This is a genomic window from Candidatus Flexicrinis affinis (assembly GCA_016716525.1).
Taxonomy (GTDB): domain Bacteria; phylum Chloroflexota; class Anaerolineae; order Aggregatilineales; family Phototrophicaceae; genus Flexicrinis; species Flexicrinis affinis.
In genome coordinates, this window is record JADJWE010000006.1 from 230,686 (window position 1) to 346,028 (window position 115,343).

93 protein-coding genes and 1 pseudogene (2 of these 94 only partly in view) are annotated in these 115,343 nt (G+C 64.2%); 41 read left to right on the top strand and 53 right to left on the bottom strand.

The window, feature by feature from the left end; genetic code table 11:
- The 5 genes and pseudogenes from IPM16_16285 to IPM16_16305 form a co-directional block, all read right to left on the bottom strand.
- Nucleotides 1–458 carry the beginning of a fasciclin domain-containing protein gene (locus tag IPM16_16285; GenBank protein MBK9124660.1) on the bottom strand. It extends 481 nt beyond the left edge of the window, so the window shows 458 of its 939 coding nt (coding positions 1–458); the start codon lies at nucleotides 456–458; its stop codon lies off the left edge, out of view.
- A gap of 165 nt (nucleotides 459–623) precedes the next feature.
- Nucleotides 624–1,096 (bottom strand): annotated as a pseudogene (locus tag IPM16_16290) (fasciclin domain-containing protein).
- A 204-nt stretch (nucleotides 1,097–1,300) separates the two neighbouring features.
- A complete protein-coding gene (locus IPM16_16295; protein MBK9124661.1) occupies nucleotides 1,301–2,335 on the bottom strand; it encodes a hypothetical protein in 1,035 nt (344 codons plus the stop codon).
- A gap of 213 nt (nucleotides 2,336–2,548) precedes the next feature.
- Entirely contained in the window at nucleotides 2,549–3,544 is a 996-nt protein-coding gene (locus tag IPM16_16300; protein ID MBK9124662.1) for an aldo/keto reductase, read from the bottom strand.
- Between the two features lie 63 nt (nucleotides 3,545–3,607).
- Nucleotides 3,608–4,693, bottom strand: coding sequence for a hypothetical protein (locus tag IPM16_16305; protein ID MBK9124663.1), 1,086 nt, complete (start codon nucleotides 4,691–4,693; stop codon nucleotides 3,608–3,610).
- Nucleotides 4,694–5,681: 988 nt separating this feature from the next.
- On the opposite strand from IPM16_16305, the gene trxA (IPM16_16310) reads away from it, so the two are divergent.
- Nucleotides 5,682–6,098, top strand: a complete 417-nt coding sequence (gene trxA, locus IPM16_16310; GenBank protein MBK9124664.1) for a thioredoxin — start codon at nucleotides 5,682–5,684, stop codon at nucleotides 6,096–6,098.
- Nucleotides 6,099–6,204: 106 nt separating this feature from the next.
- Here the strand turns inward: trxA (IPM16_16310) and IPM16_16315 are convergent, their stop codons facing one another.
- The 3 genes from IPM16_16315 to IPM16_16325 form a co-directional block, all read right to left on the bottom strand.
- The gene (locus IPM16_16315; protein ID MBK9124665.1) at nucleotides 6,205–7,293 is read right to left on the bottom strand and encodes a bifunctional 3-deoxy-7-phosphoheptulonate synthase/chorismate mutase; all 1,089 of its coding nucleotides are present in this window, start codon (nucleotides 7,291–7,293) and stop codon (nucleotides 6,205–6,207) included.
- A 104-nt stretch (nucleotides 7,294–7,397) separates the two neighbouring features.
- Nucleotides 7,398–7,883 carry a hypothetical protein gene (locus tag IPM16_16320; GenBank protein ID MBK9124666.1) on the bottom strand — a complete coding sequence of 162 codons (486 nt, stop codon included), beginning with the start codon at nucleotides 7,881–7,883 and terminating at the stop codon, nucleotides 7,398–7,400.
- 49 nt (nucleotides 7,884–7,932) lie between these two features.
- Nucleotides 7,933–9,693, bottom strand: coding sequence for a hypothetical protein (locus tag IPM16_16325; GenBank protein ID MBK9124667.1), 1,761 nt, complete (start codon nucleotides 9,691–9,693; stop codon nucleotides 7,933–7,935).
- A 145-nt stretch (nucleotides 9,694–9,838) separates the two neighbouring features.
- On the opposite strand from IPM16_16325, the gene IPM16_16330 reads away from it, so the two are divergent.
- On the top strand, nucleotides 9,839–11,998 hold the full coding sequence (locus IPM16_16330; protein ID MBK9124668.1) for a hypothetical protein: 2,160 nt from the start codon (nucleotides 9,839–9,841) through the stop codon (nucleotides 11,996–11,998).
- Nucleotides 11,999–12,034: 36 nt separating this feature from the next.
- Here IPM16_16330 and IPM16_16335 read toward each other — a convergent pair whose 3' ends face one another.
- Both IPM16_16335 and IPM16_16340 read right to left on the bottom strand, forming a co-directional pair.
- Complete coding sequence (locus IPM16_16335; protein MBK9124669.1) at nucleotides 12,035–12,589, bottom strand: Uma2 family endonuclease; 555 nt, start codon at nucleotides 12,587–12,589, stop codon at nucleotides 12,035–12,037.
- A gap of 40 nt (nucleotides 12,590–12,629) precedes the next feature.
- Nucleotides 12,630–13,928, bottom strand: a complete 1,299-nt coding sequence (locus IPM16_16340) for an LCP family protein (GenBank protein ID MBK9124670.1) — start codon at nucleotides 13,926–13,928, stop codon at nucleotides 12,630–12,632.
- 96 nt (nucleotides 13,929–14,024) lie between these two features.
- On the opposite strand from IPM16_16340, the gene IPM16_16345 reads away from it, so the two are divergent.
- The 4 genes from IPM16_16345 to IPM16_16360 all read left to right on the top strand — a co-directional run bounded on the left by IPM16_16345 (nucleotide 14,025) and on the right by IPM16_16360 (nucleotide 18,403).
- On the top strand, nucleotides 14,025–14,507 hold the full coding sequence (locus IPM16_16345) for an N-acetyltransferase (GenBank protein ID MBK9124671.1): 483 nt from the start codon (nucleotides 14,025–14,027) through the stop codon (nucleotides 14,505–14,507).
- A 585-nt stretch (nucleotides 14,508–15,092) separates the two neighbouring features.
- A complete protein-coding gene (locus IPM16_16350; protein ID MBK9124672.1) occupies nucleotides 15,093–16,736 on the top strand; it encodes a hypothetical protein in 1,644 nt (547 codons plus the stop codon).
- Nucleotides 16,737–16,750: 14 nt separating this feature from the next.
- Nucleotides 16,751–18,007 (top strand): hypothetical protein, encoded by a 1,257-nt coding sequence (locus IPM16_16355; protein ID MBK9124673.1) that lies wholly within the window; start codon nucleotides 16,751–16,753, stop codon nucleotides 18,005–18,007.
- Between the two features lie 78 nt (nucleotides 18,008–18,085).
- The gene (locus IPM16_16360; protein MBK9124674.1) at nucleotides 18,086–18,403 is read left to right on the top strand and encodes a winged helix-turn-helix transcriptional regulator; all 318 of its coding nucleotides are present in this window, start codon (nucleotides 18,086–18,088) and stop codon (nucleotides 18,401–18,403) included.
- 332 nt (nucleotides 18,404–18,735) lie between these two features.
- Here IPM16_16360 and hrcA read toward each other — a convergent pair whose 3' ends face one another.
- Entirely contained in the window at nucleotides 18,736–19,830 is a 1,095-nt protein-coding gene (hrcA, locus tag IPM16_16365; GenBank protein MBK9124675.1) for a heat-inducible transcription repressor HrcA, read from the bottom strand.
- Nucleotides 19,831–19,907: 77 nt separating this feature from the next.
- Between hrcA and trxA (IPM16_16370) the strand changes: the two genes are divergently transcribed.
- The 4 genes from trxA (IPM16_16370) to IPM16_16385 all read left to right on the top strand — a co-directional run bounded on the left by trxA (IPM16_16370) (nucleotide 19,908) and on the right by IPM16_16385 (nucleotide 25,466).
- Entirely contained in the window at nucleotides 19,908–20,237 is a 330-nt protein-coding gene (gene trxA, locus IPM16_16370) for a thioredoxin (protein MBK9124676.1), read from the top strand.
- A 203-nt stretch (nucleotides 20,238–20,440) separates the two neighbouring features.
- The gene (locus IPM16_16375; GenBank protein MBK9124677.1) at nucleotides 20,441–22,651 is read left to right on the top strand and encodes a hypothetical protein; all 2,211 of its coding nucleotides are present in this window, start codon (nucleotides 20,441–20,443) and stop codon (nucleotides 22,649–22,651) included.
- Nucleotides 22,652–23,132: 481 nt separating this feature from the next.
- On the top strand, nucleotides 23,133–24,020 hold the full coding sequence (locus tag IPM16_16380; GenBank protein ID MBK9124678.1) for a WD40 repeat domain-containing protein: 888 nt from the start codon (nucleotides 23,133–23,135) through the stop codon (nucleotides 24,018–24,020).
- A 180-nt stretch (nucleotides 24,021–24,200) separates the two neighbouring features.
- Complete coding sequence (locus tag IPM16_16385) at nucleotides 24,201–25,466, top strand: hypothetical protein (protein ID MBK9124679.1); 1,266 nt, start codon at nucleotides 24,201–24,203, stop codon at nucleotides 25,464–25,466.
- Nucleotides 25,467–25,492: 26 nt separating this feature from the next.
- Here the strand turns inward: IPM16_16385 and IPM16_16390 are convergent, their stop codons facing one another.
- Nucleotides 25,493–26,482, bottom strand: a complete 990-nt coding sequence (locus tag IPM16_16390) for an NAD(P)-binding domain-containing protein (GenBank protein MBK9124680.1) — start codon at nucleotides 26,480–26,482, stop codon at nucleotides 25,493–25,495.
- A gap of 56 nt (nucleotides 26,483–26,538) precedes the next feature.
- On the opposite strand from IPM16_16390, the gene IPM16_16395 reads away from it, so the two are divergent.
- The gene (locus IPM16_16395) at nucleotides 26,539–27,936 is read left to right on the top strand and encodes a glycosyltransferase family 39 protein (GenBank protein MBK9124681.1); all 1,398 of its coding nucleotides are present in this window, start codon (nucleotides 26,539–26,541) and stop codon (nucleotides 27,934–27,936) included.
- Here IPM16_16395 and IPM16_16400 read toward each other — a convergent pair.
- The 19 genes from IPM16_16400 to IPM16_16490 form a co-directional block, all read right to left on the bottom strand.
- Nucleotides 27,922–28,635, bottom strand: coding sequence for an SDR family oxidoreductase (locus IPM16_16400; protein ID MBK9124682.1), 714 nt, complete (start codon nucleotides 28,633–28,635; stop codon nucleotides 27,922–27,924). The genes IPM16_16395 and IPM16_16400 overlap by 15 nt on opposite strands.
- A gap of 59 nt (nucleotides 28,636–28,694) precedes the next feature.
- Complete coding sequence (locus IPM16_16405; GenBank protein ID MBK9124683.1) at nucleotides 28,695–29,024, bottom strand: VOC family protein; 330 nt, start codon at nucleotides 29,022–29,024, stop codon at nucleotides 28,695–28,697.
- Nucleotides 29,025–29,128: 104 nt separating this feature from the next.
- The gene (locus IPM16_16410; protein MBK9124684.1) at nucleotides 29,129–29,674 is read right to left on the bottom strand and encodes a hypothetical protein; all 546 of its coding nucleotides are present in this window, start codon (nucleotides 29,672–29,674) and stop codon (nucleotides 29,129–29,131) included.
- A gap of 12 nt (nucleotides 29,675–29,686) precedes the next feature.
- Nucleotides 29,687–30,433: an HAD-IA family hydrolase gene (locus IPM16_16415; protein ID MBK9124685.1), complete on the bottom strand. Its 747-nt coding sequence runs from the start codon at nucleotides 30,431–30,433 to the stop codon at nucleotides 29,687–29,689.
- A 33-nt stretch (nucleotides 30,434–30,466) separates the two neighbouring features.
- Nucleotides 30,467–31,411, bottom strand: coding sequence for an NAD(P)-dependent oxidoreductase (locus IPM16_16420; GenBank protein MBK9124686.1), 945 nt, complete (start codon nucleotides 31,409–31,411; stop codon nucleotides 30,467–30,469).
- 68 nt (nucleotides 31,412–31,479) lie between these two features.
- Nucleotides 31,480–32,082 carry a redoxin family protein gene (locus tag IPM16_16425; protein ID MBK9124687.1) on the bottom strand — a complete coding sequence of 201 codons (603 nt, stop codon included), beginning with the start codon at nucleotides 32,080–32,082 and terminating at the stop codon, nucleotides 31,480–31,482.
- A 126-nt stretch (nucleotides 32,083–32,208) separates the two neighbouring features.
- Nucleotides 32,209–32,397 (bottom strand): pilus assembly protein, encoded by a 189-nt coding sequence (locus IPM16_16430; GenBank protein MBK9124688.1) that lies wholly within the window; start codon nucleotides 32,395–32,397, stop codon nucleotides 32,209–32,211.
- A 195-nt stretch (nucleotides 32,398–32,592) separates the two neighbouring features.
- A complete protein-coding gene (locus tag IPM16_16435) occupies nucleotides 32,593–33,477 on the bottom strand; it encodes a PspA/IM30 family protein (GenBank protein ID MBK9124689.1) in 885 nt (294 codons plus the stop codon).
- A 133-nt stretch (nucleotides 33,478–33,610) separates the two neighbouring features.
- The gene (locus IPM16_16440; GenBank protein ID MBK9124690.1) at nucleotides 33,611–34,570 is read right to left on the bottom strand and encodes a fumarylacetoacetate hydrolase family protein; all 960 of its coding nucleotides are present in this window, start codon (nucleotides 34,568–34,570) and stop codon (nucleotides 33,611–33,613) included.
- Complete coding sequence (locus IPM16_16445; GenBank protein MBK9124691.1) at nucleotides 34,567–34,908, bottom strand: DUF86 domain-containing protein; 342 nt, start codon at nucleotides 34,906–34,908, stop codon at nucleotides 34,567–34,569. The genes IPM16_16440 and IPM16_16445 overlap by 4 nt, the downstream gene beginning before the upstream one ends.
- A complete protein-coding gene (locus IPM16_16450) occupies nucleotides 34,892–35,218 on the bottom strand; it encodes a nucleotidyltransferase domain-containing protein (protein ID MBK9124692.1) in 327 nt (108 codons plus the stop codon). Before IPM16_16450 ends, IPM16_16445 begins: the two co-directional genes overlap by 17 nt.
- 54 nt (nucleotides 35,219–35,272) lie before the next feature.
- Nucleotides 35,273–36,373, bottom strand: coding sequence for a 4-hydroxyphenylpyruvate dioxygenase (hppD, locus tag IPM16_16455; GenBank protein ID MBK9124693.1), 1,101 nt, complete (start codon nucleotides 36,371–36,373; stop codon nucleotides 35,273–35,275).
- Nucleotides 36,374–36,566: 193 nt separating this feature from the next.
- Nucleotides 36,567–37,751, bottom strand: coding sequence for a PLP-dependent aminotransferase family protein (locus tag IPM16_16460; GenBank protein MBK9124694.1), 1,185 nt, complete (start codon nucleotides 37,749–37,751; stop codon nucleotides 36,567–36,569).
- 59 nt (nucleotides 37,752–37,810) lie between these two features.
- Nucleotides 37,811–38,281, bottom strand: a complete 471-nt coding sequence (locus IPM16_16465; protein MBK9124695.1) for an Lrp/AsnC family transcriptional regulator — start codon at nucleotides 38,279–38,281, stop codon at nucleotides 37,811–37,813.
- A gap of 157 nt (nucleotides 38,282–38,438) precedes the next feature.
- Nucleotides 38,439–38,846, bottom strand: a complete 408-nt coding sequence (locus tag IPM16_16470) for a VOC family protein (GenBank protein MBK9124696.1) — start codon at nucleotides 38,844–38,846, stop codon at nucleotides 38,439–38,441.
- Between the two features lie 149 nt (nucleotides 38,847–38,995).
- Entirely contained in the window at nucleotides 38,996–39,919 is a 924-nt protein-coding gene (locus tag IPM16_16475) for a YegS/Rv2252/BmrU family lipid kinase (GenBank protein MBK9124697.1), read from the bottom strand.
- A gap of 197 nt (nucleotides 39,920–40,116) precedes the next feature.
- Entirely contained in the window at nucleotides 40,117–42,588 is a 2,472-nt protein-coding gene (locus IPM16_16480) for a glycosyltransferase family 39 protein (GenBank protein MBK9124698.1), read from the bottom strand.
- Between the two features lie 273 nt (nucleotides 42,589–42,861).
- Complete coding sequence (locus tag IPM16_16485; protein MBK9124699.1) at nucleotides 42,862–43,845, bottom strand: SPFH/Band 7/PHB domain protein; 984 nt, start codon at nucleotides 43,843–43,845, stop codon at nucleotides 42,862–42,864.
- Nucleotides 43,846–43,895: 50 nt separating this feature from the next.
- Nucleotides 43,896–44,576, bottom strand: coding sequence for a hypothetical protein (locus IPM16_16490; GenBank protein MBK9124700.1), 681 nt, complete (start codon nucleotides 44,574–44,576; stop codon nucleotides 43,896–43,898).
- A 174-nt stretch (nucleotides 44,577–44,750) separates the two neighbouring features.
- On the opposite strand from IPM16_16490, the gene IPM16_16495 reads away from it, so the two are divergent.
- Genes IPM16_16495 through IPM16_16510 form a run of 4 tightly spaced genes read left to right on the top strand, consistent with a single transcriptional unit; the run spans nucleotide 44,751 to nucleotide 51,002 of the window.
- On the top strand, nucleotides 44,751–45,998 hold the full coding sequence (locus tag IPM16_16495) for a Zn-dependent hydrolase (protein MBK9124701.1): 1,248 nt from the start codon (nucleotides 44,751–44,753) through the stop codon (nucleotides 45,996–45,998).
- Between the two features lie 30 nt (nucleotides 45,999–46,028).
- Nucleotides 46,029–46,946, top strand: coding sequence for a ribokinase (rbsK, locus tag IPM16_16500; protein ID MBK9124702.1), 918 nt, complete (start codon nucleotides 46,029–46,031; stop codon nucleotides 46,944–46,946).
- A complete protein-coding gene (locus IPM16_16505) occupies nucleotides 46,943–47,986 on the top strand; it encodes a GNAT family N-acetyltransferase (GenBank protein MBK9124703.1) in 1,044 nt (347 codons plus the stop codon). The genes rbsK and IPM16_16505 overlap by 4 nt, the downstream gene beginning before the upstream one ends.
- A gap of 31 nt (nucleotides 47,987–48,017) precedes the next feature.
- The gene (locus IPM16_16510) at nucleotides 48,018–51,002 is read left to right on the top strand and encodes a serine/threonine protein kinase (protein ID MBK9124704.1); all 2,985 of its coding nucleotides are present in this window, start codon (nucleotides 48,018–48,020) and stop codon (nucleotides 51,000–51,002) included.
- 133 nt (nucleotides 51,003–51,135) lie between these two features.
- Here the strand turns inward: IPM16_16510 and IPM16_16515 are convergent, their stop codons facing one another.
- From IPM16_16515 to rpmH, 8 genes are read right to left on the bottom strand one after another with little or no spacing between them, the layout of a single operon-like run.
- Complete coding sequence (locus tag IPM16_16515) at nucleotides 51,136–51,777, bottom strand: beta-phosphoglucomutase family hydrolase (GenBank protein MBK9124705.1); 642 nt, start codon at nucleotides 51,775–51,777, stop codon at nucleotides 51,136–51,138.
- Nucleotides 51,778–51,796: 19 nt separating this feature from the next.
- Nucleotides 51,797–52,648: a hypothetical protein gene (locus tag IPM16_16520; protein ID MBK9124706.1), complete on the bottom strand. Its 852-nt coding sequence runs from the start codon at nucleotides 52,646–52,648 to the stop codon at nucleotides 51,797–51,799.
- Nucleotides 52,645–53,742 carry a Jag N-terminal domain-containing protein gene (locus tag IPM16_16525; GenBank protein MBK9124707.1) on the bottom strand — a complete coding sequence of 366 codons (1,098 nt, stop codon included), beginning with the start codon at nucleotides 53,740–53,742 and terminating at the stop codon, nucleotides 52,645–52,647. The genes IPM16_16520 and IPM16_16525 overlap by 4 nt, the downstream gene beginning before the upstream one ends.
- A gap of 5 nt (nucleotides 53,743–53,747) precedes the next feature.
- Nucleotides 53,748–54,716, bottom strand: coding sequence for a YidC/Oxa1 family membrane protein insertase (locus IPM16_16530; protein MBK9124708.1), 969 nt, complete (start codon nucleotides 54,714–54,716; stop codon nucleotides 53,748–53,750).
- Between the two features lie 21 nt (nucleotides 54,717–54,737).
- Nucleotides 54,738–55,892: a PQQ-binding-like beta-propeller repeat protein gene (locus IPM16_16535; GenBank protein ID MBK9124709.1), complete on the bottom strand. Its 1,155-nt coding sequence runs from the start codon at nucleotides 55,890–55,892 to the stop codon at nucleotides 54,738–54,740.
- Complete coding sequence (yidD, locus tag IPM16_16540) at nucleotides 55,889–56,122, bottom strand: membrane protein insertion efficiency factor YidD (protein MBK9124710.1); 234 nt, start codon at nucleotides 56,120–56,122, stop codon at nucleotides 55,889–55,891. The genes IPM16_16535 and yidD overlap by 4 nt, the downstream gene beginning before the upstream one ends.
- A 3-nt stretch (nucleotides 56,123–56,125) precedes the next feature.
- Nucleotides 56,126–56,491 carry a ribonuclease P protein component gene (gene rnpA / locus IPM16_16545; GenBank protein MBK9124711.1) on the bottom strand — a complete coding sequence of 122 codons (366 nt, stop codon included), beginning with the start codon at nucleotides 56,489–56,491 and terminating at the stop codon, nucleotides 56,126–56,128.
- Between the two features lie 14 nt (nucleotides 56,492–56,505).
- A complete protein-coding gene (gene rpmH, locus IPM16_16550; GenBank protein MBK9124712.1) occupies nucleotides 56,506–56,685 on the bottom strand; it encodes a 50S ribosomal protein L34 in 180 nt (59 codons plus the stop codon).
- 425 nt (nucleotides 56,686–57,110) lie between these two features.
- On the opposite strand from rpmH, the gene IPM16_16555 reads away from it, so the two are divergent.
- From IPM16_16555 to IPM16_16575, 5 genes are read left to right on the top strand one after another with little or no spacing between them, the layout of a single operon-like run.
- Nucleotides 57,111–58,568 carry a hypothetical protein gene (locus IPM16_16555; protein ID MBK9124713.1) on the top strand — a complete coding sequence of 486 codons (1,458 nt, stop codon included), beginning with the start codon at nucleotides 57,111–57,113 and terminating at the stop codon, nucleotides 58,566–58,568.
- A gap of 26 nt (nucleotides 58,569–58,594) precedes the next feature.
- Nucleotides 58,595–59,026, top strand: coding sequence for a hypothetical protein (locus IPM16_16560; protein ID MBK9124714.1), 432 nt, complete (start codon nucleotides 58,595–58,597; stop codon nucleotides 59,024–59,026).
- Between the two features lie 22 nt (nucleotides 59,027–59,048).
- Complete coding sequence (locus IPM16_16565; protein MBK9124715.1) at nucleotides 59,049–59,468, top strand: hypothetical protein; 420 nt, start codon at nucleotides 59,049–59,051, stop codon at nucleotides 59,466–59,468.
- Nucleotides 59,465–60,325, top strand: coding sequence for a formyltetrahydrofolate deformylase (gene purU, locus IPM16_16570; GenBank protein MBK9124716.1), 861 nt, complete (start codon nucleotides 59,465–59,467; stop codon nucleotides 60,323–60,325). The genes IPM16_16565 and purU overlap by 4 nt, the downstream gene beginning before the upstream one ends.
- Entirely contained in the window at nucleotides 60,322–61,302 is a 981-nt protein-coding gene (locus IPM16_16575) for a M20/M25/M40 family metallo-hydrolase (GenBank protein ID MBK9124717.1), read from the top strand. Before purU ends, IPM16_16575 begins: the two co-directional genes overlap by 4 nt.
- On the opposite strand, the gene IPM16_16580 is transcribed toward IPM16_16575, so the two are convergent.
- Nucleotides 61,299–64,265, bottom strand: coding sequence for a thioredoxin domain-containing protein (locus IPM16_16580; protein MBK9124718.1), 2,967 nt, complete (start codon nucleotides 64,263–64,265; stop codon nucleotides 61,299–61,301). The genes IPM16_16575 and IPM16_16580 overlap by 4 nt on opposite strands.
- A 211-nt stretch (nucleotides 64,266–64,476) precedes the next feature.
- Here IPM16_16580 and IPM16_16585 point away from each other — a divergent pair, with 211 nt between their 5' ends.
- From IPM16_16585 to IPM16_16595, 3 genes are all read left to right on the top strand, one after another.
- Entirely contained in the window at nucleotides 64,477–65,022 is a 546-nt protein-coding gene (locus tag IPM16_16585) for an AAA family ATPase (protein ID MBK9124719.1), read from the top strand.
- Between the two features lie 201 nt (nucleotides 65,023–65,223).
- Nucleotides 65,224–65,700 carry an Hsp20/alpha crystallin family protein gene (locus IPM16_16590; GenBank protein ID MBK9124720.1) on the top strand — a complete coding sequence of 159 codons (477 nt, stop codon included), beginning with the start codon at nucleotides 65,224–65,226 and terminating at the stop codon, nucleotides 65,698–65,700.
- A 193-nt stretch (nucleotides 65,701–65,893) separates the two neighbouring features.
- Entirely contained in the window at nucleotides 65,894–68,080 is a 2,187-nt protein-coding gene (locus tag IPM16_16595; protein MBK9124721.1) for an SH3 domain-containing protein, read from the top strand.
- Between the two features lie 147 nt (nucleotides 68,081–68,227).
- Here the strand turns inward: IPM16_16595 and IPM16_16600 are convergent, their stop codons facing one another.
- From IPM16_16600 to IPM16_16610, 3 genes are all read right to left on the bottom strand, one after another.
- Nucleotides 68,228–68,596 (bottom strand): hypothetical protein, encoded by a 369-nt coding sequence (locus IPM16_16600; protein ID MBK9124722.1) that lies wholly within the window; start codon nucleotides 68,594–68,596, stop codon nucleotides 68,228–68,230.
- Nucleotides 68,597–68,710: 114 nt separating this feature from the next.
- Nucleotides 68,711–70,705 (bottom strand): PAS domain S-box protein, encoded by a 1,995-nt coding sequence (locus IPM16_16605; GenBank protein ID MBK9124723.1) that lies wholly within the window; start codon nucleotides 70,703–70,705, stop codon nucleotides 68,711–68,713.
- Between the two features lie 164 nt (nucleotides 70,706–70,869).
- On the bottom strand, nucleotides 70,870–75,489 hold the full coding sequence (locus IPM16_16610) for a hypothetical protein (GenBank protein ID MBK9124724.1): 4,620 nt from the start codon (nucleotides 75,487–75,489) through the stop codon (nucleotides 70,870–70,872).
- Nucleotides 75,490–75,669: 180 nt separating this feature from the next.
- Here IPM16_16610 and IPM16_16615 point away from each other — a divergent pair, with 180 nt between their 5' ends.
- The gene (locus IPM16_16615) at nucleotides 75,670–76,293 is read left to right on the top strand and encodes a methyltransferase domain-containing protein (GenBank protein ID MBK9124725.1); all 624 of its coding nucleotides are present in this window, start codon (nucleotides 75,670–75,672) and stop codon (nucleotides 76,291–76,293) included.
- Between the two features lie 134 nt (nucleotides 76,294–76,427).
- On the opposite strand, the gene iolG is transcribed toward IPM16_16615, so the two are convergent.
- Together iolG and IPM16_16625 are read right to left on the bottom strand one after the other, a co-directional pair.
- The gene (gene iolG / locus IPM16_16620; GenBank protein ID MBK9124726.1) at nucleotides 76,428–77,435 is read right to left on the bottom strand and encodes an inositol 2-dehydrogenase; all 1,008 of its coding nucleotides are present in this window, start codon (nucleotides 77,433–77,435) and stop codon (nucleotides 76,428–76,430) included.
- Between the two features lie 164 nt (nucleotides 77,436–77,599).
- A complete protein-coding gene (locus tag IPM16_16625; protein ID MBK9124727.1) occupies nucleotides 77,600–78,496 on the bottom strand; it encodes a TIM barrel protein in 897 nt (298 codons plus the stop codon).
- A 145-nt stretch (nucleotides 78,497–78,641) separates the two neighbouring features.
- Here IPM16_16625 and IPM16_16630 point away from each other — a divergent pair, with 145 nt between their 5' ends.
- Nucleotides 78,642–79,550, top strand: coding sequence for an LCP family protein (locus tag IPM16_16630; protein MBK9124728.1), 909 nt, complete (start codon nucleotides 78,642–78,644; stop codon nucleotides 79,548–79,550).
- 6 nt (nucleotides 79,551–79,556) lie between these two features.
- Here the strand turns inward: IPM16_16630 and IPM16_16635 are convergent, their stop codons facing one another.
- The 4 genes from IPM16_16635 to IPM16_16650 form a co-directional block, all read right to left on the bottom strand.
- Entirely contained in the window at nucleotides 79,557–80,414 is an 858-nt protein-coding gene (locus tag IPM16_16635; GenBank protein ID MBK9124729.1) for a GNAT family N-acetyltransferase, read from the bottom strand.
- 4 nt (nucleotides 80,415–80,418) lie between these two features.
- A complete protein-coding gene (locus IPM16_16640) occupies nucleotides 80,419–80,769 on the bottom strand; it encodes a glutaredoxin family protein (protein MBK9124730.1) in 351 nt (116 codons plus the stop codon).
- Nucleotides 80,770–80,772: 3 nt separating this feature from the next.
- Complete coding sequence (locus tag IPM16_16645) at nucleotides 80,773–82,077, bottom strand: N-acetylmuramoyl-L-alanine amidase (GenBank protein MBK9124731.1); 1,305 nt, start codon at nucleotides 82,075–82,077, stop codon at nucleotides 80,773–80,775.
- A 188-nt stretch (nucleotides 82,078–82,265) separates the two neighbouring features.
- Nucleotides 82,266–83,216 carry a hypothetical protein gene (locus IPM16_16650; protein MBK9124732.1) on the bottom strand — a complete coding sequence of 317 codons (951 nt, stop codon included), beginning with the start codon at nucleotides 83,214–83,216 and terminating at the stop codon, nucleotides 82,266–82,268.
- A 130-nt stretch (nucleotides 83,217–83,346) separates the two neighbouring features.
- On the opposite strand from IPM16_16650, the gene IPM16_16655 reads away from it, so the two are divergent.
- The 6 genes from IPM16_16655 to IPM16_16680 all read left to right on the top strand — a co-directional run bounded on the left by IPM16_16655 (nucleotide 83,347) and on the right by IPM16_16680 (nucleotide 89,590).
- A complete protein-coding gene (locus IPM16_16655; protein MBK9124733.1) occupies nucleotides 83,347–84,744 on the top strand; it encodes a tetratricopeptide repeat protein in 1,398 nt (465 codons plus the stop codon).
- A gap of 4 nt (nucleotides 84,745–84,748) precedes the next feature.
- A complete protein-coding gene (locus IPM16_16660) occupies nucleotides 84,749–85,591 on the top strand; it encodes a class I SAM-dependent methyltransferase (protein MBK9124734.1) in 843 nt (280 codons plus the stop codon).
- A complete protein-coding gene (locus IPM16_16665; protein MBK9124735.1) occupies nucleotides 85,581–85,949 on the top strand; it encodes a hypothetical protein in 369 nt (122 codons plus the stop codon). Before IPM16_16660 ends, IPM16_16665 begins: the two co-directional genes overlap by 11 nt.
- 102 nt (nucleotides 85,950–86,051) lie before the next feature.
- Nucleotides 86,052–86,807 (top strand): alpha/beta hydrolase, encoded by a 756-nt coding sequence (locus IPM16_16670; protein MBK9124736.1) that lies wholly within the window; start codon nucleotides 86,052–86,054, stop codon nucleotides 86,805–86,807.
- Between the two features lie 243 nt (nucleotides 86,808–87,050).
- Complete coding sequence (locus IPM16_16675) at nucleotides 87,051–88,874, top strand: S9 family peptidase (GenBank protein MBK9124737.1); 1,824 nt, start codon at nucleotides 87,051–87,053, stop codon at nucleotides 88,872–88,874.
- A complete protein-coding gene (locus tag IPM16_16680) occupies nucleotides 88,871–89,590 on the top strand; it encodes a DUF429 domain-containing protein (GenBank protein MBK9124738.1) in 720 nt (239 codons plus the stop codon). The genes IPM16_16675 and IPM16_16680 overlap by 4 nt, the downstream gene beginning before the upstream one ends.
- A 34-nt stretch (nucleotides 89,591–89,624) precedes the next feature.
- Here IPM16_16680 and IPM16_16685 read toward each other — a convergent pair whose 3' ends face one another.
- From IPM16_16685 to prfA, 3 genes are all read right to left on the bottom strand, one after another.
- On the bottom strand, nucleotides 89,625–90,134 hold the full coding sequence (locus IPM16_16685; protein ID MBK9124739.1) for a DinB family protein: 510 nt from the start codon (nucleotides 90,132–90,134) through the stop codon (nucleotides 89,625–89,627).
- A 336-nt stretch (nucleotides 90,135–90,470) separates the two neighbouring features.
- Nucleotides 90,471–91,406, bottom strand: coding sequence for a GTPase Era (era, locus tag IPM16_16690; protein ID MBK9124740.1), 936 nt, complete (start codon nucleotides 91,404–91,406; stop codon nucleotides 90,471–90,473).
- 112 nt (nucleotides 91,407–91,518) lie between these two features.
- Entirely contained in the window at nucleotides 91,519–92,616 is a 1,098-nt protein-coding gene (prfA, locus tag IPM16_16695; protein MBK9124741.1) for a peptide chain release factor 1, read from the bottom strand.
- Between the two features lie 345 nt (nucleotides 92,617–92,961).
- Here prfA and IPM16_16700 point away from each other — a divergent pair, with 345 nt between their 5' ends.
- The 7 genes from IPM16_16700 (at nucleotide 92,962) to IPM16_16730 (ending at nucleotide 109,881) form a co-directional block, all read left to right on the top strand.
- On the top strand, nucleotides 92,962–94,857 hold the full coding sequence (locus IPM16_16700; GenBank protein MBK9124742.1) for an ABC-F family ATP-binding cassette domain-containing protein: 1,896 nt from the start codon (nucleotides 92,962–92,964) through the stop codon (nucleotides 94,855–94,857).
- Between the two features lie 65 nt (nucleotides 94,858–94,922).
- The gene (locus IPM16_16705) at nucleotides 94,923–100,169 is read left to right on the top strand and encodes a glycosyltransferase family 39 protein (protein ID MBK9124743.1); all 5,247 of its coding nucleotides are present in this window, start codon (nucleotides 94,923–94,925) and stop codon (nucleotides 100,167–100,169) included.
- 61 nt (nucleotides 100,170–100,230) lie between these two features.
- Nucleotides 100,231–102,735 carry a hypothetical protein gene (locus tag IPM16_16710; protein MBK9124744.1) on the top strand — a complete coding sequence of 835 codons (2,505 nt, stop codon included), beginning with the start codon at nucleotides 100,231–100,233 and terminating at the stop codon, nucleotides 102,733–102,735.
- 10 nt (nucleotides 102,736–102,745) lie between these two features.
- A complete protein-coding gene (locus tag IPM16_16715; protein ID MBK9124745.1) occupies nucleotides 102,746–104,680 on the top strand; it encodes a hypothetical protein in 1,935 nt (644 codons plus the stop codon).
- A 31-nt stretch (nucleotides 104,681–104,711) separates the two neighbouring features.
- Nucleotides 104,712–105,332 carry a sigma-70 family RNA polymerase sigma factor gene (locus IPM16_16720; protein ID MBK9124746.1) on the top strand — a complete coding sequence of 207 codons (621 nt, stop codon included), beginning with the start codon at nucleotides 104,712–104,714 and terminating at the stop codon, nucleotides 105,330–105,332.
- A 3-nt stretch (nucleotides 105,333–105,335) separates the two neighbouring features.
- The gene (locus tag IPM16_16725) at nucleotides 105,336–105,878 is read left to right on the top strand and encodes a hypothetical protein (GenBank protein ID MBK9124747.1); all 543 of its coding nucleotides are present in this window, start codon (nucleotides 105,336–105,338) and stop codon (nucleotides 105,876–105,878) included.
- A gap of 16 nt (nucleotides 105,879–105,894) precedes the next feature.
- Nucleotides 105,895–109,881: a TIGR03663 family protein gene (locus IPM16_16730; protein MBK9124748.1), complete on the top strand. Its 3,987-nt coding sequence runs from the start codon at nucleotides 105,895–105,897 to the stop codon at nucleotides 109,879–109,881.
- A 1,383-nt stretch (nucleotides 109,882–111,264) separates the two neighbouring features.
- Here the strand turns inward: IPM16_16730 and IPM16_16735 are convergent.
- Nucleotides 111,265–112,437, bottom strand: a complete 1,173-nt coding sequence (locus tag IPM16_16735) for an aminotransferase class V-fold PLP-dependent enzyme (protein MBK9124749.1) — start codon at nucleotides 112,435–112,437, stop codon at nucleotides 111,265–111,267.
- Between the two features lie 720 nt (nucleotides 112,438–113,157).
- Here IPM16_16735 and IPM16_16740 point away from each other — a divergent pair.
- The 3 genes in view from IPM16_16740 to IPM16_16750 are tightly spaced (at most 2 nt apart) and all read left to right on the top strand, a layout consistent with a single transcriptional unit that may run on beyond the window.
- Nucleotides 113,158–113,673, top strand: coding sequence for a hypothetical protein (locus IPM16_16740; GenBank protein ID MBK9124750.1), 516 nt, complete (start codon nucleotides 113,158–113,160; stop codon nucleotides 113,671–113,673).
- 2 nt (nucleotides 113,674–113,675) lie between these two features.
- The gene (locus tag IPM16_16745; protein MBK9124751.1) at nucleotides 113,676–114,752 is read left to right on the top strand and encodes a glycosyltransferase family 4 protein; all 1,077 of its coding nucleotides are present in this window, start codon (nucleotides 113,676–113,678) and stop codon (nucleotides 114,750–114,752) included.
- A protein-coding gene (locus tag IPM16_16750; GenBank protein ID MBK9124752.1) for a WecB/TagA/CpsF family glycosyltransferase crosses the window boundary here: on the top strand, nucleotides 114,749–115,343 show its 5' portion. The gene runs 1,205 nt beyond the window's last position; only the first 595 of its 1,800 coding nucleotides appear in the window; it begins with the start codon at nucleotides 114,749–114,751; the stop codon falls past the right edge of the window. The genes IPM16_16745 and IPM16_16750 overlap by 4 nt, the downstream gene beginning before the upstream one ends.

Consider the following 115,343-nt stretch of genomic DNA (forward strand, 5'->3'; position numbering starts at 1 on the left):
ACACCGTTGCTGGCGATGATGTCGGTGATGATGACGTTCACCGAACCGTTCAGCACGACACCCGCATCGGTGACTTCGATCGTAATGTCCGAACCCTGCAGTGTGGTCACGCCCTCGAGCGTCACGACGTCCGCGGCCAGTGCCTGACCAGCAACCACGTGGTACAGCAGGATGTCGGTCAGCGTCGGGATGTCGTTCAGAAGCGCCTCGACGGTGCCTTCCGGCAGCGCGGCGAACGCATCGTCGGTCGGGGCGAACACGGTCAGCGGGCCTTCGCCGTTGAGCGCATCGACCAGACCGGCAGCCTGAACCGCAGCGACCAGCGTGGTGAAGCGGCCATCCGCGACGGCGATGTCCACGATGGTGCCCGGCGCAACCGGCAGCGTCTGAACGTCGCCGCTCAGGGTGGTCAGCGGCGCGAACACCCAGCCGAGCTGGCCGTCGAGATCGATCTGAATCCAGTCGCCGGCCGCGTTGCGGGCGACAACCGGAGCGCTCGCACCCGGAACGAAGCTGCCGATGACCGCGTCATCGAGGCTGGGACCCGCACGGAAGTTGATGTTGACGCTGATGTCATTGGCAGCGGTGATCACGACCGGGGTCGTATCCGCAGGCTGAGCGGGCGGCAGCAGGACGGCATCGACCACGTGGATCACGCCGTTGCTGGCGACGATGTCGGTGATGATGACGTTGACCGAACCGTTCAGCACGACGCCGCCATCGACGACTTCGATGGTGATATCCGACCCTGCACGGTGGTGACGCTGTCGAGGCCGACGACATCAGCCGCCAGCGCCTGACCGGCGACCACGTGATACAGCAGGATGTCGGTAAGTGCGGGGATGTCGCCCAACAGGGCCTCGACCGTGCCTTCCGGCAGCGCAGCGAACGCGTCGTCGGTCGGGGCGAATACGGTGAACGGACCTTCGCCGCTCAGGGTGTCGACGAGGTCGGCGGCGGTTACGGCGGCGACCAACGTGGTAAAGCGGCCGTCTGCCACGGCGATGTCGACAATGGTCTGATCCTGAGCCGCGGCGGGCGCGACCAGCAGGCCACCAAGGATGGCTACGACAACTACGATAAGGATCTTGCGCATGTTCCACTCCAGTAAGGTTACACGTCCGGGTCCCAATCTATCGGGATTAAATTGGTCGTGTATTTTCCTGAGGTGAGTGGAATCTCAATCGTAATTGTCCCGAATCTGAGAAGCGAAATTCGCCGTTTTCCCCGTGCTCAGCCGAAGTCAAGAACACGGGTATGCTTCTCATTTTCGGAGCGCGTGCCGCCATCTGGCGGCGGTTTACACCACGCGAATGTGGTCCTTGTCGACGTACAGGAGCGCGATCGGATCGCCAGGATTGGGAAGCACGGATCGAGCAAGATCGTTGCGCGTCTCGGACGCCTCATCTTCGATCACAAGGCCGTCCGGCGCGCGCACGCGGTATTTCAGCGTTACGCGGTAGCTGCGGCTTGTACCGCCTTCGCTGTCCGTGCTGGTATGCCAGCGCCCCCACGCCGCGACCACCTGACCGAGCAGAAGCTGGCCGTTGTTGAGGTAGAATCTGCGCCGCCGCGCGCCAAACACCATCACGAGAAACAGGATCAGGAAGATGAGGCCGAAGACGCCCCCGATAATCAGGACCGGCAGGTTCGTCAGTCCACTGGTATCGAAGAACGGCATCTGCATATCGGTGAAGCCGGTCGCGTTGAACATGAACAAGGTAAAGCCGAGGGCTGCGACGAGAATTACGACCACGAGCAGGATCACGCCGTTGCCGCTGCGGAGGGTGTTGCGCTCGCCGGTGAGATATTTCTCGTCACCGCGGCGCAGCGTGAAGACATTGGCGAGCTGCGGCCCGCGCTGGACAGGACGCCCTGTGCCGCCCGTCAGCTCGACCGGCGCGGCGCTCCCCATCGTGTTCGACCACACGAAGGTCGGGCCGACCGAGACGCTCACGCCTTCGCCTTCAAGCTCGGCCTGCTGATCGGCGCGGGCGTCGGCCGCGAACTGACGCCGCAGGGCGTCTTCTTGCTGGCTGAGCGCGTCGCCGGAGCCGAACCCGCTGATGCCGATCCCGCCCAGCGCCGAACTCGGCTGCGCCGGTGGTGTCGAGGTGTTGAGCGGACGTCCGTCGCCTTGCACCGAGATGCCCGCCTCGCCCAACTCCTTGATCGCTAACGCGCGCAGTTCGGGGTCGGGGTCGTGCTGATAGACGGCCATGAACAGCGGGGCGAGCTGCGATCCGCCGAAGCGGGCCGCCATGCCGAGGATCATCTTGCGCTGCGCCAGCGGCAGCTTGGCGAACTCGTCGTAGTTGGGAATCTGCGCGCTCATCGAACCCCCTCCCTCGGGGTGGACTCGGTCTTGCCGATGCTCACATCAACGCTGAGAACAGCGTACGAGGAATCGCAAAAGCACGCCAGTCGCCTGCGGCGAAGTGCTGAGTGGAAAGTGCTGCGTGATGAGGAAAAGCGGGCACAGAGCCCACGGAGGACACAGAGCGCACAGAAAAGGTTGTAGGGGCGAGCCGGCGGCTCGCCCTTTCGTCTACACCCGGTGCCGGTCGCCCCAGCCGAAACCCTCGGTCGCGGCGTCAAGCTGCGCGATCTCGTCGGCGGACAGGGCAAGCTCGTCCGCTCCGACCACGTCGAGCAGCTGCTGCACGGTGCGCGCCCCGACGATCGGTGCGGTCACGGTCGGCTTCGCCAACAGCCACGCCAACGCCACATGCGCCACCGGATGCCCGTGACCATCCCCGATGCGCGTCGCCAGATCGAGCGCGTCCCATGCCCGCGGATCATTGACGAGCCGGTTGATCAGACCAGAGTCCCCGCGCGACGTGTCGGCCGACTTGGGGCTGGCGTCGCGGGTGTACTTACCGGTCGCGAATCCGGCCGCCAGCGGGCTGTAAGGGATCACGCCGATACCGTGCTGCAAGCACACGTCGGCCAGATCACGCTCGAACTCATCGCGGTGGAAGAGCGAGTAGTGCGGCTGAAGCGTCTCGTAGCGGGCGAGGCCGCGCCGGTCGGACGCCCACAGGCTTTCGACCAACCGCCACGCCGGATAGTTGCTGGCGCCGATGTACAGCACCTTGCCCGACTGCACGAGGTGGTCGAACGCGGCCATCGTCTCGTCGATCGGTGTGGCGGCGTCGAACGCATGCGCCTGATACAGGTCGATGTAGTCGGTTTGGAGCCGGCGCAGGCTGTCCTCGACGGCGTGGATGATGTGATGCCGGCTCAGTCCCTCGCGGTTTTGGCCGGGTTCCATGCGGATGCGGCACTTGGTGGCGATCACGATGTCGCGCCGCGGCTTATGCTTGAGCCACGTGCCGATGATCGTCTCCGACTCGCCGCCCTTGTTGCCATCCACCCAGAAGCTGTAGATGTCGGCGCTGTCGAAGAAGTTGATGCCGTGGTCGACCGCCGCGTCCATGATGGCGTGCGAGGTCGCTTCGTCGGCGCTCCAGCCGAAGGTCATGGTGCCGAGGCACAGCCGGCTGACGGTCAGGCCGGTGCGCCCGAGTTTGGTGGTTTGCATGCGGGTGTCCTGTTCAGTTCAAGCGAGACAATAGTCCCACCTGTTTATACCACGCGCCGCCGGTTATGGCCCGACGCTGAAGGCATTCAGCCGGCTGTAGTTGAGATAGCATGGGAGACCGCCGCCGACGCCTTCGCCGCCATACGACCGGGTGACGAGAAAGCGCGTGCTGTCCGGAAACCAGGTCACACTGCTCACAGACAGCTTACCGGAGATCCGGAAATTCACATCGCTGAGATCGCTCTGACGATTGAGACACCTCGTCGCCGGTTTGGGATCTTCGTACATCGAGAGCACCTCGCTGCTCGTGCCGCTGCGCAGATCAACGACCCAGAGCGTGGACTCCTCGCCATCGGCAGAGCCGGCTTGAGCGACCGCATACCGCCCGTCCGGGCTGACGGTCAGAAAGGGCGAAGGCACCGCATACTCGGCGGTGATTGCCCCATCAGGCAGGCTGTACGCGACGAGTGTCGCATTGAAGTTGTCGAAGTTATCGGGTTCGTCCAGTGTTGCGATGTAGACAGTTGCTGCGTCATCGGAAAACCACGCGTAGGCGCCGAATGACGCCAGATCGGAGTCAATCGTCAGGATTTCTGCGCCGCCACGCAGGTCGAAAATGTGAAACGCCGTATCGCTCGCGGCCACGACGAGCGAATGGTCGGGGCTGTTCACCGCGTATTCCGCGTACTCGGTCACGCTGCGCACAAGGTCCGTTCGCGCTTGGTCGGCCAAGAAGGGAGATACCGGCGCGGCTCCTCCGCTGATGTCGACTTGCAGGCTGCGCAGATCATACGTCTCGCTGTCGCTGTAGCGCACGCTCAGCACTGTGTCGGAGATGAACGCCAATGGCACGACGAACGAATCGACGTATCCAAGTTCCAGCGGCTCGAGCTCGGCAGAGAAGTCGCCGACGTCCAGCGGCGCGCCGTCGCTGACGTTGAACGCACGCAGCGAATAGCGATACCCACCGCAGTTGTCCATCAGAACCCAGAGGCTCTGCCCGTCCGGGGACAGAGCGGCGCTCACCGGGCAATCGAACCCGATGTCGTATTCGGCGTCGGATGTCAGGGTTGGGGCGGAGTTCTGCGCATAGACGGGCAGGCTAAACACGAGAAGCGTCACGAGGCAGAGCGCAATTCGATTGAACATCGTGGACTCAACCGTTCGCAAGGTACCGTCACCGGACCGGCGCATATTCGTATGCGACAGCAATCCGACACCTACAAGCTTACTCTATTCCGCAAGTTCGCAAGGCGAAGTTACAGGTCCGGACGAAATCGCATCCGCAATCGGCTCCAACTCTGCAAATCAGTCGTATGATGACTACACACAATCAGGATTTGCGGGGGTCCGTATGCGGTCATTTGTGACGGTATCAGCACTCGTTCTCTGCGTCTCCGTTTTCACCAGCGCACAAGGCAATCCACAATGTGTGAGCCTCGTCCAGCAGGCGCTCGGACAAGTCGATACGGCTTGCGAGCAGATTGGGCGCAATCAGTTGTGTTACGGCAATGCCCTGCTCGACGTTACGCTGCGCGAGGAAGACCCGGACGTCCCGTTCGCCGAACCGGGAGATTTCGCGGAACTCATCGCTGTCGAGGCGGTCTCTGTCGGTCCGATGATCACGCCGGATCAGTGGGGAATCGCGGTGGTTTCGCTTCAAGCCAACCTCCCCGGCGCACTGCCCGGTCAGAATGTCACTATGGTTCTGATCGGTGATGTGACCATGATCGACAGCAGCAGCGACGTCCCGGAGGTCGCAATGCCTGAAGGAGCCTCCGATGACTTCATATACAGTTCGATGCAGGCAATCACGCTGCGCACGGGGATCGGCCGCCCGCAGTGTGCGGAGGCGCCGCCGGACGGCGTGTTGATCCAGACGCTCGGCGGTTCGGCGCGCGTAAATCTGCTCGTCAATCGAATGCAGGTCGAGCTTGGATCGACGATCTACATGCGGGCGATGTGGGACGATCGGATGGTCCTTGCGACACTGGAGGGCAGCGCGCGCCTCACGGTCGGAGATACAGCCGTCGAGATTCCTGCCGGGTCGATGGCGGAGGTACCGCTCGATGCGGACGGTGCGCCGTCCGGCGAGCCGCAGGTGACAAGCATCGACGCGACCGAGTACGCCGCGCTTATGCCGTTCCTGCAGGACATCCTGCCCGAGCCGGTAGATGCGATTGCGGGAACGGGAGCGCAGGCGGCCCCGCAGGTGAACGAGGGCGCGGGGCAGACGACGTTCGAAGTCACTACGACCAATTTCGAGAGCGAAGTTCTGAACTCCGATCAGCCGGTGTTGGTCGACTTCTCGGCCGAGTGGTGTGGGCCGTGCCGCGCGATCGCGCCGATCGTAGACGAGCTGGCGACGGAATACACCGGCACGATGAAGGTGGGCAAGCTGGACATCGACCAGCAGACGGACTTGGCTGTGCGCTACGACATCACCAGTATCCCGACGCTGATCCTGTTCAAGGGTGGTGAGCCGGTGGCCCGCATCATCGGTCAGCGACCGAAGGACGAGATCGTCAGCGAGCTGGTGCCGCACCTGGATTAGCCCCCGCATGGACGCCAAATCCGCACCCCGACCAGTCGTGGGCACAGAATCAAAACGGCGCGGCCCGAATTGGCCGCGCCGTCTGATTCTCCGTAAAGGTGGAAGCCTAGTCGCCGCTGCCGACCACCGTCAGCTCGCCGATGGCATCCATCATCTCGTGGAACTGGTGGATGTAGAGCTGCTGCTTGCTGTCGCTCATGGCGACCGGCGGGTTGGGATGCACCTCGACCATCAGGCCGTCGACGCCGACCGCCTTGGCCGCCCGCGCCATCGGAATGGCGATATCGCGCCGGCCCGCGCTGTGCGAGATGTCGATGACGACCGGCAGGTGCGTCTCGATCTTGAGGGCTGCCACCGCGCCGATGTCGAGGCCGGCACGTGTCCACTTTTCGAAGCTGCGGATGCCGCGCTCGATCAGGATGACGTTCGGGTTACCGCTGCTCACGATGTACTCGGCGGCGTACAGGAACTCGTCCATCGTCGCGCCGAAGCTGTGCTTGAGGATGACCGGCTTTTGCTGCTGGCCGAGTGCCTTGAGCAGATACGCGTTCTGCATGTTGCGCGCGCCCACCCAGAACACGTCGACGTAGTCGAACATCATCTGAAGCTGGCTCTTGTCCATGATCTCGGACACGACGAACTGACCGTATTTGTCGGCCACCTGCCGCGCGATCTTGAGGCCGGGCTCGCCCAAGCCCTGAAACTCGTACGGCGATGTGCGCGGCTTGAAGGCCATCCCGCGCAGGAACTTGACGCCGCGCTCGGCCAGCGCCGCCGCCGTCTCGTCCATCTGCTCCATGCTCTCGACGGCGCACGGGCCGGCGATGATCTGGAACGTGCTATTGCCGATCTGCGTCACGCCGTCCGACATGGTGATGATCGTGCGCTCGCCGGGGGCCTTGCGCTCGACCTTGATCTTGGCCTTGGTCTGCGACTCTTCGAGGGCCAACGACGCGCGGAAGATTTCTTTGAACAGCGCCTTGATCGCATCGTTGCTGAACGGACCTTGATTGGCCATCTCGAGCGCCTGCAGCATTTGCCCCTCGCGCACGGGATCGTAAAACGTGTTGCCGAGGTGGGTATGCACTTTGCCGATCTCACTGACGACTTTGGCGCGCTGGTTGAGTAAGTCGAGCAGCTTGAGGTTGATGTCGTCAACCTGCCCGCGCAGCTCCTGCAAACGATCTTCGGTCATGGTGTGGTGTCCTGAACGCTGGGCCCTCGATGTTGGCCGGTCATTATAAGCGCGGTCTCACCGTGCGGCAACCGGAGTCAGGCAGATTCGACAAGTGAAGTCGATTACTCCTCCTCGACCATCATGCAGTCGCCCGGCAGGGAGACGCCGAGGACACCGCCGTCGAGGCTGACCCCGCGCACGCGCCACTGACCGATCTCGCGGTGGAAGTAGACCGCCATCACCACGTCCCGCACGGCCACGCGCGCCGTACCGTAAAGGATCTTGAACTGCGCGCCGCCGGCCTCGCACGCCTCGACCGTGCCGTCGAAGCGATACGACTCGGGCAGCGCGGCGGACGCGGTAGTGATCAGCGCCAATGCCTGCGGTGATTCCAACTGCTGCTGCCATCCGCTGTCGAGAAGTGCGAATGTCTCGTCGTACTGCGCCAGTCCGATCGCGCGGAAGAACGTGTCGGCACGGTCGCGCAGTTCGGCGAACTCCGGGTCGGATGGGCCGAAGCGCACGATGGCGAGGATCGACACCACGGCGACAGCGGCGCTCACGACGAGCATGAACAGTGTGCGACGGTTGCGAAAGGGGTTGGTCATGGCGTCCTGAGATTGGGTATTCGACATGCTCAGGATACACCGACACGCATCACCCCGTCACGGTGAACGTCGCCTTGTCGGCGCGGGAGCCGAAGTCGCTGCGGGCCTTGACCTTCACCGAATACGCCTTGCCGGTCTTGAGCGTGATCTCGTCGTCGGCGGCAATGTTCAGGCTGCACGTCGCCGCGCAGTTGGACGCCCCGGGCGTCCGCACCGTGCTGTAGACCTTATCGCCGTTCGACTTCTTGATGATGATCTTGTACGTGTCCGCCCCCGCGGACGGCGTCCACGTGATTATGGGCTGCGTGCCGGCGGTGCCGCCGTCGGTCGGGAACGTGATCGTCACGTCGCCCGGCGCAGTGCCGATCTTCTCGTACGCGCCGATATCGCACGCGTCGCCCTGCGGGCGGCTCACCCCGCGCTGATCGGTGCCCGGGCAGTTGGCTCCGGCATTGTAGGCCGGGCTGCCCGGCAGCGGCACGAGCACCTGCGTCTGGCCGAAGGTCAGGCTGGCGCGCGCAGGCTCGAGCGCCGCGTTCAGCAGGGCGTCCTTGATCGGAATACCCCCGCCGCACGAGTCGCCGGGTGACTGGATATTGTGCCCGCCGTTGGTGATCGCCCCGAAACAGCCGCGGATGCCGTTCCAGCCGCCGGTATTGCCGAGGAAGATCGTGTTCTTGACGGTCGCTTTGGCGTGAATCGCGCCGCCGACGCTCGCGTCGTCGTTGGGCACGGTGTTGAAGGCAAACGTCGCGCTCGTGACCGTCGACCCGGCGGTGCTGAACAGGGCGCCCGCCGACCCGGTCGTCGTCACGCTGTTGTAGGCGAAGGTCGTGTTGACGATCTTGAAATCCTTGCCCGGTCCTGTGCCGGAAATGCCGCCGCCCACATCGGTGGCCGTGTTGTTCGTCACACTGCTGTTCTTCAGCTTGAGGATGTAGAAGCCGCCCTTCCACAGCCCGCCGCCGTGTTCCGCGCTGTTGCCGTCGATCACCGTGTTCTTGATCGTCGTCGGGCCGCTGTAGCTGCCGTTGACGTTGTGCGCCCACGTGAAGATGCCGCCGCCGAGGTTGGCCGACGAGTTGTCGAAGATGTGCGAGTCCTTGATCGTCAGCTTGCCGGCGTCGTTGTAGATCGCACCGCCGCCGCCGGGATCGGGGCTGGTCGACATGTTGGCCTGAAACAGGCTGCGCTCGATGGTCAGCACACTGAGCAGATTGTTGATCGCGCCGCCGTTGGGCGACCGGTTGTCGATGAATGTGCTGTCGGTGATCGTGACGATGCTGGTGGTGTCGATAGCGATCGCGCCGCCGCCGTGATACGGGTGGCGCTCCGCCGTGGCACGGTTATTGACGAACGTGACATTCTCGACCGTCAGCGTATTGCGGTAGCCGCTGTAGATTCCGCCGCCCTGATTGGCTGCCCGCTCGCCGGGGGCGTCGTTCTTGGCGCGCCCGTTGATGATCGACAGGTTGCGCACCGTCAGCGACAAGTGCAGGCCGGACGCCGTGTAGATCACGCGCGTGTCGGTCTGGCCGTCGAGCGTGATCACGCCGCCGCCGTCGATGACGTAATTGGCGTTTGCCGTGTCGAACTTGAGCTGCTTGGTGAGCGGGAACGTATGCGCGCCGCCGCAGTTGAATGTGATTGTGCCACCGTTATTGTTGTTGAGCGATTTGACCGCATTGCGCAGGGCGTCTTCGGTGCAGCTCCCAGCCGTGCCGGTGCCGACGACCTCGTTGACGGCAGCGCGGACGGGCGCGGTCATGGACAGCAGGGCGATCAACAGAATCACAGTCAAGGCGCGCATGACGATCCTTTGTTTTCAGTCTTTCACGGGGCGCGGCGTCCTGCACCCCACTTCATTCTACGCGCACTCGCCAAGTCGTTCCGTCAACGCTACCCTATGGAGCGTAAGGAATTTGTCCTAATCTGTCGGATGCCCTGATGCCGTTATGCGCCGTGTGATCGTTATCGCCGCCGTCGTGCTGGCCGTATTCATCGCGTTCGACCTGTATCCGGGTCTGCGCGGCGGTGCGGGCTGGCAGTGGGCGTACCAGGCCCCGCTGGACGCCGTCACGGTGATCGCGCTGGCCGCGGGGTTGGCGGTATATGTCGTCGTGACCGCCCTGCTGCGAGCGCGCCGCGCCATACGCGCGCTGTTGGCGTGGACGGTGTTCGGCGGCACGGCGCTGGCGTATCTGGTCGTCGGCATTAACGGCGATCCGTTCTTCCTGCTGTTCACGCGCACCGTCTCGCCGGTACAGACCGGTGCGGCATCCCTCCAAGCCAGCATCATGGCGCGCGACGGCGTGCTTCCGACGCTTCAGCGCTGGCCGGAGGTCATGGACGAGGCGTTTGGCCTCAACCTGATCCACTTCACGACCAGTCCGCCGGGGCAGGTGCTGGCGCATCAAGCGGTCGCAGACGTGTTCGACGCGCCAGCCTTGCAAGGATTCGCTGCGCCGGTCAGCCAAGCATGGCGGATGTACCAGTGTCACGATGTCGACGTGATGTGGTACTCGCGCGGCGAGATTACCGCGGCGGGCCTGTTCGCGTTTCTGATGCCGCTGCTGGCTGCGCTCGCGGTGCTGCCGATCTTCAGCATTGCGCGCGACCTGACCGGTGACCGCATGCTAGCCGCGCGACTCGCCGGGTGGTGGGCGCTCGTCCCCGCCGTGCTGATGTTCGCGCCGACGTGGAACACGCTGTATCCGACGTTGTGCGCGCTGGCGTTCTGGCTTCTGCTGCGTGGTCTGCAAACCGGGCACCTGGGTTGGGTGTTGGGCGCAGGGTTGACGACCGCCGTTACGACACTGCTCAACTTCGCGGTGCTGCCGTTTCTGCTGCTGGCGGGGTTGTTTACGTTGGGGTGGTGTGCGTTTGTCCCCTCACCCCCTGGCCCCCTCTCCCTCAAGGGGCGAGGGGAGATGGCCCTCACCCTCAGCCCCTCTCCCTCAGGAAGAGGGGAGAGTGGCCCTCACCCCCCAGCCCCCTCTCCCTCAAGGGGCGAGGGGGAGAAGTATAGTCCGGATTCCAACGCCCCTCTCCTCGGGAGAGGGGTTGGGGGTGAGGTTTCTTCGGGTGAGGGGGAGGAAGAAGGCAGCGGCACCCGCTTAGCACGCATCAGGCATCACTCAGCACGTCTCATTCGCGCGGTGGTTGTCGGAGCAGTGTTCGGGGTCGGGCTGTTCGCGCCGTGGGTGGTCTATACGGTGGTGACGGGCGTGTCGCCGTTGGACATCCTCCGCGTGACGTTTGGCTCGCATGCCGAACTCGTGCAGCGCGCGTACTTGCCGTGGCTGATTCTGCATCCGTACGACGTGCTGTTGTTTACCGGCCTGCCGGCGTCGGTTCTGGCGGTATGGGGCGTCGTGCGCGCGATCCGTCTGCGGCGCTGGGACGGGCTGACCGTGTTTGCCCTCGCGATGGCGATCACGGTGATGGCTGTGAACGTGGCAGGCATCGTGCAAGGCGAGAATGCACGCATCCTCATCTATTACATGCCGTTCCTGCTGCTGATGGGCGCGGTCGTACTGCGCGAGCGAGACAGCCGCTTCGACCTTCCTCTGATCGGCGCACAGGCGGTCGTCGTGCTGGCGATGGCCGCGGTGCTGTACGTCGTGCCGCTCGACCTCGACCCGATGCCGGACGGACCGAGGCAGGACATTGGCGGGCTGGGCGACGTGGCGTGGACGGAGGCGGACGAGCAGGTCTGGTTCACCGTCAGCACGGTCGATCCGGGCGCGTTCGCGCTGGAGCGGTACCGCTGGGTGGGCGATCCGTCGCGGCAGGCGCTGACCTACGAGTTCGAGTTCCGCGGCCTGACCCCCACCGAGCGCCCGTATCAGTTCGAGTTGGTGGCGACCGCGCAGACCGACGAGGGGACGATCGTGAGCGATCCGTTCCGCTGGTGGGCACAGGGCGAGTCGTATCCGCCGACATGCTGGCGCGACGGCGAGATCATCCGCGACACGGTGGTGATGCCGCTGCCGCCGGTGCCGCACCCGGTCGCGTGGCTGGTGACGCTGCGTGCGGTGGACGAACGCACAGGCCGCGTGCTGCCGGTGGTCGGTGAAGACACACTCACGCTTGCTCCGGTGCGCTATCCATAATGGTGTTGAAATGCGGGACAGCGGCCCGAGGGTTCTCTACTCCGCGAAGATAGCCGCGCCGCTGATCGGCTTTTCGGCGCCGAGCGCCGGCGTGGTGAACGTGTCCTCGGGACCAAAGACGCCGTAGCGCTGGTATTTGCCGTCAACGAGCGTGTGTATCTCGATCACCGCACCGTCTGGATCAATCAGCCAGTATTCGCCCACACCAGACGATTCGTATGTCGCGAACTTCTCGCGCCGGTCGCGTCGGCTTGTGCTCGGCGAGGCGATCTCCACGACGAGGTCGGGAGGGCCGTCGAAGTGCGTGCCCCGGTCGACGCAGGCGCTGCCTTCCTTGACCCAGAACACGTCTGGCTGATAGATCCGTCCGCCGAGACGAATGTCCGTCGGTGCGACAAATCGTTTGCCGCTGGGCATCGCCGACTTCAGTACGTCCGCGACGTTCAATACGATGGTCTGATGTTTAGTCGTCGGCATAGGCAGCATGATGACCTCGCCGTCCTCGTACTCCATAGGCAGGTTGGTATCGGGACGGTTGAGGAACTCCTCCAGCGTCATCTGTGCCGCGCGTTCGGACGGTTGGGCTACCATGGCAGTCTCCCGCGTTCTCGGACTCCGATTATACCGCGCATCACGGCGTAGGAGTCGGGTCGGGCGGCCACTTCGGCTGGATGACGTTGCGCGTGCACGCCCACACGCTGTAGGTGTTGCCCACGTAGATCTTGTAGTCGACGGTCCGATTCGGGTCGGGCTGGACGATGACGCCGTCCGCTGTGACGCGGAACAGTCGCATGAACGTTGGGATCGGGCTGTTGCGCTCTTGCCCGGTGTAGTCGTAGATGGCCGTGAAGTCGCGGTAGTGGGTCGGCTCGGTGCCGATGAACGGCGCGAACCCTTCCTGCGAGAGGCGGTCGACGGCGACGGTCGCCATGCCGTTGACCCCGCCGCTGTTGATGACCTCGATACGCAGGCCGGCCAGCGCGATCTGGTTGCGTGTCGGCGGGGTCACGAAATCGACGACCAACTCGCGGATCGCGGCAAGGTCGGCGGGCGCGATCACGGATTGATAATCTGGCGCGGGACCGAGCGCGTTCTTGATGTGCGGCCCCATGCGGAAGCGGTACTGCTCGATGCGGTCGGCGTCGACGTTGAGCGCGAACGGCACGTAGCCAAGCAGGTCGCCCAGCGTGAGGTCGGTGTACAGATAGCGCGACGTGGCGTCCCACAGCGCCGGCAGTCCGGTGAGCATGTCCTCGCTGCGGACTTTGCGCCAGATCGCGCGCAGTACGTCCTGCGTGCGCCGGCCGCGGTCGAGGTCGCTGCTGGTGACGCGGCTGCGGATGTACCACAGCGCGGTGTCGGCATCGAGCGTGTGCACGCCGATCGGCAGCGTGAACAACTCGTAGTTGTCGGCGACGCGCTTGTCCAGCTCGCGCTCCTTCAGCTTCCAGTCCTGAATGATGCAGTCGACCGAAATCCGAATGCCGCCGATCTGGTCGATCACGCCGAGGAAGCCGTTGAAGTCGACTGCCGCGTAGTGATCGACCGGCAGGCCAAAGTTGTACAGGATCGTCTGCTTGAGCAGTGCGATGCCGCCGCCCTCGACCTCGTGCGTTTCGCCGAAGTAGAAGGCCTGATTGATCTTGTGCATGCCGAAACCGGGGATGTTGGCCCAGTAGTCGCGCGGGATGTGCAGCATCGACGCCGTGTTGGCCGCCCGGTTGACAGCCACCAGCATCAGCATGTCGGTCAGGCCGGCCTTCTCTTCGAGGCTGTTGTTGCCCGCGCCGATCAGCAGGAAGATCTCGACATCGTCCGGCACGTCGATCGGCTCCATCGCCGGCGCGATCGTGTCGTCCAAACGCGGCTGAGCAGACACGCCGGTAATGGAAATCGCGATGCAAAGTGCAGCAAAAACGAGGCGGCGCATGGGTGAATCTCACAGCGTTCGTCACGACCAATATCTAGTATTGTAGACGTACGTGACCTCGCACGCCCCACGCGCCGCCTACGGAGCAGGACCCTCATGCCTCTGACCACTCGACTGGCCACCCCCGCTGACGCCGACGCTATCTGCCGCATCTACAATCAGGGCATCGAAGACCGGCTCGGCACGTTCGAGACGCGCCTGCGCACCGTGGACGACATCACGAAATGGTTCGACGGCGTGCATCCGGCCGTGGTGGCCGAGCGCGACGGCGCGATTGTGGCGTTCGCGTCGACCAGCACGTACCGTCCGCGCGAGTGCTACGCGACGATCGCCGAGTATTCGGTGTACGTCGAGCGAACCGCACGCGGGCAGGGGGCGGGGCGTGCCGCGATGGTCGCGCTGATCGACGAGGCGCGCGCGGCGGGGTTCCACAAGTTGATCAGCCGCATCTTCGTGGAAAACGCCACCAGCCGCCGGCTGATGCGGTCGCTGGGATTCCGCGAGGTCGGCACGTACATCCGGCACGGGATGCTGGACGGCGTCTGGCGCGACGTGGTGATCGTCGAACTGCTGTTGTAGGGGAAATCGACTTTAATGCACTGTAGGGTCGTGTTAGCCCAATAGTACCAATCCGATTGACGCGAAGCACAACCCGCATTACGCTTCGATCAAAGTCAGCTAAGAGGCTGTACCAATGCAAGCCACTGCTGCCATCTTGATCGTTATAGTGCTTGTAATACTGGGGGGGGGATAACGCCTGAGTCCGGCGTCGCCCAACCCTACGCCACGGACACACCCCTTGCGCCCAGCGGTTTTTGCGGCATCGATCCGCCGGTCACTCCACAGCCCGGCGTCCCGCGCGGCGAGCCGACTCCCAACCCCACCTCCACGCCAACATCAACGCCCGCTGAGGCCTCTTACACTGGCCCCGACACGCGCAATGAAGCCATTCATGTCATCGCGTCCGGGGATGTCACCGGGCTCCGGGACGCCATCACTGCGTCGAATCAGAACCCGACGGTAGTCTATAAGATCTATCTTGAGGCCGGGGACTACCCGCTCGCGCAAACCCTTGTTATCCTCGGCACGGTTGAGATCTACGGTGCACATGCAGACTCCACCATTCTCCGGCAAGTCGGCATCCCCGGCGCACAGTCCGGCAGCATGAACACCATGATCAAAGTGCCGGGCGTTTCGTTGAAGCTCGACCACATGACATTGAAGGATGGGGCGACAGACGATCCTAATGCGAACAACGACAAGGGCGGCGCAATTCACGTCGAATCGTCAAATGCGACACTAACCGTCACCAACGCGAGGTTCATCGACAACAGCGCGTCCGACCCAGAAAACGGGTATGGCGGAGCCATCTACTCCAATGGAGTCATGACGCTCGAAAAGGTCTACTTTGACGGGAATTCGGCGAGTCAAGGCGGGGCGATTGCCACCAACGCCAGCCCGTTTCTTGTGGGCCATGCAGCGGTCATCAAGTACGTGGATTTTAAGAGCAACAGCGTGACCACGAACAAGGGGGGCGCGATCTACGTCGCGGCCGGGACGATCAAGGTCCGCAATAGCAATTTCCGCAACAATTCGGCCGTTACGAACGGCGCAATCCGCCACCACATCTATAGCTACACGACAGCGACCGCGGTGGCCAACGCAAAGAAGAACTATTGGAACAACCCGACAGTACCGTCATCGGCAAATGAGCAAGGCGTCAACACGCTCGAACAACTCTCGGCTAAAGTCGAGTTTGAATTTGATCCTCCGGCGCAAGTGCCGCCCTGCGGTACACGCGGCCGGCAGCTTTGCATTCCGACTCCAACGCCGACCGGCACTCCCAACTACTCTCTCGCAGACTTTGGAATAATCGTTACTGGCAACTGGTCGCAAGCAGAGCGCGATCTGATCCTGAGTGCAGCCATCAAGACTGGCGACGCCTTGTCAGCAATGGGCGTAGCGGCCAACCCTGTTGATGCATTTCGCGAGGTCTTGCAAGGAGAGTCAAGCAGTGGAGGGTGGCGCAGCCTCGTCTTTAGCCGAGCTGATCTCACGCCAAATGGCTGTAAAACGAGTAAAACACCGGATAATCCGAGCTATTCAGCCAATATCCAGTGTGATCCCTTGGTGTCCTTGATTGAGCATACCGTAGTGCACGAATTCGGTCATGTTCTCGTGTCGACAACAACAGTTAACGGCGTGAGTGATTTTCGGAATGCTGTTGAACATCCAGGCGGGTCGGGTACTCCGCTTCGCGCACCATCGGGCGGATTCGTAATGGGTCCTCGTACACTCATCGTGAACGGCCCAAATCTAGGCGACTGGCAGCGTAGCGATTACATACTAGACAGCGGATGGGGTAGTGGCGCGCGCTGGAGTCCAAACTTATATGACGAGTACCCAGCACCTCCAGTGCCAGCACCAACACCTACGCTCTTTCCAATTCGGATTCCAAAGATCGGGCCGTGTGGAGAGGGAGCACCGTCGGATCTCTATATGCCTATTGAAACGCCGCATACATTCCAACAAAACCCTTGCACGTTCTCTGATTCAACTTCCCTGACCGATGAGGGACTGGCAGCTGAAATTGAAGAAGCAGCTGCGGATATGTTTCTGAATTGGGTGTATTGGAAGCTCAATCCCACTGAAGGATTCAAGGACTTGCGCTGGCGCTACCAGTCCTACACTTCTAGCAATATATGCGACGCCCTTTCTGGTTGCCCCGATCCGGACAATTCCGGCCAAGTACGCGCAGCATGGATGGACGAGACTCTACTTGACATCTTCAGTAGCTTCGGGTGGTAAGGAGCGACGTACCGATGCATCGTCTTAACCTGATTGTTATCCTACTCTCGGTTCTATATACGCTTGAACCCAACGCCAATTTCGCTCAGTCCGCGCGGGTGATCGCAACCACAGCGGCGGCATGGAGTCATTCTGGCGAGCTGATAGCATTTGTCGGCGCCGACTTCTACGAGCGAGACAGGATCCCCGAGGGCTATATCACAATCTATGACCCGCTTCGCAAGGCGACCGTTCTCGCCTTGACGGTAGAATATGGGGGATACACATCGGTCGCGTGGAGTCCCGACGATACACGTATTGCGGTCTCGGGCTACGATCAGACTGTCAGAGTATTCGATGCCGCGCATGGGACGCTTGTCGCGACACTGCCCGAGCATCGCGCTATTGTCACATCCGTTGATTGGAGTCCGGACGGGAATTACATCGTTAGTGCGGCACCTATGGATCCGCGCGTCATACTGTGGGACGCACGCACATACGAAGTCACAATGACCCTAAACGTTAGCGATCCATGGGCCGTAGCGTTCAGTCCCGACGGCGCCTCGCTCGCCATCGGCGGCATAGGGGGTCTGATGCTCATACCGATGAATGACTTGGCCGGGGTTTCCGACGTCTCCAATCTAAGCCAGTATCGCGTCGCCGACGGTTATCTCGGGGCAGTGGCTTGGAGCGCGGACTCCTCGAAGATCGCGTTTGGAAATCATACATTCAGAAGTCTGTCAGATCCGGAGGGACGTACCGACGCTTACTTATGGGTATTCGATGTTTCATCTGGCGAAGAGATCCTCTCAGCAGTGACGGGATTGTGGGGGATTTATGGTAACGCTATACGAGGTGGCGTTGTCGCCACACATAGCATTGATGGAACGGTTCAGGTCTGGAGTCTGAAGTCGGATAAGCTCGTGCGTATTGCCGCGCACTCTGGAACAGCCGAATTCAGTGCGAAGCTAGACCTGAGCAACTACGGTGCTCGCCTAGCCTACGGCAGATCATACGTTGCGGATGTTAATCAGACACAGGAGACGCGGCAGGAAGGCGAGCTGGCGTTCGACGTGGTAGTCCCCGACCCGTCGCTGGAGCGGCTGAACGGCATTGCCGAAGCGTGCGTGCCGGAGTCGGCCGCCCGCGACCCGTTCGTCGCGGACTCGCTCGCGGAGGTCGGCGCGTTCGTAGAGCGCCTCGATGCGCTGCCCGACGACGCCATCCCACCCGCCTGCCGTGCCGATCTGCTGGCGGTGGCCGAGGCGCTGATGGCGGGGGCGGGACAGTAACGCCGGTAGCAGGACACGAGCGCAGATCCATGGTGCTCCCCCTTGACATATTGACATCCGTCGATATATAGTCATGGCATGGACGCGAATCTGATTGCCTTTGCCAAAGCTGTCGCCGACGAGACCCGCCAACAGATCATGACCTGTCTGTGCTGCGAATGGTGCTCGGTCGGCGACGTGGTCGACCGGTTGGACGGGAAGGTCAACCAGCCCACCGTCAGCCACCACCTCAAGACGCTGCACGAGGCGGGCCTGGTCGAGGTGCGTCAGGAGGGGCGCCAGCGCTTCTACACCCTGAACCAGTCGCGGATCACGATGTGCTGCGGGATGCTTGTGCAGCAGTTCGCACCCGAGTACGCCGCACAGGGCGTGATCCCGCTCGATCAGGTGAAGTAGCGCCGGGGTCAGCGGCCCCTTTTTTTGCGTCTATGTATCGATGGCCGTCGATGAAACGCATGCCCGTTTTCGAACTCAAGGAGCCTACGATGAACCTCAACCCCGTCCCGTCCGTGGACATCCCCGACTGCTGTGACGACTCGAGCTGCTGCGGCGGCGATGGATCGTGCTGCTAGGAGCAAAGTGACGAGTCGTGAGTGATGAGTGCTGAGAAATGACGACGCCTCGCCGCTCCCGATACTCCATTAGCGAGGGACAGCAACCACAGTCCAAACAAGTCCCCCTCGCCCCTTGAGGGAGAGGGGGATTTAGGGGGCGCGGGGATCTCGCCCTCAACTCCCGGCGGTCGGATCGCCGTCCTCGGCGTCGGTGCTGTTGTACAGGCTGACGAGCATGTTGGTCATCATGGTCGAGACATAGCGCACGGCGCTGATCGCGCGGCCGTAGTTGAGGTGCGTCGGGCCGATCAGCCCGATCGCGCCGCTGAGCTGGTCGGGCTGGCCGTAGCGGCTGAGCACGAGGCTGAGCTGGCTGATCTCGTCGCGCTTGCCGTCCCCGGCGATGATCACCTGCACGCCGCCGGTCAGCGGGCCGAGGAATTCGTCAAGGATCACGTTCAGGAACTGACGCTCCTCAAACACGCGCACCGCCTGCTGCGCGCCTTCTCCGGCCGGAAACGCTTGTAACACATCGCTCAAGCCGTCGCGGTAGACCGTCTGCGCGGCGGTCGTGCCGGCGCGTTCCATGACCTCGGCGGCCAACTCCAGCACCTCGCGATCCAACAGCGGCAGACCGACCGCCTTGACCGTCAGGTCGCGCGCGGTGAGGTCGTGACACAGCGAGTTGAGCCGGTTCGAGAGGTCGGACAGCGTCGCCTGCGAGACGGTCTCGGCGAGGTTGAGCATGCGCTGATGCACGCCCCCGCCCTGCAAGATCAGCACCATCAGCACGAGCCGGCCCTGCACCGAGATCAGCTCGATGTGCTTGAAGCGGCCGGTTTGCGACGACGGCGCGGTGACGAGGCTGGCGGCCTGCGACGTGCGCGCCAGCGCGTTCGCGGCATAGCGCATCCACTGCTCGGTGCCCATCGGCGCGGTGCGCATCCGCTCGGCGATCTTGCTTTGTTCGGTAGTCGGCAGTTCGATGCTGCTGAGCAGGTTGCTGACGTAATAGCGGTAGCCCGCCTCGGTTGGGACGCGGCCGGCGCTGGTGTGCGGTTGGGCGATGTAGCCGAGCTCCTCCAGCACCACCATTTCGTTGCGGATGGTGGCCGCACTGACCGACAGGTCGAACGTTTCGGCGATGAATTTCGAGCTGACCGGCTCGGCTTTGTCGGTATACGCCCGCACGATTCCGGCCAGAATTTGCTCCTGTCGGCGCGTAAGGGTCGGAAGGGTTGCGGCGTCCATATCTGGCGATGAAAACACATCTGTAATCAACGGTGGAGTTCATGATACCATCGGGTTACAGGCTAGAACACGTAGATCTGAAGGAACCAACAACCATGGGTGACAAGACGTTCGAAGTCACGACGACCAATTTCGAGAGCGAAGTTCTGAAGTCCGATCAGCCGGTGTTGGTCGACTTCTGGGCCGAGTGGTGTGCGCCGTGCCGCGCGATCGCGCCGATCGTGGACGCGCTGGCGACTGAGTACACCGGCAAGATGAAGGTGGGCAAGCTGGATGCCGACCAGCATCAGGACGTGCTGATGCGCTACGGCATCATGGGCATCCCGACACTGATCCTGTTCAAGGGCGGTCAGCCGGTGGCCCGCATCACCGGCGCGCTGCCGAAGGACAAGATCCTCAGCAAGCTGGTGCCGCACCTGAACTAAGCGCCGCACCGACGCTACATCCACACCCCGACCGGTTCGCCGGCCGGGGTGTTTTTTGTTTGCGCGGGGTGGTCAGTGAAGGACGCCCGGCACACGTACGCTGGACGTCGGGCGCGCCACGCCGGCCGGTGTTACGATGGGACAGGACGGGGTCGTGCACATGAACTTGACCCGACACCGCAACACGATGGGACTGATCTTCAATGCGCATGGTTGGCGTATGCCGTAATGTTGGCTCGATTCTCATATGCCTGGTCTGCATGGCCCTGTCGCCACTGATGTCTACCGCGCAGCCGTCAGAATCGAACTGGGTGCGCAGTATGGCCTGGCATCCGGCTGAAGATTGGATCGCGTACTCAACCGAATTTGGCGAGATTCGGGTAGTGGAAGCGTCCTCGGGCATTGTTGTTCATGACCTCAATCCAAGTATGGGTCAAGCAACCTACGTCATTGCCTGGAGTCCCGACGCATCAAAGCTCGCCGCAGGAGGATCCGGAAACGTGATCGATATCTGGACCATGCCTGACGGCCAACTCGTACACACGCTGCTGCATTCTGGCGAAATACGATCTCTGTCGTGGAGTCCGAGCGGGGCTGAACTTGCCGTAGCAGGCCAGAACGGATTCCCTGAGAACGTGCGGGTCTGGGATCTCAACGATCAACAGATCGTGTTTTCTCCTGTGGTGGGGGAAGTACTGAGTGTCGCTTTCAGTCCTGACGGAAAACGTCTGGCGCTGGCTAAGTTCGGCGGAATTCAATTCTGGGATCCACTCGAGCAAGAACTGACGGGCGTAATCGGAACGCCGGAGTATTCGCTTTCGTTGGCGTGGAACCCCGATGGAACACGAATCGCCAGTGCAGACACGTACGTAGCTCAACAGTCAACAATTCGAATATGGGATGCCGAGAGTGGCGCTCTATTCACCACCTTGCACGGGCATGAGAACACCATTCCTTATGTCGCTTGGTACGATGATTCCACGAAAGTCGTGAGCGCGAGCCTTGATGAGACCATCCGAGTCTGGGATGCGGACACCGGTGCAAGTCTGGTAACGTTTCGCACTAACACCCGGGCTTACGCCGCGGCGTTAAGTCCTTTCGGGGGAAGACTTGCGTACGCGGAAGGCGTAGCCGCCAATGCACGACCGACTCTGCGTATCGTCGTCCCCGACCCGTCGCTCGACCGGCTGAACGGCATCGCCGCGGCGTGCGTGCCCGAGACGGCCGCCCGCGACCCGCTCGTCGCCAACTCGCTCGCAGAGGTCGGTGCGTTCGTAGAGCGTCTCGATGCGCTGCCCGATGACACCATCCCGCCCGCCTGCCGCGCCGATCTGCTGGCAGTAGCCGAGGCGCTGCTGGCGCAGTCTCCCAATAGTGACCCCCTCGTGTATATTCGGAACAGATCTGATAAGGAATTCGAGCTGGTCGGTCTCTCAGAGGCAGGGCGGACTGTATTTGAACTCACATCGGATGACTGTTTCAGCATTTCTCCTCGTAATACGTATCTCGCCCTATCCAGCCCCCAAAGCAAAACTATAGGCGTGTTCTTATTGACAACGAGTGAGCGCATACTAGAGATCCCCGCCGACAGCCTGCTCCCTTGCACTTTCGACTGGAGAACTGATACCCGACTTGTATTGACTGCTCGTGAGGATCATACGCCTCAATATAGCCAAGCGGTTGATATATCAAGCGGTGAAGTCAGGCAGATCGAACCCGGCGAACGGTCAGTTGCAGTCATATCACGCGATCAAATCCCGCACTTGCTGCCCGATGATTTCTGGCTGGTCTCGCCCGATCAATCCCTCGTTACGTACAATAAGTGCGTTGGCGCAGTTCTCACGACTGTTTATGGGATACAGACCTGCGGCGCCGCAGGTCAGATCGTCGTTTATGATATCTCATCTGAGCAAGAGATCGCGTTGTTGGCTGATACCTACCAAGAACTGTTCTCCACACAAGGAGGTGATCCGTTTACAGACAATCTTGCTGGCTTTGAATGGTCGCCCGATAGTCGACTTCTCGTATATCGCACAATCAATGATCGGGTAGTTACGGGCCTAAGGATTTTCGACACCGTCACTCGCACATTCACGGATGTAGACCGCCCCCCAGGCACTGACTTGGTTCGCATAAGAGGTTTCGCATGGTCACCGGATGGTGAGCGCGTCGCCTTTTGGCTCCATGATTACGCCGCCAAAGGTATGCGGTTGGGCGTATTCGATATATCGAGTACCGAGTTGGGAACATCGACTCAGCTATTTGATGTTGCACCGTCAAGCTGGGTGTGGCGCAGTGACAATCGGTCCATTATTTTCGTCGACGCCGGATTCAATCTCATTCAATATGATGTGGAGTTAGAGACCACGTCGATCCTAGACACAAATGTCTGGGATATCCTGACCTCGCGGTAATTGACGATCCACAACGATCCCCGCCATCCCGCCGGCCTGCCGCGCCGATCTGCTGGCAGTGGCTGTGGTACTAATGGCTGAACACAGGGGGAATAACTCCGAAATCTCCCCGCCCCCTACGGCCGGTCGCGCATGAGGTCGAGCGTCTGCTGCTCGAAGTCCCACACCGTGCACCGGACAATCATTTCACAGGCCGAAGGTCGCACGTACAGCGCGCGTCATGTGATCCATACCGGCCATCTGCTAGACTCCGACCTATTCGGTGGTGAGAGGCAGTGGTTACCGGAAAATGCGGACGTTTCGGACGAGACTAATTATTATCGTTAGTCTGCATGGTATTTTTCTCACGGCATCTGCCCAATTGCCGATTATCACAGCCCCCACCTCGACCGTACTGAGTATCGCTTTCAGTCCTGATGGGAGCAGATTGGCTCAACTCTCGTCGGATGGCCGTCTCGTTGTTTTCGAAGGCGAGAGCGTTGTGTTTGACGCGTTGAAAGAACAAACGACGACACTGCTTCGTGCAAGAATCGATTGGTCGCCCGATGGCAAGCTCTTGGCTGCTGGCATCGGCCCAGATGTCCATGTTTGGGAGACTGGAACTTGGAACGAGACTGCATGGTATGTCGCTGGTGGATCAGAGGCACTGGTTTACTTCGAGTCCGGGCATCATGTGCCTGAAGGCATCGTCAGCCTCGCATGGAATGACGATTCTAGTCTTCTGCTGGCGAGGAGCGTAAGCTCCCGTACGACGGTTTGGGCTGGGCTGACACAGGCGCTGACATTTGACCAGACGGCGGGCAATAATCCTGTTGCGGTTCATTGGCTAGTGGGTGAATCGAACTTCACAGATGGTGAAGGGTATATCTCATCAAGTGATTCCGGATCTCGGACTCATCCGGTACCTGATCTGTTGGCAGCGGGATGTCTAGGCGGAACCGGTATTGATTTCAGTGCATCTCAGGGAAGTTTGGCGGTCGCGACTTTGAACGGCTGCATCATCGTCGTGGACGCAACGACAGGCATGCAAGAGCGGCACTTTCGATTGCTACCCCAAGGACTGCCTGTCGCAGATGTTGCACTTCGAGACTTGGCATGGTCACCAGATGGAAGCGAGATTGCCGCGATATCAGAAACCGGTTCGTTATATATTGTCAGTGCAAATTCCGGGGATTATTACGTCATCAATCTTCCGAAATCAGCGGTATTGAGCGCTGTGGACTGGTCATCGGACGGCACACTAGCTTATGTAGGTCTAGACGCGGACGGAACATCTCTGCTGGCTACTGTTGGCAACGATGAGCTTTCGGAGTTGATTGGATCTGCCGCCACGCTTTCGTCTGCAACTGTGGTCGTGCGCGGCAACTAGATCAGTCGGCCCCCCACCCCCCTACGGCCGGTCGCGCATGAGGTCGAGCGTCTGCTGTTCGAAGTCCCACACCGTGCACCGGACAATCATTTCACAGGCCGAAGGTCGCACGTACAGCGCGCGTCATGTGATCCATACCGGCCATCTGCTAGACTCCGACCTATTCGGTGGTGAGAGGCAGTGGTTACCGGAAAAATGCGGACGTTTCGGACGAGTTTACTCATCTTCCCGCTGATCTGTTCGGTCTTGATGAATACTCCCACTGCGACCTCCGTACAGTATCTACCGCAGCTTTTCGTGTTATCGCGAACCGACGACGGCTACAGTCTTCGCGTCACGTCATGGGATGACGATCCATCCAGCGAGATTGCTGTATTCCCTCGTTCGTCACAGACTGCGTTTGTCGAAATGATGCCGGCTTACGAGATCGAGTCAGCTAGAGCATTTCTGGTGCGTGCTGGTGCAGCGCTGGAAACGGTTGAGTCTCTTATGCAATCGTATCCCAACATCACTGTCACGCTGCTCGCAACTTCTCCCGACGGGAAGATTCTTGCGGCAGCAGTTCGCTATGAATCCTGCGCGTACAGCCAGCGGACTTGCTTCGGCCGCACCGATGTTGTGCTGCTGTCCACGACAGAACACCGTACCGTCTTTACATTGGGATCTACCGGCAATCCGAGCATCGTGGAGTTCGAGGGGATTTTCACGTCTAACGTCCGAGTAGATGCCGCTGCATGGCTTGCAGAATCTGACACTCTGCTGATCGCCGCAAGCAGCGAAATCAGCCGCCAAAACGCACGCGGTAGTATTCTTGTGACGGTGCCGCTCCATGAGCCGCGGCCACCACAAGGCATCGCTTGGGCACTTAACTGGACCGTCTCGGTTCAAGACAAGCTGCTCGTCACCGTAGAAGATGTCGGCCGTTCCGACACTGTCATCGTACGTGAAGTTACGCCAGATGGCCAGTTGCGAACTATGCGTCTGATTCCGCTTGGAGACACTGTTGTCGATCGACAGCTTCGACTCAGTGTCATGGGCAAACAGGTGCTCATTTGGACGATTGGCAACCGCACAAGCATAACGTCGGTTGGGGGATTGATTGCCCTCGACATTGAAAGCGATGTTCCAGACTTCACCCCTGTTTACTCCCATACGTATGTATCAAGGATCGTCCCACTATCGCAACTCGACGCAGCACTCGTCGAACTGACGGACGGTCATGTGGTTCAAGCAACGTTGAGCAATCGCGTGTTCAGCCTCGTGGATCTTGAATTGCCACAGGTGGCTGACTGGTGGCTCTCGCCAGATCACCGTTCAGTCTTGCTGCAATTTGCGAACGATGCCGGTTTTGCCGTATACGATGTGAATTCGGGAGCGGTCGAAATGGTCGATGAACGTTCCAGACTGTCGATCGATTCAACTACTACGCTAGAGATACTCTGGTAGCTCTCCTTGGCGTTGTCGATGTATCGTTACGGCCGGTCGCGCATGAGGTCGAGCGTCTGCTGCTCGAAGTCCCACACCGTGCGCTGCGACTCCAGCTTGCGCAGCCGGTCGAGGCGCGGCGTGCCTTCCATCAGCTCGCGCGACCACTCGCGGGCAAACGCCCCGCTCACGATCTCGTCGAACGTGTTCTCCATCAGCCGCTCCAGCCGCAGCTCGCTGAAGCGGGCCATGCGGCTCAGCGTCGCGTACTGCGAGGTCAGCGGCGAATCGAGCAGCGTGTTCATCAGGCCGTCGCGGTTGGCGCGGCGCAGATAATCGAAGAACCGGCCGGCGATGTGCAGGTCTGAGATGGCGGCCTCAGGCGGGATGCCCTGATTCACCAGCAGGTCGGCGGCTGCCACCATGATGTGATGGAAGGCCGGGATCACCGCCTGCTGCACGAACAGCGCCAGAAACGCCTCGTGCTCGGGCAGAAGTTCGATCGCGCCCGCGCGCAGCAGTCCGGCCCCGCGCGCCACGGCCAACAGCCGATCGAGTGCCCGCCGCGTCGAATCGGCGGCGACCGAGATGAACGTCAGCGCCCCCTGCCCGCTCAGATACCCGGCGCGGATCGCGTCACCGGCGGGGCGCGGTGCCAGCACACCGACGTCCAGAAACGGCGGCGGCTCGACCGTGCCGAAGGCCATCGCGTAGCCGCTGGTGAACACCATCAGGTCGCCGCGCTTGAGATGCGGGGCAATCGACCCCATGTACAGCGGTGGCAGCGCGTCGTCCGGCGTGGTGATGATGAGGATGTCGCACGACTGCGTGACCTCGGCGGCAGGCAGCGCGGGGATGCTGTCGCTGGCGGCCACTTCGGCCTCGTCCTCATACTCCGGCGCGGCCATCACGCGGATGCCGCTGTCGCGCAGGTTGAGCGCCAGCGCGCGCCCGACCGGCCCATAGCCGAAGATGCCGGCGGTCGCTCCGGCAATGGAATCCAGTGTGGCATCGTCGTCAAAGTAGATCGCAGTCATCGCGCGCGGCATCCATCGGTTGCGGTCGGGTTGCGCCGGCATTATAACTGCTCGGCATGAGACGCTGGATTCCAATTGCCATTTTGCTGCTGGCCGCGCTGACCCGATTCGCGGCGTGGTCGGCGCCCGTGCGCTTCCACGGCGACGAGGCGCTGTTCGCTACGTACGCCCGGAACGCCGCCGTCTACGGCGATTGGATGCTGCCCGGCCCGCTCGACAAGCCGCCGCTGAGCCTGTACGCCATGGCGCTCTCGATGCAGTTCACCGGCATGACGACGCTGCCGGACGGCGTGCTGACGATAGACACGGTCGCAGGCGAGTTCGCGGCGCGTCTGCCGTCGGTCTTCGCCGGGATCGTCACCGTCGCGGCGGTTATGGGATTGGCACAGGCGCTCGGCGGGCCGCGTGCGTCGCTGCTCGCCGGGGTCGTGACGGCGGTCAGCCCGCAGATGACCGCGTTCAGCGCGACTGCGTTTACCGATCCGCTGCTGGTGCTGTTCGGCGCGCTGGCGCTGATGGCGGCGGCGCGCAGGCAGGGGATCGCGTCCGGCGTGTTGATCGCCGCGGCGTTCGCGTCCAAGCAGCAGGCTGTGCTGATCGCGCCGCTGGTCGTGCTGCTCCTGCCCTCGCGCGCGGGGTGGCGCCGGTTTGCGCTTGGCGCGCTCGCCGGTGTGGCGCTGCTGCTGGTGTGGGATGCCGCCCGCCCCGAGGTCAGCATCTTCGCGATAGCTGCCGACAACAACAACCCGTATCGCTGGATCGTCCCGCCGGCGGAGTGGCCTGCCCGCGCCGCGCAGTGGGGACAGTACCTCTCGACCGCGTTCGGCCCGCCGCTGTGGACCGCGCTGATCTGCATCGCCGGTCTGCTGCCGCTGCCCATTGGACGCAACCGCCGGACCGCCGCGCTGCGCGTGCTGACGCTGGCACTGCTGGCCGCGCACGTCGTGCTGCCATTCAACCTGTACGACCGCTATCTGCTGCTGCTGCTGCCGGGGATCGCCGTGCTGGCGGCGCTGCGGCTACGCGTGCTGCTGAATCGGCGCTGGACGGCGGTGCTCGCGCTCGCTGTCATGTTCGTCGGCGGGTCGAGCGTGCCGGCACGCTATCCGACCGACGTGCGCGACCGCGACCCGGGTCTGATCGAACTCGCAGCGTTCGTCAACCGTCAGCCGTTGGGCACGATAGTGTACAACCCGTGGCTGGGCTGGGAGATGGGCTACTACCTCGGCCCGTGGTCGGACAAGCGCGTGGTTTATTACCCGTCGCCGGATGAATTTGCCGCCGACGCACCAACCAATCCGGACACCGCCGACCGCCTGCTGATCGCGCCGGCATGGGCGCCGGTCACGGCATGGCTCGACGCGGCGAGCCCGGCGTTTGACGCGCGGGTCGCGTACCGATCGGCCGACTACGCCGCGTGGTGGCTGACGCCGACAGCGTTACAGCCCGAGTGACGCGCCGCCGTCGACGCGCAGCACCTGCCCGGTGACGAACCGGGCCGCGTCGCTGAGCAGGAACATCGCCGCGCCGACCGCGTCCTCCAACGTACCGGCGCGCGTCGTCGGGCCGTGCGGGATGTCGTCTTCGCCCACCGCGCCGAGCATCACAGCATTACAGCGCACGTTGTAGCGTGCGAGTTCGCGGGCGACCTGCTGGGTCAGCCCGACCACCCCGGCCTTGCTGGCGACGAAGCCGACGCCTTCGGGGCGCGCCCCGGTCGACGCGAGGTTCAGGATCGTGCCGCCGCCCTCGTCGGCCAACACACGGCCGAGCAGTTGGGACATGAAGAACGCGCCACTCAGGTTGACCTCGAGGATGCGCCGCCAGTCCCACTCGTCGAGCAGCAGCAGTTCGCCGCCCTTGAAGATTCCGGCGGCGTTCACGAGCGTGTCGACTCGTCCGAACGCACTGCGGGCGTGCTCGATCGCCGCCGCCGCCTGAAACCGGTTGGAGATGTCGCCATGAAACGCGACGGCCTGTGCCCCGGTGACTTGAATCGCGTCAAGCAGACGGTCGCAGCGGTCGGGGTTGATGTCGACGGCGCACACCGACGCGCCCGCTTTCGCAATCGCCTCGGCTATCGCAAAGCCAAACCCGGCCCCCGCGCCGGTCACGAGCGCGGTACGCCCGCTAAAGTCAAAGGTTACGGTCATCGGTGGTGCTCCCGCTGGTGTTTCGCATCGACAACTGTAACCGTGATCTGGCCGTGGGTCTAGAACTGGTCGATCAGGATGTCGTTGCCGTCGGGGTCTTTGAACGCGATGTGGGCTGGGCCGGTGGCCGCCTCGTCGGCCTCGATCGCCAATGCGACACCGTTAGCCTTGAGCACCTTCTGGATGCTGCGGACATCCGGCGGGTTGAAGGTGAGGATGTTGTTTTCGAACATGCCTTGAAACAGCCCGATCTTGGCGTCGCCGTTCTTGAGAATCAGCCATGACTCATCGTCGCCGTCGAGCTTGGTAAACCCGAGCAGTTCGTAAAATGCGCGCGATGCCTTGATGTCCTTGACCGCCAGACTCACCGAAAAGTGACCGAGATCCATGCGTCGTGCTCCCTTCACCCAACCATCTGAGATCTGTGCCGGGGCGGCGCCCCGCACAGAACAACTTTAGCACGAATGTTCGATTCGGGGCAAACGCCGGGCTTCTAGTTGCGTACGATCGCGCGTTCGCGCCACAGCGACATGACACGCTCGATCGTCTGCTCAGCGTCGAGATAGGTGGTGTCGAGGTCGATCACGCCCGGCAGGCCGCGCACGCCCCACTCCTTCTGCAGTTCGCCAATCTCGATAGCGCGCTCGTTGGGGTCGGCATAGCGGCTGCCCATGGCGATATGCAGTTGGCGCAGTACGGCGTCGAGTGTCGTGACGAGGCAGATGACCGGGCCGGTTTCGGCGAGGCGCGCCAGATGATCGCCGCGCAGCAGCGTCCGTGCGCTGACCCGAATAACTGTTTGCCGGCGCAGGCACGCTTCCTCGATCAGGTCGGCTTCGATGGCGCGCAGGCGTGTCTCGCCGTAGAACTGGCGCACTTCTTCCGGCGGCAGGCCGGCGCGTTCGGTGACCTGTACGTCAATGTTGAGAAACGGCAGGCGCAGGCGTTCGGCCACGATCTGGCCGATACGCGGCGCGTTCGGGCCGGTATAGCCGGTGAGGATGAGGTTGCGGTCGGTGAGCGGTAGGGCGCTGAGCACAGCCCCTCCAGCCTACAGCCACATGGCGATCAAACCGGGCAGTTCGTCGAGGGTTTGGATCGTCGCGTCCGGCTTGATGTCGTACTCTCGCCCGCTGCCGCCGGTGGCCGGCTTGCGCCACACGGCCTTCATGCCCACGCTCTTGGCGCCGAGGATGTCGGCGGTGAGGTTGTCGCCGACGAACACCGCTTCTTTCGGGCCAACGCCGATCTTCATCAGCGCGCGGCGGAAGACTTCCGGGTGCGGTTTGAGGAAACCGGCGTCCGCCGCACTTAGGCGGCAGCGCGGAAAATACTGCGTCAGGTCGTGTGCATCGAGTTCGGCGTCACGCATGCGCATCGGCAAGAACGAGTTGGTGATGATTCCCATCTCGAAGCCGTGGCCGCGCAAGCGGGCAAGCACACGATGCACTTCGGCAAACGGGCGCGTACCTTCGGCCGCACCCCATCCGTAAGCCGTGATGTACTGATCGCGGTCGATGTGCTCGTCCGGCACGCCGAGCGCGGACGCGGTCTCGACCAGCAGCGATCCGATGTGCGGCGCGACCAGCGAGTCGCGGGCGGCGTTCCACAGCAAGCGCGACCGGCGCGCGAACTCCTGCACGAACTTCTCGCTATCGAATTCGACCGGATAAACGTCGGCGATGTGGTCGTAGACGTTGCGCAGGTGGAGCGGTTCAAGCTCCCACCAGTTGCCCCTGAAGTCCGACCAATCGATCAGCGTTTCATCGAGATCGAACAGAATAGCCCGAATTGGCATTACGTTCCCTCAGTGCTTGGCGCAGGCAGGGCGTTACGCCCCGGCGCGCCACCAAAGCAGCGTGTCGGCCAATCCAGCGTGCAGCGAGTAGCCCGGCTTCCAGCCGAGCTTTTCCGCGGCCTTTGCAGAGCTTACCCGCGCCGAGAAACTCAACTGCTCATTGTGAGAGCGCCCTGCCAACACCATATTCAACAGTTTGGGCAGACGGCTCGGCGTTTGCATGCCGGTTTCTTGCGCAAACACGTCGAGGAATTCGGCGCTGGTCATGGGATGCCCGTCGGTCACGTTGAACAGCTCGCCGGCAGGCTGGGCCTCGCATGCGCGGCGAACCGCTTCGGCGGCGTCCTCCACATACACGTAGTTGACCACGCCCTCGCCGGTCGCGATCGGGCGGCCCTGCCGCATGGCGGAGGAGATATCCTTCAACTGCGCCATGTGCGGGCCGTACAGATAGCCAAGCCGTAGCACACATGCCGGCACGCCGCCGTTCAGGACGGCTTTTTCCGCTTTTACGATCGCTTTGAGCAGGGGATGGCCGGACGTCTCAGGCCGGGTGTCTTCGGTGACTTCGTGGCCGTCGGCGGCGCCGTAGACGAATGCATAGCTGGCGGCCACGATGAACTTCGCCCCGCCGTCCTTCGCGGCCTGCACAGTCGCCTTGGCGCGGGCGATCAGCTCGTCGGCGTCCCACTGCACGGGACGCAGGCTCTGATTGAGGTCCTGCCGGCCCAAATCGACCATCACATCGGCCTTCGCCATACGCACGACCGAGGCCAGTTCGCTGCCGCGCAGTTCATCGACGTACACCGGCAGCGCCCCCAAAGCGCGAAGCTGCGCAGCGTCTGCATGGGTGTTTGTAGAACCGGAGACGTGATGCCCCGCCTCTACTAATGCTTTGACGACTGCCAACCCCGGCCCGCGGGTCGCGCCGATGACCACGATCGATAATGCCTTGCGCTCGGTCAGTGCAGTGTCCACGCCCGCCCCCACCTCAAATACCTGTAGCTCGAATGACAACACGGCCGTCGATTATGCCAGAACGCGGCCTAGTTTGCGAGTTCGTTCAGGTAGGCGGTCATACCGGCTTCGTCGAATGGACCGTACTTGACCGATCGCACGATCTGCTCCGAGTCGACCAGATAGGTCGTCGGCATCTGATAGATCCCGAACCAACGGTAAAGCGCGCTGTCGTTGTCCTGCACGAAGAGAATGTCCGGCAAGTCGAGATCGTTCTCGTCGAAGAAGGTGCGGATGGCTTCTGGAGATTCGGTATTGTTGGACGCGATCACCACCGCACCGTCCGGTCCTTGGGCCGCGGCGAAGGCTTGCATTTCGGGCAGCTCGCGCACGCAGGGCGGGCACCACGTGCCCCAGAAATTCACGAACATTGGCCGCCCGGCATACGCAGCGAGATCGACCGGTTGTCCGTCGAGATCGACCAGTTCGAATTCCGGCAGCGGCTGATCGAGCGAGCCGACGCGGCCGACGAGCGGGGTGGAGTCGCCGGTCGATGTATTGGACGACGGCGTATTGGCGAGCAGCATCGCGACCGCACCGAGCACGCCCAGCATGGGAATGATCAGCAAGACAAGCAGCACCGGAGAAAACCGGCGCGAGGGTTTAGCCGAAGGCAGTTCGGGATCGGACATCGTACACTCCTGCATCCATGCCGACTAGCCTACTGCGTTTCCACGCGCTGACAAGGTAGAATCGCACGGCCCCGATCCAGCGACCGGGGCCGTGCGGTTTGATGATCTCGGACTCCGATAGCGCCGCTAGCAGGCGCCAACTTGGTTCGACAATGTATCCGCGATTGCACACACGCCGTTGCGATACAACACGTTGTTGACGGTGTCACCGACCAGCGCAAGCGCGACGATGGCGACGACGGCGACCAGTACAAGGATGAACGCGTATTCGACCAGCCCTTGCCCTGCCTCCACGCGAGTCAGACGGTGCAACACCGCCAGCTGCGCCTGTTCGAGGGTACTGATGATCAGCATAGCTCCCCCACCTCCGAATAAGGCTTTGACGATGACGGGCGAGGGCCTCAGATGCTGGCGGGATGAAGGATAAACGCCAAGCGGGGCTGACATCGCCCCCTACCTTGGTACCACTATACCGCATTTCTGAAAATCGTGATGATAAACGTTGCGATTCTAGTCCGGTTTCGCCAAGCGCGAGACACGGCCAGAGAGGTCGTCGTCGGGTTTGTCGGACGGCTTGCCGGCGGGTTTGTCGGTGGGCTGGGCAGGTTTGCTGGCCGGCGCCGGGGGCACGTCTTCGTCTGAAAGGCCGCCTTCCGCCAACATGCGGTCGAGGTCGTTCATGCGCTGCGTCACGCGCGACTGAATGTCCCGCAGCATGCCTCCCACGTGCTCGACGCCGCCGGTCGTGCGCTCAAGCTGGTCCTCGGCGTCCTCGCGCGCCCACTCGGCCGCCTGTTTTGCCGTCTTGGGCTTGTCCCACGGCTTGCGTTCGGCCTCTTCAGGCTCGGCGGCAGGAGCAGGCTTGGCCGGCGCTGCCGGCTTTTGGGCAGCAGGTTGAGGCGCTTGCTTCGCTGCATCGGCACGCGCTTCGCCCGCCGCCGGCGGCATGAACTGCGTGATCGACCCCGGTGTGGTGTCGTGCGCGGGCGGCGCGCTGGGCTGCGACGCCTTGAGGTCGCCCACGGCCGACTCTAGCGCGTTCACCCGCCCGATCAGGTCGGCCGCCGCGTTCTGATGCTGGCGCAGGTCGGCCTCGGCCATCGCCAGCCGTTTTTGGAGGCGTTGAATCTCTTCGAGCAGGGCGCGTGCGGTGTCTTCTTGACCGGCTTGAATCGCCGCATCGACCCGCGCGTCCAGCCCGGCGATCTCCTGCTGAAGCTGCGCGACTTGCGCCCGCAGCTTGTCCTCGTGTTCCAGCGCCGCAGCGACCCGTTCGCGCAGTTCGATCACCTGCCGGTCGAGATCGGGCTTGCGCTCAAGGTGCGGTAAGCGCGACGTCAAGTCGTTGACCTGCGCAGAGACCAGCGTGTTCAGCTTCTTCAAGAGGTCATACATCGCCCACCTCGGAGAGAACAGTGATGAGTGATGAGTCTCGAGTGACGCGTTCCAGACTCACGCCTTGATTATACCCGTTTAGCCCGCGACACCGACCGAATCCACCCGCCAAGGGGTGTTTTCTCGGCACTCGTCACTCAGCACTCCGCACTTCAGTCCGCAGGACGCCGAGGCGTTCGATCTCCAGTTCGACCACGTCGCCGGGCCGAAGCCACGGCCCCTGTCCCATCGTCAGTTCGAGCAGACACCCGGTGCCGACTGTCCCGCTGCCGATGACGTCGCCGGGATACAGCATCGCGTCGGCGCTGGCGCGGGCGACCATCTCGCCGAAGCTGTAGTGCAGATCGGCCCAGTTTCCGCGCGAACGCTCTACTCCATTTACGCGTGCCGTCATGGTCAGGTTGTAGACACCCGGTCGTCCGGTGGCACGGTCGGCCAGCTCATCCGGCGTCACCAGCCACGGCCCGAGGCTTCCGGCGAAGTCCTTGCCTTTGGCCGGCCCCAGCCCGACGCCGACTTCCTGCCGCTGCACGTCACGCGCCGACCAGTCGTTGAAGATCGTATAGCCGGCAATGTATTGCTCGGCGTCCTCAGCGGCGATGTCCTTGCCCGCGCGGCCGATCACACACGCGACCTCCAACTCGAAGTCGAGCGCCTGCGAGGACTTCGGAATGCGCACGGGGTCGTCCGGGCCGATGATGCTGCCGGGATTGGAGAAGTAAAACACAGGAATCTGGTACCATGCGTCGGGGATGTCACGCCCGCGAATGCGATTGCCCGCTTTGACATGCTGCTCGAAGGCGTAGAAGTCGCGCACCGTCGGGGGCCGGCGCACCGGCGCGAGGAGCTTTACGTCACCAAGCGGAAACGTGCGGCGCTCGTGGCCGCGCAGCACTGGCAGATTGCCCGCCTTCACCGCTGCATCCAGCGCGTGCAGGTCGTCGAGGCCGGGCATCCCGCGTTCGAGCCAGCCTGTGAGCGTCCCGCGCTCGCTCTCGCCGATTTCAACGACGGTGTCGTCCACAAGGAGCCCGAATCGTGGGTACGGGTCCCGGTCCGGCTCGGCGAGCGGCATGAAGTCGACAAGTTTCATTTAAGCGACTCAAGGATCGCGCGGACGTTGTCACGCAGCGGTTTCACCTTGTCCGAGATGGCATCCCAAACTAAGTCAAGGTCGGTGACATAGTACTGGTGGATGAGGACGTCTCGCATACCGGCAGCGCCGCGCCAATCGACATCAGGGTGCATCGCACGGAACTCTGCGGGTATTGCCTTAATCGCCTCACCAATAATCAGCAGGTTGTAAAGTACGGCTTGTACGCGTACACGGTCGTTTTGCAGGTCGGATGCACTCAGGCCGGCTGCGTCCGCGAGGATATACTCGGCGGCCTGCACAATGTCCTTCAGATACAGGCTATAGTCCCGAGACATAGCGTGTCTCGCGCAGCACGCGTTCGCGAATCTCAGGTCGCAGGGATTGGGTCAGCACGACGTCGACTCTCCGGTGAAATGTGTCCTCCAACAGGAATTTGATTCGAAGAAGGTTGTCGAGCGACTTGTGTTGGAGCTCGACAACGAAGTCGAGATCGCTTTCTGCCCGAAGCTCACCCCGAGACGCCGAGCCGAAAAGTCCGAGCTTCTTCACACCCAACTCTCGCAGTTCGTCTCGATGGTGTTCCAGTGCGCTCAATATGTCCTGCGCCGCCACGGTGGATTCCTCGGTGAGTGTGTCTGAATCCATTGTAACCATAAAACTCCCGGGGCGATCGTTTCAACCGCCCTGGGACGAACCAAACTATAGATTTCCGCGGCGTTCCTGTTCGAGTTCGAGTGCCTCGAACAGCGCCTTGAAATTGCCCTTACCGAACCCGCGCGACCCGTGCCGTTCGATCACCTCGATGAACATGGTCGGGCGGTCTTGCAGCGGGCGGCTGAAGATTTGCAGCAGGTAGCCTTCGTCGTCATAGTCGACGAGGATGCCCAACTCGCGGATGGCGTCGAGGTCTTCCTTGACGCCGACGCCGGCGATGCGCTCCGGCAGCACGTCATAATACACTTCCGGCACACGCAGGAACTCGATACCGCGCGCCTTGAGTTCGCGCACCGTCTTGATGATGTCGCCGGTCGCCACTGCGATGTGCTGCACGCCCGGGCCGACGTAGTAGTCGAGGTACTCCTCGATCTGCGACTTCTTCTTGCCTTCGGCCGGCTCGTTGATCGGGAACTTGACGCGGCCGTTGCCGTTGGCCATCACCTTCGACATGAGCGCACTGTATTCGGTGCTGATGTCCTTATCGTCGAACGACAGCAGCTGCCGGAAGCCCATCACGTGATGGTAGTAGTTGACCCAGTAGTTCATCTTGCCCAGCTCGACGTTGCCGACGATGTGGTCGACCGCGGCGAGGCCAGCGCTCTCGGCGGGCAGGTTCAGCGGCTGATAGGTCGGTGCGAACGGTCCGTCATAACCACTGCGATCCACAAACACGTGCAGGGTTTCGCCGTATGCGCGGATGGCGGATGTGCGCAGCACGCCGTGCTCGTCGGACTCTTCGCGCGGTGCCCATGCGCCGACCGCGCCCCGCGACGTGGTCGCCTTGTATGCCTCTTCCACATCGTCGACGCCAAGCGCGATGATTTTCACGCCGTCGCCGTGCAGCATGTGATGGGCGGACATCTCGTCAGAGGGCTTGTATGCGGCGCTCACGACAAGGCGGATTTTCCCGCTTTCCAGCACGTAGCTGGCGAAACGGCGGTTGCCGGTCTCAAGGCCGGAGTAGGCGACCGGCTTGAAACCGAATCCCTTCCACCACCAGTACATCGCTTGCTTGGCATTCCCCACCCACAGATGCAGGTGGTCGATGCTGTTGATCTTGAGATGATCGGCTTCCTCGGTCATCGGACGATTGTCTACTGCGGGCGCAACCATGATTCTCTTCTCCTCAATTCCCTCGGTTGGTGCTGAAATGGCTCAGACCCCGGGGGGGGGGGCCCGCCCCCCCCCCCCCCCCCCGCCCGGCCGCGGGGGGGGGGGGGGGGAGTCACAGAGGGCGTAAGCCTTCTGGCGGGGTTTGGGGGGGCGCCCCAATCGGTTATGCGAAAACGTCGCGCAGGCGAGCGACACCCTCCCGAATCTGCTCGGACGTACTGGCGCTGAAGTTCAGCCGTATCGTGTTCGATCCGCCGCCTTCGACGCTGAACGCGCTCCCCGGCACGTAGGCGACGCCGTGCTGATCGATGGCGTCCGGCAGGTGCGCCATCGTATCGATCGACTCGTCGTGCAGCGTCAGCCACGCGAACAGGCCGCCAGTCGGGCGCGTCCAGTCCGCGATACCGCCGAAATGGGTGTCCAGCGCATCCAGCATGGCGGCGCAGCGTTCACGGTTTGCGGCATTGAGCTGGCGAAGATGACCCGGCAGCAGCCCGCGTGCGAGATAGTCGTGGACAGCCCGCTGCATCAACGCAGACGACTCAAGGTCGATCGACTCGCGCAGGGTGACAATGCGCGGGCCCAGCGCGGGCGGCGCGACAATCCAGCCCAGTCGCAGCCCGGGCGCCAGCATCTTGCTGAACGAACCGAGATAGAACACCCATCCCTCGTCGTCGTAGGCTTTGATCGGCCTGGGAGGCTGCCCGTCAAACGCCAGCAGGCTGTACGGATCGTCCTCGACCAGCGGGACGCGATAGCGCGCAGCGAGTTCGGCGACGGCACGGCGCTTATCGTCGCTGAGCGTGACGCCCAGCGGGTTCTGGTAGGACGGGATCAGCACGGCGAGGCTAGGCTGCCGCGCGAACGCCGCCTCGAGCGCATCCAGTTCGACTCCGTCCGGCTCGACCGGCACGCCGATCACACGCGCGCCGCGCCCCTGCGTAATCTGCCGGACGCCGGTAAACGTGTACGCTTCGGTCACAGCCAAATCGCTGGGCGAAATGAACAGGCGCGACAGGATCGTCAGGCCCTGCTGGTTGCCACTGGTGATGAAGATGTTTTCCGGTTGGACATCGACCCCGCGCCGGCGCATGTGGTCGGCGATCCACGCGCGCAGTGGCTCGAACATCGGACGGTACTGGAGCGCAGCCCCGCCCTCGCGACGCAGCACAGCAGCCACACAGTCGGCGATGTCCGCCGCGGGCAGCAGTGCCGAGTCCGGCAAGCCGCCGGCCAGCGAGATCACGCCGGGGATGGACGCGCGCTTGAGCAGATCGCGCATGACGGAACGCTCGAGGGTGTGGGCTTCGGCGGACAGCGTGTAGGCGTCCGCGATTGGAGCAGTCATCGTCGCTTGTCTCCTCACTCGGTACGGGCAGGCGGCCTAATCGCCCTTGAGTGCCCGTTTTACAACGGCAGCGCGGTCGTGCTCTTGACCTCGTCGAGCACAACGCGCGTGTGCAGACGCGCCACCGCCTCAATCGGCGTGAGCACGTCCATCAGAAAGCGCTGCAAGTCCTGCCGGCCGCGCAAGGCAACCTTCAGGATGTAGTCGTGGTCGCCGGTGACGTGGTGACATTCGAGCACCTCCGGCGCATTGATGACTGTCTCTCGAAAGCGTGCGACCTCGTCCGGCTTGTGCATTTGCAGCGCTACGGTGATGAAGCACAACAGATCGAAGCCGAGCTTCTCGCGGTCGAGCACAGCCTTGGTGGTTTTCAGGTATCCCAACGCTTCGAGCCGCTTGACGCGCGCGTGAGTCGCCGGCGCGGACAAGTTAATGCGGCGTGCAAGCTCGACGTTGGTGATCGTGTTGCTCTGGAGCTCGCGCAGGATGATGAGGTCTTGCGCATCGATCTCGTCAGAATATTGTTTCATGGTCAATTTGTGATGTCAAACGATATTCGTGATTGTAACGTACAATCAGAATATCCGTAAATAATTCTGATGAAGATCTGAATAATGTTCCAATGAAAACGCCGGTGCGATGTGCGCGCCGGCGTTGAGACTGTCTCGCTTTGGTCCTGCAGCCCGATTACTGGTTGCGCGCTGCCTCGGCGATCTCGTCCATCGTCATCTGCTTGACCGTCTTACACAGGCTGATGTAGTAGCCGTCGATGTCGCGCACGCTGAACACGCGATCGCCCCAATATTCCGTCTTGATGTCACTCTCGATCTTCGCGTCGCGCGCCTTTACGTCGGCATAATAGGCGTCGATGTCCATGTCGTCAGGGACGTACACCATGAACATCACACCCTCCCCACCCTTGGCACTTTCGGGATCGTACGCGAGGCCAAATCCCGAGTTGCCGAGACTTACGCCTGCCATTTGGGCCTTGCCCTCCGGTCCAGCCATGTTGAAGTCGACCCGGAAGCCCAGCTTGTCCACGTAATACGCAATACTCTCGTCAACATCCTTCACGGACAGGAACGGCATAATCATGTGCGAGTCTCCCGGTGTCTCACCGACGGTATTGAGTTGCCAAACGACGTATCAAGTATAGCACATTTGTTCTGAATACACAACGCGTTTGGCACGGTGTTCCGAGCGCTCCACACAAGCAGCGCGGTGGTGCGGTGTATTGTGGCTGGCTAGTGCATCAGGATGGGCAGCAGACCGGGCCGCAGCGTAAACAGCCAATCGCTGCCCTGAAAGTGCTCGCCATCGAGGTCGCCATCGATGACCTGCCCGCCCGTCTCGATGCGCACTTCGCGGGCGCGGCTCGACATGACGGCCGGATGCGACAGATGTGCACCGGTATACACCTGTTTCAACGCCTTGAGCGTGCTGATCCGTCCGGCATCGCGCAGGATGACGACGTCGAGCAAGCCGTCGTCGATCTTCGCGTTCGGCGCGGCGATCATGCCGTGACCGAAGGTCGTGCTGTTGGCGCACGTCACGAGGATCGCCTCACCGCGGAAGAACTCCTGGCCGTCCAGCTTGACGTCGACAAACGAGGGCCTGTAGGACAGAACTGAGGCCAGAGTCGCCGCCAAATACGTCCACGGGCGCTTGACGAGCGCGGTATTCACGCGGCGGCTGACATCGCCGCTGGCCCCGCCGCTGGCGATATTGAGGTAGCAGCGGCGGCCAGTCGCCCCGTCCTTGTGGGTGAACTGCACCACGCCGATATCGACGGGTGCCGGTTTCGCCGCAGCCAGCCACGCGACCGTCTCCGACGAGCCTTTCGGGATACCACGCGCCGTGGCGAAGTCGCATCCGGTGCCGATCGGGAATGTGCCGTACACCGGCATGCTCCGGTTCGGGTTCTGGTCGTGCAAGTGGACCAGCGCGTTGACCATCGCGTAGTTGGTGCCATCGCCACCGACGGCAATCACCCGCTCTACGCCGCGGTCGATCGCGCCGCCGAGCACGTCGGGCAGGTCGCGCTCGCTTTGTGTCACCGCCACCTGCATACCGGGAAACGCAGCCGCCATCGCCGGCTCGAACGATCGCCATAGTTTTGCCGCGCGGCCGGCCGAAGCGTTCGGGTTCACAACAACCAACGTCGACATCTTCTAAACGTCCTAGTCCCAATGCAAAGGCTTTGCCTCCGCACCTCTACGACCAAAGGGCTTTCGCCCTCTGGACTCCCATTACTGCGGAAACACTTCACATGCGGCATGTTTCCGCGAGAAATGAGGTGTAGGAGTGCAAACTCCTGCCGGGGTACGGGGCAGCGCCCCGAAACTCGGGAAATAAGCTCGCAATTCTACTCGTTCGACGCGGCGCGGAACACATACGATAGGTCCACACCGTCTGCGCTGGTCCCATCAGGCAAAACGCCGGGGACACGCGCGCTGTCGGCGAAGAAGTCGTACCAGCCGATGCGCAGGGTATAGTCGGCGCCGGGTTCGAGCGCGACATCCGGCGGCAGCGTGAGCGTCGCTGTGTGCGAGACGACCTCGTCAGGCTCCCAAAGGCGTGTCGAGTACCACGCGTACTCGCCGAACGCCGGGAACGAATCCCACGTCGTCACGAGGTTGCCATTTTCATCCAGCAGGTGGATGTACAGCGTGTATTCCAGCGGTGCTGGCCCGCTGGCGACGAAAAAGATCCGCACCTGCGGCGGAGTCGAGCCGCCGAGCATCGGTTCACCGTTGAGCCGCGTACCAAGCAGTGACCCGAACGGCCACGTGATCTCGACCTCCGGCACGTCGATGTTGTTCGGGATTCGAAAGCGCCGTTCGACGCCACGCACATAATATACTTGCCCGAAAAACGACCCGTCACGGAAACTGGCGACCGGCGTCATCAGTTCGGAGCGGTACATCGCCCCGGTGACTTGGTTGACCTCGGGCTGTGCAAATTCCGCGTACAGCCAACGCGCCTCTTGCGTGTAGACGTAGTAGTCGACGCCGACGAGCTGGTCAAGGTCGCTCGGCGCTTCATCGATCCGCACGTCGTCAAGCGGGAAGAAGAACGGCAGGCGCTGTAGTCCCGGCGCGAAGATCACCGGGTCTTCGATGCCCCGGTCGCGAATGTCGTTCTTGAGCGCTTGCACCGTCCGCCACAGCGCATAGTTGGTCGAGTCCATCTTGCGCCAGTCGTCGGGGTACTTCTCCGACCACAGGTAGTCCCACTCGCCGTTGTTGTTCTGCAGCGGCGCGACCAGTCCCGGCAGCGCGGCAAACAGCAGCGGAATACCGACCAGCGGCGCAATCTTGCGGACGTTGATCTGCGGCGGGATCCAACGCGCGGCGATCACCGCGACCGGCGCGATCATCAGCGGGACGATCGCAAAACTGAGCCGGTAGTGGTAGCTGTACGACATAAACCACACGACGAAATAGGGGACGGCCAGCAGCAGCCCCCACAACACGGCACGTACGGTCGTCTGCGCCTGCGCGGTCGCGTGATGGCGCAGGATCGGCAGCAGATGGATGGCAAGCACACCGGCCCCGGCCCCGAATAGCACCCACTCGAGCAAACCCATGCGGTGCGGCGACAGGATACTCGGCAGTACCCCCACGCCGATCAGCAGCCATCCGGCGATCAGCTCGCGGCGGTTCGGACGGCGGCGCAGGCCCGGACTCCATAACAGCCACGCGCACAACAGCCCAGCGGCCAACAGCGGCCAGCCGAATTCCGCGCCCGACCGCTGCGCCTGAGTCAACCAGAACGGGTGCGGAAAGTCGATCGCGCGGTGGCCAAGCAGCACGTTGCGCGCATACCACAGCGCGCCAATCGGGACCGTGGCGACGCCGCACCACAGCGCGACCTGAAAGCGCGGCCACAATCGGCGCAGGTCGAGGCGCACACGCACAGCTTCGACCGCTACCAGCGCCCCGACACCGAGGATGAACGCGCCGGCCGTGGGCTTGGTCCACATGGCGATGCCGAGGAACAGCCCCGCGATGACGGCATACGACCGCGCAGCAGTGTCCCCGCTGCGTGCGTCAAGCCATGCGCGCAGGAAGAATGCCGCCGCGCCGGTAAAGGCGAACGCCTGCGGAATCTCGAGGTCGCCGGTCGTCGCCCACTGGCCGACATGCGGATACAATGCCCAGATCGCGGCAAGGTAGATGCCGGTGCGACGGCCGACGGCCAATCGCCCAAGCGCATGCGCGGCCAGTATGCTGCCCCAGTGATACAGCGGAAACGCGGCCCGTGCGACGTGATCGTCGAGCACGCCGGTCATGATCTGCGCGTAGGCGTATTGCAGCGGCAGAAACTGCGGGTAGTAGCCGATGTCCTGCGGGATATACCCGAGCAGCGTATACAGCTTGCCTTCGTAGCCGTAAACCCAGATCGGGTCGTACTGCCAGAACGGGAACCAGACGGCGGCGATCCAGCGCAGCACACACGCCGCCACTATCAGGATCACCAGCATGCGCTCGTCTAGAGCCAGCGGCGCGCGCTCGGTGTGCGTTGCCGGCATCGTCCGCCGGCGCTTGATCCACGCAACCACGAGGCCAGCAGCAGCGATCACAGCCGTCCCAGCAAAAATCGCCGGCGCCGTCAGGGCGGCGGTCTCGGATGCGCCGCCGATCGTCCCCAACACGAACATCCACGCGGTCACGGCCATCGGGCCGAGCGCGAGGCTGAGCAGCAGCACCAGCGGCAAGCTGCGCCAATGTCGGCGCGGCAGGGCGGCATACGCCCACGGCAGCCCGACACCGAAGACCATCCACAACAGCGCCCACTGCGGGCGCAGCGCTAATTCAAACCAGTACGGAAACATCGTTCAATCACGTCTGCCGACGGCAGTGACCACCATTGGGGCGCTGCCCCATACCCCGCCAGAAGGCTTCCGCCCTCTGGACTCCCCTTCGCAGAGATGGGGTCAAGGGGTGCAAACCCCCTGTGGAGGTGGGGAGGCGAAGCCTCTACGACCCGCGTCAGCATCACCAAAACGAAAACGGACACCTGTTTTCAGGTGCCCGTTACGATACCACACGGCCGGTCGCGCGGCCCATTGCGTGTTGCCCACGCTGAGCCGCCGGCAGGCAGTCGGCTAGCTGTTGCCTAACTCGGGCGGCAGGGCTTCGCCGGGATCGGACGACGCAGGCGCCGCTTTGCTGGCGTTCGGTATGCCCGGGGCAGTCATGCTGCCACTGATCAGGCCGCCGAGGTCCTTCATCATCGACGTAACTTCCATCGGGACGACGAACTTGGTCGCCGGGCTGGAGCCAATTGTGCGCAGCGCATCGAGGTATTGCAGCAGCATCGTGTTACCGTCGAGGTTGCGTGCCTCAGCGTAGATCGCTTCCAGCGCCTTGGCATACCCTTGCGCCCGCAGCAGCTGCGACTGGCGCTCGCCCTCGGCGCGCAGGATGGCCGATTCCCGGTCACCTTGTGCGCGCAAGATCTGCGACTGCTTGTCGCCTTCGGCGGTGGCGATGGCAGCTTCACGCTCGCCGCTTGCACGGGTGACGACGGCACGGCGTTCGCGCTCGGCGGTCATCTGACGGTTCATCGCGTCCTGCACTTCGCGCGGCGGCTTGATCTCACGGATTTCGACGTTGGTGATTTTGAGGCCCCACCGCTCGGTGATCTCGTCCAGCTTGGTGCGCAGCGTGTTGTTGATGCGCTCGCGCTGGGACAGCACCGAGTCAAGCTCGATATCGCCGATCACCGCGCGCAAGATGGTGGTCGCCATGTTGAGCGATGCGCTCACCACATCGCTGACCTCGAGCACCGCTTTGCGCGGGTCGGTCACGCGGTAGTAGATCAGGAAGTCGATGTCGATCGGCGCGTTGTCGAGCGTGATCGCCGTCTGTGCCGGGATGTCGAGGAAGCGTTCGCGCATGTCCACGCGCACCGCCGACTCGAGCAGCGGGATCACGATGCTGATGCCCGGGCCGCGCGTGCCGGCGTAACGGCCAAGCGCGAGGATCACCAGACGTTCGTATTCCGGCACGATCCGGAACGTGCGGAACAAGATCCAGAAGACGACGATGACAAGTACAAGAATAATCCCAATGGTGATGTCACCCATTTGCCCCTCCTAAAGGCGGCCTGTAGCCTGATGCAAGTGTACGCGATTTTCTAGCTTGCCGTGCCCGCTGGAGACACCGTCGGTTCAACTTCGTCTTCATCCTCTTCGGATGCGGCGAGGAATTCGTCGCGCTTGACCTTGTCCAGCTCGACGATCAATTTGAGGCCCTCGCGCTCGACGACGATGATCGGCATACCGACCTCGATCTTTCGGTTCGCCTCGGCGGTCCACGTCTCGTTGTTGACCAGCACCGAGCCGATCGGGTTGAGCGTTTCGATCACCCGGCCTTTCTTGCCAACGAGGTCGCTGTCACGGTCGGTGACGGGGCGCTGGTTGCGCTGGCGGCTGAGCATCGGCATGAGCACCAGCGTGTGATAGGCCAGCGGCAGTGCAAGCGTCACGGCAATGAGCAGCGGGCTGACCGATACGCCGTCGTTGAACAGCGCGATCGACCCGCCGGCCTGTAAAACAAGGCCCGCCAGCGCCATCCACAGTGGGCGGACGCGCAGGAACGGCAGCACGGCAAACCCGAGCACGCCTACCATCAGGATCAGCAGTGCGCCGAGATTGGTGGGCAGAGCGGCGATCATCGCGAGCGCGCCGATCAGCGCAGCGCCGCCAGCCAGCTCAACGACTCCGGTACCGGGGATATAGGCGGCCGTGACACTGAGCCACAGCCCGAAGATCAACAGAAAGTAGGCGACATTGGGGTCATGCGCAAGCGGAGGCATGGCTCATCCTTTCTCAACGCCTTCCCTATTATCCGGGAATTTATTCCGCCGCAGATGAAGGCAAGCGGCGCATCCCCAATCGTTGGGGGCCTTTCGAGAACAGTGCTTCACGCATATAATACTCCGGCAAGCGTGATTGCGCCTTGTCACTTACGGAATCAGACTTGCCCCCACATGGACATCGCAGACCTGCGAATTGACGCCGAGCGGCTGCGCGCGGACTTTGACGCACTGACCGAAATCGGCGCAACCGTTGCGGGTGGTGTCAGCCGGCTGGCCCTCTCCAACGAAGACCTCGAAGCTCGGGCATGGTTCGCCAATCGCCTCGATGATGCGGGACTCGCCGTGCGCGACGACGATGTCGGCAACATCAGCGGCGTGCTGGTGATGAACGGCACCGCCGCCGATCGCACGGTACTGTTGGGCGCGCACCTCGATACCGCGCTCAACGCCGGGCGTTATGACGGCTCGGTCGGTATTCTCGCCGCGCTCGAATGCCTGCGCACCATTCACGAGTCCGGCATTCGCCTGCCGGTCAACCTCGAAGTTATTAACTTCACCGATCAGGAAGGCAGTTGGCATTCGATGCTGGGAAGCCGCGGGCTGACCGGCCGCCTGCCCGATTTCACCATGCGCGACGGCGACGACCAAAGCGCCTTTCGCGCGGCGCTCTTCCGCGCAGGAATTTTCCTCAACGATATGCACCGGGCCGCGCGCCAGCGTTCGGACGTTGCCGGCTACCTCGAACTGCACATCGAGCAGGGCGGCCGGCTCTGGGCGGCCGGCAAGCGCATCGGAGTTGTCGAGGGCATCGTCGGCCGTACAACCTACAGCATCACGTTTCACGGCGAAGCGGGCCACAGCGGCACGACCGCGCCAGAGCAGCGGCGCGATGCCCTGCAAGGCGCCGCGCAGTTCATCATCGAGGCGCATCGTTGGGTGCGCGAATCGATCCCTGACGGCCTGTTCAACGCCGGCAACATCGTCACCGAGCCGGGGGCGTTCAACACTATCCCCGAAAAGGCCGTGCTGACGGTCGAGGTGCGCAATCCCGACCAGAGCGCCCTACTCGTGATGGAAGACCAGATGCTGGTGCTGGCCGCGTCTTGTGCCGAACGGTACGGCTTGCGCATGACGTCACGGCGGTTGGTCAACATGCCCGCCGCCAAAATGGACGCCGCTGTGATCGCAGACATCGAAGCCGCGTGCGGCGACATCGGCGTGACCGATACCGCGCGTGTCGTGAGCTACGCCGGCCACGACGCACAGATGCTCAGCGGATTCACGCCCACGGGCCTGATCTTCATCCCGTCGGTCGACGGTATCAGCCACAACCCGCGCGAGTTCACCGAGTGGGACGACGTCGTGCTAGGCGCAAACGTGCTGCTGCACAGCACGATCCGTTTGGCACAGCGGGTTTGACCCGCATACAGCGAATCATAGGAGGGCGCGATGGCCAGCAAAGTTGTCGTCGTTGGTAGTTTCAACATGGATTTGACGACCACCGTCGACCGTATGCCCCGCCCCGGCGAGACCGTGTTGGGGGACGTATTCACGACCGGCCCGGGCGGCAAAGGCTCGAATCAGGCGATTGCTGCGGCACGTTTAGGCGCACATGTCACGTTTGTCGGGCGCATCGGCACCGACGCATTCGGACAGGCCGCGCTGGCGATTTGGGCGCAGGACGGTGTCGACACACGCCACATCATCCGCGATCCGGACCACGCAACCGGCGTCGCCCCGATCTTCGTCGACAAGGACGGTGAAAACATGATCGTCGTCGCGCTGGGGGCCAACCTCGCCCTCAGTCCGGCCGACGTGGACGCCGCCGCCGATGCGATCCGCACGGCCGACATCTTGCTCACCGGGCTGGAGATTCCGATCGAGACGGCGGCCCACGCCCTCAAGATTGCAAAAGCGGCAGGCGTGCGGACGATCCTCAACCCGGCGCCCGCCCAACCACTCACCCACGACATGCTGCTCAGCGCCGACGTGCTCACGCCCAATGAGAGCGAGCTTGAAGTGCTGTCCGGCCTAGCGATCGACGATGTCGAACAGGCCGCACAGTTGGTGAAGGCGCACGACAATCAGCATATCGTGGTAACGTTAGGCGGTCAGGGCGCAGCATACTACGGCCCGGGCGGCCACGGCGTCGTGCCGGTGTTCCCGGTCAGCGTCGTCGATACGACCGGCGCGGGCGACGCCTTCAACGGCGGATTGGCCGTGGCGCTGTCCGACGGGCTAGACATGCCGGAGGCCGTCCGCTTCGCCGGGGCGACAGCGGCGCTGTGCGTCACCAAGCGCGGCACCGCGGCCAGTATGCCGACCCGTGCCGAGGTCGACACGCTATTGAAGGGATCAACCGGATGACCGATCAAGTGACCCTGCGGCCCATGACCGACGACGACGGCGAGGCCGTGCGGCACTTGATGGAGGACGATCCGCCCGGGCAAGGGATGCGCATGACGACGCGCTTTCTCGTCAACCCGGTTGTGGCATGGCGTACGCTCAAACCGGATATGACCGGAGTGGTCGCCGTTGCCCCAGACGACGGGCGTGTTGTCGGGGTCGCCAGCGTCAGCTTCGAGGACGTGCTGTACAACGGTCAGGTCGTTCCGTCCGCCTTTCTCGGCAACCTCAAGGTGCATCATGACTTTCGGCGGCAGGGCATCGCTAAGGCACTCGCGGCGTGGCGGGTTCGCACTGCAGAGGAGCGCATCGGCCCGTACGGCGTCATCCTCACCGGCACGTCGAAAGACAACGTGGCGTCGCAAAATACGATGAAAACGTGGGGCGCGGAACTGCACGACCAGCAGATGCTCCGCCCGCGGCCCCCGATCCACCGTCAGCCCACCACGGCGGGACTGCGCGTCATCGCACCGGAACCGACGCACGACGAGGAAATCATCGAGAAGGCCAACCGTTTCTACGCCGACTATCAGCTTTACACGCCGCTGACCCCCCGTAGGCTGGCCGAGATTCGCGATTCGGGCGCACCGGTCGCGCACTATCGCATTGTGACCGACGGCGGCGGGGCGGTCGTCGCCGGAATCATGCTGTCGCTGCGCGGGCTGCTCATGGTCGAGGACGTCTCCAACGTGCCGCCGCCGCTGCGCGTGATGAACGTGTTCCTGCGCGTGCTACCTTCGGACGGGCGCATCCGGCTGTGCGAAGCAGCATATCTATGGTACGACAACCCCGATGCCGCGCGCCTGCTGTGGCAGCATATCCGCTGGGAGTTCCGCGACCGCGCAAGTGCGTTTGGGTATCCGCTCGATCCGCGCTCGCCGCTGATAGACCTTTTCAACTTCAAGCCGTGGCACGTCCCGATCGTGAACCTCGTTATAGCGACGCGCGGCCCGCAGCCCATGGACGTCAGCAAGTACATCTGCGGTACACTACGAGGGTAGTTCGCCTGCGTGCTGGACCGGGGGATTCCGCGTGGACATCGGCGACGTCATCAACAAGAGTTATCAGGTTGTTGAACATATCGGGCGCGGCGGCATGGCCGACGTGTGGTCCGCCCGCGACAGCAAGCTCAACCGCATGGTCGCGGTCAAGACGATCCTGCACGGCTTATCACCGGACAGCGACCCGCTCGGCATGTTCAAACGCGAGGCACAGACCATCGCCGCGCTGGAACACCCGCACATCCTGCCGGTGTACGACTTTGGCGAATATCAGAACAGCCTGTTCATCGTCATGCGCTACGTATCGGGCGGGTCGCTGGCGGCGTGGATGGAGCGCGGCAAGCTGCCGGTTGAGGAAGCAGTGCGCGTGCTGGCGGCGGTCGCGCAGGCGCTCGACTACGCCCACGCGCGCAACGTTATCCACCTCGACCTCAAACCGCAGAACATCCTCCTCGATACGCACTTGTCGCCCTATCTCGGCGACTTCGGCCTAGCGACGGCGCTCGACGTGTCCGGCCGTGCCCAGAACCCGGGCAGCGGCACGCTGCTCTACATGGCGCCCGAACAGCTCACGTCCGACACGCTCGACAAGCGCGCCGACATCTACAGCTTCGCCATCATGGCATTCCACATCCTCAACGGCCGGCTACCCTACGACGGCGCCTCGCCGATGGTGATGAAACAGCTCCAGCTGCAGTCCGAACTGCCGGAAATCCCGCACCTGACGCCTACGGTGAGCACCGTGCTGCGCAAAAGCGCATCGCTCGACCTCGACGGCCGGCACGGCACGACGACCGATCTGGTCGAGGAACTGCGCGCGGCGCTTAACTTGACTGGCCCGCTTCGGCTGGCGGACGGCGGCGAGCCGATCCCCAACGTGCCACCCGAATTGCAGGAACCGGCGGGGCTGTATCAACGCGCTCGGACGGCGTGGGACGGCGGTCAGGGCCGCTTCGTGCTGAGCGTCACCGACTTCATGGTGATGGAGACGGCCTACGCGGCGGCCGAACAGCACGGCCTCGAACTGGACGACCTCGGCCGGCAGATGCTGCTGCGCGGCGCGCTCGAATACGGGATCAACGTCGACCGCTGGTGGGATGCGCTGGACGACGCCAACCGGCGCTGGGTGTGCTTGCACGCCGTGCGCAGCGCCAACGCACCAGCCCGCGTGCGCGCCATGGAACGCCTCGAAGACCTGCCCGACGACGAGCCGCCGCGCATCCCGCGTTTGATCGCCCAAGCCTTGCAGGCCGAAATCGACGACGCAGCCAAGCTTGCCGCGCTGCGCCTGCTGGGCAAGCGCGCCCGCGAGCACGTCCGGCCCGTGCCAATCATGCCGGAACTTACGCAGACCATGACGCGCGTGATGATGACCGTCGCCCGCGTCGAGCAGCTCGAGGTCGAACCGGACGAGTGGCTTCCGACGACGTTCGGCCCCGAGGTCGATCTGCTGATCGCGGAGATGGCGCTCGACCGCTCCCAGCCCAAGATCAGCGAAGCGGCCGCGCGCACGGTCGCCAACATGCACAGCCGCGCGGCGGTCAAGTATCTGGCCGATCAGCAGCGCACGGGCCGGCGCGGGGCGCTGCGGGCGCTGGCGATCGTCCGCGATGAAGTGCCCAGCCTGCCGGACGTGGTCAGTCCGCTGGGGCGCAGCTACGCATGGATCGCCAACACGATGCGCCGCCTGACGGCCAATCCGCTCTCGCTGACGTGGCGCTTCCTGTTCGCTATGCTGGGCGGGGCACTCGGCCGCGGCTTCTTGCTGTGGACGACATTCGATCTGCCATTTGCCGTGCTCGATCCGTGGCGATATGCGAACACCATCGCGTATGGGTTGTCGTATGGCGTCGTATTCGGGCTAGTCGTGGTCGTCGCCGACGAGTTTTCGGCGCGGTTGAGGGGGTTCTGGAAATGGCCTATGCGGGCCGGCGCCGCGTTCATTGCTGGCACCCTCATGGGGATGCTTCTGTGGGCATCCGATCACTACCTGTATCTAGGCCGGACGGTCGACTTGCAGTGGGATTTGATGCTGTTCGGCGGGTTCGGCGTGGCGCTGGGGCTGGTCTTCAACGGCCTGCTGCGCCTGCGCGCATGGATCGCCGTCGCACTCACCGCCGTCTCGATTTACCTCCCGGTCTACATCTCGTGGAGCAACTACTGCACACCCTACGGCCTGTGCCCCGACAGCCCGCCGTTTTCGGTCGGGCCGGTCGCCCTTGTCGGCCTGCTGATCGGTCTGTTCTGCGGGCTGATCCTGCGCGTTCAGACCGGGCGCTTCGGCATTCAAACGCCTTTCAAGTTTACCCCGCCGATCTCTGCCGCGTTGGGCCTCGCGCTCGGGTTGGCATGGGCGGTCATCGCGCCGCTGATCTACGACCTCGGCCTGAGCAATCCGCCGCTCGATTGGGTTGGGATGCTCGGCTTCGTGCTGGTCGGGTTGGTCCCCGGTATGCTGGCCGGCTATCTGTTCAGCGGGCCGGGGCGGTTTGCGTTCAGCATCGCGTCGGTGCTGGCGTTCGTCGTGCTGCTGCCGAGCGTGCAGCCTGCCCTGCAATCCAACGGCCCGTTCCCGATTGCAATTGACGCGCTCGTGTATCCGCGCGCGTTTGCCGATTTCACGTTCGACAACTCGCACATCTTCACCGCAGCGATCCCGTTCGCGATCTTGATGGCGCTGGGCGCGCACGCACAGTTGATCGCCCGTGAAGTGCGCGTGTTCGTGCAGTCGCGACGGCCGGTACGCGCAAGCAGTGAGCCGGGCGGGTTGACCGAATTCCTCAACAAGCCAAGGGCCGCGCTTCCCGACACCGCGACGATCATCGAGGCAGTAAAGGACGCGCGCGAGGAGTTGAGTGCCAGCGGCGTGTTGGACGCCAACACCGTCCGTGACGCACGGGCAGACGCCTTTAGCCCGACAATGCCGTTGGACGATGACGCGACAGATCAGCTCAAGCCGCCAAGCGGCGCAGGCGACGACTCGGAAATCCGCCGCGCACGCGAATCTGACACTTAACCGGACAGTGGAAGCAGTTTGCACTCCGCAACTCGTGGTTTGATGCTGCAAGCGGCATCAAACCGCAGATACGGGAGTCCAGAGGGCGCAAGCCCTTTGGTGGAGGTGCGGAGGCGAAGCCTCTGCGCGCGGTTCAGACCGCGTGCAGCAGGTCGTCCAGCGTGATATGGGTAAGGTTCGGCACGATGGTGTCCGCCTGCCCCACCAGCGCCGGATCGCCGATGCCGACGACGCGCATGCCCGCGTCATGCGCGGCACGCACGCCAGCCTCGGCGTCCTCGAATACGACGCAGTGCATCGGCTTGGCGCGCAGCGCGCCGGCGGTCCACAGGAACACGTCAGGGTAGGGTTTGGCGCGCGCGACGGTGGTGCCGTCGGCGATGACGTCGAAGCGCTCGCTCAGGCCAAGCTTGTCGAGTACGGTCCGCGCGCTGAGCGACGACGACGCGACGCCCAGCCCCAGCCCGCGGGTACGGGCTTCGTCCAGCAGCGGGATGACGCCGGGCAGGATGTGATCGTCGGTCATTGCGGCCACGAACGCGTCGTAGTGCTCTTCCTTGACGACCATCGCCGATTCGATCTCGCTGTCGGTCAGGACACGCCCCAACATGGCGCGCAGGATGTCCCCGCGCCGCTTGCCGCGAAAGCTCTCCAGCATGCTTGGGCTGAGTTCCACGCCGAGATGCTGCGCCACAAGGCGCCAGCCTACGTCATGAGCACGCACTGTATCGGCGATCACGCCGTCGAGGTCGAAGATCAGAGCATGCACCGTCATGGCGGGTTGCGATTCCCGGCTATTCGGCGAGTGCAGCGCGGACTTCATCGGGGGTCGGTGTACCTTCGATTGCGAAGCGGGTAACGCTCTCGGCGGCCAGTTCTGCAGCAACTTCGGTCGCGGTGCGGATGCTGCCGGTGATATACAGCGCGCACAGCAGCGAACTGGCGAACACATCGCCAGCCCCGGTCGGGTTGACGACCTTGCGGATCGGCGTTTCATAACGCGAGGGCACGCCGTACTCGTAGTGGATGCCACCGCGTTCCGCCTGCGTAAAGAATAGGCTGTGGGTCTGCGGGGCAAGCTCGTCGATGAGTTCCGGTGCCTCGACGATATCCTCTTCGCTGAAGACGAGGATGTTTAGGCGGCGCAGCGTCTCGGCGCGGTTCCAGCGGCGAAAATGCACGCGCCCGTCGTCGTCCCAGCGGCGCAGCCAGCCTTGCAGCGTCGCCATGATGGTCGAGTCGGGGAACAGCTCGAGCATCGCGGGGTCGTCGGCCTCGCCCGCAATCGGTGCAAAATGAATCAGCGGGGCGGAGCGCCATACCTCGGGGATATCGGCCGGCGCAATATCGGCGGCGACCCCACGAATGTACTGCACGCGTCCTTGGTCGCTGTACAGGTTCTCGTATGTGGTGGTGTTAGGCCCGGGTACGACGACGATTTGCCCGAACGGAGACAGGTCGTTAAGCAGGGGCTCGGCGGGCAGCGCGCTGGTGACCAGCCCGACCCGCAGTCCGAAGGCGTGCGCGGTGCGAATCGCATACGAGACCGTCCCGCCGACCGTGCGCCCCTGTGGGGTCAGATCGGCGGTCATGTGCCCGATCAGCAGATAATCGATCGGCTCCGCGCCCGCCGGGTTGACAATCACTCGAAGCTGTCCTCGTCGGCATCGGCTTCGTCGTCAGGGATGTCCTCGGCTTCGTTGACGGCGCCCGCGACCGGCACGATCGTCACCTTGCGGTTGTCGCCCTCGCCGATCGACTTGGTTTCGACCTGCGGGTGACTGCGCAGCGCGATGTGGATCAGGCGGCGCTCGTGGGCCGGCATCGGTTCGAGAACGACCGTGCGCGCCTCGTTGATGGCCTGCTCGGCCATCCGTGCCGCAAGGCTGCGCAGGCGTTCTGCGCGGCGAGCCTTATAGCCGTCGACGTCCACTATCAGGTTCACGCGATGCTGCAGGCGGTGGCTGACCATCAAGCGCAAGATGTACTGCAGCGCGGCCAGCGTATCGCCGCGGCGGCCGATCAGTGCGTTGATCTGGCGACCTTGCCCCTGCACGTTCAGGATCCACGGCCCGCCACCTTGCGAGGCGTCGACACGACTGACCTGCACGCTGCCGCCGATGTCCATCGCCTTGAGCACGTCGACCAGCATTTCGCGGGCAGCCGCCACATCGGCATCGTAGTCGGCCTCTTCGACGGGTGTATAGCCGGCGAACAGCGATTCGCCCTCGGCTTCGAGGTCGTCGTACAGGCTGTCGTCGTCGAAGGCGCTGGATTGCTTGCGCACCATTTCGCTGTCTAGCAGGCGTGATACGGGCCGGCGATCCCGGTCGCCCCTGCCCCGCCCGCCGCGGCCGCCCCGGTCACCCCGGTCGCCGCGATTCTGCGGACGATCGCCGCGCTGGCCTTCGCGGCGCTGCTGGCCGCCGCCATAGCCGGAGCGCTCCTGACCGCCGCGGCCCCCGCCCTGCTGGCGGTTGCCGGACTGCTGGCGGCGCGCTGCTTCGGCATCGGGCTGCGCCAAACGCGGGAAGCTCGGCGGCGGAGAGGTCGGCCCGACGCGCAGAAGCTGAAGGCGCACCTTCGCCTGCCGCGGCGGTGAACCGAACAGGCCGAGTGTCGGCTCTTCGACGACCTCGACCATGACGTCCCACGGGTTGACACCCAATTCGGCCAGTCCGCGCTGGATGGCCTCATCGACGGTGTCGGCTGAGATTTCGATCGATCGACGTTCAGACATAAGCTCTACTTCTTTTTCCTCGTGGGCCGAACACGCGACGACGGCGTGGCGGGCCCCGGCTTGGTCTTCAAAACGGTTTGCGATGCGCCCCGGCTTCCGCCGCTAGCAGCGCGCGCCGCAAGGGCGGGGTTGCGCGGCGAAGATTCAACCTTGGCGATCACACGGGACAGAATTGCTTCGGCCTCTGCTCGCTCCTCGGCCGTCTGTTCGCGCTTGGGGCCGGGGCCGGACGGGCCGCGGCCGATCACTTGATTCCAATGCGCTTTGCCGAGCATGGTGTACTGCACGATGCCGACCACGTTGCTGACGATGAAATAGATCGACAGACCGACCGAGAAGGTCAGCGCGAAGAAGCCGAACATGAGCGGCATGATGGTGGTCATCGACCGCGTCATCGAGGCCGTCGGATTGTTCTTATCGTCCGGGTTCATCGGAGGCAGCGTCAGCTTGCTCTGCAGCCATGTCGTTGCCAGCACCAGCAGCGGAAGGATGACGGCGGCAGGTGAGAACCCCGCGACCGTCGGCGGCTGCGTGAGATCAAGGCCGAGCCACAGTTTGTCCAGCGGCACGAGGCTGTCGAGGCCCGGGATCAGCAGCCGACCAGATAGGTCGACCACCTGAAACGGCGTCGCGCCGAGGCCGTAGTTGATCGCACCGTACAGCGCAAACAGGATCGGAAGCTGGATCAGAAGCGGCAAGCACCCGCTGAGCGGGTTGATCTTGTACTCCTTGTACAGCTCCATCTGTGCGGCCGCAGTACGCTCGCGGTCGCCCTTGTACTTCTCCTGCAGTTTCTTGAGCTGCGGCTGCAGAAGCTGCATGCCCTCGGTCGATTTCTGCTGCTGCAGAAGCAGCGGCGAGGTCGCCAGCCGGATGATGACGGTCAGCGCGACGATCGCCAGCACGATGTTGTTGCCGAACACCGAATACAACAGCGTCAGGATGGTGATGAAGGGATTGAGCAGAAAATCCATACGGCGTTTCCCTCCGGCGGCCTAGCGCCGATATTCCCACAGGAGTTGACCGTCACGCGCGCCAAAAGCGACCAGCGGCCGGTCGGCCTGCACCGTGGCAACGACAATGATGTCTTGGCTGACGTTAGGGCCGGCCGGGATGTACAACATCTCGCTCAGCACTTCGGTCTGCAGTTCGCGCGTGATGGCGATGCTGCCGTCGTTCTTGTCCAGCCACGTGACGCGCCCCGTCCGTGAGGCGGTTACAACGAAGTCGCCGGCCAGCAGCGCCGAGGGGCGGATGCCGCTTTCGGCAGCCTGCACCGACCAAATCTGCTCAAGCCCGGGGACGCTCAGGGCGTACACGTATCCGGTCAGGTCGGTCACGTAGGCCGTTCCGCCTTCGATCACCGGCGTGCCCCACACCCAGTTGTTGGCGGTGAACGTCGCGGTAATCTCGCCGTCAAGGTTGACCTCGACGACTGTACGCGCGAACGTGCCGACGTACAGACGGCCGTTGGCGATCACCGGCGAAGCGGCCGCCGCGCCTTGCAAGTCGACGCGCCACAGCTCCGAGCCATCGGCGCTGTCGATCGCATACAGGTTGTGATCCATCGAGGTGACGTACAGCACGCCTTCGTGCAGCAGCGGCTTGGACCAAATACCGCTGGTCGTCTCGAAGGCCCAAAGCACGTTCAGGCTCTCAAGGTCGAACGCTTCGAGGTTCTGGCTGTTGTAGCCGACATACAGCCGGTCGTCGTCCACGGCGACATCGGCGACCACCTGTCCGCTGACCGGACGCCCGGCGGGGTTGTTGATGCGTGCGGCGGCGTAGTCAATCTCAATGAACCGGCCGTTGTATTCGGCAGCGAGCAGGGTGTCTTCGCTGAGGCGTAGCGGCGTGCTGTAGAACGCCTGCTGGCCGCTGGACTCAGCCACGTCCCACGTGCGCGCCTCGCCCGTCTGCGGGTCGATACGCACGTTGCCGTCCGAGTCGCGCAGCTTGACTTCTTCGCCGGTCGCCGGCTCGATCAGCACGAGATAGTTGTTGTAGGCAAGCAGAATATGCTGATCGTCAATAATCGAGATCGACGGCCAACTCACGCCGAGGCGCGTACTGACGCAGCCAGCCGCCACCAGCACGGTAAGCGCCAGCAGCACGGGAAGGGAAACGCGCCTGCGAAGGGTTCCGATCATGTTTTGGCGTGCTCTTTCTTTGGGGGGACGGGGTCAAAGCCGCCGGGATTGAACGGATTACAGCGGCCGATGCGCTTCAGGCCCATCCAGCCGCCGCGGAACAGCCCGTGCACTTGAATGGCCTCGTACATGTATTCCGAGCATGTCGGATAAAACCGGCATGACGGCGGCAGCATCGGCGAAATCCGTCGTTTGTAGAAACGAATTGCTGCGAGTGCCAGAAATTTCATGGGTTAGAGACCACGCGAATCATCTTCGTCATGCAGCAGGCCGGCCTGTACGATCAGTGTGCGGTACGCCCCGTGCAGTTCGGAAAGCGGCTGCCCGACGGCGGCAGGATGCGCGACAACCACGACATCCCACCCCCGCTGCAGTGCCGCATCTTCGGCGCGGATGGCCTCGCGCAGGAGCCGGCGAACCCGGTTCCGCACGACTGCCCCGCCCAACCGCTTGCTCGTCACAATTCCGTACCGGTTGGATTGCAGCCCATTCGGCGCGGTGTTAATCAGCAGCAGCCGGCCGCGCTCCGTACGTCCTTGCGCCCGGACACGGGCGAAGTCGTGCGTATGCGTCAGCCGGAGCGGGCGCGGCAGGCCCATTCCGCCCCCGGCGGTTAATGGGCGTTCCAGTTGATCTTCTTGACGTGCACCGGCGTAACGGCGAGGCTGTGACGGCCCCGGGCGCGACGCCGCTTCAACACGTCACGGCCGCCGCGTGACGACATCCGCGAACGGAAGCCATGCACGCGCTGACGACGACGAATCTTCGGTTGGTAGGTACGCTTGGTCGACATTGTTTCGTCCTTGACTGGCCAAACACTACGCGGGTCAAGCCCACGTATGCGCTCACGAAAAACATTCCCGCTTCATCTTCAGTGGCTGGCACACGCTGTGCCTGACTGGGTTGGGCGAGGGGTGGGCTTGGCTGACGCGCAGCCCACTTTGCCGTCCCTTGTGGACCGACTCGGTGTCCAGTATAATTCCACACGGGGAAGGCGCAACGAGCAGTATTTTACATCGTTGAACGCCGATTTCAATTGCCAACCCCCGCCCGCACTCGCAGCGTCTCATCGGCTTAGTCTTTTGGAGAGTCCCGGTTTTGCCGTCAAAGCCGCACTGGTCTACGCAATTTTCCCTCACCCCCTCTGACATCGACGCCCTGATCGCTGATTTGCTTGAAGGCGAAACCCCACTCCCGGCCGATGTCCTAGCCCGCCGCGTGATCGAACTTCGTCTGGAACGTGACGCACAGGCTCTTGCCGACCGTTACGCCGACCTGCTTGCCTACGATCCGACGCAATCCTACAAGAAGGGCCAGACGATCGCGTTTCAGGGCGAGCTGCTCGCTACCGGCGTCGTCACTGCGGTTGAGAACGGGTTGGATCCGGCAGGGTTCTGCGGGCGCAGCTACGGCAAGTTCAAACGCGTCACCGTCGATATCGACGGCGACAAAGCGACCTTTGCTGCCGGAATCGCGGAGGGTGTGGTCGAGCCGATCGTATCGGACCTGCTGACCGCACTCCCCGGCGCCGAGACGATGAGCCTCGACGACATCATGGAGGCCAGCGGCGACACCATTCTGGAGGCCGTTAACGAGGCGCTCCAATCCAACCCGACCTTGGTGCGGTTGGCTGGCAAGTGGTTCGTCCGCGACTTGATGCAGGATGTGACGGTCGGGCACCTGAATTTGGCCGAAGCGGTGCTCGACATCGCGGAAGGCGGCCCGCTGACACCGGTGGAGATCCTCGAACAGATCGGCGGCTTGGGCGACTCTCCGCAGGAATTGCAGGAGTTCTCGCTGAATTACGCCATGAACGAGGACGAGCGATTTGACGAAGTCGGCCCTGCGGGCGAAGTGCTGTGGTACCTCAAGCGGCAGGAACCGGCGGAAGTTCGCGAGAAGCCTGCACTGCTGCGCTACACCCGTATCGACTATGACCGCGACCTGCTGACGGCGGACATGCTGGCGCTCGAAGCCGAGGTCGATGACGAACTGTCGCCCTTCGACACGGTCAAGGACATTACCGAAGCGACCGTGCGTTTGATCTACTCGCACCGCCGCCTCGGCACGATTCCGCTTAACAGCCACACCCGCGCGATCTTCCCGACCGCGCGGCGCGCGCCGCGCATCAACATCACGCTGGTCGACGCCCGCGACGGCGAAGCCTACAGCGGATGGGTCGTCAACGACGAGCAGTACGTGTACGGCGCGGCCGAGATTTACCGCAAGCATCATCTGCCGCTGGGCGCACAGTTCACCGTACGCCGTGACAAAACGCCGGGGCACATCATCGTTGACGTGCCGACCTTCCGGCCCCGTGTCGAGTACGTCCCACTGATGAGCGCCAAGGACGATCGGTTGCAGTTCGACTTGCAGACGCGCCAGATCGGCGCGAAGTTCGACGAACAGATGATCCTCGGCATTGATGAGCTCGCCCCGATCGAAGCGCTGGCGAAGTCGCTCACGCAGCAGAAGAGGAACCTGAGCGCCGTGCTCAAGCTGGTGATCCCGGCCCTCGCGCGGCTCAGCCCGCAGGGCGCTGCCCATGCCAAAACGATCTACAGCGCGGTAAACGTCTTGCGGCGCTGCCCGCCGGGCGTCGTGCTGGCAACGCTGGAGGCCAACCCGGACTTTGAGAACGTCGCCGACCAGTATTGGAAGTTGAGCGACACCTAAGCAATCGCATTGGAAATGAGTCATCTATGACCCCGCCTAAGCCCAGCGCGCTGGCAAAGCCCACGCTGGACACCCCTTACCATATCGACTACGACTGGTGGCCGACATCCGGCGAAGACCTGCGCGTGGTGCTGCTGCGCCATGTGCCGGCCGAATTTCACGATATGGTGGCCGCCGAACCGGCCGACCGGCAGATCGACTATATCGACCCGCACACGGGCCGCGTAAGCCGCGTTGACCCGCTGCATTTCGCGCTCAAGGTTGCCGCCGAAGACCCCGCTTTCATCAACCGCGAGATTTCGGTCATCGACTGCGTTCTACGCGTTCTGTTGATGAACGACAACCGGCCGATCACCCCGCGTGAACTGGCCGATCTCACCGGCTACGACGGACAGCAGATCTTGCGCTTGTTGAGCGGCGCGCGCGTCTATTACGGAATCAGACCGTTCATCACCTAAACTCCAGAGGGAACGACACGCGATGGGACGTGTGGTCAACACCGACAACCCGGGCAAGCGTCGCAGTGCTTTGATGCGCACGGTTGCCGAACTACTGCGCCAACTTGTGCTGCAGCCTGCTATCAACGACGACGCCAAGGACATGGTCGCACAGATGGTGTTCTGCCTGCGCGAAATCGACGAAGGCATTGACGAGTCGGCGCGGGCGTGGGAAAAGCGTGGCTACTGGATGAAGTCCGAGGAGTTTCGCAGCAATTGGATGTGGGTATCCAACGCGGCCCAAGACCTCGCCCGCGTGGCTGCAGCCGAAGACTGGCCACAGCTCGCGCCCATGCTGATCCGCCTGATGCCCAAGTTCAGCGACATCAACATCACAAAGTTCACCCGCGACTCCAGCGTGTGGACGGGAGCATACGCCCGCCTGCTCAAGGAGCAGCGATGAGCGCCGGTTCGGCTACGCTGCTAATCTCCTGCCCCGATCAGCGCGGGTTGGTCGCCGCCGTAACCCAGTTCATCTTCCAACACAACGGCAACATCCTGCACCTCGACCAGCACGTCGATCAGGAAGCGGCTGTGTTCTTCATGCGTGTCGAGTGGGACTTGGCCGGTTTCGGCATGGAGCGCAGCGACATCCCGACCGCCTTTGGCCTGACGGTCGGCAACCGCTTCAAGATGAACTGGACACTGCGCTTCAGCGACGAGACGCCGCGCATGGCCCTGTTCGTCAGCAAGCAGTCACACTGCCTGTACGACATCCTCGGCCGCTGGCAGGCCGGCGAGTGGCGAGTCAGCATTCCTCTAATTGTCAGCAACCACGAGACGCTCAAGCCGGTCGCCGACTCGTTCGGCATCCCATTCCATCACTTCGCCGTCACGGCGGACACAAAGGCTAAGCAAGAGCGCGCGCAGATCGACCTGCTTAAAGCGCACGGTGTCGAGTTCGTGGTGCTGGCGCGCTACATGCAAATCTTGACCGAGCAGTTCATCGCCGCGTTTCCAAACCGGATCATCAACATCCATCACAGCTTTCTGCCCGCGTTTGCCGGCGCCAAGCCGTATCACGCGGCGTATGCGCGCGGCGTCAAACTGATCGGCGCGACGAGCCATTACGTCACCGCCGAGCTGGACGCTGGGCCGATCATCGCACAGGACGTTATCCCAGTGAATCATAAGGACTCGGTGTCCGACCTTGTGCGCAAGGGGCAGGACATCGAAAAGCTCGTACTGGCGCAGGCGGTGTGGCACCATCTGCAGAATCGTGTGCTGGTCTATAACAACAAGACGGTGGTATTCCAATGAGCGATCTTCTCAAGCGGTTGTGCGAAACATGGGGTCCGTCGGGCTATGAGCACCACGTGCGGCGGCTGATCGAAACCGAAGTCGCGGCGTATGCCGACGAGGTCCGCGTCGATGGAATAGGCAACCTGATCGTGCGTGTCGGCAATCGTGGCCCGAAGGTCATGGTCGTCGTGCACATGGACGAGATCGGCGTGATGGCCACGTTCGCGGAACCGTCGAGCGGCGTGCTGCGCTTCGCGGCCATCGGCGGACTGACCGTGCACGACCTCGTCGGTCAGCGCGTGCAGTTCGAGGACGGCACACTCGGGGTGATCGGCGCGCACCAACCGTACAAGAATTCCAACCCCAAGCTCGACGAGCTGTACATCGACACGGGCGGCGTACCGGTCGCGATCGGCCAGCCTGCGGCGTTCGTGCATACCTACGCCGAACAGGGCGATGTCCGCTTGAGCAAGGCGATGGACGACCGGGCAGGGTGCGCCATCGTCATCGAGGCGATTCACAAGCTGAACAAGAAGACGCCGAATCAGGTGTACTTCGTGTTCTCAGTGCAGGAAGAAGTCGGCCTGCGCGGGGCGGGTCCGGCGGCATATGGCATCGCGCCTGATGTGGCGATCGCCGTCGACGTGACCGACACGGGCGACATGCCGAAGGGCGAAAAGACGGTCGTCAAGCTCGGGCAAGGGGCCGGCATCAAGGTTTACGACCCCGGCTTGGTCGTGCCGCGCGCCGTGATCGACTGGATGGTCTCAGCCGCTGAGAAGGCCAAGATTCCGTATCAGATCGACATGATCGAAGCCGGGACGACCGACGCCGCGCGCGTGCAGTTGGCCGGTTCCGGCGTGCCATCCGGCGCATTGACGATCCCGACCCGGTACATCCACAGCCAGAGTGAAATGGTACACGCCCGCGATTTGCAGGCGTGTACGGATTTGCTGGTGGCGCTGTTGAAGTCGAAAGCTGAGATCAGCGTTTAGCGCCTGCTGACGTTCAGTGTAAATTCGCCGGTGCCGCTGTCCCCAAACGAGGCTACCACGATCAAGAACTGACGGCTGGAACGCGGCAGGTTCGCGTCGATGCGCGAATTGGTGTTGACGTCGAAGTTGTCGTCGTCATTGTAGGCCAGCGAGATGCCGCCCACCGTCGTCAATTCGAGCGTCGTGTCGAAGTCGTCGCTGGCGGCCGTGATCACGACGGACGACACACCTTCCGGCACGGTCAGCGCGTAGGTGATCGGCTCGCCGCCGCGCAGGGTTCCCACGACCGAGCCGGGCAGCTCGATACCGGGGTAATCGGACAGATCAACCGGCGCGCTGGTCGGCAGCGGAATCGCCGCGGCGGTCGCCAAGGCATCGGCCACCGCGGACGGGTCGTGCGATGGCTCCTCGGTCACGTCCACTTCGATGATCATCGGTCCGGTAACCAACGCCGTCAGCCCTTCAATCGTGCGATCCGAGACTTGCGCCGTACGGCCATCGGCGTAACGCACGATCAGGTACGGCGTTCCATTAGCACCGACCTCATTGGCATAGCTCCGGTCGGCTTCAACCTGCCCGGATCGCGCGATGCATTGGTTGATTGCGCTGCGGTCGACGTCCAACAAATCGGTGACCAGCGCCGTTACCGAAAGGGCCGAATAGCTGTCAGGGCGGTTGATCGCGAGGTCGTATAACTGCCGGCTGACCTCCCAGAACGAACCCGGCACCAATTCTTCGGCGCACGCGGCGACCTTGCCCACGGCCACGGTCGCCTGACCCCCTGCCGTCGCGAATGTGCGATGCTCGAGGTTGGCCTGACCCGTCACGACGTGCTGCGCAATGAACTGCTGGACGGTCGGTTCGAAGTTCTGGCAGTGCGGGCATGCCCAGTCGGAAAACACGACCAGCGTGACCGGGGCGTCGGGGCTGCCGAGCGTGAACGCGCCGTCTGGGCCGCGGAACGAAACGGTGTTGTACCCCAGCGCGTCGGTGACAACAGGCTGGTCGTTGAGCGCCAGAGGCGTTGGCGTCGGGAACGCAGTCGGGGTGTAAGTCGGGGTCATGGGCGGCGGCAGAGTGGGCTGCAGGTCGACGGTCGCGACTACGGTCGGCGGCGGCGCGATTGTGGGGACGGGCGCCGGTGTATCGACTGGCTCGCGGGTTGCGCGCACGGCGGGCGCGAGTGTCGGGCGGAACATCACCGTCTCCATCTCGCCGGCCGTCGCCAGATCGATCGCGAACCGTGCGACGACCGAACCGTCAGGCTGGGTCACCGTGCTGATCAGCATGGTGTTGAGCTTGGCGAGGACTGTCCGAATCATTTCGGATTCGTCGTCGGCGCGGCCTGCCCATGCCGTGATGTACGGGACGAGCTGCGACGGCTGCAGGTACAAGTTCTGCCCGCCGATCAGCCCGATGGCCTGCGCCTCGGTCAGCCACGCGTCCGGATCGACGTCACGCGTGAAGAGGTCGGCTAGCGCGGTGCGTGCCGCGCGCTGCGTTCCGAGGATCGCGACCTCGCCGCTCACGATCAGCGAAATCCTGAACGACTCTTCCGGATCGCCGTCGGGCCGGATGGTCACCGCCAGTTCGGTCGCGGCCTCGGCGCGGAACACCTCAACATCGGCATACGCCCACGACCGGGTGCTGTCGCGCAGGAGGGTCAGCGCGCGGGCAAGCCGTTCAAGCGCGTCGAGGCTTTGCTGCGGGTCGCCCACGGTGAAGACGCCCGCGCCTTCGATCGGAGGTTCGATGGCCTGCGAGTCCGCCGGCCACTCCGGGTTCACCATCAGGAACATGATGTAGTCGCCAGCGGTCCAGTTGCGCAGGTCGTCCATCGTGACGCCAAGCAAGGCGCTCAGGCCAAGGTCGGCCAACTGATCCGCCTCAAGCCGGCCGAGGATGGAATACAGAAGCGCGCTCTCGGTGCCAAAGTCGTACAACATGCGGCCGAACTGCTGCTGCACGAGCGCGTCCTTGACCCACGGTCCGTAGGCTTCCCACAGCGCATCGTAGTTGTGCAGCAGGTCGGCGCCATGAACGACAGCGAACGCCTCGGACGGGGCCAGCGCCAGCGCGGCAGGATCGGTCACAGGATTGGGCCCGACCGGCAGGTCGAGCAGGCGCGGGAGCGTCAGGTTGCCGCCGGCGATCGCGACGTCCATTACCAGCACGCCGGACTCACGTGTGAAACCGATCATGGCCGGGCCGAAAACTTGTCCGATCGCCGCAATGAACGGCGCCTGATTCATCATCTCGCGGCGGCTGCTTCGATCGGCGAAGTCAATAGCATAGAGCCGCGGCAGGTCAAGGTACGCGACCGCCGGATACGCGCCGGGAAGATGCCCGCGCGCCGACTGGTACGCAGGTTCGGTGCTAAGTGTAGGCTGGCCAGCCTGAATGGGCAGCAGGTCGTAGCGGCTCGTGATCACCATCACGTCAGGCGAGACCATCGCACCGCCCTCGTCGTCAACGCGATAGTACGTGGTATCGCCGCGCACTTCGGACTCGCTCGAAAAATCGCCGATGAGCAGGTCAAGGAATAGCTTCGCTCCGTCAGGATCGGTGATCTCGGCAGCGATGACAACCTCTGAGGTGAAGTATTCGCGCCGGCTTGACAGGCTGACGCCAATCGCCAACGTGTCGCCCAGCCATGTCATCGACTCGAGGTCGGTGTCGAATTCGGAGCGCAGCAGTTCGTCGAACAGCCCGACAATCGAGGGCGCTTGAGGCACACCGGGAATCCCCGTCAAAACCTCAGCGACGAGCGCATCGTACGCGCTGAGTGCGTCATCGCTGACCGACAGCGCGGCATAGGCCAGCGCGTCCGCGGGCATGTATGCGGCCAGCGCGTCCGATACTGAAATCGGCGTTTCGGGCGCGTCTTGAGCGGCAATCGCGGGGGCAAGTAGGACGACTAGAACGGCAACGATCAATAAACGGGTTACGCGGTAGGAAAGCATCAAACCTCCGTGTTTCAGGTCGATAGTTCTTCCAACATGATAATACGCTTTGCACGCCCGTGTGGTGAGCGGAGGGCGGACACAACGCGCATTGCCCAGTGTAAATGACGTTCATCGGACGCCGCAGGTTCCAATTCTGTGCATGTTTAGCGGAACCGCGCCACAATCAAATGCCGTCGTCACTAGCGTTTCCACAACTGGATAGGTGTTCATGGCTCCCATTTTTGTGCTTGCTGGCGCGCCTGCGGTCGGCAAGAGCACGACCAGCCGGGCGTTGGCACTCCGCTTCTCTAAAAGCCTATACGTCCCAGTCGATGACATCCGTATGATGGTCGTGTCGGGACTGATGCTGCCCGGTGCGCAGTGGGGTGACGAATTGACGCAGCAGGTCCGCCTCGCCCGATCGAGTGTGACTCACATGGCGCTTACATATCAGGCGGCCGGCTTCGCCGTCGTGATCGACGACTTCTACGACTCGAACTTCATGCCGGACTATCAGACACTGTTCGAACGCACGCCTGTCCACAAAGTACTGCTTTTCCCGAGTCAGGACACAGCCCACCAGCGCAACTACCAGCGTTCGGGAGAAAGTCCGGCTCGTCACTATATCGATGAGGGTATTCGGCTCGTGTATCAGGCGCTGAGGGCTGATGTGCGGCGCTTGGCACAGACCGGCTGGTCGATCGTGGACACCACGCTGTTGGGTGTCGATGCGGCGGTCGACGCCATACAACGGCAGGCAGCGCTCGCTCCGTAACGCCCGCGGTTATGCGCTGAGACCGGCCCCTCCGCCGCCCCTCATATACAGCTCTGATACGCATTTTACGATCCTCTGACACACGCTATACGATCCTCTTACATGGCGGTTCTACGATAAGGTCAAAAGCGGAGAACGGGAGAAACCCGGCCGCTGACCTGAAACGATGGAACATAAGAGGCAATACAAGGAGAATCGATCATGTCGACCATCACTCGTTGGAACCCCATCCGTGACATGAACGCCATGTCGAACTTCATGAACCGCCTGATGGAAGAGACCATCCGCCCGATGCGCCCGCTGGAGTCCTACGAAGGCGTGACCGGCGCGCTGGCGCTGGACGTGGTGGAGGAGAACAACAACTACGTCGTCACCACGTCGCTGCCGGGCGTCAAGGCCGACGACATCAAGGTGAACCTGCACGACGATCTGCTCACGATCGAAGCCGAGATCCCGGCCAAGACGACCGAGAAGACCGAGGAAGGCAACGGCGGCAAGGTCCTGCTGCAGGAGCGCAGCTGGGGCAAGTTCAGCCGCAGCATCCGCCTGCCGCAGCCGGTCAACAGCGAGAAGGTCGCAGCCGAGTTCGACAACGGCGTCCTGACCCTCACCCTGCCGAAGGCCGACCACGTGCTCCCGCGCACGATCCCGGTCAAGATGCTGCACAGCAACAACTAAAGCAGCACGCACACCAAGACATTCTAGAGAGGCTCCCCCTCCGTTCCACGCCCCCTGCCGGTTGATCCGACAGGGGGCGTGCTTTTTCGCCTGACTCTCGGGTGCAGCGCCAGCGTGCCTGCTTGCGCGATTCGCAAACTGCGCGACAATGAAAGAAACACTTTCGTTCCGTTTGGCAGAAAGGATCGCAGTCATGCGCCGCTGGCACCTCCTTTTCGTTCTCGGCGTGCTGGCACTTGCGGTCAGCCCCGTGCACGCCATCCCCGCGGAATTCACCGCGTGGTTGTACACCCCCGATACCGGCGAGATGACGCTGGTCGACCTGTCCGGCGAGCGCGACACGTTCGAACTGCCGATCGCCCCGCCGTACACGATTCGCCCGCTGTCCAACGTCGGCGTGTCGCCCAATGGCCGGTTGATCGCCTATGTGCTCGCTCAGCCGGATTCGACCAATCAGCAGTTGATGATCTACGACTACAACACCCGCACCGTGATCGCACAGTATCCGGTGTCGTCGGTGGCGTATAACAGCATCGACTTCAACCCGCGTTTCGCCTTCAGCCCGGACTCACGGCGCGTGGCGCTGGGTTACAGCGTCGACCCGTCGGGCTGGGAACTGGTTGTGATCGATCTCGACAGCTTCAGCATCGCCGGCACGCTCTCGAGCGGCGACCCGGCCTTCGCAGGCATCCCGGCGACCTACGGCATCACGCCGACGGTCACCTACTTCCGCTCGCCCACCGAACTGGCGATCGCGCTGATCCGCGGCGGCACTGAAGCCAGCGAGCCTGCGGGCAGCTACTTGTGGGACACCGTGACCGCGTCCGTCACGCCGCACATCGGTTACGGGTCGGCCAGCGACGTGTTCGCGCCGACTGGCGAGGCCGTTATGGCGCTGCCGGACGACCGCTTCCCGATGATGCCGGACCGCTTCATGTTCGGCCAGTTCAACACCATCCAGGTTTACGACGCCGCGCGCGGCGAACGATGGCCGGTCTTCCAGCGGTCCGACTGGACGATCTACGGGCCGAAGTTCGTGTTCAACGCGCAGTTGGTCGCATTTGTGGCGTATGACGGCACCAGCGAGCGCGTTTACCTGCTCAACCGTGACGGCGCGATCGCCGGCGCCCTGCCGCCCGGCGTAAACGCGTACGAGATGGCGGGCGTGCCGGACGGCTTTATCTACGCCAAGCCTGACGGGGGCGTCCCCGGACTATACAGCATCAATCTGCGCGCCGGTGACTCGGACGGGTCGCGCGTGTGGAGCGGCGTGCCAAACACCTACCCGCGCATCGCGTGGGTCGGGTCGCTCGGGAGCAGTTCGTTCATGTTCCTCGAACCGCCGTATGCTAACTGGCCGGTATTGGCCGATCCGATCGCCGATGCCAGCGGCCCGGGTCCGACCGAACCCGGCGGCCTGACGCTGCGTGTCGGAGAGCGCGCCATCGTCCGCACGACCGAAGGCGACGCGCTGCGCGTCCGCTCCGGCCCCGGCACGAACTTCGTCGTCGTGCGCAGTATTCCCCCGGGTTCGACCGTCGACCTGATCGGCGGGCCGACCAGCTCCGGCGGCTTCAACTGGTGGAACATCCGCCTCGACGACGGCACGACAGGCTGGGCGGTCGACTTTGCCGATGGCGAGCAGACGCTTGTGCCGATCGGCGCTGAAGAAGCGCCGCCGACGCTTGCGCCAACCGCCACGCCGGGCGCCGACCCGAGCGTACCGACGCAGCTTCGTGTTGGCGACAACGCGCTGGTAACGACTGGCGCCCTACGCCTGCGCAGCGTGCCGGGTTTGGGCGGCGCGCTCGTGCGCGAAATGCCGCGCGACACCTACGTGCGCGTCATCGGCGGGCCTACGCCGATCGACAACTACTTGTGGTGGCAACTTCAGCTCCTCGACGGCACGACGGGCTGGGCGGCGGAGATCGTCGGCACCGAGCGCGTACTGACGTACACTACGCAGCCACCGCCAACCGCGACACCCGCGCCATCGGTAACGCCGGTCGGCGGACCGTCGCCGACACCGCTGATCTTCGTCCCACTGCCGATCACGACGCCGTTGATCGTCGTCCCGCTGTTGGTCGCGCCGAATCAGGTGTCGCCAGCGGACGGACACACGTTCGACATCTTCCCGCGTACGACGACGCTGTCATGGTCGGCGGTCGCCGCGGCCAGCGGTGGCTACGAACTGCAGCGCCAATGGTGCAGCAGCACCGGCACCAACTGCTCCGACTACCCGCTGGTATCGACGGGCGCGACGTCATACACGTTCGACTTCATCGGCGCGCAGGTCGGGCGCTGGCGTGTGCGGTCGGTCGGGTCGGGCGGCGCCAAGAGCGACTGGTCGCCGTGGCGCACGTTCCGGCATCTGCGGTAATGCCAGAATAGTCAGGGGCGCAGCGTGCTGCGCCCCTGACTTTCGCCCTCTGGACTCCCTGCCGCGAAATGACCGCGCGAGCGCGGTCATTTCGCAGAGATGGGGTCAAGGGGTGTAAACCCCTTGAATTTCGTTTTGTGTGTGCCGCTATTCGCCCACTTCGCCGCTGCCGACCGGTTCTTTGTTGGTCGTCACGCTCACCCAGTCAGGCCGGTCGTCGTAGAGATGGCCGAAGATCGGCTTTTCGTTGCGCAGGATTTCGACAAACGCGCCGAGGTCCGCGATCGGCAGATACATCGCGCCTTTACGTTCGCCGGGGTTGAACGACGGCGGCGGGAACGGGCTCTCAGGCGCGAGGAACAGCACGTCGAGCGTGTACTCGACTTTCGTCTGCGGCTCGGCACCGGTGCAGCGCACCAGACCACGGATCAGCACCTGCGCGCCGCCGATGTCGCGTCGTTCCAACTGCCGCCACGATACTTGATAGTGTTTGATCTCGAAGATGACGGACGCCATAGCCGGCCTTGCCTCCGCTGCTGATCTCGTTGGGTAGGTTACTAGCATAGCGCGCCGGCTCGTGTTTTGCTCATACGGGACGTGCGCTCCATGCTGTTCGAGCGACGGCGGCCGCTATGCGCGCGCCACGGGTTCGACCGGCAGATTGACCGTAAACGTCGTGCCGGAGCCGACCGCGCTGATAAAGTCGATATCCCCACCCAACTGAGTCACGCTTTGCTTGACGATCGCCAACCCGAGTCCGGTGCCTTCGATGCCGGATGCGTTGTCGGCACGGTGGAATGCGTCGAAGATGCGATGCTGCTCGTCCTCGGGGATACCGATACCCTGATCGCTGATCCGCAGCGTAATGTGATCGGCGTCGGCACAGATTTCGGCCGAGACGGTCGTACCGCTGGGAGAATACTTCACCGCGTTGGTGAGCAGGTTAATGAGCACCTGTTCGAATAGACGACGGTCGGTTGTCAGCGGAGCCGCGCTGCACACCGGGTTGATGACAAAGGTGTGGCGCCCGTGGTCGGCCATGCTCAGGTTTTCCACGACGCCGCGCAGCACGTCGAGAGCGTCGAACGACTCTGGCATCACGGACACGCGCCCTGCGGATGCACGGCTGATGCTCAGAACGTCGTCGAGCAGCTTCGACATGCGCCGCGCTTCGTTGGTCACGATGTCCAGCTTGCGGCCGATATCGTCTTTACTGAGCCGGTCGATGTAGCTCTTGAGGATGTCAATTGTCGAGACGATGACCGACAGCGGCGTACGGAACTCGTGCGTGACCATCTGCGTGAAACGTTCCTTGAGCAGGGTGATCTCGCGCTCTTTGGTCAGTTCGATCTCGAGCGACTCGACATTCATACGTTCGGCTTCCAGCGCGCGCCGCTCGGTCATATCAGCGGCAACCACCAAGCGTGCCGGGCGCCCGTCGAAGCGTATCCGCCGCGCGCTCACCTCGACTTCGAAGGTCGATCCGTCTTTGCGGCGATGCACCCATGTCGACGAGGTCATCACCTCTTGATCGCGGGCGTCCCCGCGCAGCAGCGCGACAAGCCGGTTGGCCTCATTCGGCGACCGGATGTCCAGCAGGTTCATTTGGGCGAATTCCTCGTGCGAGTACCCGTAATTTCGCACCATCGAGTCGTTGACCTTGAGAAACGCCAGCGTGTCCTCGTCGTAGATATACAACGGCTGCGGCGTAAGTTCGAACAGCTCTTCGTAGCGGTGCCGCTCGTCGATGAGCGCCTGTTCGACGCGCTTGATGTGCGTGATGTCGCGCCCGATGGACTGGACGAGCTGCAAGGTTCCGTCTTCGTCCGTGATGCCGTAGTCGACCCACTGAATCCAGCGCCCATTGCCATACTCGTCCGGCGTCAGGAATTCCATCGTCCGCGGCGTTGGGTCGCGCTGCAGCTCGGCCAGACGGTCCTTGACCCGCTGCAGGTCTTCCGGCCGGACAAGCGAAAAGAAGCTCTTGCCGATTAACTCCTCGGGCGGCCGGCCATAGAAGGCGCAGTAGGCTTTGTTGACGTAGGCCAGCGTGCTGTCCGGTTCGATCAAGCACACCAGATCGAGCTGGCCTTCCACGATACTGCGATAGCGGCGCTCGCTGTCGCGCAGGGCCTCTTCGGCCATGATGCGCGCGGTCACTTCGCGGCTCACCGTCATGACCGACTCGACCTCGCCATCCGCACCAAACAGCGGGATGATCTGCGTTTCGAAGAAGAGGCGCCGGCGTGGTCCGCTGATGACCCACTGTGTCCACTGCTCTTTGCCGGACGCGAATGCACGGCGCAGGTCGTCGGTGAGTTGATCGGCCAGATCGCGCGGGATCGGCATTTCGTAGAACGTCGCGCCGATGATCTCCTCGATCGGTCGAGTCAGCAGCGTGACCGAAGCGGGGTTGACGTACGAATAACGCAGCGAGCGATCGAACCGCGCGATCAGGTCGGGGTTGGCGTCGGTAAGCGCGTAGATGTCGCGCTGCTCTGGCTTGACAGCGGTGTCGGAATCTCTGGAAAGCCAGTCGGCCACGAGCGACTCGACGGTGACCCCGCGGCGCGCGGCTTCGTCGGCAAGCTGGCGTTCCAGATGATCCGGAAGGCGGGTCGTCATAATGAATCAGAACCGAAATGCGATGACTGTTTTCAGTATACTCGAAGGTTGACCCGTGAGAATGATGGTCATGTCAATGGTTTGACAATGTTTCCATGCTGGTTTACCAAACGAACGCGCCCTCTTGTGACGGAGGGCGCGTTCCATGTGTCATATCGTGCGGCTTAGGGGAACTTCAGCACGCGGATCGAGGCGATCCACCAGCCGTCGTAGTAGCCGTCCACGAGGTTCAGCGATGGATTGTTGATGGCATCGCTGTTGTCGCAGTCTCCACGGCGGTAGCACTCGGAGTCCTGGCGGTTGTAACGGAACCGCACCAAGATCTGCTGACCGTTGTACCCGGACAGATTGTACGTACGGAGCTGCCAAGCGTCCGAGTACGGGTTGCCGAGGCCCCTTACACCATTGCCAAAGTCGGCGTCATCCGACGCACCGTCGTCGTGATCAGAATTCTTGCCGACCCAAGTAAACCCGCCGTCCGTGCTCACTTCGACGAAGAACTGTTCGCCTCCATGAGACCGCCACTTCGTTTCGATCGCCATCGCCGCATAGCTGCCCGGCGCCATCGTCGTCAGGTCGAGGATGTGATTGCCCAGCAGCGACGTGTTGGCGTACGCAAGGGGCGGGATGTCGGGGGTCAGGCCGCCGCCATACTTCGGGCTGTCGGAGAACGAGTAGCTGCCGTCGCTCACGCTGAGTTGGATCACTGCACCGCCGCTGTTCTCAAAGTACTGCAGCGTAAGGCGGTAGCGCCGGCCAAACAAGAAGTTGAAGCTGCCCGTATTGGTCGTCGGAGAGTGATCCGTCCAGTTGTTGATGACATTCCACTCAAACGGCACAGGTGTGATCGGGTTGCCGCCGGCATCGAGTTCCTCGATCTTCATGCGCACGCCATCGTCGGAACGGGTGCTGAAGTTGCGGACACCGTTCTGGAAGCTCACGCCGTCGACCAGCACGTCCAGCGTGAATTCGCCGAGGAACCGATCGCAGCTTGGCAGCGCCGTTACGGGTTTACAAGACGGCGCTACGTTGATCTGCGTATACGGTACCGTGGCCACGGGCGCACGCTGCGGACTCTCGGTTTCCAACACGTAGTCTGCACCCATGCGGAAACGCATGCTACCACTATAGCCGAGGCTCTGACCGATGCTGACGCAGTCGCTGCAGTTGATCCAGTCACCCGTCCACACCCCGAGGTTGACGATCGCGCCGCTGCCACCGAGCGTGATGTTCGGGTCGAGGCCCCACAACCCTTCGGGGATCCAGTTGACCATGCTGCCGGCGTAGTCGATGAAGTTGCTGTTCTGGATGACCGTGATGTTGCTATACGGCTTCCGGTAGCGAACGTCGATGCCGTCGAGGTACCAACCATCATAGTTGGTAGTGGTCGTGAGCGCATCGTAGACGAACCGGATGCGGATGCGCGAGCCGGCAGAGCTGTTGATCGCGCTGTAGCCATATGGCGACAGGTCGATCTGGTAGCGCCTCCAACCGTAGCTCTTCGAGTCGCCGCCGGTGCTGCCGATCGGGAAGAACGGCGACGACACGTCGGTCCACGGCAGCCAGCCGCGTTCGAACGTGAAGCATTGCAGGATGTTCGGCCCGCAGGCGGCCTGCGCGGCGGTGTCGATCGCGGTCGCGGAGCGGGTATCCTCGCGCGAGACCTGAACGCGCAGCGTGGTGTACCGTCCGATGTGGTAGCGCGACCAGAAGTTGAGCACCGGCGCTTCGTCGTCGGCGTAGACGCCGCGCAGGTCGAACACGCGATCCAGCTCGAGGATGCTGTAGGTGTTGCCTAGCGTCGCCCATGCCGAGTCGCCATAGTCGCTGCCGTAGCCGATGGGCGCGCGGTCCTGCCCGCCGAGCGCGCTGTCGTGGAAGCTCATGGCGCCGCTGCCCGCGCGGGCCTCAAAGACCACCGCGTTCCACGTGCCGCCCAGCTTCCAGTCGTTCTCAAAGCGGCGGCCATCCACTGAGCCGTCCGGCTCACTGAAGAAGGTCGAGCCACTGCCGCTGCCGATTGGCGTCCCATTGAACCAGTCGTTCCTGCTCTCCAACACCGGCCACAGGCGCCAGACCGGTGTCGTGTCCTCGCCGAAGCGGATGTCGTCGATGTAGATGCCGCGCTCGCTCGCGGAGGCGTCCGCGCCCAGCGCAAAGCGGATCACCACATCGTCGTCGCGCAGGTCCGCGCCCGACCCCACACCCGGCGCGCCGCCGCCGTCCAGCGCGATCTGGCGCAGGATCGGATACAGCGAGACCTTGGTCGGTTCCCACGTGCGGTTGATCGCCCGCCCCATGTTATGGCGGTAGATCCACAGCGTGCGATATGCCGTATCCGCTTCGTCCACCCGCTTCCACTGGATGATGAACTGATCGGCAGATGCCAGCTCGCGCCGGTGGTAGAAGGTCAAAACCGGATTGGTCGCGGCTGGCGTGTACGAGTTGGTCCCGGTGGTCACGCCCGGCCCGATCAGCACGATCTTGCCCGGCGTATCGTTGTACAGGTCGATCGGCCAGCGCAGAGTCAGGTAGGTCGTCTGCCCGTCGATGTAGTTGCTCTTCGGTGCCGCGGCGTACGAGTACTCGACATCGGTCTCAGGGGCGCCCACGCGCACATGTCCGTGCTCGTCGGTCGGGCCCCACGTGCCGGTGAAGCGCCAGAAGTAAAGCGGGCCTTCGTCCTGCACGTTGTCGGTAAACGGATAGTCGGTGTATTTTGGCGTCTCGTCGCGGCCGAGCCGAATCTGGTCGATCCACCAGCCATCTTTCGTGTCCGCCTGAGCGTGCACCAGCATCGCAAAGCGAATACGAATCTGCGTCGGGTTGCCGGGGATGTTCTTGAGGCTGATCACCGTTTCTTGCAGCGTGGTCTGCTTGACCTCGCCGGTCGCTGTGATCGGCCGGATTTCGCCGTCGTCGAAGGTTGTCCACACCGCCGGTGCCACATCGAACGGCGTGGTCGAATACTGCACGACGAGCCCGGTACGGCTTCCGACGTGATAGCCCTGATAGAACGACAGCACCGGATCGCCGTCGTTGCCGAAGCTGTCGACTGCCGGCAGCGTCGTCAGGTCGATGAACCCATCGAACTCGAGATAATTGACACGGACATCGTCGATGTCGTTGCTGACCGGCGAGTCGTTATGGCGCTTGTAGTAGGTGTAGACGCTGCCGTTAGTGCCGGCTACGGCATCTTGCGTGTCGACGGTATCGTCGGCGCTGTCATGGAAGGCCAAGCCGTTGGGCCCGAACTTGTTGTTCGACACAAGCGCCCAACCGGACTTCTGGTCACCGGGGTTGTTGATGCCACCGGTGGTGATGAAATCGAAGCGCTCGTCGGCGTTGTTCAACGTCCACAGCTGATCCATGTTGAAGGTCTGCTGCGTCTTGTCCTTGAACTCGACATCGTCGACATGCCACTGCCGGTCACCGCTGGCGCCCGACGAAATCCGCATGGCAAAGCGGAACGTCAAGCGGTTGCTGGTAAAGCCGGTCATATACGGCGCCAGATCGACGACGTTGCGCGTCCAGTTGAAGTTGGTCGTGCCGGCGCGCCCGAGGTCGATCTTCTGCCACGTCATCGCGCTGCGGTTGGCGGTTGGCGGGAAGGCCAACGGGTCTACCGGGATGTATTCGGCGACTTCAAGCCACCCATCCGTGCCGGGGCTGTCGAACTCCCACGTGTCCCAGAAGATCATCTGGGGATTGGTCATGCTGGTTGGAATACGGACAGCGCCGCGCCACTCCAGGTAGCACAGCGTGCCGGTCTGGTTCTCGCCCAACACGTAGTCGTCGAACAGATTGCGTTCGGTGTTGGAGTCGTTCTCGTCGTCGTAAATGCCCCAGCCGCAGTTGAAGCTGCCGCCCGAGGCTGTGCCGGTACCGTCTACTGCCGAGTCGTCGGGGTTCGCGCCGGAGCCAAGCACCTCGACCTTCAGAACTGACGTGCCGCCGCCCTGATAGTAGTCGACCTCGATCGTATGCTCGCCGGCGGCCAAGGAAATCGAGCCGGTGTACAGCGTCGCGGCCTGATCCGTCCAACTGTTGGTATTGCCGTTTGAATCGGCGATGGTGACCGGGCTGCCATCGACACGGACGCGCGCGCCGTCGTTTGTGACCACGCGGAAGGACAAGCTCATGTCGGACGGCAGTTCGATCGTCCGCGTGAAGGTTGCCGAGAAATCGGTCGTTCGCCAGCTCGCGACGAACGCACCGTTGTAATCCAGCGCCCAGATACCGGAAATGACGTGGTCGGGCGTGCCGCTCAGCGTGCGGTTGGGGTAGAACTCGCCCGTCCACGGCAACCCGCCGAGGGCGATGTTGTTGTCGATACGCCAGCGACGCGCTTCGTCCGCGGTGTCCTTGAACGGCGCGTCCTTGTAGTCGTCGCCATACGTCGGCGTCAGCGTCGGCGTCGAAGTAGGCGCCGGCACAGTGGCCGTGTAGGTGTTGGTCACCGTGGGCGACGGGCCGGCCGTGGGAATGTCGGTCGGGTTCGCCGGCGTGTTGGTGGCGATGGCGCCACCCGTCGGCGTGAACTCGAAGACCTTCGTCACAGTGCCCCAGAACTCGTCGCGGTCGGGCGCATCGCCGACGACCGTTTGCTGCAGGATGTCGTTCACCACAGCGTTGAACAGGTTCGAGGTCACCGGCGCGCTCGCGGCGAGGGCCAAGCCGAAGGCAATGCCGACAAGGACCGCAATCAAGGCGTATTCGATGATTGCCTGACCGCGTTCGCGCATGGGCGTGTGAGAATTGGGTTCAGGGTGCAGGTGCGACATAGCGACCCCGGCAAAGTATGCCAGCTATTCCGTCTGAATTGCAGTGTACCGAAACATTGGTCAATAGAGGCAGGTTTTTTTGTCGGAGAGTTGTACGGAACCATTCACAGATTATTGACATGCGCGTTCGCTCCCCTCATGCCATACTCTGCAGATGGTGCCGGATCGAGGACGCGCGTGATGAGCGACCCAACGCCTTACCCGCCCGAATACTTTGCGCGTGAGGATGACAGCAACGATCGTCAGTTTTACAGCGTCGCGCGCAAGGTCGTACACATCGACGATTCCGCCATCGACATGCTGCGCGAGCGCGTGTTTCGTCCGCTGCTGCCTGCTGGCGGGCGCGTCCTCGACCTGATGAGCAGTTGGCGGTCGCATTTGCCGCCCGACGCGGCGTTGGGTCACGTCACCGGATTGGGCCTCAACGGCGATGAGATGGCCGACAACCCGCAGCTCGACGATTACCTCGTGCACGACCTCAACGCGACGCCCGATCTGCCCTTTTCCGACGGATCGTTCGACGCGGCACTGTGCACCGTGTCGATACAGTACCTCACACGCCCGATCGAGGTTTTTCGCGAGGTGCGGCGCGTCCTGACCCCGCGAGCGCCGTTCATCGTGAGCTTCAGCAACCGCTGTTTTCCGTCGAAGGCCGTGTGGGTGTGGCTGTTCACCGACGACGCCAAACATCAAGCGCTGGTGACTGATTATCTCGAGCGCGCCGGCTTCGGCGACATCCATACCGAAGATCATGTGCCGCGTTGGGGCGATCCGCTTTACGCCGTCATCGGCCGCGCGCCGTAAGGAAGTGCTGAGTAATGAGTGATGAGAACAAGCCAGCACCCATCACGCGCTGCTCCAGCCTCACCAACTACACCTCACCCCATCTCCACATTGGTGAGATGGCCGGGGAGTGAGGTTTGGCGGCCATTCTCCGGCTAGTCCGTGATGTCGGCCACGGAGACGACTTGGCCGGTATGTTGGCTGCGCGTGGCGGCGATCGCCGCCTGCAGGGCGGCACGCGCGTCCTGCGCCGTCACGGCGGGCGGCTTGTCGTCGCGGACGCAGGTGACGAACGCGGCAATCTGCGCGGTGTAGGCCGGGCCAAAGCGTTCCGGGAAGTGCGGCACGACGTCATGGCGGACGCCGGACTTGGTGAGGGTCAGCACGGCGGTCTCTTGCAAGTAACCGATCTGCAGCGCCCCCTCGGTGCCGACAACCTCGCCGCGGATGTCGTAGCCGTACTTGGCCGTGCGGCTGACCTCGATGTTGCCCAGCCCGCCGCCGTTGAACTTGAGCGTGATTTGCGCATTGTCGACATCGCCGACAGTGGTCAGTTCCGGGTACACCAGCGCCGCCGTCTCGGCATACACGCGCTGGATTTCGTCGCCGGTCAACCAGCGCACGACGTCGAAGTCGTGGATGCCCATGTCGACGATCAGCCCACCACTGGCGGCCGGATTGGCGTATTCGAGGCTGGTACGATACGGGTCGCGCCCGATCGAGCGGATCATCACCGGCGTGCCGATCACACCCGCGTCGATCTGGCGCTTGGCCTCGCTGTACGCGCGATCAAAGCGGCGCATGAACCCGATTTGCATGAGCACGCCGGCGTTGTCGACCGCCGCGATCATCTCGTCTGTTTCGCGCAGCGTGAGGGCGGTCGGCTTCTCACAGAAGACCGCCTTCCCGGCCTGCGCGGCGGCTATGACGACCTCGCGATGGGTATGGGTCGGGGTCGTGACGATCACCGCATCGACACGCGTATCTGCGAGCAGGGCGGTATAGTCCTTGGCAGTCGTAACGCCGGCATACTGCGCCAGCACCGACGGCTGAGGATCGCTGACGGCGACCAGTTCGGCGTCATCCAATTGGCCGGCGACAAAGTTGGCATACACGCGGCCCATGCGCCCCAAACCGATGACACCAATACCGATCTTGGTCATAACACGCTTCCCAGAGATATGCAGCGGCGCATTATACGCCACCGAGACGTCCAACGTGACTAATCGAGAATCGCCAAACACGCCGCTTGGTGTTTCAGTGACCTGCGATCCATGGGGGTTGGCCGCTTCTCATCACTCAACACGCAGCACTTTCAGCTTTTCCCCTAGTAGCCGATCGAGCGCAGGTACTGCCGATTGCGGGCGACGGCTTGTTTCGGCGCGTCGATGTCCTCCACCAGCACGTCCTGCTCGACGATCGCCCAGCCATCGTACCCCAGCCCTTCCATCTCCTTCATCACGCGCGGGAAATCGACCGCGCCGTGGCCCAGCTCGCAGAACACGCCGCGCTTGACTGCCTCGAAGTAATCGGCTTCGTCCGCGTCACAGGTTTCCTTGACGGCCGGGTCGAAGTCTTTGAGATGGAGGTAGCGCACGCGTTCGCCGTGGTGATGGATGCACTCAACGGCGTCGCCACCGGCAAAGTGGTAATGCCCGGTATCGAGGCACAGCCCGACCAGCGCCGGATCGGTGGCGTCCAGCAGGCGCGCGGTCTCTTCGGGTGTTTCGACATAGCCCGCGCAGTGATGGTGAAACACAGTGTGCAGGCCAAGCCGGTCATGCACCTCGCGCGCAATGCGGTTGACCGCTTCACCGACGATCGCCCATGCCGCCGCGTCCAACAACGATCCGCCGCGGCGGCCGGCCTGCTTGACCAGTTCCGGCACCGAGCCGCTGTCGTCGGCCAGCACGACATGGCGCGCGCCGCAGGCCGCTAAAACCCGCCCAACCTTGAGCGCATGCGCCAGTGCCTCGTCGTGGCGGACCGGGTCCACCAGCGGAACCGGCACGAACGACGATAGCAGCTTCAGACCACGTGAATCCAGCGCTGCCTGAAGTTCGGCTGGATCGGTGGGCAGGAACCCCCACGGGCCGTACTCGAGCGCGTCGTAGCCTGCTTCTTTGATCTGGTCGAGCACCTGTTCGGGCGTGTAGCGCTGCACCGCGCCCTCAAACTCGAAAATACCCCAGCACACCGGGGCGGTCGCAATTCTGATCGTCATCATTTCCTCCGCGTGCCGAACGTTGGCCGCACATCATCCGAGTCTAGCGCGCCTACCGGCCGTCTGCTATGCGTCAGCTAGACAATCGGGACTCTCCCATATAATGAGAGTCGTCATCATCTACGCAGGACAGGGTTATTCCACCATGCGCCGCATTGTCTTCGCTTTACTTCTGGCTGTCTTAACGCTAACCGCAGCCGCCCCGGCCGCCGCACAAGGGCGTTGGGACGGCAACAGCCGCTTCACCATTCTCGTCATGGGCATGGATCGCCGCCCCGGCGCGCGCGACACGCTCAATACCCGCACGGACGCCATGCTGGTCGTCAGCGTCGACCCGACGACCAACAAGATCGGCGTGCTGCACATCCCGCGCGACCTGCATTTGGCCGCGCTCGACAGCGACTCGCTGATCCGCGCCAATACGCTGATGATCCGCGGCGAGTCGATTCAGGAAGGCTATGGCCCGTTCTATGCGATGGACACGATCGGCTACAACCTCGGTATTTTCATCGACGGCTTCATCGCCTTCGACTTCGAAGCGTTTATCACACTGGTCGATGCGCTCGGCGGCGTCGAGGTCACGATTAACTATGCGATCAGCGACCCGACCTACCCGGACATGAACTACGGCTTCGACCCGTTTTTCCTTTCGTCCGGCACACATCTGCTGGACGGCCGCACGGCGCTCAAGTTTGCGCGCACCCGGCACGGCGATAACGACTACTTGCGCGGTGAACGCCAAATGCAGGTGTTCAAGGCGCTCGGCTTGAAGGCGACCGATGGCTCGGTGCTGCCCGACCTGCTGCTGCAAGCCCCACAGTTGATGGAGTCGCTCGACGGGCATGTCTATACCGATCTGACCGTGGACGAACTGGCGCCGCTGGCGCTGTTCGCAGCCTTCGTTCCGGTCGAGTACGTAGTGACCGGCAGCCTGAGCGGACGGTACATCGCGACGGTGCAGGTGCCGGGCACGACCGAACGCGTGCAAACCCCGAACCGCACTGTGCTCGAAGACCTGATGCGCGAAACGTTCGGCGCCGACTACGCGGGATAGCGAACCCTACAACTCGATCCACCAGCGGAACGTATCGACGTCGCGCCCTTCTACGCGGATGCGATCTTGCAGCGCGCCCCCGTTGGCCTTGATGACCCGGATGCTGCGCTCGTTGGTCACGTCGGTCGTGAGCATCACGCGCCGGAATCCCAGCCTGCGCGCGTGCTCCAAACCGAGCCGCAGGATCAGCGTGCCATAACCCTTGCCGCGCTCGGTCGGGCGCAGCTCATAGCCGACATGCCCGCCGAATCGTTCGAGCTTTTCGTTCAAATGATGCCGGATCGACAGCCGGCCGATGAAGTGATCGCCTCGCATCAGCCACAGGGCGGTGTCAGCCACGTAGCCGGGGGGCGGGTTGGACTCCATGGCCAAAAGACGCGCGAGGTAGCTGTCGAACGTGTCCGGCGACACTTCGTGGTAACGACCTTCCGGCTTGAACTCCTCGACCGCTTCCAAGAAGCTCGCACGGGCGCGGGCGTGGGGCCGCACCAGATCGACGATGGGCGCGATGAACTCGACCCGATTGCCGAACGGGTCGCGGAACTCGAAACGGTCGTAACCGGGGATCGGTTCGCCGGTTTGCGCGGCGATCCCGCGAGCTTCGAGATTCGCCCGCCACGCCGCCAATTCTTCGACCTCATACGCGAGATGCGCTTTGGTGGCTGACCGGTCGACACCTTGCTCGACGCCGATATGAAGCTGCTGATCGCCGACCGCGGCCCAGAACCCGCCGCGACCGACCAGCGAGTCAGGCTTGGGGAGTTCCAGCAGCCCCAACACATCCAAATAGAACGCGCGCGCGTCCGCGACCTGATCGGGCGACACGGTGATTTGCGCGTGGTGGAAGCGCACGATGCCCGCCACTGTCCTAGCCCGTCAGCCACTCGTTGGCATGGGTCAGGCCGTGCTTGCGCAGCCATGCCATCAACTGATCAGTGTTCGGCTCGGTGAGCATGCTGCCGCGGTCGATCCCGCGCGGGGACATGCCCGGCGCGATCGGCTCCGGCGGCGCGATCGGCTGAGCCGGGTCGCCGTCGGCGACGTACAACGTCGGTATGCTCAGGTATCCCGTCCAGCGCAGCAGGCGCTCGCGCACCGCCGGGTCGAGGTCGTAGTGCTGCTCGACGTAATCCACACCGAGATCGTCCAAGACGCGACGGGCCAAAGTCGACAGGGGACATCCGCTCGTGCGATTGATCATGACGAGGGTGAGGGGCATGGATTATGCGTCCGGGAGAGCTGTCGCGGTCGGTACAGGGGTAGCGGGTATGATGCCGAACAAATTGTCCGGTTCGAGGAAACACAGAACGCCCTCGACCACGCCCCGCGACAGCACGTCTTGCCGATTGACGAGCGAGTCGCGGTCGGCGCGCATAAAGCCGAGCTCGATGATCGCGGCCGGTGTGAGCGGGTGGATTTCGCGGAAGGAATGATAGTTGGTCATGTGAACGGTCGTTCCGTATCTGCGTTCTAGGCCGGAGACTGCCCCGTACAATGCCGCGATACATTCGGCCAGCCGATCGTCTGGCCCGCCCGGCGGCTTGGCTTCTGCTTTGGCAACCAAAAACCCGCTGACGACTTCATCATATTGCGCGCAGGTATTGCTGTGGATGCTGACCAGTGCCGCACCCTGAAAGTCCGTCAAGCGCGGGTCGAATTCGTCAAGCAGCAGCACACTGTATCCGCGCTGACGGAGCGCCAGCACGACCTGCGACGCTACGGCGAAGTTGATTTCGTTCTCGGTCAGGCCGTCGTCGCATACCGCGCCCGGATCATAGCTGGCTTCCTGTCCCGGCCCGCGATGCCCGCTGACGATCCCGATGGTGCGCGCCCAGTTGGGCGTCGGCGCGATGGTTGGCGTCGGCGTGGGGTGGTCGGCATAGACCACCTGCGCAATATTGCGCCGCACGTCCGGGCTCAAGAAGTCGGCCGAGGTGAACCAGCTCAAGATTGTCGCCATCAGGCCGGCGGCGAAACTGGTGACCAGCAGCGCGCGGATGACTCCGCCCAGCACGCCTACCCGGCGCGCCTGTCGCGCCGCTTGACGCTTCTTCACGCGGCGAATGCGCTCGGCTTCGAGCGCCGCGGCCTGTACCCGTTCTTCGTCGGTGAGCGGACGCGCGGCCGGCTGTGCGTACACCGGGGCGGGCATCTGCGGCTCCGACACCAGAATGCGCTGGCCGGGCACGATATCCTGCCGCGGCGCAGGCGTCTGCGATTCCGCTTGCTTGGGTGGGCTGACCGGTGGCGGTTGGGGCTTGCGTGGTTCGCTTGGTGGGCGGCGCGGCGCACTGGGTGGCCGGTCAACCGGCGGCGGCAGCGGGGCGTCGTCGTCGAAGAACCTCGGAAGATCGGCCGGAGGTGGCACGCCGGCATCCGCATCGGTGGCACTGCGCTCGGCAGCACGGCGTGCCGCGGCCTGCCGCACCAGTTCGGAAAAGATCATCGACGCCGGCAGATCGCGCGACGCATCGTCGCGATCGGGGCGATTGCGATCTTCAGAAGGGGGGGGCGTGCGGTCGTCCATATCGCGCCTAGTATAGCGCAAGTCGTCTTGACGATGATGAGAGGTGGGGCGCTGCCCCACAGCCCGCCAGAAGGCTTACGCCCTCTGGACTCCCTATGCGCGAAATCGCCACGCATGTGTGGCGATTTCGCAGTCTTGGGGTCAAGGGGTGTAAACCTGTTGTGGAGGTGCGCAGGCAAAGCCTCTGCCTACAGTATTGGCAGGCCGTGCTGAATCAGCGTCGGGGCGGTGGCGGCGGCGGCCACAATGACGGTCACGAGCGCGTAAAGCGCCGCGCGCGCCGGCCCGTTCTGGCGGGCAATCAGGGCTGTTGCGGCAATCGCACAGGCCAGCGCGACCCACACAGCAGCCGGCACGGTGAGGATGACAGCGCCGAGCATCAGCCCGGCAACCACCAGATCCGCACGCGACGACCCGCGCAAGTAGCGCACGCTGTAGGTCACGAACGCAAGCGTGAACGTCATGCCGAGCAGGATCGCGCCGTCGGTGGCGAACACGGTGATCAACGCCGGCACGAAAGCGATCGCGGCAAGCACGCGCCCCAACGACTTGTCGCGCAGTTCGGCGCCGAGATCATAGGCGATCCACACGAACACCCCGCCCAGCACGGCGATCAGACCCCACCCTACTTCTCCAAGCGGTGCGCTGAGCTGCCCGCTCAAGTAGGCGGTCAGCGCTGTGTGGGCCGGCGCGGAGGTCACGTACAGCGACTCCGTGCCGGCGTTGACGGCCTGCGCATCGAAGGTCAAGTGTGCGGCAGCGACGCCACTGCCCGCCTGCGCCAGCGCGACGACGATGAACACGGTCAGGGCCGCACCCAAACCCAGCAGGTCATACGGCCCGGGCCAGCCTTGATCGGCGTCGGCCAACTCCTCGCCGCGCGCCTCGGCCCGCTTCTGGCCAAAGCTGAGCGTTCCGCCCAGAAAGATGCTCGTGACGAGCAGGAACAGCATGTAGTCGACCACCAACGTATTCCAGCCCGCCGCCGTGCCATAGAACACAGCCCCGCCTGCGATCAACGCCAGCGCCAGCGACGCGTTCAATCCGATGCGCGGCTGAGAGGTCGGATAGGCCGGGGACAGCATGGCTCCTGCGCCCAGCACCACGGCCCCGAAGATGAAGAAGACGATCAGCGTCATGAATTGTGCTTTCTTGTACAAAGCATCGTGTAAGTATACGCACGTCTGCTGCGGGGTGCTATCGCCACGCGCGGACTCATGCTATTCTTTTACGCATTGCGTTTCTATGCACACTGCGGCGAGTCACGTTATGCCCACCTCCAGCGAACAGTTCGATCAGGTGAAGACCCTGTTGCGCGACGGCAAGCGCGAACGGGCGGTTGAACGCCTGATGAGCTTGATCGAAAACGACCGGGAGAATCCTGAGCTGTGGTGGCTGCTCGCCAACGCGCTTCAAGATCCCGTCAAGGCAAAGCGGGCATTGGCCGAAATGCGCAGTCTGGCGCCGGGTGACCGCCGCGCCGACGAACTGGAAGCGAAGATCGAAGCGCGCATCCTGCTGCGGCAAGTATCGCAGAAGAACAAGCCGCAGCCTCGCCGCTCGAGCGCGCGCAGCGTGATCTTTATCACGTTGGCGTTCATCGCCATTACGCTGGCGGTCGCGTCGCTGGCGTTCTATGCCCTCGACCTGCGCAATCAGCTTGCCGCCGCGCAGCAGCCCGACCCGACCGTGTTCGTACTGCCGACGTTGACACCAAGCGACACCCCCACCAATACGCCGACGCCCACGTCGACGCCGACCGATACACCCACAGCAACCCCGACCGACACGCCGACCGCGACGCTCACGCCGACACCGACACTGACTGTCACGCCAAGCGAGACCGCGACCGATACGCCGACGGTCACGCCCAGCAGCACATCGACACTGACGGCGACGTTCACCGCGACACATACGCCGACCGCGACGTTTACGCACACGCCGACAAGCACCACCACGCCGACAGTCACGCCCTCGATGACGATCACCGACACGCCAATTGGCGGCCAGTTCACGGCAACCGCGATGGCGGGTACGGCCGCGGTCACGCAGACGGTCGCCGCCGCGACGGTGCTGCATATCGCCCAGATGACGGAGACCGCCGCAGCCGCGCTGGGCACCGTGATCGGCCCGGAAGCGACCGACGAGATCGACCCGGAGGCCACCGACGAAGTCGGGCCTGAGGCGACCGTCGAAGTCGGCGCGGCACCGCTTTCCGTCCCCGGCGCTGCAACAATCACCCCGACTTCGACCGGTGACGCGACATCGTTCGCCACGCCGGATACGATCACCGTATACGACCTCGGCTTCAGCGCGCCGTCGAGCCTCAACCCGGCCGACCGCGAAGAGCGTGGATCGCTGACGGCCGGGTCCGTGCGCCGTACCGTCATTCAGCCGTATACCGAACACGCATGGACATTCGATGCCGCCGCTGGCGCCACCTACGACCTGACGATCGAGTCGCTCTCGCGCAGCGGCGCTCCGATCGTCGCCGTGTTTACAGCCGACGGCACGGTCATCGCCACGACTGGCGACATCGAGGCGGGCAGCACCGAGACACGTGCCGCGCTGTCGTTTGTCGCGCCGGGCAGTGGGCCGCTCACAGTCGTCGTGCGCATGGCCGCCGTCAACCAGCAGTTGTACGCTGCCAGTCTCGAACGCCGTTAGCCTGATGCAGCGACCGTCTCGACCGCCGCGCAAACCGTCCCCCCGCCGGTCTGACGGGCCGCGCCGCCGCCCCGAACGCAAAGGTTGGGACAACCTCGCCGAGTGGTACGACGGGTGGGTTGGCAAGCAGGGCAGCAAGCACCATCAGCGCATGGCGCTGCCGCAGGCGATGACCCTGCTCGACCTCCAGCCCGGCGAATCGCTGCTTGACATCGGATGCGGGCAGGGCGTGCTCGCGCCGCTGGTCAAGCAGGCCGGGGCGCGCTATACCGGCATCGACGTTAGCCCGGCCCTGCTGGAGTTGGCGCGCAAGCGGCACGGGCAGCACGGGCGCTTCTTCGAGGCGGACGCATGCCGCCTTGAACTGAGCAAAGACCTTCGGGCGGCCACGTTCGATGCCGCCGTATTCCTGCTTTCAATCCAGGACATCAACCCGCTTGACGCGGCGCTGCGCGGGGCGGCATGGGCGCTCAAACCCGGTGGCCGGCTCGTCGTGGTGATGACGCACCCGGCGTTTCGCATCCCACGCCAAAGCGGTTGGGGCTACGACGAAAACCGCAAGCTGACTTACCGGCGCATCGACCGCTACCTGACACCGCTCAGCGTGCCGCTCAAACCGTATCCCGGCCAGTCCGGCGTGTCGATCAGCTTCCACCGGCCGATCGGCGCGTACATCAACGGGTTGGCGGCCTACGGGTTGATGATCGACGCGTTCAACGAGATCCCGTCCTACAAGACCGAGGACGATGAAGCCGACAATCCGGCCGAAAAGGAAATCCCGCTGTTTCTCGGCCTGCGGGCGCGCAAACCGCGCACGGCCGCCGGAGGCGACCACCGTGACGGATGACGCCGTGCGCACGCTGCTGGTGACAATCAACGCGGCGCGGGCAATGGGCGCCGTAGCCGAAGTCTACGCGCGCATGGTCGACGCGGCGGCGCTTATGGTCGCCCGCGGCCTGAAGGGCGAAGCCGCCGGCGTGCTTGCCTATGTGATGCACCAACCTGACGTGCCGTATGACATCTACGACCGCGCCGACGACCTCTGGATCGACCTCGAGTCCGAGCTGTGCCCGCGGGTGATCTCAGACGCCAAAGCCGAGGCGACTTTCATGTCGCTGCGCGGGATGATCGAGCAAACCGCTAAGGCGCTGCTTGGCGACGACGACGCGTCAATCGACACGCTTCCGGACTCATCGAACCCCTAACTCCGGCCTAGATCGCGTTTAGTTAGCTGTGCTAAATTTCGTGGCGATCAATACGCGCGATAGCGATGTCGCGCGGTTTTCGTGAAGGCAAGGGGAGTTCGGATGTCTCGCCGTATTCTGACCCGCGTTGGGTTAATTCTCGTCATTGTGCTGGCGATCGCAGTCGCCGGGTTCGTCGTGTGGGCGGGAACGCCCGCCGGCGCTGTGATGGAGGAGGCGCTCGCGGCGCTTGAAAGCTCCGAAGCGGTCTCAGTGTCGACTGAGCCGTGGCTGACGTTCACCCCGGCCGAACCTGCCGGCACTGGCCTAGTCTTCTACCCCGGCGGGCGGGTTCTGCCGGAAGCATACGCTCCTGCCGCACGTGCCCTCGCCGAGGCGGGCTATCTGGTCGTCATACCTGCCATGCCGTTGAATCTCGCCGTGTTCGCGCCCAGCACCGCCAAAGCTGTCATCGCCGCGCACCCGGAAATCGACGCGTGGGTGATCGGCGGGCACTCGCTGGGCGGCGCCATGGCCGCCAACTTCGCACATGCCAACCCTGATGCGGTACAGGGCGTCGTGCTGTGGGCGTCATTCCCGCAGGCGAGCGATACGCTCGCTGGCAGCGGCCTCGTCGTCGCGTCGATTTACGGCACGTTGGACGGACTCGCGTCGGTCGATGACATCGACGCCAGCAGGCCGTACCTGCCTGACGGAACGGCATTTGTCGCCATCGACGGCGGCAACCACGCGCAGTTCGGCTACTACGGCCCGCAAGGTGGCGATCTCGAAGCGACCATCAGCCGCGAAGAGCAGCAGGCGCAGGTCGTCACCGCCACGCTCGCCGTGCTGGCCCAAGTATCCGGCACACCAGAGTAGAGAAGCTGGCAGAGGCTTCGCCTCCGCATCTCCACAAGGGGGTTTCACGCCTTGACCCCGTCTCTGCGTAATGACCTCGCGCGCAAGGTCATTACGTGGGTAGGGAGTCCAGAGGGCGCAAGCCTTCTGGCGGGGCTTGGGGCAGTGCCCCAACCGGTTGTCTTCAACTCACCGTTGCACTTCGGACGGTGGCACGTTACACTGCGTGCCACCGTTTAACTTTTTTCAAATGGAGTGCGCGCTATGAAACCCCTCGATCTCGCGCCGGACGCGCCGTGGCGTCAGCGGTATCGCACGCCGGTTGTCGCCGGTTCACAGGTCGCGCACAGCGACAAGACGCGCGGCTTGGCCATTTCCAACCGCGACGGCGTGTATCAGCTTTACGCGTGGCACGTCGACAGCGGCGACCTGCGCCAGATCACCAACGCGCCGGCGGGTGTGGTATTCGGCGGGCTGTCTCCGGACGGCAAGTACATCTACTACCTGCGCGACGAGAAGGGCAACGAGCTGGGCCATTTCGTGCGCGTGCCGTTCGAAGCCACGACCGACACCGAGCCGGAAGACCTGACGCCCGACATGCCGCCGTACGCCTCGTTCTCGATCAGCCAGAGCCTGAACGGCGCCAAGCTCGGATTCTCCACCGGCGGCAAGGACGGCTTCACGCTGTGGGTGATGGAGGCTGCAGCGGACGGTGCGCTCGGCGCGCCGAGCGCGCTGTACAAGTCGGCCCGCCTGACCTTCGGCCCGGCCCTGAGCGCGAACGGGGAATGGGCGCTGGTGACCTCCGCCGAGCGCAGCGAAAAGATGAACTACAGCGTCTACTCGATCCGCACCGACACGCCCGGCGAGATCGTCCACGTGCTGCAAGACGTCGACGCCTCGATTCAACCGCTCGGCTTCTCGCCGGTGCAGGGCGATACGCGTGTGCTGGCGACCACCAACGTCACCGGCTTCGACCGCCCCGTGATCTGGGACGCGGCGACCGGCTCGCGCGAGGACTTCCCGCTGAACGACCTCGAAGGCGACGTGTCGCCGGTGGCGTGGTCGCCGGACGGCAAGCGCTTCATGCTCAATCAGATGGTCGGCGCGCACTATCAACTGTACGAATACGACCTCGAGCGCTCGACGCTGACCAAGCTGAACCACCCGAGCGGGTCGTACTACGCCGGCTACTACTTCGACGACGACACGTTCTACACCAGCAAAACCGACGCCCAGAACGCGACGCAGGTGATCGCCCTCGACCCGCGTACCGGCGCGCTCAAAGGCGTGATCCTCAAGGCCGGCGACGCGCCGCCGTCACGCCCGATGCGCTCGGTAACCTTCCCGTCGTCACACGGCGCGACGATTCAAGCGTGGGTCGCCACGCCCGAAGGCGACGGCCCGTGGCCGACGATACTCGAGACGCACGGCGGGCCGACCGCCGTCAAGACCGACAGCTACAGCGCGTTCATGCAGGCGTGGCTGGATCATGGCTTTGCGTTCTGCAGCGTCAACTACCGCGGATCGGTGTCGTTCGGACGCCAGTTCGAGCAGGCGATCTGGGGCAACCTCGGCGACCTCGAAGTGGACGACATGGCCGCGGCTTACAAGTGGCTCGTCGACAACGGAATCGCCCAGCCCGACTCGGTGCTGCTGACCGGCGGGAGCTACGGCGGATACCTGACCCTGCAAGGCCTCGGTCGCCGGCCCGAGCTGTGGGCAGGCGGCATGGCGGTCGTGGCGATCGCCGACTGGACGCTGATGTACGAGGATCAGGCCGAGACTTTGCGCGGCTATCAGCGGTCGCTGTTCGGCGGCACGCCGCAGGAGATGCCGGAGCAGCACGCGAAGAGCAGCCCGATCACCTACGCCGAACAGGTCCGCGCACCGGTGCTGGTGATTCAGGGCAGCAACGATACGCGCTGCCCGGCCCGCCAGATGCGCGTATACGAGGAGAAGCTCAACAGCCTCGGCAAAGAGATCACCGTGGACTGGTTCGACGCCGGGCACGGCAGCCGGGCGATGGAGGAGAGCATCCGCCAGACCGAGCTGATGCTGCGTTGGGCCAACCGCGTCCTCGGATGAGCGTCGTTGTCGGAGTAGACGGCTGCCGGGCCGGGTGGGTCGCCGCGCGATCCACCGTGCCCGGCGGCCCGTTCGACCTGATCGTATACCCCACCCTGCGCGCGCTGTGGGACGCCAACCGCGACGCCGCGCACATCTGGACCGACATGCCGATCGGCCTGCCGATTAGCACCGTGCGCGGCACCGACAGCGGCGGACGCAAAGTCCTCGGCGTGCGCCGCAGCAGCATCTTCAACGTGCCGACGCGCGCGGCGGTCTACGCCAGCACCTACGCTGAGGCCAATGCGATCAACCGGCGCGTCAGCGGCAAGGGCATCAGCATTCAGGCGTGGCACATCGTCCCCAAGATGCGCGAGCTGGACGCGCTCCTGCAATCCGACCCGGCCGCGAAAGATGTAATCATCGAATCGCACCCAGAGGTCGTGTTCTGGGCACTGACCGGCGCGCCGATGGCGCACAACAAGAAGCGATCGGCCGGGCGGGCGGAACGGCTCGCCGTGCTGGCGCGCTTTCTGCCGGATGTCGTGGGCCGGATCGACGCGTTCTATGCCTATACACTGCGCAAGCATTGCGCGTATGACGACGTGGTCGACGCACTGGTGTTGATGGTTGCGGCGCGCTTCGACCGGTTCGACTCGATCCCCAACCCGCCGGAGCTGGACGAACATGATTTGCCGATGCGAATCGTGTATCCGGTGGGACGTTGGCAGGCGTAAGACGTCAGTTGACAGGGGACGGGCGGCAGCCCGATTACATCTGCGCGTTATCGCGGGCTTTGGCGACCCAGTCCTGCCCCGTGATTCCGCGGTGGCCGAGGATCAGGTTCAACTGGGCGGCGTGCTCCTGCACGTGGCGCAGGCTGTAGAACTGCAATTCCAGATAGCTCGGAGTCATCCACGGGAACGTGCAGACGCGCGCGGCCTGTTCGTCCGTGAGCGCCTCGGACATCGCCTTGACCTTCGCGCGGCACGCCTTGAGATAGGCGTGCACGTCGTCTTTCGCGTACGGTTGATCGGGCAGCGTGCCGCGGATGAACGGTGCCGGCGGCGTGAAGTCCGCGTACGATCCGCCGAGGAACAGGTCGGTCCAGAAAAGCGTGTGGTAGGCGATGAACCAGAACTGCCCGTAGCGCGCGTCTTCCTCGTCGTCCCACAGCACCGTCTCCCACAGGGAATCGGGGCAGAGCGTGAGCGCGTCGTCGAGCGTGTCGATCGCCGCGCCGAACTGGTTCCAGAGGCTTGATTTCAGGTTCGCGTCCATGATCACACACCTGCCTTTGCGCTTGATTGTCGAGGCTATCGGGTGCATCGATTATAGCACGGGTGTTCTGATACATCGCGCTATACTGGCCGCGAACGCGTGATGCGAACCCGCCGCGCGTTGAAACGCCCGGCTAATAAGATCGAAGCCCTGCGGGCTGGGGCGAGACAGGCGAAAGGGGAAGGGGGAAGGCGAAGACCCCGGCTGGGAGCGTCCACCTCATTTCGTCGCGGCGTGGTAGGGACGCTATACATGGCGTCCGCGAGGGAAAGGGGCCGGAACTTCCGCCGCGTCCCTGATGCGGCTCTCCCCTGACAACTGACTGCTGACCGCTGACTACTCCTTGTCCTTCTGGACGCGGTAGCCGAAGCGCTGCATGGCGCGTGGATCGCTGCGCCAGTTCTTCAACACGCTCACGTGCAGGTCGAGGTACACCGGCCCGTCGACAATCGCGACCAGGTCCTGCCGCGCCTCGGTGCCGATCTTCTTGATCATCTGGCCCTTCTGGCCGATGATGATGCCCTTCTGCGACTGGCGCTCGACATATATCGTCGCGCTGATGTAGTGCGTGCCGTCCTCGCGCTCGCGGTACTCGGTGATCTCCACCGCCGTCGCATGCGGGATTTCCTCTTCAGTGTTCGACATCACTTTCTCGCGCACGACCTCGGACGCGATGGCGCGCAGGTTGACCTCGGTCACCTGATCCTCGGGGTAATACTGCGGGCCTTCCGGCATGCGCACCGCCAGCGCCTCGACCAGCGCCGGCACGCCCTCGCCGGTCAGCGCGCTGATGCGGTGCGCCTCGACATGCGGCGTCAGCGCCAGATGCGCGGCCAGATCGGCGTCCGGCGCGAGCGCATCGACCTTGTTGAGCGCCAGCACGACCGGCGTCTGCACCGACGCGATCGTCTCGGCAATGGCCTGCTCGCCCTTACCGGGGGCCTCGGTCGTGTCGATCACCCACAGGATCACGTCGGCGTCTCGCAGCGCCTGCGTGGCGACCTGCACCATGTACTCGCCCAGCTTGTGACGGGGCAGGTGGATCCCCGGCGTGTCGATGAACAGGATTTGCACGGTGTCGGTGGTGTAGATGCCGAACTGGGTCTTGCGCGTGGTCTGCGGCTTGGGCGACACGGCAGCGATCTTCTGGCCGAGGATCGCGTTGATCAGCGTCGACTTGCCGACGTTGGGCCGGCCGACCACAGCGACGACCCCGCTGCGGTAGTCGTCGGGTTGGGTGTGTTCGGGGGTAGAATCAAGCGAATCGCTCATCGTAGTGCCTCCAAAGTTGAACCACAGAGAACATCGAGGACACAGAGAGGACATCCTCTTTTATCTCTGCGCTCTCTGTGCCCGCTGTGCCCGCTGTGGTTCAATCGTTTTTCTAGTCTTCGTCGTCACTGCTGACGAGTTCGAGCGTGCCGCCGGACAGCTTGGCGGCCTGATCGCGCGTCGCCAGCTCGTCGATGAACGGGTCGATGTCGCCATCGATCACGGCTTGCAGGTTGTATAGGCTCATGCCGATGCGGTGATCGGTCACGCGGCTCTGCGGCCAGTTGTAGGTGCGGATCTTCTCGCTGCGTTCGCCGGTACCGACTTGCCCGCGCCGTTCGGCCTCGCGCTCGGCCATCTGGCGCTCCTGCTCGATCTCGTACAGCCGGTTGAGCAGGATCGTCTTGGCACGGAGGCGGTTTTGAAGCTGGCTGCGTTCGTCCTGACACTCGACCACAATGCCGGTCGGGAGGTGCGTCATGCGCACCGCCGAGTCGGTCGTGTTGACCGATTGGCCGCCCGCGCCCTGACTGCGGAAGACGTCGACGCGCACCTGGTTCATGTCCAGCTCGACGTCGATTTCGTCCAGCTCCGCCAACACCGCCACGGTCGCCGTGCTGGTGTGGATGCGCCCGCTTGCCTCGGTGGCCGGTACACGCTGCACGCGGTGGACGCCGCTCTCCCACTTCAGCCGGCTGAACGCGCCCTTGCCCTTGACCTCGAACGAGATGCGCTTGTAGCCGCCGTTGCCGGTCTCGTTCTCGGCGCTCACGTCGACCTTCCACTTGCGGACTTCGGCATAGCGCGTGTACATGCGGAACAGGTCGGCGGCGAACAGCGCGGCTTCCTCGCCGCCGGTGCCGGCGCGGATTTCGATGATGACGTTCTTGTCGTCGCGCGGGTCTTTGGGCAGCAGCATGACCTTCAGCTTTTCCTCAAGCTGCGGCACGATCTCGCCCAGTTCGGCGACTTCGGCCTTGGCCATCTCGCGCAGGTCGGGGTCGTTCTCCTCGTAGAGGATCTGCTCGGCCTGCTCGAGGGCGTTCTGCTTGGCCTTGTAGTCGCGGAAGGCCTCGACCACCTCTTCGATGTTGGAGCGCTCCTTGGAGTATTCGATGACCTTGTCGTAATTGCTGGTTACGGCGGGGTCGGCCATCAGGCGCTCAAGTTCGTCGTAACGGCGTTCGATGCCCGCCAGTTTGTCAAACATAGGTGTGGGGATGCTCTGTGATCGTTGGATAACCCTTCCATTATAGTCGCAGCCCCGCCGCGTTGGAATATCGCGGTGGTGGGGAGGAAAAATGAACCACAGAGATCACAGAGGACACAGAGTTGTATTGCTCACCGAGATACCTTGCCGAGCGTCACCTCGGCGATCCTCGACCCACAGCGCAGATCGAACCTACTCACTTCCCCCTCTGTGATCTCAGTGTCCTCTGTGGTTCAAACGGCTCCCCGCGCTCTGCAACCCGTCGCCCGCCACGAACCTGGACTCAGCGGTTGCGATCCCCGTTGTATAATGGCGCGCGGCACGTCAACGGTTACTCGACTCGTCATGTCCATTCTGACCACGCACAACCTCTCTAAAGCCTACGGGCCAGACGATATCTTCTGGGACGTCAGCGTCGAAATCCCGCAGAAGGGCCGCGTCGCACTGGTCGGCCCCAACGGCGCGGGCAAGACGACCCTGCTTAACATCCTCGTCGGCCTCGACATCCCGAGCGAAGGCACGGTGCACATCGCGCGCGGCGCGCGGGTCGGCTTTCTGCCGCAGCGCCCCGAGCTGCTCGGCGAGCACACACTGTACGAGGAACAGCTCGCGGCCTTCCAACACCTGCGTGAGATGGAAGCCGAACTCAACGAGCTCGCCGGCAGGCTGGAAAACGATCCGAAAGCGATGGATCGCTACGGCGCGCTGCAAGACCAGTTCGAGCACGCCGGCGGCTACACTTACGAACAGCGCATCCGCCTGGTGCTGCAAGGGCTGGGATTCCGGCCGGAACAGGACAAGCTGCGGCTGAACCAGCTCTCCGGCGGCCAGATGACGCGCGCCCTGCTCGCCCGTTTGCTGCTGGAAGAACCCGACCTGCTGATCCTCGACGAGCCGACCAATCATCTCGACATCGAGGCGATCGAATGGCTCGAAGGCTTCCTGAAGGACTTTCCCGGCGCGGTGCTGGCCGTCAGCCACGACCGCTACTTCATGGATGCCTTCGCGTCGACGGTGTGGGAGATGGAGTTCGGCGTCATCGAGACCTACCGCGGCAACTACTCGCACTACATCATGCAGCGGCAGGGCCGGCACGAGCGCCGGCTCAAGGAATACGAGGCCCAGCAGGAATTCCTCGCCAAGGAACTCGATTACATTAAGCGCAACATCGCCGGCCAGAACACGCGGCAGGCGAAAGGCCGCCAGCGCCGCCTCGACACCATGATGCGCAACGGCCGCATCCTCGAGCGCCCGCGCGGCAAGCGGCGCGAAATGACCCTGCGCCTGCAAGCGGCGCTGCGCAGCGGCGACAAGGTGTTGATGACTGAGGGACTGGCAGTCGGCTATGACGATACCGGCGTGCTCTTCGAAGTACCGGACATCACGCTGTACCGCGGCGAAACGGTCGGCCTGATCGGCCCCAACGGCGCGGGCAAATCGACCTTCCTCAAGACGATCACCGAGCAGATTGCGCCACTGGCCGGTTCGACGCGCTTGGGCGCGAGCGTGCAGCTCGGTTATTTCGCGCAGGCGCACGAGGGCCTCGACCCGCGCAAGACGCTGATCGACGAGATCTACCAGATCAAGCCAATGCAGCTCAGCGAGGCGCGCGACTACCTCGCCCGCTACCTCTTCACAGGCGACGACGTGTTCCGCACCGTCGAGACGCTCAGCGGCGGCGAACGCGGCCGGCTGGCGTTCGCCAAGCTGGCGCTCACCGGCGCCAACCTGCTGCTGCTGGACGAGCCGACCAACCACCTCGACGTCGACAGCCAGGAAGTGCTGCAAACGGTACTGGCCGATTTCGCCGGGACGATCATCCTCGTTACCCACGACCGCTATCTGGTCGATGCGCTGGCGACCCAAATCTGGGCCGTGCGCCGCGGCGAGATGACCGTGTTCGAAGGCAGTTATAAGGAATTCCGCGATTGGCGCGAGGCGCAAGCCGCCCGTGCCGCCGAACTCGCGCAGGCCGCGCGGCCGGTCGAAAAAGCCAGAGCCGCAGCGCAGACCACCGCCCGCAAGCACGGCCTCAACCCGTTCCAGCTTCAGCGGCGCATCGAAGCGGTCGAGGCGCGCATCGCCGACCTCGAAGACCGCATCGACACGCTGCACGACGAGATCGAACAGGCCAGCACCGCCGGCGACGCCGATCGTGTGGCCGATCTGGGCGCGGCCTATACGCGGGCCGAGGCCGACCTGCACGAGGCCATGATCGAGTGGGAAACGCTGGTCGATTGACGCGAGTGAGGAAGATCGCCGGGAGCCGTGTATAACAGCCGATGAATTCGTCTAGGACTGCCTCGATGCCGACCGATCAAAAACGCGCCGGATCGCTCATGGGCCGCGTGGGCCGCTGGGCCACCGCACAGAACGTCATCGCCCTCGTGCTGGTGCTGGCCGCCGTTGCAACCGGCTATATGCTGCGCTCGGTCGGCCGCAATTGGGACGACTACGTGCAGTTCCACCCCGACGAGCGCTTCTTCACCGGCTACGTCGGCGGGCAGATGGGCCGCACGTTCCTGACCTTCACCGACGGCAACGAGTCCGAGCAGAATGCGTACTGCCGTGAGCAGTACCCGGACAACAACGGAATCGGCCCGTTCTTCGACGCGCGCTGCTCGAATTACAACCCGCACAACATCGGCGCCGGGCTGTACGTGTACGGCACGTTCCCGCCGTTTGTGGCCAATTTCGTCGCAAACACGCTGGTCGACGTCACCGGCGACGACGTGTATTTCAGCTACGACGGCTTCCCGCTGGTGTGGCGCTTCCTGTCATCGATCTACGACACGGTGACGATCCTGTTGGCGTTCGGCATCGGCTATCAACTGCGCGGGCGCTGGACCGGTGTGCTTTCCGCGTGGTTGTACGCCGCCGCCGTGCTGCCGATCCAGACCTCGCACTTCGCCACCGCCGAGACGATGACGGCAATGTGGGTGGCGCTGGCATTGTTTGCCGCATTGCGCGTGCAGGCCACGGGCCGCTGGTGGGAATACGGGCTGTTCGGCGTCGCGTTCGGCGCGGCGCTGGCAAGCCGCTTCAACGTGCTGCCGCTGGTCGCCTCGATTCTGGCCGTCACCGCGCTGCGCATGCTGCCTGCACTGGACGTGCACATCACGGGCAGCGAACGCCGCCGCATCTTCATCCACGAGTTCGGCGGGCTGGTGCTGGCCGGGTTCCTCACGCTGCTGGTGTTCCGCATCTTGAACCCGTACGCATTTGTCGGCCCGGGCTTCTTCGGCCTGATGCCCAACAGCCGCTGGCTCGACGACCTCAGTCAGGCGCGCTTTGAGACCAGCCCGGCCAACGGGTCGCCGCCGCAGTGGCAGTGGGTCGGCCGCACGCCGTACCTCTACCCGCTGTCCAACATGGTCCTATGGGGCATGGGCATTGCGCTCGGCGCCGCGGGATGGATCGCGACGGTGTGGTGTACGGTGCGCATCGTGCGCGGCAAGCCCAAGGCGCTGGTCGCCCTGCCGCTGTTGGTGTGGGTGATCGTCTATTTCGGCTTCATCGGTGGCAACTTCGTCACCACGATGCGCTATTTCATGCCGCTGTACGCCACGTTGGCGGCGCTGGCGGCTTACGGGTTGATCGGCGCGGCGTTGTGGGCCAATCAGCGGCGCTGGCGCCCGGCAGGCCGCACCGTGCGGCGCGTGTTCGCCTATGCGGCGCTGGCGATCGTGCCGGCGTTCACGCTGTTCTGGGCGCTCGCGTTCACCAACATCTACCGCAGTCAGGCCACGTTTACGCAAGCCGGCCATTGGGTATGGGAGAATCTCCCCGGCGACTTTGCCATGAAGCTCGACGGCGCGCCGGACGACAGCCCGTGGATCAACATTGCGCTGTTCAACACCGACGGCACCAAGAACGAGCCGATCAGCAACGCGACGCACATTGCGACGTCGTTCAGCCACCGCGTCGAGTTCGTCTCGGCGCAGTCCGGCACTATCAGCCGTATCTTCGCGCCGCACCTCGGCTCGCGCGATCCGGACATGGGGCCGTCCGCCCTGCGCATCTGGATCACGCCGACCACCAGCGACGCGCCGTTGGTCGAGACGGTGCTCACCAGCGACTTCCCGTACGACCCCAACGGCGTCGGCGACCCGTACAATATTCCGATCAGCCCGCCGCTGCAAGTCACGGCCGGTGAGCGCTATGCGTTCAACGTGCAGGCGGTGGCCGGCGGGCCAGTCGTGTCGTCCGGCGCGCTGATGGCGTGGGAAGGCGCGTGGGACGAGGTCGTGCCGCCGCAGGTGTGCACCCTGCCGCTGGGCATGACGCTGGCCGACGACCCCGCCCCCGGCATCCTCAGCCCGGACGACTGCAACAAGCGCAATACGTGGGCCACGCTGCTCAATGGCTACGAGCTCGACCTGGTATCCGAGGACGACGACCGCAAGCGCGAGCACATGCTGCGCGTGCTGGACAACACCGAATACGTGATTATCGGCACCAACCGGCGCTACGACTCGCAAAGCCGCATCGCGCTGCGGTGGCCGCTGACGAACCGCTACTACGATGCGCTGTTCAGCGGCGAGCTGGGCTACGAACTGGTCGAGGTCTTCCACGAGACGTTCGAACTCGGGCCGATTCGCATCAGCGACCAGCATCTGCCGACGTATGATAGCCCGGCATGGCTCAACGAGTTCGAGGCCGAGGAAGCCTTCCACGTCTACGATCACCCGGCCGTGTTCATCTTCAGGCGCGGTGAGAATTACGACCCGCAGCAGACCGCGGCGATCCTCAACAGCGTGCCGCTGCAGCGACCGCCGGCGGTCGGGGGCTCTCAGGGCGACCCGACGCTGATCGGGCCGGTCGTGTGGGACGTGCAGACCGCCCATCAGGCGCCGACTCAACTTGTGCTCACGCCCGACCGGTGGGACGTGCAGACCGAAGGCGGCACATGGTCGGAACGCTTCGACCGCGAGAGCGTCGTGAACACGCAGCCGGTCGTAACGGTCGCGTTCTGGTACGTCGTCGTCTGGTTGATGGGGCTGGCGATCTGGCCGGCGCTGTTCCGCATGATGCCCGCGCTCAGCGACCGCGGCTACGGCTTGGCGCGCACCGCGGCGATGATCCTGATCGGCTTGATCGCGTGGGTGCTGTCGAGCACGCAGGTGCCGGCGTGGAACGGCCCCGCCTTGTGGGTGATTACGCTTGCCGTGGGTGCCTTCAGCGCGCTCGTCGTATGGCGCAACCGCGCCGCGTTCGGCACATTTGTGCGCGAGAACTGGCGCCTGCTGGCGATCACTGAGGTCGCGTTCCTCTCGCTGTTCGTCGCGATGCTGGTCGTCCGCCTGAGCAATCCCGACCTGTGGACAACCGGCTTCGGCGGCGAAAAGCCGATGGATGTCGCGTACTTCAACGGCGTGCTGCGCAGCACCGTCTTCCCACCCATCGACCCGTGGTTCGCCGGCGGCTACATCAACTACTACTACGTCGGTTATGTGCTGGTCGGCGTTCCGACGTTGATGACCGGCATCATCCCGTCGATCGCCTACAACCTGATCCTGCCGATGCTGTTCGCCATGACCGGTGTCGCCGCGTTCAGCCTCGCCTTCACGTTGGTCGACCGCTGGCGGGTTCAACCGACGTCGCCGGGGGTGCGCGGTAAGCCCAACGCGCGGCGGCGGCTTGGCAATCCGTACGTCGCCGGCGTTGCCGCCCTGCTGCTGGCGGTCGTGCTGGGCAATCTCGACACACCGCGGGTGGCGCTCAAGGGACTGGCGCGCCTTGGCGGCTACAACGATCAGTATTCGATGCTCGAGTTCATGAGCCGCGAATATCGCGATCAAACCGGCACCGAGCCGGAAGGCGACGCGTACATCTCGGTTTTGGAGCGCGCGCAGAATGCCTCGGTGACCGACAACATCCGGTACGAGCTTGAGATCGCGTATCAGCAGTGGCGCGCCGTCTTCGAGGGCATCGGCCGTGCGTTCCAGGGCGAGCAGGTGCCGATCGGCTCCGACCGCTGGTTCTGGGCGCCGTCGCGCGTGATCGCCGAGTCGGTCGGCGGCGGCGCGATCACCGAGATGCCGTTTTTCACGTTCGTATACGGCGACCTGCACGCGCACATGATCGCCATGCCGATGATGCTGTTCGCCGTCGGCTTCGTGCTTAACGAGGTGCTGGTCGCGGGCCGCGAGCCGCGCCGCATGATCTGGCGCTGGCTGTTGATCGCGCTCGGCGGGGCGACGGTCGGGCTGTTCCGCGCCGTCAATACGTGGGATTGGCCGACGTTCACCGCGTTGGGCGTGTTGGGACTGGGCTACGCATGGTGGCTGCGCTGGCGGCGGATCTCGCGCTGGTCGCTGCTCGACCTGTTCCTGACCAACGGCGGCTTCCTCGTCGCTGGATGGCTGGCCGCGCGTCCGTTCTCGCAGTGGTACGCTAGCACCTACAACAGCATCCGCTTGTGGGACGGCACGCAAACGCCGCTGTGGGCTTACTTCGACATCCACGGCCTGTTCCTGTTTGTGATCGTCTCGCTGCTGGTGTGGGAGACGGCGCGCTGGATGGGCGCGACCAAGGTCCGCGCACTCCGCGGACGGGCGCTGATGCTGCTGGCCGGCGGTCTGATCGCGCTCGGCCTGCTGCTCGGCTCGGTCGTGGTCGCGCTGGCGAACTATCAGGTGGCGCTGGTGGTCGTGCCGCTGCTGGCATGGATCGCCCTGCTGTTCTTCCGTCCCGGGCAAAGCATCGCGCTTCAATTCGTGCTGGTGATCTCGGCGCTGGCGCTGGCGCTCACGCTGGCGGTCGAGGTGATCGTGCTCGATGGCGACATTGGCCGGCAGAACACCGTGTTCAAGTTCTACATTCAGGTATGGCTGCTGTTCAGCGTCGCCGCGGGCGCGGGGGCGGCATGGCTGATCCAATCGGCGGTCAACTGGCGGCGGGCGATCTTCCTGCCGTGGGCGACGGTCGGCAGCCTGCTGCTGATCGCCGCGTCGCTGTTCCCGTTCCTCGCCACATGGGGCAAGTCGAACTACCGGCTTGCGCCCGAGGTCGGCGTGACGCTGGACGGCGCGCAGTTCATGGCCGCCAAGACCGACTACTTCGAAGGCAGCGTGCCGGAACTGGTCGACATGTCGCTCGACTATGCCGCGATCACGTGGCTGCAGGACAACGTTGTCGGGTCGCCGGTCATCATTGAGGGCCGCAGCCCGCAGGAGGAGTATTACTGGGGCGGGCGTATCGCCATCCACACCGGCCTGCCGTCGGTGCTGGGCTGGAACTTCCACCAGCGTCAGCAGCGCACCCTGCCGCAGTTAGGTGAGCTGGTCTGGCAGCGCGTCGCCAACATCAACTACGTCTACACGACGCCAGATGCGCTCGCTGCGTGGCGGATTCTGCGCCACTTCGACGTCGAGTACGTCGTCGTGGCTGGGCTGGAGCGCGCGGTCTATTCCCAAAGCGGCGGACTGGCGAAGTTCGACGCGATGGTGAGCGATGGCTGGCTCGAACCGGCGCTGACGGTAGAGGGGGAAACGCTCGTCTACCGTGTATTAGAAGAGAACGGGCCGCGCGTCAGCGTGACGATGCGATGACGGCGTACGGCGCAGGCGTGATTGATGCAGCGGCGCGGAAACCCGTTTTGATGGAGGCGTGGTGATAGGGGAATGGCTCGCCCGTGAGGGCTGGATCGTCGCGAGCTGGTGGCTGATTGCGACCGCTGCCGGCGCGGCGGCGCTGCCGCTGGCGTGGCGGTTCCTCGGCGCGCTGCCTGATCGCGGTTGGCTGTTGGCGCGCCCACTCGGCCTGCTGACGACCGGCGCGGTCTTTTGGCTGCTCACGAGCCTCGGCTTCTTGCGCAACGAGCCGGGCGCGATCGTGCTGTCCGGATTGATCGTATTGGGTGCCGGACTGCTGGCGCTCAACCGCGTGCCCGATCTCAGCGGCAGGCCCGACACGCTGCGCTCATGGTGGCAGCGCAACCGCTGGGCGGTGATCGCGGTCGAGCTCCTGTTCGTCGCGCTGCTGGTGCTGTGGGCCATTGTGCGCGCGCACCAGAACAACGTCGTCACCACCGAAAAGCCGATGGACCTCGCGTTCCTCGCCTCGATCGTGCGCAGCGAGACGTTCCCGCCGCAGGACCCATGGCTGTCGGGATACGCGATCAGCTACTACTACTTCGGCTATGTGATCGCCGGCATGTTCACCAAGCTGTCCGGCGTGGTGGCCGGTGTCGGATACAACCTGTGGACGGCGATGCTGTTCGCACTCACCGGCGTGACGGCCTTCGGCGTGGTGTACAACCTCGTGCGCGTGCACGGGTCGCAGATCGCCGGCATATTGGTCGGCCTGATCGGGCTGTACGCCGTCGCGGTGATGGGCAACTACCAAATGCCGCTGGTCGATATGCCGTACATGGACAGGACGGCTAGCGAGGACTACCTCGCCCTCTGGGACGTGCGCGATCGTCAGTCGCCGCTTGCGCAAGAGTCGCCCGCTTGGGACTACTGGTGGTGGTTCAGGAGCGCGCGCGTACTGCACGACCGCAATCTGCCGGGTATGCCCGGCGCGAGCGAAGAGGTCATCAACGAGTTCCCGATGTTCAGCTACGTGCTGGCGGACAACCACCCGCACGTGATGGCGCTGCCGTTCGCGCTGCTGGCGATGGGCATCGGCCTCAGCCTCGCGCTCAACAAAAGCCCGGCGGGGACGGCGATGGCGGTGTTTGCCGGCGTCACGGTCGGCGGACTGATCTTCTTGAATACGTGGGACACGCCCATCTATCTCGCGCTGATCGTCGGGGCCGAAGCGCTGCGACGATACGCCCATACGTGGGGACGCTTCAAGGTCGACGACGGTATCGCGCTGGTTGCGTTCGGCGGCTTGACCGTCGGCACGATGCTTGTGTTCTACCTGCCGTTTCTGGTCAGCTTCGGCTCGCAGTTAGGCGGCGCGCTGCCCAACTTCGTTCATCCCACGGCGACTCAACAGCTTCTGCTGGCGTTCGGCGCGCTGTTCCCGCTGACGATCCTGTATCTGGCGGTGGAAGGTTGGCGCGGCGGTCGGGCGCTCAATTGGCGCACGGCGGCCTTCACGACCGCCGGCGTGTTCCTCGCGATTCTTGGCGTGATGGCGCTGCTCAGCTTGCTTGGGGCAGTGAATCCATCGTGGCTGGGGCCGCAGCAGGATTATCTGACTCGGGCCGGCGGCGAGGCATGGGGCGCGATGCTCCTGAAGCGCGGTTCGCACGTGCTGACGACCGTACTGCTGCTGGTTGGCGTCTTCGTGGTCGCGGCGCGGCTGTTCGGCCGGCCCTATGCCAACGGTATGCTGCCCTTCACGCTGCCGACCGGCTACGCACTGCTGATGGTCGGCGGCGCGCTGCTGCTCGTGCTGGTGCCGGACTACGTGTACCTGCGCGACGGTTTCGGAAGCCGCATGAACACCGTGTTCAAGTTCTACTATCAGGCATGGGCGCTGCTGGGTATTGCGACCGCGTACGGTGTATGGACGATTTTGGACGGCGGCGGCGAGAAACGGCTGCCTTCGGCGTCGCGAATCGGGTTGGCGATCCTGCCGGTGGTACTGTACGGGCTCGGTACGTTCTACCCGCTCAAAGCCACGACCGATCGCATGTTTGTCGAGACGGGGCGCAGTTTCAACGATTTCCCCGGCCCGCTCACGCTCAACGGCGCGCCTACGCTGACCAACCCCAACGATTACGCGGCGCTGATGTGTCTGCGCGGCCTGACCGAAGGGCAGGCCGACGTCGTGGCGGTCGAGGTCTCGTTTCATGGCAGCTACGACTACTTCGCCGGCGGCATCGCGTCCGGGCGGCTTGCTGGTATTACCGGCCTGCCCACCGTGATCGGCTGGCAGGGGCATCAGCGGCAGTGGCGCGGCCGCGGTTACGACGCCGCCGTCGCCAGCCGCCCGGCCGACATTCAGCAGTTGTATACCGATCTGCGCCTCGACGTGGTGCAGCAGATCATCGACCGCTACGGCATCGACTACATCGTGTACGGCAACGCCGAACGCGCGCGTTACGGCTCGGACGGCGAATTGAAGTTCCGCGAGGGGCTGCCCGTCGTGTGCGAGTCGGGCGATACGCGCATCTACCGCACCAGCAGCGCGGCGGCCAATCCCGCGCTGCAGAACTAGGGAGGCTTGCGTGAGCGAAAACGCACTGCCCATCACACCTGCCGGCGACTTCGAGCGCACCGCCGAGAGCACGCCGGTCGTCACGCTTGAAGGCGTGTTCTACGCCGTCTTGGCGGCCGTCGCGGCGCTGCTGCTGCTGGCCGACCTCGGCACGGTCGCCCCGCGGCTCGACGAAGTGACCGACATGGTCGCGGCGTATCGCGGCACTGCAACCGCCAGCCCGCTGCTGATGTGGGTGCAGTCGTTCAGCTTCGACGTGCTTGGCGGCACTGCGTTCGCGGCGAGAATCGTCACCGCGCTGGCCGCGCTGGTGCTGGTGATGGCCCCGGCACTGTTTCGCAGCGAACTTGGGCGCACCCGTGCGCTGGCGCTGACACTGCTGCTGGCATTCACGCCACCGTTGATCGCCGCCGGGCGCAGTGCCTCTCCGCTGATCTGGAGCATGCTGCTCGGCGTGTTTGCCCTGCGCGTGTGGCTCGATCATGTCGAGTCGCCGTCGGCGGGGCGCGGCGTTCGCGCCGTGATGCTCACCGCCGCCGCGGTTTTCCTGAGCGGGCCGGCGGGCCTCGTGACGCTGCTGCTGATCGGCCTGTCCGCTGCCGCCGCGCTGGTGTTCTCCAGCGCAGATGCCGAGACGGAGAGCGAAGGCCAAAACCGGTTCGCCGCCGTCATTACGGCGGTGCGTTCGGTGCCATGGCAGACGGCGGGGATCGCCTCGGCGCTGCTGATCGCCGCGGTCGCCACCGGGTTTATGACGGCGCCCTCCGGCGCTGCCAGCCTCGGCCGCTTGTTTGAAGGACTCGGCGCCTATTTTGCAGGTAGCCCGGTGAGCACCGTCAACCTGAGCCTGTTCTACCAGCCTCTGACGTGGATTCTTGCGATTGGCGGGCTGGTCGTCCTGCGCGGCATCGGCTGGTCGGGGCCGGATCGCTTTTTCACGGCGGCGCTGCTGTTCAACCTGCCGCTGGCGCTCGTCGCGCCGGACGCGCATCACACGCTGCTGATCGCCGTTACCGTCGCCGGGTTGGCCTCGGGCGCGCTGGCCGCGTGCCTCGCCCCGGACCGCCGCCAGAAGATGTACGCCGATCAAGAGGTCGCGCGCGGCGATGAGCTGGCGCGGCTGTACACGCCGGCGGCCGGGCGCTTCATCCTCACCTTCGTCATCTTCGCGCTGTTGTTCATCCTCAGCGTGCACATGCAAGGCGCGGCCCGCGAGCTCTTGCAGGTCGAAGGCGGCGACATCGACGGGCTGGTCAACCGCATGCAGATGAACCTCGTCTCGGCGGACTTTCGCGTCGGGTTGCTATGGACGGTGATCACGGTGCTGTTCCTGCTGATCGGCTTCTTCCTCGCCGCGAGCCTGTGGGGAAATCGGGTCACGCTTCAAGGCTTCGGCCTGGGCTTGACGGCCATGCTTCTCGTCTCGCAGCTATCGGCGGCGTGGTACGTGACATCGTTCAACGCATACAACCCGGTCGAGCCGTGGAATCACCGCACGACCGGCCAGCCTTACCAATTGCTCGAAGAGACCTTGCACGATCTGACCCTGCGCGAGTCGCAAGGGCTTCCGCTGCTGCCGATTACCGTGATCCGCGACCCGGCCGGCAGCGTGACCGAGGACGGCCTGTTGGGTTGGCTGCTGCGCGACTACCCGCACGCGACGTATGTCGCATCGCTCGATGAAGCGCGCGCCGCGCCGATCGTGGTGCAGATCGTGCCGGCGCTTCGCATCGACGACCCGCTGCCGGAACTGGGCGGCAGTTATGTCGGGCAGCGATTCGCGCTCACCATGCGTTGGGATCCCGCTTCGATGCGGGGCCTCGACAGCCTACCGTGGGTCTTGCAGCGGCGCGTCCGCGTTCTCCCTGCAGCGGACGTCTATGCGATGCTGTGGCTGCGGCAGGACGTGTTCGAAGGCGAGCCGATCGAGGAGCTTGTGCGGTGAGTAACCGCCGCGGTGATCGTGTAGAATGCCAGTGACCGTACAACAACTAGCGATGATGACTCCCAACCCGCCCTACGACCCCACCCCCGACCTGATCGCGCAAGCACTGCGCGGCGATCAGTCGGCATACGCTGCGCTCTACGAGCGTTACGCGGCGGGCGTGTATCGCCTGTGCTACAGCCTCGTGTTCAACAGTCAAGACGCCGAGGACGTACTGCAAGACTCGTTCGTGTACGCCTTCAAGAACCTGCAACGCTTCGACGACACGCGGGCCAGCTTCAAGACGTGGCTGTACACGATCGCCGTGAGCCGCTGTCGCAACACGTACCGGCGCAAGCGTTTCCCGCTGCTCGACATCGCGCAGATGTTCGGGCTGGACGTGGCCGCGCCGGATCACGAATCGCCGGAGGCGGAGCAGGCGCGGCAGGCCGCGCGCAGTGCAGTCAATCGCGCATTGGCCGAGCTGTCGCCCAACCTGCGCGAGGCGGTGGTGCTGCGCTACGGGCAGGGCCTGACGTTCCGCGAGATCGCCGATGTAATGGACTGCCCACTTAAGACCGCAGAAAGCCGCGTCAGGCTCGCTCATGAGCGCCTGCGCGGCGTGCTGAACGATCAAGGCCGCGCGCTGCTAGCCGAACTGCTGAGGTACTAGGAGATGGCTGTGATATTCCGCCGCCTGTGGGATACGCTTCGCCGGCCGTGGGTGCTGCGCCACCTTCCCGCCTTTATCCGCGGCGAACTGCCGGTCGAAAGCCGCCGCGAAATCGCGCGTTGGATCGACGCCGACGCCGGTATCGAAGCGGCTGTGGACGACCTGCGCCGGACCGACGCCGGCCTGCGCCGCGAGTTGGGCGGGTTGGGCCGCGCTGCGCCGTCCCAGTTGGAGCGTGGATGGGCGCAGATTGGCGCGGCGCTGGAAGGCCGTGCGCCGTTGTGGCGCCTTCGGGCCGTCAGCGACTGGCGGCGCAGTGCCGCCGCCGCCGTGATGGCCGCGCTGCTGCTGATCCCGCTGCTCGTGAGCGGAACTGCCGCGGCGTCGATATTCATCCCGACTCAGCCGCGTCCGCAGACGATCGACGACGTGATTACGCCGACCGGCGAGGGGCAGGATGTCCGTCCGGCCGATACGCTCACCCCGGCGCTGGCGACTGCCAGCCTCAAACTCCGCGCGACCCCGACCGCCCCGGATTCAAACTAGAACCGACGAGGACTCGATGGCAGCTACCGCATCCCGCCAGCCCCAGCACACCGACTACACCGACCCGCTGCGCGGCACATTGATTCGACGCTTCGCCGTGCGCTGGGAACTGGTAATCCTGTCGGTCATCCTGCTGCTGGCGATCTTCACCCGGCTGTATGCGCTCGGCGATCGCGCCATGAGCCACGACGAATCGCTCCACGTGTACTACTCGTACGAGCTGTACATGAAAGGCGACTTCAACCACACGCCGCTGATGCACGGCCCGATCCTGTTCCACGCCACGGCGCTGAGCTACGCGCTGTTCGGGGACAACGATTTCAGCGGGCGGCTGTACGCGGCGGTGCTGGGCATCGCACTGGTGATGACGCCGGTGCTGTTCCGGCGCTGGCTCGGCAGGTGGGGGACGATTCTGGCCTGCACCATGCTGCTGATCTCGCCGCTGCTGCTGTACTACAACCGCTACATCCGGCACGACACGCCGTCGATCCTCTCGGCAGTGCTGATGGTGTGGGCGGCCATGATGTACATCAGCGGCCCGCCCGACCAGCGGCGAAAACCGCGCTTCCTGTACATCGTTTCCGCCACCATGCTGTGGAACCTCGGCAGCAAGGAGACGGCATTCATCTACATCGCGCTGTTTGGCGCGTTCTTCACGCTGTACTGGCTGTTCCGTATGGCTCAGACCGTCTGGAAAATCCCGGCGCGGCAGTGGTTTAACGGCACTATGCTGGCGATTGCCCTTGGCGGGACGCTCGCCATCGCCATGTACATCATCGTCGACATCGTCCCGCTCGAGTCTGTCTCTGCCGGGGCACAGTTGGAGGGCCTGACCTACAACCTCGACTCGCGCAGTTTCGTGTTATGGACGTTGGCCGCGGTGACGAGCATTGTGCTGGTCATCGTCGGCACGCTGTTGTGGGCCTACCGCGGGCGGTTCAGCCGCGTGCCGTGGCGCGAGTTCGCCATCCTGACTCTCGTGGTCATTGGCGTCACGGTCGGCCTGTTTATTATCGAGGAACTGTCACACATCACGCGCGACCAGATCGGCATTCAAGCCCCGCTCGACCCGAACGCGGTCGACGAGGGGGCCGCCCTCACGGGCACCATCCGCTGGTTCTGGGTGCTGGTGCCGTGGGCGCTGATGGCCGGCGCGTTGGCGCTGTTCGTCGTGTCGCGCCGAAAGAACGCCGAAGGCAAAGACTGGTGGGACTGGCTGCATCAGTTCCCCGAGCTTGACGTGCTGTGGGTGATGGGCACGCTGATTCTGCCATGGGCGACCGCCGTGTTCATCGTGTCGGCGCGCGGCACGCCGGCCGAATACGAGGCGATCGGCACCAGCTTCGGCTTCCTCAGCGACGTGCTGCCGGTGCAGTCAGCGATGCAGATCGGGCAGTTCATCGTCGGCGGCTTGTGCTGGCTTCCGCTGATGATCACCGCCATTGCCGCCGGCTTGACATGGAACTGGCGACGCTTCGTCGTGTGCTGGCTGATCTTCCACAGCCTGTTCGCGTTCTTCTTCACGACCGTTTTCACCAACATCCCCGGCCTCGCCACCGGCATGATTTACAGTTTGCAGTACTGGCTGGAGCAGCAGGCCGAGCGCCGCGGCAGTCAGCCGCAGTACTACTACACGCTGATCATCCTGCCGATGTACGAGTTCCTGCCGATCATCGGGTCGGTCGCGGCAACGTTCGCCGGCACGTTCATCTTCTGGAAGCGCCGCCGCCGCATCCACGACCTCGAAGACGAGGTCGTCGCCAACCGCAAGCAGTTGGCGCTGGCGGCCGTCGCTGAGGGCGAAAAGCCCAAGAATTCCGACGAAGCGGACGATGTGCCCGCGCCTGTCTCCGTGAACGTCGATACGTCGGCGATCGAAGCGCGCAACGCCGAGATCGACACGCAGCTCACACGGATGCGCCGACTCGACGAGGTGCCGTTCCTGCTGCTGGTCGGCTTCTGGGCGGTGCTCAACATCATCTTCTACACGCTGGCCGGCGAGAAAATGCCATGGCTCGGCACGCACATGACCACGCCAATGATCTTCCTGACGGCGTGGTTCTTCGGGCGCATGTTCGACCGCATCGACTGGGGCCTGCTGCGCAAGGCGGGTTGGATCAGCCTGCTGATCTTCCCGCTTGGGCTGGCGGCGGTGTTCCAGTTGGTCGTCTTGCAGCTTACCGGACAAGGACCGTTTCAGGGCGTCGCGCAGTTCCAGCTCGAGTGGACGTACTCGTGGCTGGCGGCCGCTGCCGTCGCGATCGGCGTGGCGTGGGGTTACACCTACATCCGGCGCCTGACCAACGGGCGGCACGTCCGCCAGTTGTTCGCCGTAGCTACCTTTAGCGTGCTGGGGCTGGTCACGTTCCGCTCGGCGTGGATGGCCTCGTTCATCTACTACGACTATCCCAACGAGTTCCTCGTGTATGCGCACGCCACCAACGGCACCAAAGAGGTTATGCGGGCGATGGAGGACATCAGCCGCCGCACGACCGACGGCCTGCGCCTGCGCTTTGCCTATGACCACAAGCTGAGCTGGCCGGGCGCGTGGTATTTCCGGCAGTATTCGAACGCGGTCTATATGGGCGAGTCGCCCACGCTGCAAGTCATGGAGAACGCGACGGTCGTACTGGTCGGCGACGAGAACCGCAACGTAGTCGAGCCGCTGCTGGAAGACCGTTACCAGCGCTTCGACTTCAAGCGCATGTGGTGGCCGATGCAGGAATACTTCGGCATGACCGCCACGCGTATGGTCGACCTGTTCGACATGACCGACCCGCAGTCGGCGCAGATGCGGCACGGCATGTGGGACATCTTCTGGCAGCGCGACTACACCAAATTCGGCGAGGCGACCGGCCGCACGTTTACGTTCGACCGCTGGCCGGTGGCCGAGAATATGTATATGTACGTGCGCAAGGACGTGGCCGCGCAGGTGTGGCCGTATGGCATCGGCGATGGCAGCGTGCTCAACCCGATCGACACGATCGAGGTCAGCCCGTGCGTCGCCAACTGGCAGCAGTACCCGGCCCTGACGGTATTCGACACCGCGCCGCTGGGCGGGGCGCTCGATTCACCGCTCGGCATCGATGTCACCAGCGACGGGCGCGTATTCGTGGCGGAGGTCAACGGCAACCGCATCTCCGAGTTCACGTCCAACGGTGAGTACGTCCGCAGCTTCGGCGAGCAGGGCCCGGCCGACCGCCCCGGCCCATTCTTCGAGCGCCCGCACAGCGTCGAGGTTCTGGCGAACGGCTCGATCGTGGTGGTCGATACGTGGAACTACCAGATTCGCGTGTTCGATCATGACATGCAGCAGACGGCGCGCTGGGGGCAGGCGCTGACCGTGGGCATCAACGCCCCGGCCGAGCCATACGATGGGTTCTGGGGGCCGCGCGAGGTCGCGATCGGCCCGTCCGACGGCCTGATCTACATCGCCGACACCGGCAACAAGCGTATCCGCGTCTACACGCCGCAAGGCGAATGGGTGCGCGACATCGGGCGCGGCGGCAGCGGCGAAGGCCAGATCGACGAGCCGACCGGCATCGTCGTCCATCCCGACGGGCGCGTGTTCATCGCGGAAACGTGGAACCGGCGCATCGGCGTCTTCTCCGCCGACGGCACGTTCATCGACAGCTATCCCGTGCGCGCGTGGTACGAGGACTTCGGCAATCGGCCGTACCTGGCGCTGGATGCCGCCCGCGACTTCCTGTACGTCGCCGATCCGGACGGCGGGCGCGTGCTGGTCTACAGCGCGACGGACGGCGCGTGTATCGGCGCGTTCGGCCGGCTCAACCGCGAGTTCCCGAACACGGCCGAGTTCTCGACTATCGGCGGCATCGACACCGACCTCGAAGGCAACGTGTACGTGGTCGACCTGACACAGGGCCGCGTGTTGAAGTTCCCGCCGTTCCCGACCCCCGAGACCGGCAGCATCGAAGATCCGCCGGGCGTCGGCATTCCGGTCGACATCCCGCCGGTCGAAACGCCGGAAGTTCAGGGGTAGGGGCTAGGGGTAAGTAAGGGCAAAGGGGAAAGGGTCGAGGGGAAACGCCTCGGCCCTTTCTTGTTGCGCGCTGGAACGTGACTTCCACGGCCGCTCGGGTTGAAACCCGAGGCTAAGCAGGTCGAAGTCCGCTGAAGGGACTGTTTCGGCTGCCACGCGGAGAGCCAGCCCGCAGGGCTTCGATATTTTTAGCCGGGCGCCGGGCGGGGCCGAAAACAGAGGGGGGGGCCCCCCCCCCGGGGACCCAGGCCCCCCCCCGGGGGGGGGGGGGGCCAGGGACACCCACCCCACCAACACGAAAAGGACGGGCCCAGGCCGGGACCGGCGCAAAGAGCCAGGGACCCGGCCGGGGCAGCCGGGGGGGGGGGGGAGGGGGGGGGGGGGGGGGGGGGGGGGGGGGGCGCGGGGGGGGGGGGGGGGGGGGGGGGGGGCGGGGGGGGGGCCCCGGGGGGGGGGGGGGCGGGCGCGGGCGGGGCCCCTTCCCGGCCGGGCCCCCCGCGGGGGGGGGGAGGGGGCGGCGGCGGGGGGGGGGGTGGGGGCGGGGGGGGGGGGGGGGGGGGGCGGCCGCAGGCGCGGGCGGCCCAGGAGGGCCCGGGGCGGGGGGGGCCGGGGGGGGGGGGCGGGGCCCCGCCCCCCCCCCACCGCCCGGCCCCCGGCCCCCCCCGCCCCGCCCCCCGGGGCCGGGGGGGAGGGGGGGGGGGGGGGGGGGGGGGGGGAGGGGGGGGGGGGGGGGGGCGGGGGGGGCGGGGCGGGGGGGCGGGGGGAGGGGGGGGGGGGGGGGGGGGGGGGGGGGGGGGGGGGGAGCGGGGGGGGGGGGGGGGGGGGGGGGGGGGGGGAGGGGCGCCGCGGGGGGCGCCCCACCGGCCGGGACGGCGCCCCCCCCCGCGCCCCCCCCCCCCCCCCCCCCCGCCGGCGCGGGCCCACCGGGGGGGGGGAACCCCGGGGGCCCGGAAACAAAGGGGGGCCCGGGCCCCAGGGGGGGGGGGGGGGGCGGGGGGGGGGGGGCGGGGGGGCCCGCCGCCGGCCCCCGGCGCCCCCCCGCCGGGCCCGCCCCCGCACGGCCCCCCCGCCCCCCCGCCGGCCCGCCCCCGGGGGGGGGCCCCCCCCCCCCCGGCGGCCGCCCCCCCGCCCGCCCGCCCCCGCACCCCGGCCGGCCCCCCCCGCCCCCCCGGCCCCCCCCCAGCCGCCACCCCCCCCCCCCCCCCCCCCCCCCCCCCGCGGATCCCCCCGCCCCCCCCACCACCCCCCCCAACCCCCCCCCCCCTTTCAACGCTCGGCGGGAGACGGGCTGCGGATTTCTCCCTCGGACGCCATAGTTCCTACCACATCGCGACGGAATGTGGTGGACGTTCGCTGCCGGGGGCTTCTTTCCCCTTGTCCCTTTCACCGTTCCCTTTCCTCAATCATCGCGCGCAGCGCGCTGAGCAGCGCGTCGATGTCGTCGCGCGTGTTGTACCCCTGCACCGACACGCGGATGAACTTGCGCCCATTCCACGCGATCACCGGCACCTCTACGCGGTGCTCGTCGTACAACCGGCGCTTGAGCGTCGGCAGGTCGACCGACGCCGGCAGCTCGCACAGGGCCATCTGCGCGTAACGATCGGGCGGCACCGGCGCGGGGATGCCGGTCAGGTCGCTCACGCGCTGCTGCGCCTCGACGGCGAGGACATGGCAGCGGGCGCGCACCACGTCCCAGTCGTGGTCGCGCTGAAAGTCGATCGCCGCCGGCACGCTCAGGAACGCGGCGATGTCGCGCGTGCCTTGATACTGATGGTGCGCCACCAGCAGCGGCGCGTCCGGCGCGCCCATCCCCCAGCCCGCATTGGCCGGATCGCCATAGCCCCAACTGATCACCAGCGCGTGCATCCACGCGTGATGTTCCGGGCGGGCGTACAGGAATCCCGCCCCCTTCGGGCTGCACAGCCACTTGTGCAGGTTCCCGGTGTAGACGTCCGGATCGATCGCGGCGAGGTCGAGCGGAATCTGCCCTGCCACGTGCGCGCCGTCGATCACGCTCAGGATGCCGGCCGCGCGCGCCCGCTTGCACAACGCCGCAACCGGGAACGTCGACGCCGTCGAGGACGTGATGTGGCTGAGGTACAGCACCTTCGTGCGCGGCGTCACGCGTGACCACACGATCTCGACGATCTCCTCGTCGGAGGGCAGTGGCAGCGGAATCTGCGCCTCTACCCATTTCGCGCCGGTGCGGTCGCAGGCGTGCAGCCACGCGTTCACGCATGCGCCGTATTCGTGGTTGGTCGACACAATTTCGTCGCCGGGCTGGAGCGCGATCGACCGCGCTACCACGTTGACGCCCCACGTTGCGTTTACCACGTACACGAGGTTGTCGACAGCGGGCGCATGGACGTACTCGGCAAGCCGCGCACGGGCGGCGTCAAGCAGGCCGTCATGCCGTCGGCCGAGGAATTCAACCGGCTGTCGTTCCAGTTCGAGCTGCCAGCGCTGATACGTCTCGAATACTGCGCGCGGCGTCGCGCCGAACGAGCCGTGATTGAGAAACGTCACTGTCGGGTCGAGCAGGAACAGGTCGCGCATGGAGGACTCCCGGTGTGGATGAGGTGGCGGCGTGCAGCGCGGATGAGTATGTGCGCGTCCCGCGGAATTTGCGACGACCAATCAACCGACGATCACCCGACCACTGCGCGCGGAGGTCGCAAGCCCTGACTTGCAGCGGACTGCGATTCACAGCACAATACGGGCCATGGATGACGAGACCAAGCACGACCCCATCCCCGACGACGAGTCGGAGTCCGAGCCGGTTGACGCTGCGCCTGAAGACGACGCGCCGGGCGATGTGGTAGAACCCGCCGCCGCCGGGGGGGGGGGGGGGCGCCCCCCCCGCCCGCGCGGGGGGGGCGCGCGCGCGAAGAAACCGCCGACGATGCTGTCGAAGAACCGGTCGCGAAAGCCGAGGACGAACCGGAAGCGGCGGACGATGCGGACGATGAGGTTGACGACGAGTACGACGAGTACGCCCCGCACGACGACGAAGAGACCGAGCCTGAACCCGCGCCGGCCTTCGACTGGGCAGCAATCGGCGTTGGGGCGGCAGTCGCCGCGGCCGACAGCGACGTCCCCGACCTGACGGCGACCGGCGAGACCAGTTTCGAGGTCGACATCGACGCGGCGCTGGCGGCGGTCGACTCGCTCGATACGGTCGTCGCGGCCGAGCAGCAGCGCCGGATCGAAGAAGCGGCCCGAATCGAAGCGGCGCAGCGCGCCGAGGACGAATACCGCCGTTGGGCCGCGTCATACGTGTTCAGCCGCCCCGGCATGATCCGCGTGCAGGGCGGGCGCATCGTGACGATTCTGCCGGCGGTCGCGCTCATGGCGGTCGGCGCGGTGCTCACGCTGGCGACGGCATCCGGCCAAACGTTGACATGGCAGACGTTCGGCGCGGCGGCCTGCGCCGGGTTGGCGCTCTCGCTGGTGAGCTACTGGTTGGCGTCCGGCCGATGGGCGCGCGGGGCGTTTTTCGCGGCGCTCATCGTCGGCATCATCGGAGGCTGGTTGTTCGCCACGACTGTCGAAGGCCTTTCGCTGCCGTGGTGGCTGCCGTTCACGCTGCTCGGCGCGGCGATTGCCTTAACCGGCTTGCTGTCGCGGCCGTTCTCGGCGGTGTGGCTGATGACCGGCGCGGCGATTGCCGTCGGCGCCTCGATCGTCACCCTGTTCGCGGCTGGCCCGCTGACCACTGCGGCGCCGTTCGTGCTGGGTGCGGCGGCCCTGCTGGCGATCCTCCCGCTGATCTTCCGGCCGCGCCGTGCCTGATCATGCACCTCGCCATCGACGCCAGCCGTTCCACGCGCCCCTATCCGACCGGCACGGAACGCTACGCGCTTGAACTCATCCGCGCGCTGATTCCGCGTACGACCGGCCATCGCGTCACGCTGCATTTCCGCGATCCACCGCCCGCCGACCTGTTCCCGGCGGCCGAGCATGTTGCGTATGCCGTCATGCCGCAGCGCCGCCTGTGGACGCACACCCGCTTGGCCCGCGCCCTGTACCGCGACCGCCCCGACCTGACCTTTGTGCCGGCGCACACCCTGCCGTTCGTGATGCCGGGGCGCGCCGCGGTCACCGTCCACGACCTCGGCTATCTGCACTTTCCGCACGCGCACCCGGGCCGTTCGCGCCGTTACCTCGACCTGACGACCCGCTACAGCGCGCGCCGCGCTTCGATCGTGCTGGCCGACAGCCAGGCCACCGCCGACGACCTGAACGCCTTCTACGGCGTCGCGCCCGATAAGATTCGCGTGGTGTATCCCGGCGTGGCTGCCCCGCCGGAAGGCGACCGTGCTGCCGTGCGGGTTAAGCACGCGCTGCCGGAGCGCTACTTCGCCTTCGTCGGCACGCTTCAGCCGCGCAAGAATATCGCGCGCCTGGTGCAGGCCTTTACGCAGGTCCACGCGCAGCACCGCGATGTCGCGCTGGTGTTCGCCGGCGCGAAGGGCTGGTTGTACGACCCGGCGTGGGCGGAAGGCGTGCCGGGCGTGCGCCTGCTCGGGTACGTCAGCGATGAGGACAAGGGCGCGCTGCTGGCCGGGTCTGTCGCGCTGACGTTTCCGACATTGTACGAAGGCTTCGGCTTCCCGGTCGTCGAGGCCATGCACGCCGGCACGGCCGTTATCACCAGCACGACCTCCAGCCTGCCCGAGCTCGCCGGGGACGCCGGCCTGCTGGTCGATCCCGAGGATGTCGATGCCATCGCCGCGGCGATGCTGCGCGTGCTGAACGACGACGCACTGCGGGCCGATCTCGTCGCGCGAGGCGGCGCGCAGGCCGCGCGCTTCACGTGGGACGCCTGCGCCGACGCGGCCCTCGCCGCCCTGCTGGAGGCCGCTTCATGACGCGCATCCTGTGCGTGCAGTGGGCCAACATCGGAGATTTGATCCTCACCACGCCGGCGCTGACTGCGCTGCGCGAAGCCCAGCCCGACGCGCACGTCGGCCTGCTGACCACTCCCGGCGCAGCCCCGGCAGTCGGCGGGCTTGGGTTGGCCGATACGGTCTATACCCTGCCACGCTTCGGCATCGCCAATGCTGAGACTCTGCGCGTGTTCCGCAAAATCCGCGCCGACCGCTACGACACGATCGTGTTCTTCCACCGGCTGACGACGCGGGCCGGCGCGTGGAAATATGCAGCGCTGGCGGCGTTCAGCGGGGCCAAACGACGGATCGGGCTGGACAACGGGCGCGGCGGATTTCTGACCGACCACGTGCCGGATGACGGTTTCGGCGCACCGCATCAAGCCGCCTCGTGGCTTGCGCTAGTCGAACGGCTCGGCGCAGATGCATCGCCCCGCCCATGCCGCGTCGCCGAAATGCCATACCCGCTGCCGGATGCGCCGGTGCGGATCGCGGTCCACGCCGGAAGCGGCGACTTTAGCATGGCGCGCCGCTGGCCGGCCGAACTGCTGGCGCAGGCGGTTGATACGCTGG

What these genes read in the sequence shown, in the direction of transcription:
- IPM16_16295 (MBK9124661.1), bottom strand. Translation starts at nt 2,335, where the DNA reads ATGAGCGCGCAGATTCCCAACTACGACGAGTTCGCCAAGCTGCCGCTG.
- IPM16_16300 (MBK9124662.1), bottom strand. Translation starts at nt 3,544, where the DNA reads ATGCAAACCACCAAACTCGGGCGCACCGGCCTGACCGTCAGCCGGCTG.
- IPM16_16305 (MBK9124663.1), bottom strand. Translation starts at nt 4,693, where the DNA reads ATGTTCAATCGAATTGCGCTCTGCCTCGTGACGCTTCTCGTGTTTAGC.
- trxA (MBK9124664.1), top strand. Translation starts at nt 5,682, where the DNA reads ATGCCGTTCCTGCAGGACATCCTGCCCGAGCCGGTAGATGCGATTGCG.
- IPM16_16315 (MBK9124665.1), bottom strand. Translation starts at nt 7,293, where the DNA reads ATGACCGAAGATCGTTTGCAGGAGCTGCGCGGGCAGGTTGACGACATC.
- IPM16_16320 (MBK9124666.1), bottom strand. Translation starts at nt 7,883, where the DNA reads ATGACCAACCCCTTTCGCAACCGTCGCACACTGTTCATGCTCGTCGTG.
- IPM16_16325 (MBK9124667.1), bottom strand. Translation starts at nt 9,693, where the DNA reads ATGCGCGCCTTGACTGTGATTCTGTTGATCGCCCTGCTGTCCATGACC.
- IPM16_16330 (MBK9124668.1), top strand. Translation starts at nt 9,839, where the DNA reads ATGCGCCGTGTGATCGTTATCGCCGCCGTCGTGCTGGCCGTATTCATC.
- IPM16_16335 (MBK9124669.1), bottom strand. Translation starts at nt 12,589, where the DNA reads ATGGTAGCCCAACCGTCCGAACGCGCGGCACAGATGACGCTGGAGGAG.
- IPM16_16340 (MBK9124670.1), bottom strand. Translation starts at nt 13,928, where the DNA reads ATGCGCCGCCTCGTTTTTGCTGCACTTTGCATCGCGATTTCCATTACC.
- IPM16_16345 (MBK9124671.1), top strand. Translation starts at nt 14,025, where the DNA reads ATGCCTCTGACCACTCGACTGGCCACCCCCGCTGACGCCGACGCTATC.
- IPM16_16350 (MBK9124672.1), top strand. Translation starts at nt 15,093, where the DNA reads ATGAACACCATGATCAAAGTGCCGGGCGTTTCGTTGAAGCTCGACCAC.
- IPM16_16355 (MBK9124673.1), top strand. Translation starts at nt 16,751, where the DNA reads ATGCATCGTCTTAACCTGATTGTTATCCTACTCTCGGTTCTATATACG.
- IPM16_16360 (MBK9124674.1), top strand. Translation starts at nt 18,086, where the DNA reads ATGGACGCGAATCTGATTGCCTTTGCCAAAGCTGTCGCCGACGAGACC.
- trxA (MBK9124676.1), top strand. Translation starts at nt 19,908, where the DNA reads ATGGGTGACAAGACGTTCGAAGTCACGACGACCAATTTCGAGAGCGAA.
- IPM16_16375 (MBK9124677.1), top strand. Translation starts at nt 20,441, where the DNA reads ATGCGCATGGTTGGCGTATGCCGTAATGTTGGCTCGATTCTCATATGC.
- IPM16_16390 (MBK9124680.1), bottom strand. Translation starts at nt 26,482, where the DNA reads ATGACTGCGATCTACTTTGACGACGATGCCACACTGGATTCCATTGCC.
- IPM16_16395 (MBK9124681.1), top strand. Translation starts at nt 26,539, where the DNA reads ATGAGACGCTGGATTCCAATTGCCATTTTGCTGCTGGCCGCGCTGACC.
- IPM16_16400 (MBK9124682.1), bottom strand. Translation starts at nt 28,635, where the DNA reads ATGACCGTAACCTTTGACTTTAGCGGGCGTACCGCGCTCGTGACCGGC.
- IPM16_16405 (MBK9124683.1), bottom strand. Translation starts at nt 29,024, where the DNA reads ATGGATCTCGGTCACTTTTCGGTGAGTCTGGCGGTCAAGGACATCAAG.
- IPM16_16415 (MBK9124685.1), bottom strand. Translation starts at nt 30,433, where the DNA reads ATGCCAATTCGGGCTATTCTGTTCGATCTCGATGAAACGCTGATCGAT.
- IPM16_16425 (MBK9124687.1), bottom strand. Translation starts at nt 32,082, where the DNA reads ATGTCCGATCCCGAACTGCCTTCGGCTAAACCCTCGCGCCGGTTTTCT.
- IPM16_16435 (MBK9124689.1), bottom strand. Translation starts at nt 33,477, where the DNA reads ATGTATGACCTCTTGAAGAAGCTGAACACGCTGGTCTCTGCGCAGGTC.
- IPM16_16440 (MBK9124690.1), bottom strand. Translation starts at nt 34,570, where the DNA reads ATGAAACTTGTCGACTTCATGCCGCTCGCCGAGCCGGACCGGGACCCG.
- IPM16_16445 (MBK9124691.1), bottom strand. Translation starts at nt 34,908, where the DNA reads ATGTCTCGGGACTATAGCCTGTATCTGAAGGACATTGTGCAGGCCGCC.
- IPM16_16450 (MBK9124692.1), bottom strand. Translation starts at nt 35,218, where the DNA reads ATGGATTCAGACACACTCACCGAGGAATCCACCGTGGCGGCGCAGGAC.
- hppD (MBK9124693.1), bottom strand. Translation starts at nt 36,373, where the DNA reads ATGACCGAGGAAGCCGATCATCTCAAGATCAACAGCATCGACCACCTG.
- IPM16_16460 (MBK9124694.1), bottom strand. Translation starts at nt 37,751, where the DNA reads ATGACTGCTCCAATCGCGGACGCCTACACGCTGTCCGCCGAAGCCCAC.
- IPM16_16465 (MBK9124695.1), bottom strand. Translation starts at nt 38,281, where the DNA reads ATGAAACAATATTCTGACGAGATCGATGCGCAAGACCTCATCATCCTG.
- IPM16_16470 (MBK9124696.1), bottom strand. Translation starts at nt 38,846, where the DNA reads ATGATTATGCCGTTCCTGTCCGTGAAGGATGTTGACGAGAGTATTGCG.
- IPM16_16475 (MBK9124697.1), bottom strand. Translation starts at nt 39,919, where the DNA reads ATGTCGACGTTGGTTGTTGTGAACCCGAACGCTTCGGCCGGCCGCGCG.
- IPM16_16480 (MBK9124698.1), bottom strand. Translation starts at nt 42,588, where the DNA reads ATGTTTCCGTACTGGTTTGAATTAGCGCTGCGCCCGCAGTGGGCGCTG.
- IPM16_16485 (MBK9124699.1), bottom strand. Translation starts at nt 43,845, where the DNA reads ATGGGTGACATCACCATTGGGATTATTCTTGTACTTGTCATCGTCGTC.
- IPM16_16490 (MBK9124700.1), bottom strand. Translation starts at nt 44,576, where the DNA reads ATGCCTCCGCTTGCGCATGACCCCAATGTCGCCTACTTTCTGTTGATC.
- IPM16_16495 (MBK9124701.1), top strand. Translation starts at nt 44,751, where the DNA reads ATGGACATCGCAGACCTGCGAATTGACGCCGAGCGGCTGCGCGCGGAC.
- rbsK (MBK9124702.1), top strand. Translation starts at nt 46,029, where the DNA reads ATGGCCAGCAAAGTTGTCGTCGTTGGTAGTTTCAACATGGATTTGACG.
- IPM16_16505 (MBK9124703.1), top strand. Translation starts at nt 46,943, where the DNA reads ATGACCGATCAAGTGACCCTGCGGCCCATGACCGACGACGACGGCGAG.
- IPM16_16515 (MBK9124705.1), bottom strand. Translation starts at nt 51,777, where the DNA reads ATGACGGTGCATGCTCTGATCTTCGACCTCGACGGCGTGATCGCCGAT.
- IPM16_16525 (MBK9124707.1), bottom strand. Translation starts at nt 53,742, where the DNA reads ATGTCTGAACGTCGATCGATCGAAATCTCAGCCGACACCGTCGATGAG.
- IPM16_16530 (MBK9124708.1), bottom strand. Translation starts at nt 54,716, where the DNA reads ATGGATTTTCTGCTCAATCCCTTCATCACCATCCTGACGCTGTTGTAT.
- IPM16_16535 (MBK9124709.1), bottom strand. Translation starts at nt 55,892, where the DNA reads ATGATCGGAACCCTTCGCAGGCGCGTTTCCCTTCCCGTGCTGCTGGCG.
- yidD (MBK9124710.1), bottom strand. Translation starts at nt 56,122, where the DNA reads ATGAAATTTCTGGCACTCGCAGCAATTCGTTTCTACAAACGACGGATT.
- rnpA (MBK9124711.1), bottom strand. Translation starts at nt 56,491, where the DNA reads ATGGGCCTGCCGCGCCCGCTCCGGCTGACGCATACGCACGACTTCGCC.
- rpmH (MBK9124712.1), bottom strand. Translation starts at nt 56,685, where the DNA reads ATGTCGACCAAGCGTACCTACCAACCGAAGATTCGTCGTCGTCAGCGC.
- IPM16_16560 (MBK9124714.1), top strand. Translation starts at nt 58,595, where the DNA reads ATGACCCCGCCTAAGCCCAGCGCGCTGGCAAAGCCCACGCTGGACACC.
- IPM16_16565 (MBK9124715.1), top strand. Translation starts at nt 59,049, where the DNA reads ATGGGACGTGTGGTCAACACCGACAACCCGGGCAAGCGTCGCAGTGCT.
- purU (MBK9124716.1), top strand. Translation starts at nt 59,465, where the DNA reads ATGAGCGCCGGTTCGGCTACGCTGCTAATCTCCTGCCCCGATCAGCGC.
- IPM16_16575 (MBK9124717.1), top strand. Translation starts at nt 60,322, where the DNA reads ATGAGCGATCTTCTCAAGCGGTTGTGCGAAACATGGGGTCCGTCGGGC.
- IPM16_16580 (MBK9124718.1), bottom strand. Translation starts at nt 64,265, where the DNA reads ATGCTTTCCTACCGCGTAACCCGTTTATTGATCGTTGCCGTTCTAGTC.
- IPM16_16585 (MBK9124719.1), top strand. Translation starts at nt 64,477, where the DNA reads ATGGCTCCCATTTTTGTGCTTGCTGGCGCGCCTGCGGTCGGCAAGAGC.
- IPM16_16590 (MBK9124720.1), top strand. Translation starts at nt 65,224, where the DNA reads ATGTCGACCATCACTCGTTGGAACCCCATCCGTGACATGAACGCCATG.
- IPM16_16595 (MBK9124721.1), top strand. Translation starts at nt 65,894, where the DNA reads ATGCGCCGCTGGCACCTCCTTTTCGTTCTCGGCGTGCTGGCACTTGCG.
- IPM16_16600 (MBK9124722.1), bottom strand. Translation starts at nt 68,596, where the DNA reads ATGGCGTCCGTCATCTTCGAGATCAAACACTATCAAGTATCGTGGCGG.
- IPM16_16605 (MBK9124723.1), bottom strand. Translation starts at nt 70,705, where the DNA reads ATGACGACCCGCCTTCCGGATCATCTGGAACGCCAGCTTGCCGACGAA.
- IPM16_16610 (MBK9124724.1), bottom strand. Translation starts at nt 75,489, where the DNA reads ATGTCGCACCTGCACCCTGAACCCAATTCTCACACGCCCATGCGCGAA.
- IPM16_16615 (MBK9124725.1), top strand. Translation starts at nt 75,670, where the DNA reads ATGAGCGACCCAACGCCTTACCCGCCCGAATACTTTGCGCGTGAGGAT.
- iolG (MBK9124726.1), bottom strand. Translation starts at nt 77,435, where the DNA reads ATGACCAAGATCGGTATTGGTGTCATCGGTTTGGGGCGCATGGGCCGC.
- IPM16_16625 (MBK9124727.1), bottom strand. Translation starts at nt 78,496, where the DNA reads ATGACGATCAGAATTGCGACCGCCCCGGTGTGCTGGGGTATTTTCGAG.
- IPM16_16630 (MBK9124728.1), top strand. Translation starts at nt 78,642, where the DNA reads ATGCGCCGCATTGTCTTCGCTTTACTTCTGGCTGTCTTAACGCTAACC.
- IPM16_16640 (MBK9124730.1), bottom strand. Translation starts at nt 80,769, where the DNA reads ATGCCCCTCACCCTCGTCATGATCAATCGCACGAGCGGATGTCCCCTG.
- IPM16_16645 (MBK9124731.1), bottom strand. Translation starts at nt 82,077, where the DNA reads ATGGACGACCGCACGCCCCCCCCTTCTGAAGATCGCAATCGCCCCGAT.
- IPM16_16650 (MBK9124732.1), bottom strand. Translation starts at nt 83,216, where the DNA reads ATGACGCTGATCGTCTTCTTCATCTTCGGGGCCGTGGTGCTGGGCGCA.
- IPM16_16655 (MBK9124733.1), top strand. Translation starts at nt 83,347, where the DNA reads ATGCCCACCTCCAGCGAACAGTTCGATCAGGTGAAGACCCTGTTGCGC.
- IPM16_16660 (MBK9124734.1), top strand. Translation starts at nt 84,749, where the DNA reads ATGCAGCGACCGTCTCGACCGCCGCGCAAACCGTCCCCCCGCCGGTCT.
- IPM16_16670 (MBK9124736.1), top strand. Translation starts at nt 86,052, where the DNA reads ATGTCTCGCCGTATTCTGACCCGCGTTGGGTTAATTCTCGTCATTGTG.
- IPM16_16675 (MBK9124737.1), top strand. Translation starts at nt 87,051, where the DNA reads ATGAAACCCCTCGATCTCGCGCCGGACGCGCCGTGGCGTCAGCGGTAT.
- IPM16_16680 (MBK9124738.1), top strand. Translation starts at nt 88,871, where the DNA reads ATGAGCGTCGTTGTCGGAGTAGACGGCTGCCGGGCCGGGTGGGTCGCC.
- IPM16_16685 (MBK9124739.1), bottom strand. Translation starts at nt 90,134, where the DNA reads ATGGACGCGAACCTGAAATCAAGCCTCTGGAACCAGTTCGGCGCGGCG.
- era (MBK9124740.1), bottom strand. Translation starts at nt 91,406, where the DNA reads ATGAGCGATTCGCTTGATTCTACCCCCGAACACACCCAACCCGACGAC.
- prfA (MBK9124741.1), bottom strand. Translation starts at nt 92,616, where the DNA reads ATGTTTGACAAACTGGCGGGCATCGAACGCCGTTACGACGAACTTGAG.
- IPM16_16700 (MBK9124742.1), top strand. Translation starts at nt 92,962, where the DNA reads ATGTCCATTCTGACCACGCACAACCTCTCTAAAGCCTACGGGCCAGAC.
- IPM16_16705 (MBK9124743.1), top strand. Translation starts at nt 94,923, where the DNA reads ATGCCGACCGATCAAAAACGCGCCGGATCGCTCATGGGCCGCGTGGGC.
- IPM16_16725 (MBK9124747.1), top strand. Translation starts at nt 105,336, where the DNA reads ATGGCTGTGATATTCCGCCGCCTGTGGGATACGCTTCGCCGGCCGTGG.
- IPM16_16730 (MBK9124748.1), top strand. Translation starts at nt 105,895, where the DNA reads ATGGCAGCTACCGCATCCCGCCAGCCCCAGCACACCGACTACACCGAC.
- IPM16_16735 (MBK9124749.1), bottom strand. Translation starts at nt 112,437, where the DNA reads ATGCGCGACCTGTTCCTGCTCGACCCGACAGTGACGTTTCTCAATCAC.
- IPM16_16745 (MBK9124751.1), top strand. Translation starts at nt 113,676, where the DNA reads ATGCACCTCGCCATCGACGCCAGCCGTTCCACGCGCCCCTATCCGACC.